The 84,412-nt window shown below is 49.6% G+C and carries 80 protein-coding genes, 6 tRNA genes, 1 riboswitch and 1 other annotated feature; of the genes, 72 read left to right on the top strand and 14 right to left on the bottom strand.

All coding sequences use genetic code 11. The features are described 5' to 3' along the window. Positions 1 to 88: 88 nt before the first annotated feature. Positions 89 to 165, bottom strand: a tRNA-Arg gene (locus A0U42_RS05830). 164 nt (positions 166 to 329) lie between these two features. Next, positions 330 to 1,217, bottom strand: a complete 888-nt coding sequence (locus A0U42_RS05825) for a LysR family transcriptional regulator (RefSeq protein ID WP_065360232.1) — start codon at positions 1,215 to 1,217, stop codon at positions 330 to 332. A 118-nt stretch (positions 1,218 to 1,335) separates the two neighbouring features. On the opposite strand from A0U42_RS05825, the gene A0U42_RS05820 reads away from it, so the two are divergent. Further along, positions 1,336 to 2,634, top strand: a complete 1,299-nt coding sequence (locus A0U42_RS05820; protein WP_065360231.1) for an MFS transporter — start codon at positions 1,336 to 1,338, stop codon at positions 2,632 to 2,634. 62 nt (positions 2,635 to 2,696) lie between these two features. On the opposite strand, the gene A0U42_RS05815 is transcribed toward A0U42_RS05820, so the two are convergent. Continuing rightward, complete coding sequence (locus tag A0U42_RS05815; protein WP_065360230.1) at positions 2,697 to 3,242, bottom strand: hypothetical protein; 546 nt, start codon at positions 3,240 to 3,242, stop codon at positions 2,697 to 2,699. 17 nt (positions 3,243 to 3,259) lie between these two features. Further along, positions 3,260 to 4,519: a DEAD/DEAH box helicase gene (locus A0U42_RS05810; protein WP_044504414.1), complete on the bottom strand. Its 1,260-nt coding sequence runs from the start codon at positions 4,517 to 4,519 to the stop codon at positions 3,260 to 3,262. A gap of 148 nt (positions 4,520 to 4,667) precedes the next feature. On the opposite strand from A0U42_RS05810, the gene A0U42_RS05805 reads away from it, so the two are divergent. The 3 genes from A0U42_RS05805 to A0U42_RS05795 all read left to right on the top strand — a co-directional run bounded on the left by A0U42_RS05805 (position 4,668) and on the right by A0U42_RS05795 (position 6,952). Further along, entirely contained in the window at positions 4,668 to 5,090 is a 423-nt protein-coding gene (locus tag A0U42_RS05805; protein WP_065360229.1) for a hypothetical protein, read from the top strand. Next, on the top strand, positions 5,090 to 5,953 hold the full coding sequence (locus A0U42_RS05800; protein WP_065360228.1) for a hypothetical protein: 864 nt from the start codon (positions 5,090 to 5,092) through the stop codon (positions 5,951 to 5,953). Before A0U42_RS05805 ends, A0U42_RS05800 begins: the two co-directional genes overlap by 1 nt. Positions 5,954 to 6,100: 147 nt before the next feature. Further along, positions 6,101 to 6,952, top strand: a complete 852-nt coding sequence (locus tag A0U42_RS05795) for an arginase family protein (protein WP_218055526.1) — start codon at positions 6,101 to 6,103, stop codon at positions 6,950 to 6,952. 75 nt (positions 6,953 to 7,027) lie between these two features. Here the strand turns inward: A0U42_RS05795 and A0U42_RS05790 are convergent, their stop codons facing one another. The 4 genes from A0U42_RS05790 to A0U42_RS05765 all read right to left on the bottom strand — a co-directional run bounded on the left by A0U42_RS05790 (position 7,028) and on the right by A0U42_RS05765 (position 12,372). Next, a complete protein-coding gene (locus A0U42_RS05790; RefSeq protein WP_065360227.1) occupies positions 7,028 to 7,555 on the bottom strand; it encodes a GNAT family N-acetyltransferase in 528 nt (175 codons plus the stop codon). 216 nt (positions 7,556 to 7,771) lie between these two features. Further along, entirely contained in the window at positions 7,772 to 9,097 is a 1,326-nt protein-coding gene (gene potE, locus A0U42_RS05785; protein ID WP_065360226.1) for a putrescine-ornithine antiporter, read from the bottom strand. Positions 9,098 to 9,798: 701 nt separating this feature from the next. After that, positions 9,799 to 10,980 carry an acetyl-CoA C-acetyltransferase gene (locus A0U42_RS05770; protein ID WP_062412290.1) on the bottom strand — a complete coding sequence of 394 codons (1,182 nt, stop codon included), beginning with the start codon at positions 10,978 to 10,980 and terminating at the stop codon, positions 9,799 to 9,801. Positions 10,981 to 11,187: 207 nt separating this feature from the next. Next, positions 11,188 to 12,372: an acetyl-CoA C-acetyltransferase gene (locus A0U42_RS05765; protein WP_065360223.1), complete on the bottom strand. Its 1,185-nt coding sequence runs from the start codon at positions 12,370 to 12,372 to the stop codon at positions 11,188 to 11,190. Positions 12,373 to 14,024: 1,652 nt separating this feature from the next. On the opposite strand from A0U42_RS05765, the gene A0U42_RS05750 reads away from it, so the two are divergent. The 10 genes from A0U42_RS05750 to A0U42_RS05705 all read left to right on the top strand — a co-directional run bounded on the left by A0U42_RS05750 (position 14,025) and on the right by A0U42_RS05705 (position 19,561). Then, positions 14,025 to 14,657, top strand: a complete 633-nt coding sequence (locus tag A0U42_RS05750; protein ID WP_065360221.1) for a hypothetical protein — start codon at positions 14,025 to 14,027, stop codon at positions 14,655 to 14,657. Between the two features lie 61 nt (positions 14,658 to 14,718). Further along, complete coding sequence (locus A0U42_RS05745) at positions 14,719 to 14,949, top strand: DUF1653 domain-containing protein (RefSeq protein WP_044504400.1); 231 nt, start codon at positions 14,719 to 14,721, stop codon at positions 14,947 to 14,949. Positions 14,950 to 14,991: 42 nt separating this feature from the next. Then, positions 14,992 to 15,101, top strand: a sequence feature (ribosomal protein L20 leader region). A gap of 13 nt (positions 15,102 to 15,114) precedes the next feature. Then, a complete protein-coding gene (infC, locus tag A0U42_RS05740) occupies positions 15,115 to 15,627 on the top strand; it encodes a translation initiation factor IF-3 (RefSeq protein WP_071822351.1) in 513 nt (170 codons plus the stop codon). 16 nt (positions 15,628 to 15,643) lie between these two features. Further along, the gene (gene rpmI / locus A0U42_RS05735) at positions 15,644 to 15,841 is read left to right on the top strand and encodes a 50S ribosomal protein L35 (protein ID WP_044504398.1); all 198 of its coding nucleotides are present in this window, start codon (positions 15,644 to 15,646) and stop codon (positions 15,839 to 15,841) included. A gap of 45 nt (positions 15,842 to 15,886) precedes the next feature. Then, a complete protein-coding gene (rplT, locus tag A0U42_RS05730) occupies positions 15,887 to 16,237 on the top strand; it encodes a 50S ribosomal protein L20 (RefSeq protein WP_044504397.1) in 351 nt (116 codons plus the stop codon). Between the two features lie 176 nt (positions 16,238 to 16,413). Beyond that, on the top strand, positions 16,414 to 16,830 hold the full coding sequence (locus A0U42_RS05725) for a C-GCAxxG-C-C family protein (protein ID WP_065360220.1): 417 nt from the start codon (positions 16,414 to 16,416) through the stop codon (positions 16,828 to 16,830). A gap of 97 nt (positions 16,831 to 16,927) precedes the next feature. After that, positions 16,928 to 17,004 (top strand) — tRNA-Pro (locus tag A0U42_RS05720). Positions 17,005 to 17,057: 53 nt separating this feature from the next. After that, positions 17,058 to 17,149, top strand: a tRNA-Ser gene (locus tag A0U42_RS05715). A gap of 150 nt (positions 17,150 to 17,299) precedes the next feature. Further along, positions 17,300 to 18,223 carry an alpha/beta hydrolase gene (locus tag A0U42_RS05710; RefSeq protein ID WP_255304114.1) on the top strand — a complete coding sequence of 308 codons (924 nt, stop codon included), beginning with the start codon at positions 17,300 to 17,302 and terminating at the stop codon, positions 18,221 to 18,223. 63 nt (positions 18,224 to 18,286) lie between these two features. Continuing rightward, positions 18,287 to 19,561 carry a zinc ribbon domain-containing protein gene (locus A0U42_RS05705; protein ID WP_065360218.1) on the top strand — a complete coding sequence of 425 codons (1,275 nt, stop codon included), beginning with the start codon at positions 18,287 to 18,289 and terminating at the stop codon, positions 19,559 to 19,561. A gap of 70 nt (positions 19,562 to 19,631) precedes the next feature. Here A0U42_RS05705 and A0U42_RS05700 read toward each other — a convergent pair whose 3' ends face one another. Beyond that, entirely contained in the window at positions 19,632 to 21,797 is a 2,166-nt protein-coding gene (locus tag A0U42_RS05700; protein WP_065360217.1) for a Tex family protein, read from the bottom strand. A gap of 206 nt (positions 21,798 to 22,003) precedes the next feature. On the opposite strand from A0U42_RS05700, the gene A0U42_RS05695 reads away from it, so the two are divergent. From A0U42_RS05695 to thiF, 11 genes are all read left to right on the top strand, one after another. Next, entirely contained in the window at positions 22,004 to 22,414 is a 411-nt protein-coding gene (locus tag A0U42_RS05695) for a Fur family transcriptional regulator (protein WP_044504392.1), read from the top strand. Between the two features lie 109 nt (positions 22,415 to 22,523). Further along, positions 22,524 to 23,360, top strand: a complete 837-nt coding sequence (locus tag A0U42_RS05690; RefSeq protein ID WP_065360216.1) for a deoxyribonuclease IV — start codon at positions 22,524 to 22,526, stop codon at positions 23,358 to 23,360. Between the two features lie 22 nt (positions 23,361 to 23,382). Next, positions 23,383 to 24,534: an exonuclease SbcCD subunit D gene (locus A0U42_RS05685; protein ID WP_065360215.1), complete on the top strand. Its 1,152-nt coding sequence runs from the start codon at positions 23,383 to 23,385 to the stop codon at positions 24,532 to 24,534. Further along, positions 24,531 to 27,575: an AAA family ATPase gene (locus A0U42_RS05680; protein ID WP_065360214.1), complete on the top strand. Its 3,045-nt coding sequence runs from the start codon at positions 24,531 to 24,533 to the stop codon at positions 27,573 to 27,575. Before A0U42_RS05685 ends, A0U42_RS05680 begins: the two co-directional genes overlap by 4 nt. Before the next feature lie 70 nt (positions 27,576 to 27,645). Further along, positions 27,646 to 28,128, top strand: a complete 483-nt coding sequence (locus A0U42_RS05675; protein WP_065360213.1) for a YbaK/EbsC family protein — start codon at positions 27,646 to 27,648, stop codon at positions 28,126 to 28,128. Between the two features lie 16 nt (positions 28,129 to 28,144). After that, positions 28,145 to 28,510 carry a VOC family protein gene (locus tag A0U42_RS05670; protein ID WP_044504387.1) on the top strand — a complete coding sequence of 122 codons (366 nt, stop codon included), beginning with the start codon at positions 28,145 to 28,147 and terminating at the stop codon, positions 28,508 to 28,510. Then, complete coding sequence (locus A0U42_RS05665; protein ID WP_065360212.1) at positions 28,510 to 29,220, top strand: ThiF family adenylyltransferase; 711 nt, start codon at positions 28,510 to 28,512, stop codon at positions 29,218 to 29,220. Before A0U42_RS05670 ends, A0U42_RS05665 begins: the two co-directional genes overlap by 1 nt. A gap of 260 nt (positions 29,221 to 29,480) precedes the next feature. Next, a complete protein-coding gene (nrdD, locus tag A0U42_RS05660) occupies positions 29,481 to 31,631 on the top strand; it encodes an anaerobic ribonucleoside-triphosphate reductase (RefSeq protein WP_065360211.1) in 2,151 nt (716 codons plus the stop codon). Between the two features lie 13 nt (positions 31,632 to 31,644). After that, positions 31,645 to 32,151, top strand: coding sequence for an anaerobic ribonucleoside-triphosphate reductase activating protein (gene nrdG, locus A0U42_RS05655; protein ID WP_065360210.1), 507 nt, complete (start codon positions 31,645 to 31,647; stop codon positions 32,149 to 32,151). Positions 32,152 to 32,300: 149 nt separating this feature from the next. Then, a complete protein-coding gene (locus A0U42_RS11635; RefSeq protein ID WP_176698850.1) occupies positions 32,301 to 32,474 on the top strand; it encodes a hypothetical protein in 174 nt (57 codons plus the stop codon). Positions 32,475 to 32,584: 110 nt separating this feature from the next. After that, on the top strand, positions 32,585 to 33,385 hold the full coding sequence (gene thiF, locus A0U42_RS05650; RefSeq protein WP_255304113.1) for a sulfur carrier protein ThiS adenylyltransferase ThiF: 801 nt from the start codon (positions 32,585 to 32,587) through the stop codon (positions 33,383 to 33,385). On the opposite strand, the gene A0U42_RS05645 is transcribed toward thiF, so the two are convergent. Next, positions 33,357 to 34,241: a LysR family transcriptional regulator gene (locus A0U42_RS05645; RefSeq protein ID WP_065360208.1), complete on the bottom strand. Its 885-nt coding sequence runs from the start codon at positions 34,239 to 34,241 to the stop codon at positions 33,357 to 33,359. The genes thiF and A0U42_RS05645 overlap by 29 nt on opposite strands. Positions 34,242 to 34,353: 112 nt before the next feature. On the opposite strand from A0U42_RS05645, the gene A0U42_RS05640 reads away from it, so the two are divergent. The 3 genes from A0U42_RS05640 (at position 34,354) to A0U42_RS05630 (ending at position 37,822) form a co-directional block, all read left to right on the top strand. Beyond that, positions 34,354 to 35,229, top strand: coding sequence for a DMT family transporter (locus A0U42_RS05640; protein WP_065360207.1), 876 nt, complete (start codon positions 34,354 to 34,356; stop codon positions 35,227 to 35,229). Positions 35,230 to 35,462: 233 nt separating this feature from the next. After that, positions 35,463 to 35,894 carry a hypothetical protein gene (locus A0U42_RS05635; protein WP_065360206.1) on the top strand — a complete coding sequence of 144 codons (432 nt, stop codon included), beginning with the start codon at positions 35,463 to 35,465 and terminating at the stop codon, positions 35,892 to 35,894. 644 nt (positions 35,895 to 36,538) lie between these two features. Beyond that, the gene (locus A0U42_RS05630) at positions 36,539 to 37,822 is read left to right on the top strand and encodes an SLC13 family permease (protein WP_065360205.1); all 1,284 of its coding nucleotides are present in this window, start codon (positions 36,539 to 36,541) and stop codon (positions 37,820 to 37,822) included. Between the two features lie 77 nt (positions 37,823 to 37,899). On the opposite strand, the gene A0U42_RS05625 is transcribed toward A0U42_RS05630, so the two are convergent. Then, positions 37,900 to 39,726, bottom strand: coding sequence for a sigma 54-interacting transcriptional regulator (locus A0U42_RS05625; protein WP_255304112.1), 1,827 nt, complete (start codon positions 39,724 to 39,726; stop codon positions 37,900 to 37,902). 236 nt (positions 39,727 to 39,962) lie between these two features. On the opposite strand from A0U42_RS05625, the gene A0U42_RS05620 reads away from it, so the two are divergent. The 17 genes from A0U42_RS05620 (at position 39,963) to A0U42_RS05540 (ending at position 57,612) form a co-directional block, all read left to right on the top strand. Next, entirely contained in the window at positions 39,963 to 41,171 is a 1,209-nt protein-coding gene (locus A0U42_RS05620; protein ID WP_218055525.1) for a CaiB/BaiF CoA-transferase family protein, read from the top strand. A 10-nt stretch (positions 41,172 to 41,181) separates the two neighbouring features. After that, the gene (locus A0U42_RS05615) at positions 41,182 to 42,081 is read left to right on the top strand and encodes a hydroxymethylglutaryl-CoA lyase (protein WP_065360203.1); all 900 of its coding nucleotides are present in this window, start codon (positions 41,182 to 41,184) and stop codon (positions 42,079 to 42,081) included. A 35-nt stretch (positions 42,082 to 42,116) separates the two neighbouring features. Further along, complete coding sequence (iorA, locus tag A0U42_RS05610) at positions 42,117 to 43,898, top strand: indolepyruvate ferredoxin oxidoreductase subunit alpha (RefSeq protein ID WP_065360202.1); 1,782 nt, start codon at positions 42,117 to 42,119, stop codon at positions 43,896 to 43,898. Then, the gene (locus tag A0U42_RS05605) at positions 43,898 to 44,473 is read left to right on the top strand and encodes an indolepyruvate oxidoreductase subunit beta (protein ID WP_065360201.1); all 576 of its coding nucleotides are present in this window, start codon (positions 43,898 to 43,900) and stop codon (positions 44,471 to 44,473) included. Before iorA ends, A0U42_RS05605 begins: the two co-directional genes overlap by 1 nt. A 146-nt stretch (positions 44,474 to 44,619) precedes the next feature. Then, the gene (locus A0U42_RS05600; protein ID WP_065360200.1) at positions 44,620 to 45,381 is read left to right on the top strand and encodes a sulfite exporter TauE/SafE family protein; all 762 of its coding nucleotides are present in this window, start codon (positions 44,620 to 44,622) and stop codon (positions 45,379 to 45,381) included. Between the two features lie 585 nt (positions 45,382 to 45,966). Further along, on the top strand, positions 45,967 to 47,892 hold the full coding sequence (locus tag A0U42_RS05595) for a BglG family transcription antiterminator (RefSeq protein WP_065360199.1): 1,926 nt from the start codon (positions 45,967 to 45,969) through the stop codon (positions 47,890 to 47,892). 74 nt (positions 47,893 to 47,966) lie between these two features. Next, entirely contained in the window at positions 47,967 to 48,257 is a 291-nt protein-coding gene (locus tag A0U42_RS05590; protein ID WP_044504378.1) for a PTS sugar transporter subunit IIB, read from the top strand. 264 nt (positions 48,258 to 48,521) lie between these two features. Next, entirely contained in the window at positions 48,522 to 48,995 is a 474-nt protein-coding gene (locus A0U42_RS05585) for a PTS sugar transporter subunit IIA (protein ID WP_065360198.1), read from the top strand. Between the two features lie 23 nt (positions 48,996 to 49,018). Further along, positions 49,019 to 49,309 carry a PTS sugar transporter subunit IIB gene (locus A0U42_RS05580; RefSeq protein ID WP_044504376.1) on the top strand — a complete coding sequence of 97 codons (291 nt, stop codon included), beginning with the start codon at positions 49,019 to 49,021 and terminating at the stop codon, positions 49,307 to 49,309. Between the two features lie 31 nt (positions 49,310 to 49,340). After that, complete coding sequence (locus A0U42_RS05575) at positions 49,341 to 50,615, top strand: PTS galactitol transporter subunit IIC (protein ID WP_065360197.1); 1,275 nt, start codon at positions 49,341 to 49,343, stop codon at positions 50,613 to 50,615. Positions 50,616 to 50,737: 122 nt separating this feature from the next. Next, on the top strand, positions 50,738 to 51,775 hold the full coding sequence (locus tag A0U42_RS05570) for a zinc-binding dehydrogenase (RefSeq protein ID WP_044504374.1): 1,038 nt from the start codon (positions 50,738 to 50,740) through the stop codon (positions 51,773 to 51,775). A gap of 76 nt (positions 51,776 to 51,851) precedes the next feature. Next, entirely contained in the window at positions 51,852 to 52,694 is an 843-nt protein-coding gene (locus A0U42_RS05565) for a transketolase (RefSeq protein WP_218055524.1), read from the top strand. Then, positions 52,694 to 53,614, top strand: a complete 921-nt coding sequence (locus A0U42_RS05560) for a transketolase family protein (protein ID WP_065360196.1) — start codon at positions 52,694 to 52,696, stop codon at positions 53,612 to 53,614. The genes A0U42_RS05565 and A0U42_RS05560 overlap by 1 nt, the downstream gene beginning before the upstream one ends. Positions 53,615 to 53,650: 36 nt before the next feature. Then, entirely contained in the window at positions 53,651 to 54,088 is a 438-nt protein-coding gene (gene rpiB / locus A0U42_RS05555) for a ribose 5-phosphate isomerase B (RefSeq protein ID WP_065360195.1), read from the top strand. A 17-nt stretch (positions 54,089 to 54,105) separates the two neighbouring features. Beyond that, entirely contained in the window at positions 54,106 to 55,068 is a 963-nt protein-coding gene (locus A0U42_RS05550; protein ID WP_083122340.1) for an ATP-dependent 6-phosphofructokinase, read from the top strand. Between the two features lie 124 nt (positions 55,069 to 55,192). Beyond that, positions 55,193 to 56,824 (top strand): phosphoenolpyruvate--protein phosphotransferase, encoded by a 1,632-nt coding sequence (ptsP, locus tag A0U42_RS05545; protein ID WP_065360194.1) that lies wholly within the window; start codon positions 55,193 to 55,195, stop codon positions 56,822 to 56,824. A gap of 107 nt (positions 56,825 to 56,931) precedes the next feature. Next, positions 56,932 to 57,612: an HAD family phosphatase gene (locus A0U42_RS05540; RefSeq protein WP_065360193.1), complete on the top strand. Its 681-nt coding sequence runs from the start codon at positions 56,932 to 56,934 to the stop codon at positions 57,610 to 57,612. A gap of 267 nt (positions 57,613 to 57,879) precedes the next feature. Here the strand turns inward: A0U42_RS05540 and A0U42_RS05535 are convergent, their stop codons facing one another. Then, positions 57,880 to 59,058: an MFS transporter gene (locus A0U42_RS05535; protein ID WP_065360192.1), complete on the bottom strand. Its 1,179-nt coding sequence runs from the start codon at positions 59,056 to 59,058 to the stop codon at positions 57,880 to 57,882. 109 nt (positions 59,059 to 59,167) lie between these two features. On the opposite strand from A0U42_RS05535, the gene A0U42_RS05530 reads away from it, so the two are divergent. The 6 genes from A0U42_RS05530 to rlmH all read left to right on the top strand — a co-directional run bounded on the left by A0U42_RS05530 (position 59,168) and on the right by rlmH (position 63,293). After that, positions 59,168 to 60,355 (top strand): pyridoxal phosphate-dependent aminotransferase, encoded by a 1,188-nt coding sequence (locus A0U42_RS05530; protein WP_065360191.1) that lies wholly within the window; start codon positions 59,168 to 59,170, stop codon positions 60,353 to 60,355. 125 nt (positions 60,356 to 60,480) lie between these two features. After that, positions 60,481 to 60,557 (top strand) — tRNA-Ile (locus tag A0U42_RS05525). A gap of 44 nt (positions 60,558 to 60,601) precedes the next feature. Beyond that, positions 60,602 to 60,678 (top strand) — tRNA-Ile (locus tag A0U42_RS05520). A gap of 67 nt (positions 60,679 to 60,745) precedes the next feature. Further along, positions 60,746 to 61,681 carry an MBL fold metallo-hydrolase gene (locus A0U42_RS05515; protein ID WP_065360190.1) on the top strand — a complete coding sequence of 312 codons (936 nt, stop codon included), beginning with the start codon at positions 60,746 to 60,748 and terminating at the stop codon, positions 61,679 to 61,681. Between the two features lie 2 nt (positions 61,682 to 61,683). Beyond that, complete coding sequence (locus A0U42_RS05510) at positions 61,684 to 62,814, top strand: S1C family serine protease (RefSeq protein WP_065360189.1); 1,131 nt, start codon at positions 61,684 to 61,686, stop codon at positions 62,812 to 62,814. Beyond that, complete coding sequence (gene rlmH / locus A0U42_RS05505; protein WP_065360188.1) at positions 62,814 to 63,293, top strand: 23S rRNA (pseudouridine(1915)-N(3))-methyltransferase RlmH; 480 nt, start codon at positions 62,814 to 62,816, stop codon at positions 63,291 to 63,293. The genes A0U42_RS05510 and rlmH overlap by 1 nt, the downstream gene beginning before the upstream one ends. Positions 63,294 to 63,386: 93 nt before the next feature. On the opposite strand, the gene A0U42_RS11465 is transcribed toward rlmH, so the two are convergent. Together A0U42_RS11465 and A0U42_RS05500 are read right to left on the bottom strand one after the other, a co-directional pair. Further along, a complete protein-coding gene (locus tag A0U42_RS11465) occupies positions 63,387 to 63,737 on the bottom strand; it encodes a helix-turn-helix domain-containing protein (RefSeq protein WP_083122337.1) in 351 nt (116 codons plus the stop codon). 470 nt (positions 63,738 to 64,207) lie between these two features. Beyond that, positions 64,208 to 64,283, bottom strand: a tRNA-Lys gene (locus tag A0U42_RS05500). A 376-nt stretch (positions 64,284 to 64,659) separates the two neighbouring features. Here A0U42_RS05500 and A0U42_RS05495 point away from each other — a divergent pair. The 21 genes from A0U42_RS05495 to A0U42_RS05395 all read left to right on the top strand — a co-directional run bounded on the left by A0U42_RS05495 (position 64,660) and on the right by A0U42_RS05395 (position 84,323). Beyond that, entirely contained in the window at positions 64,660 to 65,289 is a 630-nt protein-coding gene (locus tag A0U42_RS05495; protein WP_065360187.1) for a hypothetical protein, read from the top strand. Positions 65,290 to 65,413: 124 nt separating this feature from the next. After that, positions 65,414 to 66,547 (top strand): hypothetical protein, encoded by a 1,134-nt coding sequence (locus A0U42_RS05490; RefSeq protein WP_065360186.1) that lies wholly within the window; start codon positions 65,414 to 65,416, stop codon positions 66,545 to 66,547. 247 nt (positions 66,548 to 66,794) lie between these two features. Beyond that, on the top strand, positions 66,795 to 68,246 hold the full coding sequence (locus A0U42_RS05485) for a leucyl aminopeptidase (RefSeq protein ID WP_065360185.1): 1,452 nt from the start codon (positions 66,795 to 66,797) through the stop codon (positions 68,244 to 68,246). After that, positions 68,243 to 69,046 (top strand): PHP domain-containing protein, encoded by an 804-nt coding sequence (locus tag A0U42_RS05480; RefSeq protein WP_065360184.1) that lies wholly within the window; start codon positions 68,243 to 68,245, stop codon positions 69,044 to 69,046. Before A0U42_RS05485 ends, A0U42_RS05480 begins: the two co-directional genes overlap by 4 nt. An 18-nt stretch (positions 69,047 to 69,064) precedes the next feature. Beyond that, entirely contained in the window at positions 69,065 to 69,910 is an 846-nt protein-coding gene (locus A0U42_RS05475; protein ID WP_065360183.1) for an Asp23/Gls24 family envelope stress response protein, read from the top strand. Positions 69,911 to 69,985: 75 nt separating this feature from the next. Further along, positions 69,986 to 70,063, top strand: a riboswitch (ZMP/ZTP riboswitch). A gap of 50 nt (positions 70,064 to 70,113) precedes the next feature. Further along, positions 70,114 to 71,289: a phosphoribosylaminoimidazolecarboxamide formyltransferase gene (locus tag A0U42_RS05470; RefSeq protein ID WP_065360182.1), complete on the top strand. Its 1,176-nt coding sequence runs from the start codon at positions 70,114 to 70,116 to the stop codon at positions 71,287 to 71,289. A gap of 214 nt (positions 71,290 to 71,503) precedes the next feature. After that, the gene (locus tag A0U42_RS05465) at positions 71,504 to 73,504 is read left to right on the top strand and encodes a molybdopterin-dependent oxidoreductase (RefSeq protein ID WP_065360181.1); all 2,001 of its coding nucleotides are present in this window, start codon (positions 71,504 to 71,506) and stop codon (positions 73,502 to 73,504) included. Positions 73,505 to 73,562: 58 nt separating this feature from the next. Further along, the gene (ylxM, locus tag A0U42_RS05460; RefSeq protein WP_083122333.1) at positions 73,563 to 73,892 is read left to right on the top strand and encodes a YlxM family DNA-binding protein; all 330 of its coding nucleotides are present in this window, start codon (positions 73,563 to 73,565) and stop codon (positions 73,890 to 73,892) included. Positions 73,893 to 73,905: 13 nt separating this feature from the next. After that, complete coding sequence (gene ffh / locus A0U42_RS05455; RefSeq protein WP_065360180.1) at positions 73,906 to 75,258, top strand: signal recognition particle protein; 1,353 nt, start codon at positions 73,906 to 73,908, stop codon at positions 75,256 to 75,258. Positions 75,259 to 75,314: 56 nt separating this feature from the next. Further along, positions 75,315 to 75,584, top strand: a complete 270-nt coding sequence (gene rpsP / locus A0U42_RS05450) for a 30S ribosomal protein S16 (RefSeq protein WP_044504354.1) — start codon at positions 75,315 to 75,317, stop codon at positions 75,582 to 75,584. A 15-nt stretch (positions 75,585 to 75,599) separates the two neighbouring features. Next, positions 75,600 to 75,827: a KH domain-containing protein gene (locus A0U42_RS05445; protein WP_044504353.1), complete on the top strand. Its 228-nt coding sequence runs from the start codon at positions 75,600 to 75,602 to the stop codon at positions 75,825 to 75,827. 8 nt (positions 75,828 to 75,835) lie between these two features. Then, positions 75,836 to 76,243, top strand: a complete 408-nt coding sequence (locus A0U42_RS05440; protein WP_044504352.1) for a YlqD family protein — start codon at positions 75,836 to 75,838, stop codon at positions 76,241 to 76,243. Between the two features lie 6 nt (positions 76,244 to 76,249). Beyond that, entirely contained in the window at positions 76,250 to 76,753 is a 504-nt protein-coding gene (gene rimM / locus A0U42_RS05435; RefSeq protein ID WP_065360179.1) for a ribosome maturation factor RimM, read from the top strand. Then, positions 76,750 to 77,484, top strand: a complete 735-nt coding sequence (gene trmD / locus A0U42_RS05430; protein ID WP_065360178.1) for a tRNA (guanosine(37)-N1)-methyltransferase TrmD — start codon at positions 76,750 to 76,752, stop codon at positions 77,482 to 77,484. The genes rimM and trmD overlap by 4 nt, the downstream gene beginning before the upstream one ends. Continuing rightward, a complete protein-coding gene (locus A0U42_RS05425; protein WP_065360177.1) occupies positions 77,481 to 78,056 on the top strand; it encodes an RNA methyltransferase in 576 nt (191 codons plus the stop codon). Before trmD ends, A0U42_RS05425 begins: the two co-directional genes overlap by 4 nt. A gap of 14 nt (positions 78,057 to 78,070) precedes the next feature. Then, positions 78,071 to 78,805, top strand: coding sequence for a YebC/PmpR family DNA-binding transcriptional regulator (locus A0U42_RS05420; protein WP_065360176.1), 735 nt, complete (start codon positions 78,071 to 78,073; stop codon positions 78,803 to 78,805). Positions 78,806 to 79,359: 554 nt separating this feature from the next. Further along, positions 79,360 to 79,968 carry a hypothetical protein gene (locus A0U42_RS05415; protein ID WP_065360175.1) on the top strand — a complete coding sequence of 203 codons (609 nt, stop codon included), beginning with the start codon at positions 79,360 to 79,362 and terminating at the stop codon, positions 79,966 to 79,968. 80 nt (positions 79,969 to 80,048) lie between these two features. Next, entirely contained in the window at positions 80,049 to 80,375 is a 327-nt protein-coding gene (locus A0U42_RS05410) for a hypothetical protein (protein WP_065360174.1), read from the top strand. 44 nt (positions 80,376 to 80,419) lie between these two features. Then, entirely contained in the window at positions 80,420 to 81,049 is a 630-nt protein-coding gene (locus tag A0U42_RS05405; RefSeq protein ID WP_255304111.1) for a sugar O-acetyltransferase, read from the top strand. Between the two features lie 236 nt (positions 81,050 to 81,285). Next, on the top strand, positions 81,286 to 81,825 hold the full coding sequence (locus tag A0U42_RS05400) for a hypothetical protein (RefSeq protein WP_065360173.1): 540 nt from the start codon (positions 81,286 to 81,288) through the stop codon (positions 81,823 to 81,825). Positions 81,826 to 82,868: 1,043 nt separating this feature from the next. Continuing rightward, positions 82,869 to 84,323: an ATP-binding protein gene (locus A0U42_RS05395; protein WP_065360172.1), complete on the top strand. Its 1,455-nt coding sequence runs from the start codon at positions 82,869 to 82,871 to the stop codon at positions 84,321 to 84,323. The last annotated feature ends 89 nt before the right edge of the window (positions 84,324 to 84,412 follow it).

Here is an 84,412-nt window from a genome sequence, read left to right as displayed (position 1 = left end):
AACATTTATTATAGAACCATTTTTTTTGACGGTTTTTCTGTAAAAAGGGTATAAAAAAAGCTCACACAACATGTGTGAGCTCTCTCTGTGGTGACCCGGTAGGGATTCGAACCCTAGACCTACTGATTCGTAGTCAGTCACTCTATCCAGCTGAGCTACCGAGTCATATCTTGTCGTTCCTGACGACTTATATATAATAACAAAAAAAGAGGAACTTGTCAATGTATTTTCGAAAAAAAGCTCTTCGTTTTTTTACTGAAACGGTCCCGCTTACCGCAGCCACCCCGTAAGCCGGGGACACGTAGGGGGACAAAGCGGCGAAAATTTCTTTATGAAAAGGTATCTTTTATCAGGCGAGTAAATAATTCCATGGCCGGACTGATCCATTTCTTGCGGTTATACCCGCAGGCGGCTGAAATGCGGGCGTCGGTCAGTTCCGTCTTGATTTCTGCCAGTTCTCCGCACTTTACATCTTCTTCGACGGCAAAGGTCGGCAGGTAGGAGATGCCGACGCTGCTTTTTACCAGATTTTTAATGGTCGGAATGCTCCACAATTCGATGGTATGGTCGAGGACGATGGATTTTCGCTGGAGGTACTGTTCGAAGATTTGACGAAAGACGCAGGTCGGTTCGTTGATGATCAGCGGTAGGGGAATATTCTGCTTGGGCGTGATAAAATCGGGATATTCTTCTTTTATGTCGGGTGAAGCTACTAAGGTCATGGGGTAACTTCCAAAAGACGCGACGGCCAGATTGTCACCAAAGCCGCCGACATTTTCATAAAATACGCCGAGATCCAAGGTTCCGTCCAGGAGTTCGTTGCGGATGTCGTAGCAATTCATGGACTGCAGAAAAAGCCGGGTATTGGGGGCCAGGTCATGGAATCTTTTTAGGACCGGCGACAGTTTGTAACAGAGCAGAGTTTCGCCGACTCCGACCCGTAAGATGCCCTTATATTCCAACAAATCATTCTCAAAGCAACGGAGCTTTGCGACGGACGTGAGGACGTCGGTCACATAGGGATACAGCTGTTCACCGGCCTTGGTCAGCTGCATCCGCCGTCCCATCCGTTCAAAGAGTTTGACGGACAATTCCTGCTCCAACTGTCCGACTTGGAAGGTAATCGTCGATTGGGTGTAGTTGAGTTTTTCCGCCGCCTTGGTAAAGCCGCCTTCTTCCACGATGGTTTTGAAGGTTTGTAAATATTTTAAGTCCATAAGAGCCTCATGATAGTTCAAAATAAATGAAGTGTAAAATTAAAAACATCGATTTTATTTAAGCGTTTGTTGATGCTATACTAACAGAGAAAAATTAAATTGTCAATGAGGGAGTCTTATGATTATGTTAAAAACAACACCGACCTTACAGAAGCCTGAATCGCTGTTTCAGAGCCTTGTCCTGGTCATCGCCGCCTGCATCGTCCACGGCGTGATGCAGGGCGTCCACGACAATTACGGCATCATGATGACCGGGCTCATTCCCTATACGGGCATCGATTACGTGACCATCAGCTTTGCTATCGGCGCAGGTGCTTTAGTCTATGGACTGGCCCAGCCCTTTCTCGGCATCCTGGCCTTGAGACGATCTCCGGTCTTCGTCATTCTGGTAGGGATTCTTTTTACCGTCGTCGGCTTGGCGGCGACGCCCTTATGTACGAGCCCTTGGACGCTGGTCTTCTTTTTTGGCCTCGTTCTGCCCTTTGGCACGACGGGCCTCTGCTTTGGCATCATCATGGGCGCTATTACGCCGATGTTGGGAGAGAAACGGGCGGCTGTCGTCTCAGGACTCGTTCAGGCCAGTGCCGGCATTGGCGACGCCTTCATGTCTCCGGCTTTGAATCTGGCCATTTCAACCTTTGATATCGCCTTTGCCATGAGGGCTTTGACCGTTCCCTTTTTACTGATGATTCCCATTGCTGTCTGGATGCACTCTATCGGCAAAAAGGAAACTCAACGAGAAGAGGCCGTTCACGAAGGGAAGGGGACTTCGAAAGTGTCCCTCCTTCCCCTGCTGAAATTTGCCCTAAAAGACCGGGACTATCGCTTAATCGTCATAGGCTTTGCGACCTGCGGCTTTAACATGTCCATCATTGAAAGCCATCTATTTTCACAGTATCTGTCCTATGGCATCGACGGCAGCACGGCGTCGCTGACACTGACCGTCTACGGCATCGCCACCATGATCGGTGCCGCCGGGACGGGCTTTCTCGGAGCGGCTTTCAAGATGAAGAACGTCCTGGCCGGAGTCTATGCCGTGCGGGTCGGGATTTCCCTGGCCTTTCTGCTTCTTCCTAAATCGGTGGCCTTTGCCTTTGCCGCCACGGCCTTACTGGGGCTCTCAGGAGATGCGACGGTACCGCCGACGTCGGGCATCATCAGTAAAAAGTTCGGCTCGAAAAACATGGCCGTCTTGTATGGATTTACCTTGATCGGCCATCAGATAGGCGCCTTTTTCAGCGCCTACCTCGGCGGCCTTTTCGTAGATATCGGCTGGGGCTACTCGCCTCTTTGGCTGGTCAACTTCTGCTTGGCCGCTATGGCGGCAACGGCCAGTTTCCGCATCCGTAATGAAAACGAAAGAATAGAATATGAGGGGGGAAATCTAAGGTATTTTGACGGCAAGTCGAAAGCATAAAGCCGGAGCCTTGTGAATCTGATGTTCACAAGGCTCCGGTTTTGTATAGAATCTGTTTCGTTTTACTTTTTCAGGTTCGGCGTGCAGTCGATGATGATCGTGTCTGCTTGTTTCATGACCGTGAAATTGCCCTTCGTCGAGGAGAAGGCTTTTTCCAGGGTATCGCTGTGCCATTTTTGAACGGTCATGGTCGTACCGCCAAGATTTTTCGAAGACGACGACTGTTTCTGGGCATCTTCCGGCAAGAGGTCGCTGATATTCAGGTCTTCGCCGTCTTTTAAGGCAATGGTAACGGTAACGGCCCGGCCGTTTTCAAAGACGACCTGGTAGCGGCCGTTATGGAAGACGCGGATCGTATCACCCTGGGAATAGGGGTGGCCCCATTCGTCTTCCCAGGCTTTTTGCGTATCGCCGATGGTCGGCAAAGTGGCGACCGCCTTTTCTTTCGATTCAGTCTGACTCTTGGTATCCTGATTGGATTTCGTATCCTTCGACTGCTGCTGCGTTTGGGTCTGTTCTTTTTGCTGGGAGTCCGTCGGCACGGCCGTCGAACATCCGGCAGTCAAAAGGGTAACTAACATGAGAACAATAGCAAGATAACGTTTCATAATAAACCTCCCGTTCATTAGCGGCGACGGAGGTTGTCTCCGCCCTTATGGCGCTGTTTGTGGCGCTTGTTTCGAGTCGTTTGATAGGTGCTGGCCGGTAACTTGTCGCGATAAGTCTTCTGCCGCTTCGGCGGGGTGCTGCTGGCTTTTACTTTGACTTGTCCCGTCAGGGTGTATTTGGTGATCGTAGCCTGGATGTTGTGTTCAATCCGGCGGACCCAATCGACATCGGCTCCGGTGGCGAACATGATGGACAGGCCGTCGCTTCCGGCCCGGCCCGTGCGGCCGATGCGGTGGATATAGTAATCGACGTCGTGAGGGACGTCGAAGTTAAAGACGTGGGTAATGCCCTCGATATCGATGCCGCGGGCGGCGATGTCCGTAGCGACCAGAATCTGAGTCTTGGCCTTGGCAAAGTCGCGCAGGACCTGGTTGCGTCGGCCTTGGGACATGTCGCCGTGGAGTTCGCCGATGTTGAAACCCTTGGCAATCAATTTGCCTGCTAAGAGGGACGTCCGCTCCTTGGTATTGCAGAAGACGATGGCAAGGTAGGGATTCATCTCGGTCAGCATCTGGCATAATTTCGGCAGCTTCTGCTCTTCCGTCATCATGTAGATCCGCTGTTCGATATTTTCAAGGGCAATGGTATCGCCTTCGAGAATCTTCAGGACCAGGGGATTCTGCATGTGTTTTTTGGCAAGGCCCTTGATCTTATCGGGAACCGTTGCCGAGAAAAAGAGGAGCTGCCGGCGTTTCGGCGTCAGGCCGATGAGGGTATCGACGTCTTCCAGGAATCCTGACTGCAGCATCTGGTCGGCTTCATCGACGATGACCCGGCGGACCCCGCTGAGGTCGAGGGAGTTGCGGCGGCAATGGTCGAGGAGCCGCCCCGGCGTACCGATGATGACCTGGGGATGGCGATGGAGTTTTTGGAGCTGGTTTTCGATGGTCTTGCCGCCGATGAGGCTTAAGACGTCGACATCAAGGGACGGGGCCAAGGTCGCGGCTACGTCAGCGATTTGGCGGGCCAATTCCCGCGTCGGTGCCAGGATGAGGACCTGCTCGGCGTGGACTTCGGTCCGGATCTGCTGCAGCGACGGCAAGAGGAAGGCCAGGGTCTTACCTGTACCGGTTTGAGCCTGAGCCAGTATATCCCGGCCTTTGAACAGGGCCGGGATGGCTTGTGATTGAACGGCCGTCGGTTCGTCGATTCCCTGCTTGTGGAGAAGCTCGGAAAGGTCCGACGTCAGGCCGAGAGATTGAAAATTTTTTGTCATATCGTGCCCTTTCTCTATAGGTGCTAACAAAGTGCTTACTAACTATTATTATTACACAAAGCCCTTGTTTGCGCAAACTTTTCTTTCCTTTGGGGATATGGTATACTAAAATGATTTCGTTTGCATTGTTTTAGGAGGTCTTGCATAAATGAGTTGGTGGCGCGATATTTTGCGGCAGTCTGTTTTCATGTGTATTTTTATCGTCCTCATTCCCATTGGAGCCTATACGATTCACAGTGGTTCCAGTGCTATTGTGGCCGTCGTCAGTTATCTCTTCCTGTCTCTCGTCGTTCCTACGGCTTACGTCGGAGCTCAAGATGCCGTTTTTGGCCGGGAAAGGGGCCGTATTCGCCGCTGGGTCGTCGTCTTGGTCTGGCTCTTCATGCTGGCCCTTAAAGTGGCCGTCAAGGTCTATCTGGGCAGTTACTGGAAGGCGGCGCCCTTTTGGGAATGGCCGACCTTCGGTCGTGATATCGTCTTTATTCTTGCCATGTATGCTGAAATGAGCCTGGTCATGCTCGTATCCTATGGGCTGTCTTCTTTGATGCCGGGCCGAAAGGATGTGGAATAATGCGTATTAGTTGGAAACAGAAGGGGCACGACTGGCTCATGGCGATTCTGTGGGCCGCCTGCGGCATCTTGCCGATCCCCTTTGGAGCCTTTGCGTCGGGAAAGCCTTACATTGCCGCTGCATCCATCCTGGTCTTTTTTATCCTGTCCTTTGCCGTGCCCTTGTGGCTCGGCTATCGCCGCCGTAAACAGGGACGATACGATGACTATGCTTCTGCCGGGGCGACTTTCTACGGCGGTGCCGTTGCCCTCATCATCGCCGTGGGCCTCTTAAACGGTCTGATCGGATCGTCTCTTTGGCACTCCTATTGGGGAATGGTATTCTTGTTCACCTTGTGGATGCTTTTGACCATTGCGGCTCAGTACGGGGCTGCGAAAGGTATTGATTTTTGGCATGCTCAGCTGCGGCGATACTGGTATTCCCAGTTCCTTGACCCCATCTTATTCAGCCTGCCCCTTCCTTGCGCCGTCCTGGGGATGTTCCTCTTCCCCGCTATCGGTGATTCATCGACCTCGGTGAGCCTCTTTATCGGCATTATGGCCATCATGGGCTTTTGCTTTTTAGCCATCAGCATCTTCGTCATCGCCACCTTTGCCTTCTATTTCTTTCCCTATAAGCGTTACGGCTACAGCCGAAAAGAGAAAATCGTCCATCTCCTTTCGATCGTCGTCATGGTCCTCCTGTGGGTCATGGTCCAAAATCTCTTGTTCAACAGTGATATTCGGGTCTTCGGATATATCTTCGAGGCTATGCCCATCCTGCAGAACAATCCCCTGGTCTTCGTGACGCCTTTCGTCCTGTCGTCTATCGTCATCATCGGCTGCGTGGCCCTTCGCAATGTCGTCGTTGAAACCTTATCCTGAAACAACTCCATATAAGATAATCCTCATGAGAGAGCTGTGTGTAATCTCATGGGGATTTTTTTGATACGCCGATAGGGGAAACGGATGGAAAATAAATCTACATTATGATATAATTAGATACAAAATTTTATTAGGAGGTGCAGCCACGTGAAAACAATCAGACTATTGTACCCGGACTATGTGAGCGGCGGATTGGAGACCTATTATTTTGGAGCCAATCTGATGGCCCATATTTTGCCGGAGAATGAAAATCAGCCCCTGATAAAAGTGAACATCCTTCCGCCCACAGGGGCAGAAAAAGAGATCACTGATGGTATCTATGGGAAAGACGAGGTTGTAAGCGGTATCGTCGATGCCATGGGTAAAATCGAAGGGGAACAGCCCGATAAAATCATCACCATTGGCGGGAACTGCATGGTGTCTCAGGCTCCCTTTGACTATTTGCACGGAAAGTATGGGAACCTCGGCCTTATCTGGATCGATGCCCATCCCGACGTATCGACCGTAAAAGACGGCTATCCCAATGCCCATGCCATGGTGTTGGGGTCCCTTCTGGGACATGGCGATGCCGCCTTGTCCAGTTTGATGAAGTCGGAGGCATTTAGTCCCAAGGACATCTTGTATATCGGCCTTCAGAATCTTCATGACTATCAGCAGCAGTTTTTAGATGATATGGGCGTCGGGTATAAAATCCAGACCGAGGAATTTGTCACCAATCAAGAAATCAGTGCCTTTGCCGGAAGGTTCGACCATGTCCTGGTCCATTTCGACATCGATGTATTAGATGAACGATTTTTCCATTCCACTTATTTTGCTAATCCCGAACTCGTCGGCGACGGCTCCGGCGGCGGAAAAATGACCCTTGAAAAACTGTCAGGAATCCTCCAAACGATCCAGGACTGCTCCGATATCGTCGGCTTCACCATTGCCGAATACCTTCCCTTTGAAGCGGAGCGCCTCCGTAAGATGTTTTCCAACATACATATCCTTACGGAGTGACGATTCGGAACGGGACGCAGGCCTATTTTCTTGGCTTATGAAGGTTTTTTTGAACCTTGAGGACGGTGTCCGATTCTAGCGGCTTTGGTCTAAATCTTTTCGCATGAGATCGTCTGTCTGCACATCATCTCCCATGACGAAATGGTGGGTGCTGATTTTATAAAATCCATTGGCCTTGTAGAATTGAAGGGCTTTTTCATTATGTTCCCAAACGCCGAGCCAGACGTATCTTTTCTTTTGCGCCACGGCCATGGCAATGGCTTGCTCCATCAAATAGCGTCCCAGGCCTTGTCCTTGAAATTCTCCGGATACGTAGATCCTTTCGATCTCCAAGGACTCCGGGTCATTGATATCCGTCTGTGACGGGGCTTCGTTTACCTTCAGGTAAGCGGCTGCCTTTTCGTGGCAGCGCAGGATGAAGAACTTTGAATGCTTATTTTCCAATTCCCGGCGAAGCTTTTCCCGGTCAAAGGCCCGGTTCAAATATTCTTCCATATTTTTCGCCGTGTTCACGGCTGCAAAGGTTTCGTAATACGTTTGAATCGATAATTTACGAAGTTCATCCAAGTCATCGACGGTACATAATTTTAACGTGATATCCATTATAAATGCTCCTATCTGACGGAAAGCCTTTTTGTGCTCAAAAGGTCACTGTCGTCGCTTTTTCAAATAGTGTGTCTGTTGAAGGCTTCAGCATGGGTTCCCAGGGGCTGACCATGAGACATGATTTTTCCCCATGAGGTTCCGGTTTTTGTCGAGCCTCGTTGAAAGGCTGTAAAAAAAGGAGGCCGCCATGAGGTGGTCTCCTTTTTGATCTGTTCATTTAATTTCGACGATGGTCTGCTTCATGATCGTGAAGCGGACGACGTAGACGAGCCAGCCCAGGAAGGCGGCGAAGCTACCGCTGAGGAAGGTCGTCGCATCGGTCGTTGTCAATGCGTATACGCAGTAGATAATCGATACGCCTGCTAAGAAAATCGAAGTATTTCGATTGCAGACTTTATTGGGAATGTTTTCCTTAGTAAGGATTGTCGTCAAGGCCCCGGCGCAAAGGATATAGGGGATGACGTTGGTGACGACGGCCAGGTTCGCCAAGAGTTCGAATTGGGCGGCCAAGGTCGGGCTGATGGTCATCAAAGCGAGGACGCTTTGCATGCCTAAGATGCAGAGCATGCCCTTGATGGGGACATCGGCGCTGGTGACTTTGGCAAAAATCTTGGGGAACAAGCCGCGCTGGGCGCTGGTCTTGAAGACGCGGGCCAGGGTGAACTGCCACGACAGGAGAGACCCGGCGCAGGAGAATACCATCAGGCCCATGACTACCTTGCCGGCCGTATCGCCGAGCATGTAGGAAAAGGCCAGGCCGAAGGGAGCACTCGATGCCAGGATTTCGGCATTGGGAACGATTCCGGCGATGACATTCGTCGAAGCGACGTAGATGACAGCGACGCTGATGGTGCTGACGAAGGTCGCAATGGGTACGGATTTTTTCGGGTTTTCCACGGCGTCCATGTTGACGGCTGCCGATTCAAGTCCCAAGAAAGACCACAATGTAAGGGCAATCGAATTTCCGACGGCATCGCCGAGACCCAGGTCATTAGGATTCCACGATGCGAGCCAGGTTGCCGGGCTGAACCAGTGCCAGCCGATGATAGAAATACCGAGAACCGGAATGATCGCGCCCCAGATGGTGATGGCACTCAGCTTGCCCGAATACCGGGAACCGCTGAAGTTAAGGGCGGCTGCAATCCACAATAAAGCGATCGTATATAGACACGTCTGAATCGGCGTAAAGGTTGTCTCAAGGAAACCGGCGCCGTAACCGACTGCCGTGATGGCAATGGCGACGTTTGCAATTACGATGGAAACAGAGTAGGCGTAATTTGCCATAAAATGTCCTATTCGCCCAAAGGCGTATTCGGAGTAACCACCCATACCGCCCGGCTTCGTTGTAAACATGCCACATCGGGCAAAGGCCATGGCGAGGGCTAAAGAGCCAAAAGAGGTAATAATCCAAGAAATGATTGAAATAGTACCGACTTCGGCAAGCTTGGTCGGCAGCATGATGATACCGGCTCCAAGCATGTTGGCAGCAGTGACGAAGGTCAGCTGGACAACAGACATTTTACGACATGTAGTTTTCATTATCAGTCCTTCTTTCGTTTAGAATGCGTATACGGCTAGAAATTTTAGCAAGTTAATTCTATCATTTTTGCAGGGAAAATTAAATAGCTTTTTGAAAAATGCTATATGTATTTAGGGCCCTTTTGACGTCGATTATTCTAAATCTGTATAGAAAATTTTACATACGGTGATAAGGGCCGGGAAGGCTAGGTTTCATCAGCTTTCCCAAGGGGTTGAAAACATGGATTTTCAAGGAAAATAAGCGCCTTTCGAGCCGTTGGGTGGATCTTTGTAAAGAGCTGTCCGAGACGGTTTTTGTCCTGACTTTTTTTCTTTTGAAGCGAAGGTTCTTTTTCAAAGAACAAAAATTCACTGAACGTATCCAGATTCAAAGGCAAGGCATAATCTGTCATCAGATTTCTAACGGAACGGCGGTATGCCCGTCAAAAGGGGAGGGTATCTCCCTTATGGGAATCGCTCGGTTCGTCTCAAAAGGGACGAAAAAAGAGGATTCATCTTTGAGCAAGCCTCAGAACCATAAGCCAGTAAAAATGAATCCTCTTTGCGACTGGATAAGTATATCAATATTAGGGGCAGACGTCAATAAGAAATGGGACGTTTTGAGACAGGAAATAATTTTTTTTTCGATCGGAAAAAGCACGATAAAAAAGAGTCCCGCACCATCATGCATGCGAGACTCTTTGCAGTTTTTACAAGGGTGATTAGTCGATGTTTTCGACGATGCAGGCCGTACCCTGGCCGCCGCCGATGCACAGCGTAGCCAAGCCGTATTTGCCGCCGACTTCTTTCAAGCCGTAGAGCAAGGTTACGAGGATACGAGCGCCCGATGCGCCGATCGGATGGCCGAGGGCGATAGCGCCGCCGTGGATGTTGACTTTATCCATATCAAAGCCGAGTTCGCGGCAGCAGTATACAGCCTGAGCTGCGAAAGCTTCGTTGGCTTCGACAAGGTCGAGGTCTTTAACTTCGAGGCCGGCTTTCGCCAAGGCTTTGCGGGACGAAGGAACCGGGCCGGTACCCATGATGGTCGGGTCGACGCCAGCCGATGCATAGCTTACGATTTTTGCCATCGGTTTGAGACCGAGTTCTTTGGCTTTGTCAGCCGACATGACGACGAAAGCAGCTGCGCCGTCGTTGATGCCGGAAGCGTTGCCGGCCGTTACAGTGCCGCCTTTTTTGAAGGCCGGTTTCAATTTAGCCAGGCTTTCCATGGTCGTGCCTTCACGCGGAAATTCGTCGGTGTCGATGACGACGTCTTTTTTACGCTGATGGACCGTAACCGGAACGATCTGGGATTTGAAAGCGCCGCTCTTAATAGCTTCGCAGGCTTTTACCTGAGAACGGACGCCCATTTCGTCCTGATCTTCACGGGTAACGCCGAATTTTTCAGCTACGTTTTCAGCCGTGATGCCCATGTGGTAGTCGTTGAAAGCATCCCATAAGCCGTCTTTGATCATGGTGTCGACGAGGACGCCGTTGCCCATACGGTAGCCGTAACGGCCCTTAGGAACGGCAAAGGGAGCCATGGACATGTTTTCCATACCGCCGGCTACGATGACGTCAGCGTCACCGGCTTTGATCATCTGAGCTGCCAAGGATACGCAGCGAAGACCGGAACCGCAGACTTTATTGACCGTAAGAGCCGGAACTTCGATGGGCATGCCGGCTTTGATCATAGCCTGACGAGCCGGGTTCTGGCCCTGAGCTGCCTGAAGAACATTGCCCATGACGACTTCGTCGACGTCTTTGCCTTCGATGCCGGCACGTTTGAGGGCTTCTGCGATAACGACAGCACCTAATTCAACAGCCGGGGTATCTTTGAAACCGCCGCCGAATTTACCGATAGCTGTACGGCAAGCACTTACGATAACTACTTCTTTCATTGGAATCACTCCTTGAGATTTTTTTACGTATGAAATAAATGGGACGCATCGGTATGAGGCGAATGCGCCGCGAAAAGCATCATCATAATGATGATACCAGATAATGATATAATACACCCTTCAAAAGGAAATGTATAGACCACGTTCAGAAAATTACGTAGTCTATACATTTGATTGCTTACTATTAGGGAATAGGGGGGTAAAAACTTACAGGCGTTCTACGATAACAGCCGTGCCTTGGCCGCCGCCGATGCAAAGAGCAGCAAGACCATAGCGGCCGTTGATTTCCGGTTCAGCTATAGCGTAGAGCAAGGTGACGATGATACGAGCGCCGGAGCAGCCGATCGGATGGCCGAGAGCGATAGCGCCGCCGTGAATGTTGACTTTGTCCATGTTGAGGCCGAGTTCGCGGCAGCAGTATACGGACTGAGCTGCGAAAGCTTCGTTCAATTCGATGAGGTCCATCTGATCGACGGTCATGCCCGTTTTCTTCATGACTTTGCGAACAGCCGGAACAGGGCCGATACCCATGATTGCCGGATCTACGCCAGCCGAAGCCCAATCGATGATGCGAGCCAGCGGTTTGATGCCGAGTTCTTTTGCTTTGTCAGCGGACATGATGACGACAGCAGCTGCGCCGTCGTTGATGCCCGAAGCGTTACCGGCCGTAACCGTGCCGTCTTTGATGAAGGCCGGGCGGAGTTTCGAGAGCATATCCATGGTGCAGTCCGGACGGATGAATTCGTCTTTGTCGATGACGACGTCGCCTTTTCTCTTATGAACCGTAACCGGTACGATCTGGCTGTCGAATTTTCCTTCCTGCTGAGCTTTGTAAGCGTACTGCTGCGAACGGAGAGCCAATTTATCCTGGTCTTCACGCGTTACGCCAAAGCGGCTGGATACGTTTTCAGCCGTTACGCCCATATGATAGTTGTTTTCCGTGCAGATCAAGCCGTCACGAAGGAGAAGGTCTTCGAGAACGCCGTTACCCATGCGATAGCCGCGGCGGCCTTTCGCGATGGAGTAGGGAGCATTGGACATGGATTCCATACCGCCGGCAACGATGATATCAGCGTCGCCGAGTTTGATCTGCTGCGAAGCCAAGGAAATGGCACGCATGCCGGAACCACAGAGTTTATTTAATGTGAAAGCTGGAACTTCTTGGGGAATACCCGAATGAAGGGCAACTTGACGGGCTGTGTTTTCACCGCAACCGGCTTGGAGTACATGACCCATGATGACTTCGTCGATCTGATCGACAGGGACACCTGCGCGTTTGATTGCTTCAGTAACCGCAGCAATACCGAGGTCTACAGCGGTAATATCTGCGAATTGGCCATTGAAGCTGCCGATGGCCGTACGGCAAGCACTTACGATAACAGCATCTCTCATTAGAAAAACCATCCTTTCTGACATGAAACAAAATATAGAATAATATAGTATATAGCCTTGATTGACGGAGCCGCCGCTTACGCAGCTCCTTGGGGGTTACGTTGAAATGAAGAATTTGAGTTCTAAATTTCACAATCTCCATGTCTATATAGTACATTTTTTCACAAGTAAATGCAAGAGCAAAATGGATTTTTGCTGTGCCGAATAATCATGATAAAGGAAGAGACAGCGAAAAGAAGAATGAACACCCCGAATAGTTCGCCATGCATATCATTTTAAGGAAACATGCCTCACATTAGGATGACAAAATCTTTAGTAGGCCCTTTGTCCTGTTGCACACGATTGACGCTTGCGGTTCTATTCGGCTCATCGTGCCTATACGCACTATCAAGGCCTGCGCTAAATTGTACTAGCCATTACAATCACAGCGCCACACCTAGACAGCACATCAAAACGTCTGTATAGTTATATAGAGACTTGATGACACATATTAACTTTGAAAGGCAGGTAGATGCACACGTGATAGCATGGTTACTTTTTGGAATTATAAGCATTGGACTGATAAATATAATTGATCCGCGAACCCTCATCGAGAACATACGTATCTTAGTGAGCTATGTAATGTTCGGGACAATCTTCCATGCCGCTGTGTCTTACTACAATCACCGTGAATATAAGCAGACCGTAAGAGATCTGATCGTTGTGATTGTCTGTATCGTATTGATTGGCTTGACGCTCTGAATGCCCGATAGAATTTTAAAGGCCCTGTATGAACCATGTTACGGGTATGGTTCACACAAGGCCTTTTTGTTGGTCGTTGTCTCTTACTTGCCTCTCTCCTGCATTCCATCAGCTGATATGTTATTTATATAATCTTTATAAGACTCTTCGTGATGGGGACGTTCTTTGACTGTGTTAGTGATAGTTAGTAATATATTATTCCTTACATATGGCAAGGGGGGACGGAGACCGGAATGGGCGCAAAGCTCAAATGGGGATGATAGAACTGAAAATGGCAACTAAAAAAGCGACTCCACAATACGTGAGGTCGCTTTTTCAGGCATTACAGTCGGACATATTAAAGAAGGTGTGCAATGAAGCTGTACGAAAGCAAAGCACCCATGGAAATAATGATTTTTGCATTTGCACTTAAGTTCATGATTCTCCCTCATTTCTTCTTTATAATATGCCAGCCTAATATTTTAAGTTGTTACTGGATAATGACCGGCTGGTGTTTGATCTCTTTATCTATAAATATAATAACGCGTGATTAAAATAAAATCAATAGCTGAAAAATGCAATTGTAGGGGGTCAATATGCTTTGAATGCAAAAATAAGCGCATAAAATAGAGAATATCAAGCGAAAAGCGGAAAAATATTTTCGCGTATTAGGCGAAATAATCATTTCTCAAGAAAAAATAAATCAAGAAAAAAGTGAATAAAATGATTATTTATTCAAAACCGAAAAATATTAAATTTTACGTTTAAATAAAGGAATGACTTAAAAAATAAAATAAGATAATGGTGAGATAAGTATTGGCAGGAGCGTAAAGAATGTTCTATAATGAATATAATAAAGGAAAGGGCGGCCGTCTCCCCTATATACCGTTAAGACTGCTGCCCATTGTTATGATAATATTAGGAGGAATATGATGGGATTTTTCGACGCGTTTTTTAAAGAGCAGCAGCGCACGAAGAGCGAAGAGATTTATGACCGTGCCCTGCAGATCTTTAATTCACCCCAACTGCAAAACGAGGCCTTGTCAGCGGAACTTGCCCGAGAAGTACTTGCCGGCGAAGACTGCGATCAGGTGAGCGGGGCTTACGGCCGATTTGGCCATGATGTGACCAATCCCATTCCTGTCAATGGGCCGAGTGGGGAGTTCGTCTACTTGTCGCGCCTGCGCCTGCGGCGGACGGGGTCGATGGTCTTTTTCCATAAAGTCGGACAGATCGGGCGCATCCATGTCTTTGAACTGACCAACGTCAGCGGTCACTTTGCCGACCGGCTGTACGTCGACATGTATCATCCCCGCTGTTCCCGCCTCTATCCTGCAGGCTATACCCTCGAGCGGGAAGCCGTCTTTCCCCGCGGCGTGACGACGACTGTTGCCGATTTTCCTAACGGGCTCTATAAGGCCATCAAGAAGGAAGCGAAACTACGCCTTGGTATCGACGTGGCCGAACAGGAAAGTGCCCGCATCGACGCGGCAGCCGCTCAGGAATCCCTTGCCGCTCTTCCGGCAAAAACCATGGCGGCGGCACCGGTCGAACCATTGAAATAAGACTGATCTATGGTATAATTACTACACAGCTTATAATGTTATGATATTAGGAGGGTCACTGATGAGAGACTTACCGAAAGCGCATGAAACGTGGCGCCACTTTAAAAACAATACTTATGAAATCATTACGCTTGCCGAACACACGGAAACGGGTGAAAAGTTCGTTATCTACAAAGCCCTGCATGATACGATGAAGACCTATGCCCGCCCGTTGAAAGATTTTATGAGCGAAGTCGACAAAGAAAAATATCCTCGTTCGGAACAGGAATATCGCTTCGTTAAGATTAAATAATCTTGACAGTTTCGAAAAGTGCTGATATAATATAGAACGTTGAAAATAAAGCAGAAGCTATCCGCTTCTCACCTTACACGACGATGGTGTCACTAGGGTCTATGACGGAAACGTAGAGCGGATAGTCATGCTATCCGTTCTTTTTTTATTCGGAGGTGAAAGACAATTAGTAAGGAATTACGTATCAACGATCAAATCAGAGCCCGTGAAGTTCGCGTGGTCAGTGATTCTAACGAACAGCTCGGTGTCATGTCTCTTCGTTCTGCCCGTCAGATTGCGGAAGAACGGCGTTTGGACTTAGTAGAAGTCGCACCGAATGGCAAGCCGCCTGTCTGCCGTATCATGAATTACGGAAAGTACCGTTATGAACAGCAGAAGCGCGAAAAGGAAGCTAAGAAAAAACAGAAGGTCTTGACATTGAAAGAAGTAAAGCTTCGTCCCAATATCGAAGATCATGACTTCTACGTTAAAATGAAAGCTGCCCAGCGTTTCTTGGGTGAAGGCAGCAAAGTAAAGGTTACCATCATGTTCCGCGGCCGTGAAATGAGCCATCCGGAACTGGGCCGTGATTTGCTGGTTCGATTCGCTGATGAATTGAAAGACACCGCCCATGTAGAAAAAGAACCTAAAATTGAAGGCAGAAACATGACCATGGTCATTGCTGTCAACAAGAAGTAACAGGAGGACAATTATTATGCCGAAAATCAAAACCCGCCGTGCCGCGGCAAAACGCTTTAAATCAACTGCTACTGGTAAGATCAAACGCATGAAACCGTACAAGAGCCATATCTTGGAAAGCAAGACTGCAAAACGGAAACGTAACCTGAGAAAAGCTGCACTCGTATCGCAGTCCATGACCGGCGTCGTTCGCAAGATGTGCCCGTTCATCTAATTACAGACAGTAAATTTTTTGACATAGACTTGGAGGAATAGACTAATGGCAAGAATCAAAGTTGGCGTTACAGCACACGCTCGTCATAAAAAAATCTTAAAAATGGCTAAGGGCTATCGCGGTACCCGCAGCCGTCTCTTCAAAAAAGCTAACGAAAGCGTCATGAAAGCGCTCTACTACGCTCGTCGTGACCGTCGTGCCAAGAAACGCGAATTCCGTAAATTGTGGATTGCTCGTATCAACGCAGCTACCCGTGCAAACGGCCTCAGCTACAGCCGTTTCATCTATGGTCTGACCAAAGCCGGTGTCATCGTAAACCGTAAAATGTTGGCTGACCTCGCTGTCAATGATGCTGCTGCCTTCACGAAACTCGTCGAAGTTGCCAAAGCTCAGTAATCTTAACATAAAGAGGATGACGACAAAGTGGAAATCATTTTGTCGTCATCCTCTTTTTATGCCCTTTTATAGGCGGCCAGGAGGCCGAGGAGGTTCCTGCGACAAAGTCTGGCCATCTTGCAGGGAAACAGGTACAATATAGATACATCTATCAGAAAGAGCAAGGAGGATATACGATGGAAGATATAAGAACATTGGCTGTACGGTATCATAAGGAAGGCAATAACTGTGCTGAAACGGTGGTCAAGGTCTGTAATGACAGCCTGGCCTTGCATCTGCCCGATGAAACGCTGCGCATGGTATCCATCCTCGGTGGCGGTGTCGCCGGTTCCGGCTGTCTCTGCGGGGCCTTGAACGGCGCTTGTCTCGTCTTAGGCAGTCTCGTCGGCCGGACGCAGCCCGAGGAAAAGACAAAGGCTGAAATCAATCAGCCCGTTCGGGAATTTCAGAAAATTTGGAGCGACCGCTTCAAAGCGACTTGCTGTCGTGTGTTAAAGAGCCCGGCCAATGGCGGTCCCGTGTCCTGCGAAACGTTGATGGCTGATACGGCAGTCATGGTCGTCGATTTCATTCGCGAGAAGAAACTGGCCTAGACCTTTGATTCCTGTTACCGGTGCGGCCGAGTCGTATGGATGGCCCGATTTTCTTGACTTTTTTGTGGGATATGGTACAATAAATAAGTCGGGTCAACGGGGCGTAGCGCAGTTTGGTAGCGCGCTTGGTTCGGGACTAAGAGGTCGCAGGTTCAAATCCTGTCGCCCCGACCATATTTTACATATCCGTATTTATCCCGAAGATACAACAAAGGGTATGTAGACGCGGAGAGCTGTCCGAGCGGCTGAAGGAGCATGATTGGAAATCATGTATAGGGCGAACGCTCTATCGTGGGTTCAAATCCCACGCTCTCCGCCATACGACGCCATAAGAGACTGTCACATGAACTTTTTTCATGGACAGTCTTTTTTTGTTGCCTAAAAAAAAGAAAGGATGCCGGAAAATGCGGTTCACAGGCCGATTCTTTTATGATAAAATAAGAAACCATAACAGAGGGAAAGAAGGCTTATGATGAGTGCTATCAAAAGGGAAGTGGCAGCTTTTATCGCTGCCCATCGAGTGGATGATTTTATAATGACGCCCGTGACGATGCGGGAAGTATCGCTTCGGACGGCGCAGGAACAGATGCTGCCCAAAGTTGAGATGGCGGCCGTCGTCGACGGCGTCCTTGACGGCTGCCCCATCTATCCAGTGCCGGTTCGCGTTTTCATTCCCCATACGAGTCGGCCCCTGCCGGTCCTCGTCTATTACCACGGCGGCGGCTTTGTCATCGATACCGTCTCGGTCTATGATCCCGTCTGCCGCCGGATTGCCAAGGCGACGGACCATATCGTCATCTCGCCGGAATACCGCCTGGCTCCGGAAAATCCCTATCCCGCCGCCTACGACGATGCCTTAGCCGTGGCCCGGCAGGCCCTTCCCTTTTTGGAGGCCAAGGGGATTGCCCATGAAAAGGATGTAACCTTGTGCGGTGACAGTGCCGGTGGCTGCATGGCGGCCTTCGTCAGCCAAAAACTACAGCATGAGACAGACTTTCCCTTGAGCCATCAGATTTTGATCTATCCCCTCCTTGACTTTACCGGGTCCTTTCCGTCGTGTCAGGAAAACTGCTGCCCGGAAACGGGATTTTCGGCGGAGAAAATGACCTGGTATTTCAACCAGTTCTTCCGTGGCCGTGACGAAAAAAGGGCTGCGTCGCCTCTTTTTGGCGAGTTGACGCCGTCCATGCCATCAACCTTTGTCGTTACGACGTCTTTTTGTCCCTTTCATGACGAAGGTTTGGACTACATCCGCCGCCTCAGGGACCTCGGCGTTCGGGCCGAGACCTATAATTACGACAATATGGTTCATTCGTACCTCAACTTTGAAAAGATTTGCTACGAGGAAATCGACGATACCTATCAGCGCATGGCAAAGTTTTTGCATGATTGAAAGGAATTGCTTATAATAGAACTAAAAAAAGTCTGCTTGTGTATACGGAAAGGAAGTGCCATTATGAAAAAACGCCTTTGCCCGGAATGTGGTAAATGGGTCGACGTGGAAGGGGATTTTTGTCCTTTTTGTGGAGCAAAACTCCCTGAAATGGACCCAGATGAACCGATTATCGACGAAGAAACGGGGACCGAGACCTTTGATTACGAACGGACAGCCGTCGAAGAACCAGTTATCGACGAAGAGACCGGGACCGAGACCTTTGACCACGATCGGGTAGAAGCCGTCGAACATCCGGAAATGTCGGCTGACGGGGACCTGCCGCCTGTGGTGCCGCCCGTCCGACCGACACCGCCGCCATTTCAGGAAAAGCCTTTTTATGCCCGCCACGGCAAAGCCATTGTGGGCTTCATCATTGCCTTAGTCGTGGTCATTGCCGGAGTTATCGGTATGTATTTTTACGGGGCTCATCAAGATGACTATACGAAAGACGCCGTCGCCCTCTCGCAGCAGTTGACGACAGAAAATGAGTCCGTCACCGATGCCGCTAAACTCCTCAGCCAGCAGGGCCAGGGGAATGGTTCCGAGTCGCTGATCAAGACGTTGGAAACGAGTCGGGCCAATGTGGAAAAAATAGCCAAGAATTACAATCCCCAAAAAATTCCCGACCAATATGCCAGCGATGACCAGGCCATCCGCGAAGTCATGCGAAATCAGATGGCTCTCTACGATAAGGCTATTGCCATCGCCAAGGCGCCGACCGATGCCGCCGTTAACGATAAACTGAATGATATGCTCACCCAGTCTCAGAATGCCAAGAAAATCGCCCGCACCATCCAAATCCCGGGGGCTGACTTTACGGCCGCCGTCGATGATGATGCTGCCGTTTCCTACCTCGAAAAATATGTGGCAAAAGTAAAGAAGGATGAGGAAGAAAAGAAGGCAAAGGCCAATCCGGACAAGCAGATTCTCTCTTCCTACGCCAGCAGTAAGGACTTGTTCAATGAAGATATCAATAAGCTTACCGATGATATCAACAACTATTTGAAGGATCACAAGGATTTCAAAGACAGCCGGGAATTTAACAACCGGGCCAATACCTTGTACCTCCAGATTTCTAAGACCCGCAGTCAGCTCGAAAGCGATTCGTCCATCGAAAATACGGCCATGAAGTACAAGCTCGATGCCTTGTTTAAGGCCCAGCAGGACCGGCTTCGCGGCCTCTATGACGGTGTCAGCTCCAGTCAGAAGGGCGAAGACTACCGCCCGGGCTTCCAGCGCGGCCAAGCGGCAACCGATCGCTATGACAAATTGAACAGCGAGTGGAACAGCCTGTAAGATTCTTTCTCCATAACCAAAGAGGTTCAGCGACACGATGATCGCTGAACCTCTTTTTTGATTTCTTTTTTTATTGTTTTACTTTTTTCATCGAAAGCCCGATGCGGCCGCGGTCGGCATCGACACTGATGATTTCTGCGTTTATGATGTCGCCGGTGTGGACGATGTCCGTGGGATGACGGAAGGGATGGTTGCTGAGCTGGGACCGGTGGACCAGGCCCGGCGTCTTGATGCCGAAGTCGACGAAGGCACCGAAATCGACGACGTTCTGGACCGTGCCGCGGACGACGGTACCGACCTTAAGATCGGCGAGGGACATGACGTGCTGGCGGGTAAGGGGTTTGGGGAACTCGCTGCGGACGTCACGGCCGGGCTTACGGAGTTCTTCGATAATATCCTTGATGGTCGGTTCGCCGGCACCGAGGGAGGCCGCCAGTTTCGGGGCGGCGTTGCACTGGATCTTATCGCGTAGGCCGGCCATTTTTTCCGGTTCCTTGAGGTCGTCGCGGGTCAGGCCGTACTGGCCGGCAATTTGAGCGGCCAGGTCATACGATTCGGGATGGACCGACGTATTGTCGAGGGGCTCTTCGCCGTCTTTGATGCGCAGGAAGCCGGCGCATTGGGTAAAGGTAGCCGGTCCCAGGCGGGGAACGTTTAGAAGTTCCTGACGGTTTTTGAAGGGACCGTTTTCGTTGCGGTAGGTGACGATGTTGCCGGCCGTCGAAGTGGTGAGACCGGCGATGTGCTGGAGGAGGGCGGCTGACGCCGTATTGAGGTCGACGCCGACGTAGTTGACGACAGAGGTTACGGTTTGATCGAGGGCCGTCGTCAAATCCTTTTGGTTGACGTCGTGCTGATACTGGCCGACGCCGATCGAAGAGGGATCGATTTTGACCGATTCGGCCAAGGGATCCTGGATGCGGCGGGCGATGGAGACGGCACCGCGGATGGTGACATCCAGGTCGGGCAGTTCTTCCCGAGCCAATTCCGATGCCGAGTAGACCGAAGCGCCGGCTTCATTGGTGATGACGTAGCGGCAGCTCAGGTTGTAATTCTCGATGAGCTGGGAGACGAATTGTTCCGTTTCATAAGAGGCCGTCCCGTTGCCGATGGAAATGAGGGTGACGCCGTGGCGGCGGATCATATTGGCCAAATCCTTAGCGCTCTTTTTCTTCTGGGCCTCCGAATGGGTCAGGTAATAGGTCCCGTAGTCGAGGACCCGACCGGTGGCACTGATGACAGCGGCCTTGCAGCCCGTGCGAAATCCGGGGTCGAGGCCCAAGATGATCTGTCCTTCAAAGGGCGGCTGCAAGAGGAGGTGGCGGAGATTTTCAGCAAAGACGTCGATGGCCTGCTTTTCGGCCTGGGCCGTCAGTTCATTGCGGATTTCCCGATCCATTTGCGGGAAAATCAAGCGCTTGTAACTGTCGGCGGCGGCACTCTTGATGATGGCTTCATACGGCGAATGGCGCTCCATGACTAATCGGCACAGCATGTCGATGTGCTTGTCTGTCGGTTCCTTGATGGTGACCTTTAATTTCTTTTCATTTTCGCCGCGGTTGATGGCCAGGACCCGGTAACTCGGAAGACGGGTGATGCGCTCGCTGAAATCGGCGTAGGTCAGCATGGGACCGGCTTCTTTTTCGTCGACTTGGAGGCTGCAGGTAAGGCGGGCTTCCTGCCAGAGGCTGCGGCGCAGTTTTTGACGGAAGTCAGCTCGTTCGGAGAACCGTTCGGCTAAGATATTGGCCGCCCCCTGGATAGCGTCTTCGATTGTCGGGACATCATCATTAAGAAAGGCCTTGGCCGCTTCTTCCGGAGACGGTCCCTTGGGATTTTGCTCAGCAAAGAGCTTGGCCAGGGGTTCGAGGCCGGCGTCACAGGCCATGGATGCCTTGGTGCGCTTCTTCGGTTTATAAGGAAGATAGATGTCTTCGACTTCTTGGAGCTGACGGGCTTTGGAAAGGGCCTTTTCCAGTTCGGCATTCCAGCAGCCCTGGTCTTCAATGGATTGGCGTACCGTTTCTTTGCGGCTGGCCAGAGCCTGTTCATAGGCGTACTGTTCCTGGATACAGCGCAGCTGGACTTCATCCAGTGTTCCCGTCGCTTCTTTTCGATAGCGGGCGATGAAGGGAATCGTATTTCCTTCGTCGAGAAGGGAGAGGGCAGCCTGCACCTGCTGAGGACGGACGCCGAGGGTACGGGCAATTTCAATAATCATCGTTTCGTCAGTCATGAATTCATTCCCTCCATAATGTATAGTTAAGATTGCTTATTTTGTAAGAGAAACTTTACACAAGTCATTGAATTTTCTCTTAATAACCGTTACAATATAATAAGGATATTCTATTTTTTGACCATGTAAATTACTCATGTAAGTCCATGTGGAATAAAGCTAGAATGTCTTATTATACCATACTTTTCAAAGAAAGGGGGATAAAAATGGAAATTGCTGAAGTTTTGCGAAAAAACGGTTATAAAGTAACACCGCAGCGGCTGGCTGTCTATGATGCGATCATTCACAACCCGATGCATCCCAATGCCGAAGCTATTTACAAAACCTTACAGCCGAACTACCCGTCTATGAGTATGGCCACGGTATATAAAACCATGGAAATTTTTGCTAAAATAGGTGTCGTACAAGTCTTGCAATGTGCAGAAGATGCCCATCGTTATGATTATAACACGAACCCTCACGCTCACATTCGCTGTGAGAAGTGCAACCGCGTCATGGATATCGACTTGGATCAGAAGCATCTGAGTCAGTTGGCTGCCGAACAGACTGGTTTTACGGTCAATGGTGTAAGTGTTTCGTTTGTCGGTGTTTGCCCGAAATGTCGGGAAAAATCGTAATATGTTGTAACGTCTGTTTTCGCTGCTGTCGCACGAGACCTGTCGGTTTTGTGCGGCAGTATTTTTATATATAATAGTATATGATCTCAACGAGAAGAAAGGAAATATTATGCTGCATATTGGTTGTCATCTGTCGGTGTCACAAGGATTTTTGCATATGGGTGACGAAGCTTTATCTATAGGAGCCGATACGTTCCAATTTTTTTCGCGCAATCCGCGGGGAAGCAAGGTGCGAAAGCTCGATATCGACGATATGGAAGCTTTGAATGAACTCATGAAGAAGCACCATTTTGCCCCAATCTTAGCCCACGCTCCCTATACCTTAAACGGCTGCTCCCAGACCGAAAAGACCCGGGAATTTGCCCGTCAGGCCATGGCCGATGACCTGCGCCGCCTGGAATACCTCGATAACTGCCGTTATAATTTCCATCCCGGCAGCCACGTCGGCCAAGGGCCGGAAAAGGGCATCGACCTCATTGCCGACATGCTCAATACCTGCATGTTTCCGGAGCAGAAGACGACGGTCCTCTTAGAGACCATGGCCGGCAAGGGGACGGAAGTCGGGCGGACCTTTGAAGAATTGGCGGCCATCATCGATAAGGCCGTTATGAATGATAAAATCGGCGTCTGCCTCGATACGTGCCACGTCTTTGACGGCGGCTACGACATCGTCCATGAGCTCGACGACGTCCTCTTGACCTTCGACAAGGTCATCGGCCTCGACCGGCTGAAGGCCGTCCACATCAATGACAGCAAGAACGAACTGGCCAGCCATAAAGACCGCCACGAAAAAATCGGGGAAGGCCATATCGGTATTGCCGCCTTTGATGCCATCGTCAATCACCCGGCCTTGCGCTCCCTGCCGTTTTATTTAGAGACGCCCAATGAACTCGACGGCTATGCGCGGGAAATCGCACTGCTTCGCTCCTTACAACGATCGGAATAAACGTAGATAAAGGGGACTTTTTATGCGTATACTACACACTGCTGACTGGCATTTAGGAAAACTATTTTATGGATCGTATTTGACGGAAGAACAGGACTATGTATTAAAAACTCAGCTCCTGCCCCTCATTAAAGACGAGGGCATCGATGCCGTCGTCCTTTCCGGTGACGTCTATGACCGAAGCCTTCCGCCAACGGAGGCGGTCGCCCTCTTTGATGAAATGGCGACCAAAATCACGGCCGAACTGAAGGTCCCGTTTCTCGTCATCAGCGGCAATCACGACAGCGCGGCACGCCTGTCCTTTGCCAGCCGCATCCTGTCTTCACAGGGCCTTTATATTGCCGGCGAATTAGACCGCATGACGGATCCCGTAGTCTTAGACGATAAATACGGCCCTGTCGCCTTTTTATTGGCACCTTATGCGGAACCGGCTGTCGTCCGCCATTTCTTGGGTGACGACAGCCTGCGCAGCCATCAGGACGCCCTTTCGGCCCTTCTTTCGTGGCAGAAAGAAAAGATTCCTCAAGGCATGCGGACCGTTTGCGCAGCCCATGCTTTTGTAGCCGGAGGCCTTGCCGGCGATTCTGAGCGGCCCTTGTCTATCGGCGGCAGCGATCAGGTCGGAAGCGACTTGTTCACGTCCTTTTCCTATACGGCTCTGGGCCATCTTCACGGACCGCAGCAGATTACGGTGCCGACCATCCGCTATGCCGGAAGTTTGCTGAAATATTCCTTCGGCGAAGCCCGCCAGAAAAAGGGTGCCGTCGTCGTCGACCTCGATGGAAAAGGCAAGGCCGATCCCGTCTTTCATGAGTTTACGCCCCGTCATGACGTGCGCATCGTCAGCGGCTCCTTTGAAGACGTCATGGCAGCTTCCGACGATCGGCCTGACGATTTTATCTTGGTACGCCTGTCGGATCAACAGCCAATCCTCGACGGCATGGCCAAACTGCGGCGAAAATACCCCAACGCCATGGCCCTTGAAATGCCCAACCGCAATATAGAAGGCGGCGGACAGCGGGATTTTAATCTCAGACAGTCGACGGGACAGGAACTCTTTGACAGCTTCTCCAAGGCCATGCGGCCCGACCAGCCCTTGACCGAAGCCGAAGAAGAATGCGTCCGCCAGTTGTGGAAAGAGCTTGAAAAACGTGAAGAAGGGAGCACCTTATGATTCCCATTTACTTAGAGATGAAAGCCTTTGGCCCCTATGCCGGGACGGAAATCGTCGACTTTCGCCGGTTGAAGGATCATAAATTATTTCTCATCTACGGACCGACCGGGTCCGGTAAGACGACCATCCTCGATGCCATCTGCTACGCCCTCTACGGAAGTACCAGCGGCGACATCCGCACCGGCTCCTATATGCGCAGCGAATATGCCACGCCGGATGAGCCGACGTCGGTCTCGTTCCGCTTTGCCATCGGCCAGAAATATTACCGCATCGACCGCAGTCCGGAACAACAGATCGCCAAAAAAAGAGGGGATGGATTGAAAAAGGCCTCGTCCCAGGCTGCCTTGTACGAAACCGATGAAGACGGGGCTGATGAAAAACTCTTGGCCGCTAAAAACGTCAACGCCGCCGTCGAAGGGCTGTTGGGCTTTAAAGCCGATCAGTTCCGACAAGTCGTCCTCCTGCCCCAGGGCGATTTTCGAAAACTCTTATTGGCCAATTCCGGCGAGCGTCAGCAGATCATGCAGACCTTGTTTCATACCCAGTCCTATGCCAAGCTTCAGGCACTGGCTAAAGAACGCCATGACGAACTGGAAAACCGCCATGAACAGGTGGCCCGCGATCGGGAACAATGTTTGCTCAATCTCGGCGTCGACGATGAAGGGAATCTTTCGGAACGAGAGCAGGAATTTCGGAATCAGGAAGCTTCCGTGTCCGAAAAGTGGCACAAAGCCGAAGCTGAGCGCAGTGCTCGGCAGAAAGACTTTCAGGCAGCCCAGGCTTTGGAAGCCCACTGGAAACTGTGGGAGCAGAAACGGCAGGAAGCAGCCAATCTCGATGGCCAAGCAGGGGTTTTTCAGGATAAGCGGAATAAGATTGACGTCTTGAGAAAAGCCGAGGTCTTAGCCGAACCCTGCCGCCACCTCGATGAGCTGGAACGGGAAGGGAAGGCTGCCGCCAAGGCTGCTGACAAAGCCAATGAAGCGGCACAGCAAGCGGCTGTCGACCTGAAGGCCGCTAACGAGAAGATGGAAAAACTTTCTAAGCAGGAAGGGGCCTATAAGGCGGCCGGAGAAGAACGAATCAAGCTGACCAATCTCAAGGGCAAAGCCGATTCTTACTACGACCAGTGCCAACAGGTCCAAAAACTTCGGTCAGAAGCAATGGCTGCTGAACAGGCCTGGAAGAAGGCTAAGGGCGAAACAGAATCGGGAAAAAAGGATTTAGAAAAAGCCCGCGTCGCCTTGTCGGCCTTGTCTGAAAAGGCCGTTCTTGCTGAACAGGTGAAGCAGCAGTGCCGGACCTTGGAAGAAAGGGTAGCGCGAGAAAAAGAAGCCGCTGCCCTGGACTTTCAGAAGTCAGACAGTCAGAAACAGTGGCAGCAGCTTCAGCAGTCGTTAGAAAAAGCCGTTCAAAAGGCACGGAACGACCGCGTCGACTATGAAAGCGTCCGGACCTCCTTCTTACAAGCCCAGGCTGCTGTCTTGGCATCGGAACTTACGGACGGGATGCCGTGCCCGGTCTGTGGGGCGACCGATCATCCAATGCCTGCCATTCCGCCCGAGGATTTACCGACGCGGGACGACGTCGAACGGCGCCAAAGATTGGCCGAAACGAGCGAACAGGTGCGGCAAAAGCTGGAAGTCGACACCAAGGCCGCTGAAACGGCCTATAAAGCCTTGGAAGGTCAATACGACCGTCTCCGTCAGCAGTATCCGCAAGACGTCTCCTTGAAAGAACTGGAAGCTGAATTGAAAGCGGCGCAAAAGACACAGGCAGACCTTGAAAAGGCACTGGCCCAAGGAGAAAATCTTCGCAAGGCCGTTTCCGATGGCGAGACGAAACTCAGCCAATGGGAAGAGGCCGAAGAAGCGGCAAGAAAGGCCTTAGAAGAGGCCAAAACGAGAGCCGTCAAGGCCGGCGAGACCCAGGCCCATTTGGAAGCGGAACTGCCCGAGGCCTATCGCGATCCCAAGGAACTCAGCCGCCGTCTGGCCGAGTTGACGCAGCACCTTAAAGACTATGAAGAAGCTCTTCAGAAAAGCCGGGATCATCTGGTAAGCTGTGAACGTCAGGGAGCTCAGCGACAGGAAGAAGCCAGAAGCCTCACCCAGCAGGTCCTGACCCTGCGCAGTCGATTTAAACAGGACTATAATGACTTCGGCCAACGGGTACTGGCAGCGGGCTTTGCCTCCGTTCGTGCCTGCCGGGACATGCAGCCGTCCGTAAAGGACATTCCCGTCCTGGAAGCCGAAGTCCGTCAATATGAAACCAAGCTGCAGCAAGTACGAGGCCAGCTCGAACAGGAAAAATCAGCCATCGACGGTAAGCCACGTCCCGATGTCCCGGCTTTGGAAAAAAACTTGGCTGAAGCTGAAAAGACGAGCCGCGACCTTGCCGAAGAAAGAGGACGACTGTCGGCGACTTTTTCCCAGTGGCAGCAGGAAAAGAAGAAGCTCCTAGCCCTCGGTAAGGATGAAGCCGACCTCGTCGAAGCCTACAAAACCGTCGGCGCCGTCTACGACCTCATTGCCGGCAAGCAGACGGGGATTAACTTCGAACGCTATGTCTTAGGGGCCCTCCTCGACGACGTCTTGGCCGCCGCGAATGAACGGCTCCAGGCCATGAGCCGTCAACGCTATACCCTGCAGCGTTCCCAAAGTTGGGATGATAAACGGGTTAAACAGATCGGCCTCGACATCGAAGTCTACGACAACTATACGGGCTATGCCCGGCCGGCCAACACCCTGTCCGGCGGCGAGACCTTCTTGTCGTCCCTGTCCCTGGCCTTGGGGCTGGCCGACGTCGTCCAGGCTTATTCCGGCGGCATTCACCTCGATGCCATCTTTATCGACGAAGGCTTCGGTACCCTCGACAGCGAGACCTTGGACTATGCCTTAAAGACCCTGGCGTCGCTTAAGAGCGGCGGCCGCCTGGTCGGCATTATTTCCCATGTGCCGGAATTAAAAGAGCGCATCGACGCCCGCCTGGCTATTCATAAAACCGATCGAGGCAGTACGTCGTCCTTTGAATTTTCCTAAGCCCGTCTCTATATTGTTGAATTGACGGAAAAAGTATATAATAAGGCATAATCGAGAGAGGAGGGACGGAATGTCCATTCAAAAAGTACGCGACTATTTTTCTCAGTGGGGAATAGAAGACAAAGTCATGGAACTGACCGAGTCCAGTGCCACCGTCGAAGAAGCGGCGGCAGCCCTTCATACGGAAGGTCGGCGCATTGCCAAGACCATGTCGTTTCTGGTCGGCGACCAGCCGATCCTTATCGTCTTTGCCGGCGATGCCCGCGTCGATAACCATAAGTACAAAGAGCGGTTCCATAAAAAGGCGTCCATGATCAAAGCGGACGCTGTCGAAGGTCTCATCGGCCATCCCGTCGGCGGCGTGTGTCCCTTTGCCATCAACCCCGACGTCGACGTCTATCTCGATGAATCACTCAAACGATTTCAAACAGTCTTTCCGGCCTGCGGCACGGCCAACAGCGCCATCGAACTGACCCTGGACGAGCTGATGACCTATTCCAAGGCCATCGAATGGGTCGACGTATCCAAGGGCTGGCAGGAAGAAAGCATTTAACAAAGGGGGTTACACCATGCAGTTTACGTTTAAACACACCAATTTTAATGTATTAGATCTCCAGCGCAGCATGGACTTTTATAAAGAAGCTTTGGGCCTCACGGAAGTCCGCCGCATTGAAAATCCTGATTTCACCATCGTCTATCTCGGTGATGGCGTTACGGGATTTCAACTGGAATTGACGTGGCTCAAAGACCGTAAAGAACCGTACAACCTCGGCGATAATGAATTCCACACGGCCTTTGCCGTCAAGGATATGGATGCGGCCTTAGCCAAACATAAAGAAATGGGCTGCGTCGTCTACCAGAATCCGGCCATGGGTATCTACTTCATCGTCGATCCCGACGGCTATTGGTTGGAAATCATTCCGGAGCGTGGCTGATGAAGAAAGAATATACCCAGCGGACAGCCCGCCTCATCGGACAAGATAAAGTCGATGAACTCAATACCAAGAAAGTCCTCGTCTTCGGCGTCGGCGGCGTCGGATCGGCTGTCGTCGAAGCCTTAGGGCGAGCCGGCGTCGGCCATCTCATCTTAGTCGATGCCGACGTCTTCGACCCATCGAACCTCAACCGCCAGTTAGGCGCCACCGTCGACACGATTGGCCGATCCAAGGTAGAGGTCATGAAAGAACGGCTGCTCACCATCAATCCCGATATCGACGTCGAAACCCACGCCACCTTCTACTTGCCCGAAAGCCATGAAGGCTTCATCGCCAAGTCCGGTGCCGATTACGTCGTCGATGCCATCGATACGACCAGTGCCAAGATCGCCATCATTGACGAAGCCTATCACAGCGGAATCCCCGTCGTCTCCTCCATGGGAGCCGGCAACAAGCTCCATCCGGAGTACTTTAAGCTCGACTACATCGAAAAGACATCCGTCGATCCCTTGGCTAAAATCATACGCCATGAATTGAAGAAGCGCCGCATCCGCCGCATCAAAGTCGCCTATTCGACGGAAGTACCCCGTACGCCCATCTCGGACAGCGAAGAAGTCCGTCCCAGCCCGGGCAGCATCTCCTTCGTGCCGGCCACAGCCGGTATGATTTTAGCCGGTGCCGTCATCCGCGACCTCCTCGATTTAGCTTAAAATAAAATTTTACCTATCTTATACACAAAGGCTGCGATCCAAAATCGCAGTCTTTTTTTACGATATTTTCACGGTATTTCGGCGATTTTGATAAGTATCGGAGCATACTTGTCCACAACATGATAGAGTATTTGCGCGTTGACACAACCTACTATATATAGTATCATAAATCTTGTAAATATCGGCCCCGAAATCGTATATATTGTGGAATACGCGGGACTTGTGGACATTTTCATACAATATACTGTGGAGGTAGACATATGCTGGAAGTAATCAAGAGAAACGGACAAAAAGTGCTTTTTGACAGGGACAAAATTACCATCGCCATTGAAAAGGCCATGAACAGCAGCAGCGGCGTATACGAAGAAGGCCAGGCTGCGAAGATTGCAGGTGAAATCGAAGCATATGCTGCATCCATTCATAAGGACATGACCATTTACGCTATTGAAGATCAGGTCTATTATCGCCTCTTGAAGTACAACAATCCGGCCACGGCCCGGGCTTATGAAAACTACAAAGCCATCCAGGCCTTTAAGCGCCAGACCAATACGACGGACAACGACGTTTTTGGCCTGTTGAACAACACCAACTTAGAAGTCCTGAATGAAAATTCCAATAAGAACGGCCACGTCGTTTCGACCCAGCGTGACCTTATTGCCGGTGAAGTTTCCAAAGACATTGCCCGCCGTAAACTCATTCCCGCCGACATCGTCCAGGCTCACGACAGCGGCGCCATCCATTTCCATGACATGGACTACATCATTCAGCCCATGTTCAACTGCTGTCTCATCAACCTCGAAGACATGTTGGCCAACGGTACGGTCATTAACGGCAAGAAAATCGACACGCCGAAGTCCTTCCAGGTCGCCTGCACGGTTACGACCCAGATCATCGCCCAAGTCGCTAGTGGCCAGTACGGCGGCCAGTCTATCAACGGCATCGACCGGATTTTAGCGCCCTACGTCCGCAAGTCCTTCAAAAAATACATGAGCGCCGTCGTCGAAGAACAGCGCGAAGTCTACGGCATTGAACCGGACATGGAAAAAGCCGAAGAAATCGCTTGGAAGCGTACGAAGAAAGAAATCAAAGACGGCATCCAGACCATCCAGTATCAAATCAATACCCTCATGACGACTAACGGCCAGGCTCCGTTCGTCACCTTGTTCATGTACTTTAAGCCCGATTACGAATACGCCAAAGAAGCGGCCCTCATCGATGAGGAACTCCTGCGCCAGCGCATTCAGGGCATTAAGAACGATGCCAACGTCTACGTCACGCCGGCCTTCCCGAAACTGATCTACGTCCTCGACGAACACAACGTCAGCGAAGGCAGCCCCTATTTCTACCTGACCCAATTGGCTGCCGAATGCACGGCCAAGCGGATGTATCCCGACTACATTTCGGCCAAGAAAATGCGCGAATCCTATGAAGGCAACGTTTTCAGTCCCATGGGCTGCCGGTCCTTCTTAAGCCCCTGGAAAGACGCCGAAGGCAACTATAAATTCGACGGCCGCTTCAACATGGGCGTCGTCTCTCTGAACCTGCCTCAGATCGGGATTCTCGCTGACGGCGACGAAGAAAAATTCTTCCAGATCCTCGACAAGCGCTTGGAACTGTGCAAAAAAGCCCTCCTCCTTCGCGTCAATCTGTTGAAGAAGGTGACGTCTGACGTCTCGCCGATCCACTGGCAGTACGGCGCCATTGCCCGCCTCCAGCCCGGTGAAACGATCGAAAAATTCATTTACGGCGGCTACGCTACCTTGTCCTTAGGCTACATCGGCATGTACGAAGCGACGATGTTGACCAAACACTGCTCGCACACGACGCCGGAAGGCCGGAAATTTGCCATGCGCATCATGGACGACCTCAACGCCCATATCCAAAAGTGGAAGAAGGAAACGAACATCGGCTTTGCCCTCTACGGTACGCCGGCTGAAAACCTGACCAACCGCTTCTGCAAGATCGATAAGGCCCGTTTCGGCTCCATTGCCAACGTTACCGACAAAGATTACTACACCAACAGCTATCACGTCGACGTCCGCGAACCGATCAACGTCTTCGACAAATTCTCCTTCGAAGCCGACTTTGAAGACAAATCGACGGGCGGCTGCATCAGCTACGCTGAAATCCCCAATATGGCCCATAATATCCCGGCTGTCTTGACCATGATTCAGTACATCTACGACCATATTGCCTACGGCGAATTCAATACCAAGCTCGACTACTGCCACGAATGCGGCTTTGACGGCGAAATCATCCTCAACGACGACAACCAATGGGAATGCCCGCGCTGCCATAATCAGGACCGCAACAAACTGACGGTCATCCGCCGGACCTGCGGCTACTTGGGCGAAAATTTCTGGAATGAAGGGCGGACACAGGAAATCAACAACCGTGTCCTCCACATATAAGAGGTGACTTTCGTTGCATTATGCACAGATGAGACAATATGATATCGCTAACGGGCCCGGCATTCGCTCGACCCTCTTCGTGACGGGCTGCTCGCGAAACTGCTTCAATTGTTTCAACCCGGAATACCAAAATGCCAACTTCGGCCAGGAATGGACCGACAAAGAAACGAAACAGCTCCTGTCCTGGCTCCAGGCACCGACCAACAGCGGACTGACCCTCCTCGGCGGGGAACCGATGGAAAACACCGACGGCCTGACGCCTTTGATTCAGGAAATCAAAGAGGCCCTGCCCGACAAATCCGTCTGGGTCTATTCCGGCTTCACCTACGATGAAATTCTAAAGGACCCGCAGAAAAAGGCCCTCCTCGATCTGTGTGACGTCCTCGTCGACGGCCCCTTCGTCGACGCCTTGAAAGACCCGGGACTCTACTTCAGAGGCTCGTCGAACCAGCGCATCATCGACCTTCAGAAGACGCGCGAAACCGGCGAGATCACCCTGGTCTGGCCCGATGGACGATGATCCGCCTTTTCCGGATTTTTACCATAAGAAGTAATGAGTATTGGCTAATAGGATTTACACCGTAAGCCTTTCTTGATATAATAAGTATAAATAGACGTTCTTATTTCCTTGCATTTGTAACGTCAAACAGACGTTGAGGGGGGCTTATTATGGTAGTCGATTCCGTTAAAAAATTAAAAAATGTCGTCAGCGAAGTTATGAAAGGCTATACCAGCAATTCGACAGGCGGATGCTGCGGCGTGTCCCTTCCGCCGGAAGAACAGCGCGAACTGAAACGGCTGAAAGAGGGCGCACAGGCCGATAAGGCTGAAAAGAAAGATTGACACATACGATAAAAACGAGTACACTACAAGCATAGAATGCAAACGCACGACGGGGACACCACGCAAGGTGTCAATCGTCGTGCGTTTTTATTTGCTCACGAGAGGTGGATATGATGCAATTATTATTGAATGGGGCCCGCGTCGACGGCCCGTGGTCTTCGTTAGAAGAATTGAAACAGGCCCATGGTAAGGGCCAGGAAATCACCATCGTCAACGGTTTTGCGACGACAGAAAATTTACCCTTACAAGACGGCGATGAAATCTATTTTATCCCTAAAGACCGGCTGCCGCCGAAAGAAGCCCTGGAGGCCATGATGTGTTCCCGCCACACGCCGAAAGTCCATGAAAAGGTCAGTGCCGGCCGTGTTGCCATCTGCGGTCTCGGCGGCCTCGGTTCCAATGCGGCCGTCTATTTGGCCCGCACCGGCGTCGGCCACCTGCACCTCATCGACTTCGATACCGTCGATGCCAGCAACCTGAACCGCCAGTCTTACATGGTCCGTGACCTGGGGCAGCGTAAGACCGATGCCCTGGCCCGGCAGATTGCCGATATTAACCCCTTCATCGACGTCCGCACGGACTTCGTGCGCATGACGGAAGATAATACGGCCGACCTCTTACAAGATGACCAGATCGTCTGCGAAGCCTTTGACAACCCCGATGCTAAGACGATGTTGGTTCACACCGTGTTGGAACAGTGTCCCGATAAATATATCGTCTCCGCCTCGGGCATGGCCGGCTACGGCGACAGCAATGAGATCCAGACCAAGAAAATCATGGACCGTTTCTACGTCTGCGGCGATCAGACGAGAAATGCCAAACCCGGCCGGGGACTCATGGCCCCTCGCGTCGCCATCTGTGCCGCTCACGAAGCCAATCTCATCATTCAGCTCCTGGTAGACGTTTTGTAATTTTTGTCGCGTAGTGAGCGAACTTTCGCACCGCCGGCGAGGCGGCATTGCCGGGAAGAAAGGCGATGCCTAGGGGTATCGATGCCGGCGGGTCGAGGGGCAGGAGGACGGCTGACGTCACCCGTTTCCGGGTAATGAGGCGGTTCATGATACAGATGCCGAGTCCTTCTTCGACCATTGAAATGGCAGCTGCATTCTCCAGCGTCGTATAACCGATACGAGGCTGGAGATTATTTTTTTTTAAGAGATGCAAGACGTCGTCGTCTTTTCCCAGAGCCGGCATGATGACCGTTTCTTCTTGGCAGCGAGAAAGGGGATAGCGGCCCTTCGGTGCCAGTTCATGATCGGGCGGTACGGCGGCCACCATTTCGTCGTCTGCTAGGGGAATCCAGTCGTAGGGCATGGGTTCCTGATAACTGAGAAAACCGATGTCGGCCGTACCGTCGTCGAGCCAGGCCGTGATCTCCTGGCGGATGCCTTCCATCAAGTGAATCTTGATTTGGGGATAATCCTTTTGAAAGCGGCCGATGACCTTGGGAAGCCAGTGCGTCGCCACGCTCGAATAGGCGGCGATGTTGAGGCTGCCCGTCAATAGGCCGCGTATGTCTGAAGCCAGTTCCTCCACGCGCTCTTCTTCACGGAGCAGCTGGCGGATGGGAAGTAATAGGCGTTCGCCGTTTGGCGACAAGGTGACGCCGTGATGGCTGCGGAGCAATAAGGGAAAACCGACTTCCTTTTCAAGGGCCGCTACGAGTTGACTGACGCCGGACACGGTGTAGTCCATCTGTTTGGCTGCAGCGGCAAAACTTCCCGTCTCCACAGCGGCTAAAAAAGCTTTATAACGAGCCGTATCCATAGTACCTCCTCTACCTTATTCATTAAGTAATACTATATGAAATATAAAAGAATTATAGATTTACTTAATTATAACCGCTGATTATAATAATGTACAGGAAAGGAGGGATGTCATGAAATTGAACGGAAATGGACAGGTCATGCTGGCCGGTATCCTTTGGGGGACCATCGGCCTCTTCATCTGGTATATGGAAAGGGCCGGCGCAACCGTCGAATGGATCAGTTTCCTGCGCGTCTTTTTCTCGTGGATCATCTTATTGGTTCTCATCCTCTGGCGGAGCGGCTGGGCCTCGATGAAGGTGTCGCCGAAAATCATGGTCTACTGTGCCTTACTGGGCCTCATCTGTCACGGCATCTATAACATCTTTTACAGCCTGGCCGTCATCTCGATTGGCGTATCCCTCAGCGCCGTCCTGCTCAACGCGGCCACTGTTTTTACGGCTGTCTTTTCAGCCCTCTTCTTTCAGGAAAAGATTACACCTTTGAAGGGGTTGGCGCTGGTAATCAACATCGTCGGCTGCATCCTGGCCATCACCGGCGGCAGCCTTGACCTTGCCGCACTGTCTCTATGGGGACTGTTTTACGGCATCATGGCCGGCCTCTGTTACGCCCTGACGGCGATTATTGGAAAAGTAGCCGGCCATGGCACCGACGCCTTCGTCATGAGCCTGTGGAGCTTCTTTTGGGCTGCCCTTTGCCTTCTCGTTTGGATCCTGTGGCAAGGAGGTACCATGGTCATGACGCCGTCCGTTTTAGGAATGGGCTTTTTCTACGCCCTCATTCCGACCGTCCTGGGCTATATCCTGTATTACCTGGGCCTCCAGCAAATCGAAGACCTGAGCCGCGTCCCCGTCCTGGCCTCCTTAGAAACAGCCGCCGCCGTTATCCTGGGCATGAATCTCACCGGCGACATCTTGAACCTGACGAACCTCCTCGGCATCGCCCTCATCATAGCTTCCCAGTGGTTGATCGGGAAGAGCCGCCAATGACCGCTGTATTTAGCGATGCGATGTGTTTACCTTTTGGTGACGATGGGGAAGGTCTCTGACATTTAGATAAAGAGATAAATCTCTTTTCCAGGAGAGTTTAAGTTGCTGCCGGGAATTTTATAAGCATAATATCATAGGTTTAAAATCAGGCGAGAAGGAGATCCTTTCATTCGGCTAGAATCTATACTATATTACTATATACAACTATAAATTTCCGGAAGGTGGGTATTTTCATGAAATTTGATTTGAAGAAGATGGGGATTGTCTGTGTATTTGTCTTGGGAATCACTTTCTCAGGTACGGCCATATTCCCCGGCAGCTATTCCTCGGTACAAACTGTTCAGGCTGCTGAAACAGCTATCATTAACGGTTACACCATTGACGTCAGCTCCGTTTGGTATGATGAACCCAATCGTACTTTTGGCGCCGCTGTTACCGACCCGGACGGCAATTATTTTACAACTACCTATAAAATGGTTAAAGTGTCCAGTCGTCCTTATCAAATGAATATTTACCAAAGTAAAAACAATAACCCTTGGGTACAGATCGGTGTCATCACGGACGAAGCCAGTTATCAAATCGGCAATAAGAAAACGGGAGGATTCCTATTCCGAAAAATTGCAGACTTGGCAGCCCGCAGCGTAGGATATGAAAAGATGTTTTAAAAGGATATCGAAAAAATAGCATGAAAAAATGAAGCTGCGCCAGAAAGCGTTTTTGGCGCGGCTTTTTCTATCATAAAAAGTTAATATTGTAGGCACGCAAGCGGTATTTAGCTGAAAAAATTTATACCGATTATCTGTCAAACACTATTGAAATCAAAAAAACTTCCTCAACGGATTAACACTCTTCGAGGCTTTTCGTCCTTATCCATCGGCGAGGGTATTGGCAGCGACTGCCCTGAGATTTTTTATGAGTCGATTTCCTGTAACGCTTAGTCATACGTACCGTTGTCAGGAGGCAACGATGAGACGCTTTCTATTTTATATTGAAGTCTCACGGTTAAATTGGCGGTGGAAATAGGGAGTCGGGTAGAAGAAAAATGTCAAATTAGTGTAAAAAAATATATACCAAGTTTTAGGGAGTGGAAGTGGATACGACGTATTTATGGGGTATTATGCCATTCGTTTTGTTGGCATTATTATTTCATACAAAATGCCAAATGAAAAACGCATATTAAATATACTTTAATCGCAATATTAGGAAAGGAGTAAAAACATAACGGAATATATATTGTAACGTTAGCGATTTGACGGTGGATTAGAAACTGAAATTGGTTGAATTTAATGATTATGAGGAGGATTTTAATATGGGAGCAGATGTTATATCGATTGTATTTTTTATTGCCGCTATCGTGCTGGCTTTTATTCGTAAAATCAATATCGGCATTGTGGCTTTAGCCTTGGCAGTACCCTGTACGATGCTCATTGGAATGCCCGGCAAGGAAATCATTGCCGGAATCAATGGAAACTTGTTCCTTACGTTAGTCGGTATTACCCTACTTTTTTCTATTGTTAATGATACGGGAGCCCTCGATCTTTTGGCTCATAAAATCGTTGCCCTTGCAGGGAAGCGGTTATGGCTTATTCCTATCTTGCTCTTTGTTGCCGGGGGACTTATTACCGGTGCCGGCCCCGGGGGAATTCCCGTTCTGGCCATTATGATTCCCATGGGGATTGCAATCGGCATTCGTGTCGGCTATCATCCGGTCATGCTGACCTTAATCGGTATCTGTGGAATGACCGGCGGCCGTTTTTCACCGATTACGCCGGAAGCGGCTATTGTTTTTAGCGCCATTAATGATACTGCTATTGCCGGAAACAATGTTATTCCAGCCATTATTGCCAATGTGACACTGGCAAATGCCGTCATGGCCATCGTTTTATTTATTGCCTTCAAAGGATATAAGGTAAAAGCCGTGGACAACCAGTCCACTATATCCAAGACCAACAATTTTACACAAAAACAATGGATTTCTTTTGGCGGTATTTTGGCGATGCTGGCTCTGATTATTTTTTTAAAAATAAATGTAGGCCTCGCGGCTATGATTGTCTCGGCAATCTTGCTGCTGTGTCATATTGCTGACGATGGTAAGTGTATTAAAGCTGTCCCTTGGGGAACGATTCTCATGGTGTTGGGCGTCGGGGCCTTATTACATATTGTAGCTAAAACGGGTGGCATCAGCTTGATGACGGATGCCCTGGCCAGTATGATGTCTTCGGCAACAGCTTCTACCTTTATGGCATTATCATCGGGGCTTTTAAGTTTTGTCAGCTCTGCTTTAGGCGTTGTTTATCCTACCATGATGCCTATGAGTATCGGAATTGCTCAACAAGTTGGGGGCGTCAATCCGGTTGCCCTAATGTCGGCTGTGGCAGCCGGCGGTGCCTGTAGCGGTATTTCACCGATGTCTACGGGCGGAGCTATGATTATCGCCATTATGGCCGTTGAATTGAAGGAGAAATTCCCAAAAGAAAAGCAGAACAAGGTATTTGTTCAACTTCTGATTATTGCAGGCGGTAATTTACTGGTATTAATGGCCTGTGCCTTCCTTTTCTTCGACGTCGTCGCGAATCTTTTATCTCCCTTGTGATTTTTTCGTATAAAGTAAACCCGCTGCAGAATGCTTCGCATTTTTGCAGCGGGTTTATTTGTGTCGTCTGAAGTGGCTTATTTTAGGTGATTGAATAAGGTTTGGCGAGTAATGTTTAGCATAGAGGCAACTTCGGTCTTGGTATATCCTTGCTCCAGGAGATCGTTGATGACCAATTTTTGGAAGGTCTGCTGAGCTTTTTTCATATCGAGTTTGAAGGTGCGCGGATCGATGAGATGAGCTCTTTTTTGGGGTTGATGTTGGTCAAAGAGGTAGGTGTACGATGCATTGTCCGTTTGGCTGTATATGTGATAGCGCAGCGCGGTGCTTCGAATTTCTCGGATGTTGCCCCACCAGTGATGTTGTAATAAGGCCTTCTGGAGCGGTTCTGGCAGGTCTGATTTTTTTATGCTCCGGTTGGAAAATTCCGATAGAAAATGGAGGAATAAATAAATTATATCTGACGGACGTTCGTCAAGAGGTGGTAAGGTAAGGGTTAAGGTATTGAGCCGAAAATATAAATCTCTCCGGAAGGTACCTTCATTGATCTTTTCAATGATATCCGTATTGCTGGCGGAAATGATGCGAATGTCGAGGGGAATCACATAGTCGGAGCCGAGGCGCATAACTTGCTTAGTTTCGAGAACACGCAGCAGTTTTGACTGGATATCGGAGGACATGCTGTTGATTTCATCGAGGAAAATAGTTCCGTTGTGCGCCAATTCGAACAGGCCGGCTTTTCCTTCTTTTCGAGCGCCTGTAAAAGCGCCTTTTTCGTAGCCGAAAAGTTCGCTTTCTAATAGTTCCGGTGGCAGGGCCGCACAGTTGACGGCAACAAAGGGACCGTTTTTCCGCGGGCTTGAATTGTGAATGCTTTGAGCGAAAAGCTCTTTGCCGGTACCACTTTCGCCTTGAATCAGGATCGGGGCATCATAAGCTGCCATCGTTTCCGCCGTAGCTTTGATTTTGTTCATATTAGCATCTGTTGTCAAAATATCGGAAAAATGATGTGCTGCCGTGAGCCCCGTTTTGGCAAGTTTGTATCGGACATTTTTTTCTAGCCGCTGCAGCTGCGTTACATCTCGAATATTTAAGATATAGCAAGGGGCTCCGTCAAGCTGAAAGGAAGAAGAATTCAAAACTAAGGTATACGGATTGCGTTCAAGAATCACGTCGGAGAATGTCATAGGGGGTTTTTTAGGAGTGCCGGTAAAGATATCTTGTATGGCTGCTGTTTCTGCCGGGACGTTGAGAAATCGCTGGGCCTGGGCATTTATATGAGATATGTGTCCTTTCCGGTCATAGATAATGATACCCTCTTCGACTTGGGAGAGGACGGTAGTAAATAATGAAAGCTGGTGCCGTTCTCTTTTATTGAATAAAGCCAGGTCGCGTGCATATTGATAAAGTGAAAAGATTGTTGGATTACTGGGCATAATCGTGAAAATCGGGAGTGGAATATTGGTAATGCGCGGCAAGATCGCGGTACCTACGATAGCACTTTCGGAATTAATATCGAGATGGTCTAAAATATCTTGTAGTCCCGGCCGTGTTTTATAGGTGAATACTTCTATTTTTTCTCTCAGTTCAGTCGGACACATAGAGAGTTTGAAGATGACGCTGGCGTTTAAAAGCAGATAGATTTTTTTGTATTGTCGAGCTTGTTCCAGGGCATAAATGATGTCGTATGTGGAGAGATAGAGACGAAGTACCGGTACTTCGTGAATGACGGGGACTAGTTCTTGATACGTACCACCACTGGCAACGAGTACTTGGGCTCCGCTTTTGATCATGGCGCGAGCTTGGCCGTAGATATTCTGAAAGTCGAGAATTGTCGTTTCAATCGGCATATTGTCCGGTTCTTTGCTGTAATTCCATAATGCTTGTTCAATTTTATTTTTCATGACCTGGTCTGTTGCCAGGAAACAGATTTTTTCCAATAATCTCACCTCAGTTCCAGTGTACGTAAAAATAGATGAGATGTCAAATATATGTAAAAAAATATATACACAAGTCGTGATGCGGTTTGATAGAGACTGCTGAATCCCGTAACTAAGCTGTTTTTTATAGTTGGCATTATTATTTCATACATATAGGCAGAGACAATCAAATAACTAGTATATATAGGAGAAAGGAATTGATGAAAATGACAGAAGGATTGTTGGAAGGTATTCGAGTCCTTGATTTTACCGGATTTTTAGCGGGTCCGTATTGCGGCATGTTTCTGGCTGATATGGGGGCCGATGTCATTAAGGTAGAAAACTTGCTGACGAAAGGGGAGTTTTGCCGCTACGCCCGTCCTTTAGATGCTAAAACCGGCCGCAGCATGTATTTTGGAAATCTGAATCGGAATAAACGCGGGTTTGCTGTTAATTTGAAGTCAGAAGAGGGGAAAAAAGTTTTTTCTGAATTAGTCAAATCGGCCGATGTTCTCTTGGAAAATATGCGCCCCGGTGTCATTAAAAAATTGGGTTTCGGATATGAAGAATGTAAAAGCCTTAATCCCCGTATTATTTTTGCGTCTATTTCGGGGTTTGGCCAGTATGGTCCTTATTTTTCAAGACCGGGTTATGACCTTATTGCCCAGGCGATGGGGGGATCCATGAGCATTACCGGATGGCCCGGTTCAGAACCGACTCGTGCCGGCATGGCCATTGGCGATATGATGGCCGGGATGAACTGCTGTATGGGTATCCTGGCGTCCTTGATTAAGCGTCAGAAAACCGGTGTAGGCCAGCGAATTGATGTAGCTCTCGTTGATTCTATTGTTTCTGGTATGGAAGCGAAACTCATGCAGTATCTGTATACCGGTAAAGTGCCGGAGAAGACCGGGAATAAATATATTTCTTCGGCTCCGTATGATTCGTTTAAAGCCAAGGATGCGTATTTTGTATTGGCAAGCGGTACCGATAAACATTTTGAACATCTTTCAGCCGCTATGGGGATGCCGGAACTGGCAAAAGATCCCCTTTATGAAAACACGGAATTACGCAAAAAAAATGCCGATTCCTTGAAGAAGATCATTGAAGCTTGGGCGAGTGATAAGACGAGTCGTGAGGTCGTTGATATTATCCTTGGTGTCGGTGTTCCGGCCGGTCCTATTTATGACATTGCCGATGTTTGCAACGATAAAAATATTGTAGAAGCCAGAGAGATGTTGGTCAAAGTACCTGATAAGGACGGCGGTGAATTTACGGTCTTGGGCAACCCCATTAAAATGGATGAATATCCTTGCACCTATCGTAAGTCGGCACCGGATCTTGGCGAAGACAATGTGGAAATTATGAAAGAACTGGGCTTCTCTGATGATGAAATTACTGAAATGAAGGCTTGTGGAGCTATCAAATAGGAGGATAAGCATGAAAAAAGATATAACCGTCGTAGAAGTATGTCCTCGTGATGGTTGGCAAAATCATAAAATTCCTATTTCTACGGAAACAAAGATTAAGTATATTAAACAAATGATTGATTATGGCGCCGAATCTTTTGATTTGGTATCTTTTGTCAGCCCTAAGTGGGTACCGCAGATGAAAGACGCTGCGGAAGTTCTGCAGGAAAGTAAAAAATATGCGGCTGAACTCGGCAAAGATATTGAATTCATGGCCTTAGCCCTTAACAGTAAAGGCATTGAGAATGCGTTGAAGGCTGGAGCTACGAGTATTCAATTCGTCATTTCAGCCAGTGAAGAACATAATAAACGGAATTCAAATCGGACCATTGAGGAATCCTTAGCTAACTTTAAGACGATGGCGTCGGCAGTCAAAGGCGTTAAAATGACCCTTGCCTTGGCTTGTGGGCTGGGATCTCCTTTTGGCGATGAAGTGCCGGCAGATCGTGTTAAATATCTTTGCGAAGAAGCCTTCAATGTTGGCGTTACTCGCATTGGACTCGGGGATACGGCAGGCATTTCTAATCCGGTCCATACTAAAGAAATCATCCGGGCCTTAAAAACAATATGCGATGTCAGCCAAATCGGTATCCATCTCCATGACACCTACGGCATGGGGTTAGCTAATGCCTATGCCGCCGTAGAAGAAGGGATAACTGCCATTGATGCAGCTGCAGGCGGGTTAGGCGGATGTCCTTTTGTGCCGGGAGCGAAAGGGAATATTGCTACAGAAGATTTAGTACATATGCTGCATGCTATGGGGTACCAGACGGGATATAACCTGGATAAAGTTTTGGGATTAGTCCGCTCTATGTGTGACGAGATTCAAGCGACGCCGACCGGCAGTGTGATTAAAGCTTATAAAGGTTGATAAAGACGATAAGGGTTTTCTTATAGGAGGTAAAAATGAGACAATTAATGACGGGTGATGAAGCCATTGCCAGAGGTGTATATGAAGCTGGAGCATCGTTTGCATCGGCTTATCCGGGTACTCCCAGTACGGAAATTCTGGAAAATATTGCACAGTATGATGAAATTTCGTCCGAATGGGCACCGAATGAAAAGGTGGCCATGGAAGCCGCTATTGGTGCCTCTATTGGCGGCGTTCGCTCTTTTGCTGCCATGAAGATGGTTGGCCTCAATGTGGCTGCGGATCCGCTTTTTACCTTTGCTTATTTAGGGGTGAATGGCGGTATGGTGTTCGTATCGGCTGATGATCCGGGGATGCATTCTTCTCAGAACGAACAGGATAATCGTAATTATGCGAAATTTGCCAAGATTGCCATGATGGAACCTTCTGATTCGCAAGAAGCGAAAGATATGGTGGCTGAAGCTTATGAAGTCAGTGAACGTTACGGCACACCGGTAATGATTCGGATGACGACGCGTGTCTGTCATTCTAAGGGGTTAGTACAGACCGCGGACCGTCATAGCTTTTCGGCTGTACCTTATGTCAAACAGAGAGATAAAATGGATCCGGTGCCGGCCATTTCTAAAGTACGTCGTTATGTCGTTGAAGAACGGGAAGAAAAGCTGAAAGAATACAGCGAACAGACGGCACTGAACTTTGAGGAAATGAATGACACGAAAATCGGCATTATCACTTCGGGTGTTTCCTACAATTACTGTAAGGAAGTCTTTGGGGATAAAGCTTCGTATTTAAAGTTGGGCTTTACATACCCCTTACCGCTGCAAAAAATCCGTGCTTTTGCAGACAAGGTAGATGAGCTCTATGTCGTAGAAGAACTGGACTCCTTCATGGAAGACCAAATCCAAAAGGCAGGGATTGCTTGCCACGGGAGAGACGTTATTCCCGGCATCGATGAACTGAATCCGAACCGCATTGCAAAAGGAATTCTGGGAGAAAGTTATACGGGAGTTCTCGTCGAACCGGAGCTTATTGTCGACAGACCGCCGGCGCTTTGTGCCGGCTGCCCGCACCGCGGATTTTTCTATGAGCTGTCAAAACGAAAAGATACGGTTATGGTCGGCGATATTGGTTGCTATGCTTTAGGCGGATCGGAACCGCTTAATGCGAAGGACATGGCTCTGTGCATGGGAAGTGCTTTCTCTCTCGGCCATGGATTAGTGCGGGCTTTTTCTAAAAGCGGGCAGGCAAAGCGCGTAGTAGCGGTCATGGGCGATTCGACCTTCTTCCATACCGGTATCAATGCCCTTACGGAAGTGTCGTACAATAAGTCGAATACGATCTGCGTCATTCTTGATAACCGAATTACCGGTATGACAGGTCATCAGGAAAATCCGGGAACCGGATATACGATTAAAGGGGAACCGACGACAATCATCGATGTGGAACAAGTCGTTCAGGCTCTTGGCATCCACCATGTTCGTACGGTCAATCCGAACGATTTATCCGATATGAAATCGGCACTGGACTGGGCGTATTCTATTGAAGACGAACCGGTTGTTATCATTACTAAATGGCCCTGTATTTTGAAGAAGTTTTCTTCTGAAGATAAAAAGGAATTCAACTTGGACAAGGTACCTTGCGTTATCGATAAAGAAAAGTGTATCGGGTGCAAAAAATGTCTGACGACAGGATGTCCGGCTCTTCGCTTTAATTTGGAAGAGAAAAAATCGGAAATTGTTGAAGTCGACTGTGTCGGGTGCAAAGTTTGCATGCAGGTATGTCCGGTTAAAGCTATCAGCAGAAAGGGAGATCAATAATGAATGATGTAAAAAGTATCCTCCTTGTCGGTGTGGGAGGTCAAGGGACGATTCTGGCCAGTAAGATTCTTACAACAGGACTTATCGAAAACGGGTATGACGTGAAAATGAGTGAAGTACACGGCATGAGTCAGCGAGGCGGCAGTGTCAGCACCCAGGTTCGGTTTGGGAAAAAAGTATATTCACCGATTATCGGAGAAGGGACGGCAGATATCCTCGTTTCCTTTGAAGAAATGGAAGCGGCCCGTTATGCGAAGTTTTTGAAGCAGGACGGAAAAATGGTTGTAAATACGTATCGGATTCCGTCTATGCCGATTCTGTCAGGATCAAAAACATATCCGGAAAACATTATTGAAAAACTGGCTGAAAAAGTTTCGACGATGAGTCTCGATGCGACGAAAATTGCAGCCGATTTGGGAAATCCTAAGAGCGCCAATATCGTTCTTCTGGGAGCGCTGATTAAAGCGCTGGGAATGACCGATATTGATTGGAAGGACATCATTGCCCGAACGGTTAAACCGAATTTTGTGGAAATCAACAAGCAGGCCTTTGATGCCGGATTTGCTGCAATCTGATTTTTAGCAAGACAGGGGATATTAGAAGATGGACTAATATCTTTCTATGATAGCGTTACGGTGAATAGATTAGCTGAAGGCTCTGTATACAAGTAGGTCGTATGCAGAGCCTTTTTACGTTCACCAAGCATAATGGAGGAATGGATATGCTGATTTTTATGACCTTGTTTGGCGTGGGGTGTCTTTTAGGTTTGACCGGCGGTGGTGGGGCCGGTGTCGTCATCGCGGTGCTTACGGCCGTATTTAATGTGCCGATCCATCTGGCCATGGGGACCAGCCTCGGTGCCATGAGTTTTACTACCCTTTCTGGTGCCGTCAGTCATTTCCGTGAAGGGAATGTGAATCTCTATACCGGTATCGCCTTGGGGGTGTTTGGGGCCGTGGGAGCTTTTGCCGGAGCTAAATTTGCATCGTTGATTCCGGCTGCGACGCTTCACTACCTTACGGGGGGGATGCTTATTCTTTCCACAATCCTCATGTATCTGTGCCTGTATCAGCCGGGGATACCCCTTTTTTCTTATACCCCTACGGAAAAACTTGTTTCACCACTGCAGTTTTGGCTGATGGCTGCACCGGCAGGTTTTGCCCTCGGATGTCTCTCGGGAACTTTCGGTATTGGCGCCACTCCTTTTATTCAACTCGTCTTACTCATCCTGTACCGACTGCCTATTCTGATTGCAGTCGGTACGACTATGCTGGTGATTTTTCCAATCGCTGTTTTTGGAGGATTCGGATATCTTTTAGAAGGAAATCTGGATGCCATTCTCTTTCTCCAAGTCGTTGCCGGTCTTATGGCGGGGACTTATATTGGGGCCAGATTTACGAAACGGATACCGCATCGGATATTAAAGTTTGTCATGACGATCATCCCCGGTATCGGAGCCGTAGTCCTATTTATGGGGGGATAAAACATCGCTCTCTAGAAGGCGTTTTTCCGGAAGGCCGGGTATATTCACAGGCTCTCCTTCAGGCAGAACTGAGAAATTATAATCTCTCAGGCTGTTTGAAGGAGAGTATTTTTAATGAGTGAAAATCGAGCAGCCATAAATGATTGCAGCGATAGTTGGGCGTATTAACCCCAATGGAAGGGCAGGCCGGCGATTGTTTGGCCGTATAAAAGATATCATCGTAAATCGGTACCCAAAATAATGCGTATTATATTTTTTCAAGTGTATACTGGATGATTAACCGTTCACAGTACAGTGTCTTTGTATTTTTTTTCAGCATCCTAAAGCAGATGCGGCAAAGGTTTTCATGATTTATTGAAAGTGAAAATCTTATGTGTTTCGATGACTGCCGTTTCCGTAAATTGCGGAAATAAATCCGTCTATGATGTAAATACGGAAACTGTTATAATAAAGTGAACAATATTATGCATATATATCATAATATTACGGTATACACAGCGTTGCGGTATATACGATATTGCCGTATATATGCTGTTTCGGTATATACCGATACGAAACTTCCATACAAAAGGGGGAAATAGTTGTATGGACAAAAAGTCACGAAAGAAAAAAATTATAGAGCTTCTCATTACCCGTCCGGAAGGCATGACTGGGGAAGACATTGCCACGCAGATCGGCGTTTCTTCCCGTACTGTCCGATCGGATATGAAAAAGTTGCAGGAACGGTTGCAGTCCTTTAAAAGCGAAATCATTGCTGCCCCCAATAAAGGCTATCGATTGGAAGTGAAGGAACCGAGAGAAGTGCTTCTTCAACTTTCCGATGAATCTAAAACTCAGGTAGGAATGTTACAGTCTGTATCACAACAGAATTATATTATCGGTCGGTTTATCGTAGCGTGTATCGATGATGATTCGGTTACGCAGATGCATCTTTCTGAAGAGATGCATGTCGGTATTTCAACGATAAAAAAATACCTTGCCGAAACGTGGCTGAAACTAGAGGAATGGAACCTGACACTGGAACAGTACAAAACAGAAGGCTTGCGAATTGCCGGTGAAGAGGGAAATATCCGCAGTTTTATCGTCGATTATCTTCAAGAAGTAGAGAATCCCCTCGTTAAAGAACGGATTTTTTCACAGACGTCTGATGTACAGTATCAAGATATTTTGCTCAATATTTCTGAAGTTCGCAATCTGCCCTTTACCGATACGGCACAGCATAACCTTATCGTACAGGTTGCCTTATCTGTATTGCGGTCACAACGGGGCCATACCTTGGCTATTACGTCTAGTCTGGCTCAAAAACTGGAAGTTTCCTTTGAACACGATACGGCAAAGAAAATCGCCAACAGTATTAACGAAAAGCTGTCCATCGATTTGCCCTTTAGCGAGGTGTTTTATCTGACTCAGTGCCTCTTGACGGGGAAAAAGTTCCACGATGGTGAATCGGGATTGAATGATGATCACATCCGGCAATTGGTAGAAACTATACTGGACAGGGTCGATGAAAAGTTCGGTCTCGATTTTAGCGACGATTCGTACTTGAAAGAAGGGCTCATGCTGCATCTGCGCATTGCTATTGCCCGCGTCCAGTTCCACATGGCCATACGGAATGAACTGCTAGAAACGGTAAAGCATGACTATCCCGTGCCTTTCCAGATTTCCGTCTATGCCGCAAAGATTGTGAGCGATATCGAAGGTGTCCAGTTTAATGAAAATGAAATCGGTTATATTGCCCTCCATTTTGGGGCTGCCATGAGCCGGAACAGCATGATGGATCTTGATGAAGTAAAACGAGTGTATATCGTCTGCTCTGCAGGACTGGGTGTTTCGATGCTCTTAAAGGCCAAGGTTCGGGAACATTTCCGCAACAGCATACAAGTCGTCGATGTCCTGCCTGCATACAAGGTGACACAGGATATCATCGATGATGCCGACTTTATCTTTTCTACGGTACCCTTACCGATGGAATCGCCGAAAATCTTAAGCGTCAATCACATGCTGCAAAAAGAAGACATCGAAAAAATCCAACGCGTCGTTTTCCATCGCCAAGATGAAGTCGGCAGTGATGATTTGATGAAAGGCTTTTTCCATGGTGATTCCTTCTTTCTTAATAAGGATTTTAAAACACGGGAAGAATGCTTGGAATTTCTCACGGATCAAGCCGTTCAAGGCGGCTATATGGATGAACAGAGCAAGCAATCCGTCTTTGAACGGGAACAACTTAGCTCGACAGCCGTCGGTAACTTGGCTGCCTTGCCTCATGCCATGGATACGGAACATGTCAAATCCAATATTTCCGTGCTGACCTTGCAAAAGCCCATTCCTTGGGGGGACATGCAGGTGCAGATCGTCTTTTTGTTGACTATTGAACAAGAAAAATCGGCACTGTGGGAAAAGGTATTCTTGCGGTTATATAATTTCATCAAAGACGGCAATGGTGCCGAGCAAATGCGGAAAATCCGGGATTTTGAACAATTTATGAGCCTCTTTGCCGAGGTGATACCATAAGGATCACGAAGTTCCTGCTACAGGGCTGCGTCCTATATAAATTATAATATTTGAAAACGTAAGGAGATGTTACTATGAATGCGAAAAAAACTGTTTTAATTGCCTGTGGCACCGGCATTGCCACTTCTACGGTTGTCAGCACGGTTGTACAGAAAATTGCCAATGAAAACGATTTGAACGTGGATATTATCCAGTGCAAGATGATGGAAGTTCCGGGCTATGCAGACCGGGCCGACCTCTTGATTACGACGACGGTCGTCGATAAGGATCAATATAAGTTCCCCGTCATCGGTGGTCGCCCTTTCCTTACGGGAATCGGAAAAGACAAGGTAATTGCGGAAATTGTAGAAGTCCTCAAAGCATAATTTTATAGCGAAATACTTTTTGAAAAGAGAGATGGTGTTAAAACCGTCTCTCTTTTTTATTTTTCCAGGAAGGTATTACTTGTAAGAATTTTCCGCAATTCGATTTAGGAAATAAATCGGCCCATAAAGAATGAAAAATTTCCGCATGCGTGGAAGTAACTATAACTATGAGGGAAAGTTCTCGCTTGGTATACTGTAGTCAGCTCAAGAGAAAGACACAAAACAGAACCATAAAAATTATCACATAAAGAAAAGAGGATGCATATGGATAGTACAATACAGCAGGAGCTCGTTCTCCTCAATGTAGAAGCCAAAGACAAATTTGATTTATTAGAACAGTTAGCATGTCATTTGCAAAAGCTGGGGTATGTCAAGGATAGTTATAAAGACGCTGTCATTGCCCGGGAAAAAGTCTTTGCTACCGGCCTGCCGACTGTCGCAGGAGGGGTAGCGATTCCCCATACGGATGCCGAACACGTAAATGAACCGGCTATCTGTTTCGCGCGTTTAACGAAGCCCGTCGACTTTGTCATCATGGGTGACGATGAAGAAACGGTTTCCGTCGATCTCGTTGTCATGTTAGCTATGAAAGAGCCGCACGCACAAATCGATCTCCTGCAGAACCTCATGGGGGTTTTCCAAGATGAAGATGCGTTGACCTATCTGAAAACGCAAAATGATAAACAGAGCATCGTAAACTTCATAAAAGAACGTGTCTTTAACAACTCAGCAGAATAATAGTGTATAAGGAGGAACTTATCATGAATACGAAAAAAACAGTTTTAATTGCTTGCGGTACCGGTATTGCTACCTCTACGGTGGTCAACAGCGCCGTACAGAAAATTGCTAAGGAACACAACTTAGACATCAATATGATTCAGTGCAAAATGATGGAAGTACCCGGCTATGCCGATCGGGCTGATCTTTTGATCACGACGACCGTCGTCGATAAGGACCAGTATAAATTCCCCGTCATCGATGGCCGCCCCTTCCTTACGGGAATTGGAAAAGACAAAGCCATTGCAAAAATTATCGAAGAATTAAAAAGTTAATAGAGGTGTCTTATAAAGGAGGTTTCATAAAATGGAACAATTAACACCCATGGTACAAGCATTCTTAGCTCTTGGGCCTACCGTTATTTTACCAGTATTCATTTTCTTCATCGGCTTACTGTTCCGTGTTAAACCGGCAGAATCCTTCCGCTCCGGCCTGACTATCGGCGTCGGTTTTGTAGGAATCAACTTAGTTGTCGCCTTGTTAGTTGATAACTTGGGACCGGCAGCACAGGCTATGGTTGCCAATTTCGGCATCCAGCTGACGGCTATCGATGTCGGTTGGCCGGGATCGGCAAGTATTGCTTGGGCATCGCCGATCGCCGCGGCGATTCTCCCAATCGGCTTGTTAGTAAACTTCGTCATGCTCGTCACCAAGACGACGAAGACGATGGACGTCGATATTTGGAACTACTGGCACTTCACTTTCTGCGGTGCTTGCGTTTATGCCTTGTCGAACAGCTTCATCATGGCTATCCTTGCCGCTGTTCTCTTCGAAATCGCCATCTTGAAAATTGCTGACTGGACGGCACCGTATATGGAAACATACTTCGGTCTCGAAGGGATTTCCGTTCCGACCGGTTCGGCAGCTTCCTATGCAACTATTGGCGTTCCGCTTATCTGGCTTATCCAGAAGATTCCTTTCATCAAAGACCTCAAAGCGGACCCGGCTTCTATTCAGAAACGCTTCGGTATCTTCGGCGAACCGATTTTCATGGGCTTGTTCTTAGGTATCATCATCGGTGCGCTTGCCGGCTATAATCCCGGTAAAATCATCCAGGTCGGCATGGCTATGGCCGGCGTCATGGTTCTCATGCCGCGTATGGTTAAGCTTCTCATGGAAGGCTTGATTCCCATCTCGGAAGGGGCTCGTGAATTTTTACAGAAACGCTTTGGCGAAGACTCGGAAAATGCTAAGATTTACATCGGTCTCGACGCAGCGGTTACGACCGGCCATCCTGCTGTTATCGCAACGGCCCTGATTCTCGTCCCGCTTACCTTGTTAATGGCGGTCATCCTTCCCGGCAACATCGTACTGCCCTTTGGCGACTTGGCGACCATTCCCTTCTTCGTTGCGATGATCGTAGCTGCCGCCCGCGGCAACATCATTCACTCCGTCATCGCCGGCGTCGTTGTTATCAGCATATCCTTACTCATTGCTTCGTTTATGGCTGAATTCCAGACGTCCATGGGCCTCATGGCACAGTTTAAGATGCCTGACGGCGCCGCTCTCATTTCTTCCATTGACCAGGCAGGCAACTTCGTCAACTTCATCATCTTCCAGATCTTTGCATTGTTTGCATAATTATATGCCCGTGCAGGGCGTAAAACCGCCCTGCATCTATTTTTTTGACTATTTTTAAGATATTTTCCACTGAAATTAGAATTTAAATTCATAAAAGTGTATTTTTATAGGAGGTAGTTATCATGAAAGCACTCGTTAAGATGCAAGAAGGCGCAGGTAATTGGGCTGTTATCGATAAACCGGAACCGAATCCCGGCGAAGGCCAGGTAAAAATTAAGGTAGAATATATCGGCATTTGCGGCAGTGATATTCACACGTATGAAGGTCACTACAACGTCAACGCCAAAGGCCTCACTATCGGTCACGAATTTGCCGGCGTCGTTGCAGAAGTAGGCCCCGGCGTGACCAACGTCAAGGTAGGCGACCGCGTTACCAGTGAAACGACCTTTGAAGTCTGCGGAACCTGCGAATATTGCCAGGCTGGCGAATACAACCTTTGTTCTCACCGCAAAGGCCTTGGGACACAGCAGGACGGTGCCATGGCACAGTATATCCTGGCCCGTGCCCAGAGCTGCCACATCCTGCCGGAAAATGTAACCACTCGTCAGGCCTCGATTACGGAAGCTGCCTGCTGCGCTTACCATGGCGTACATAAAGCCGATATAAAACCGGGAGATATCGTCCTCGTCCTGGGTCCCGGGCCGATCGGTCTCTTGACGGCACAAGTCGTCATGGCCCGCGGCGGCCGTGTCATCATGACCGGCCTCACTTCGGATATGGGCCGTTTGAAGATTGCCAAGGAAAAATTTGGTGTAGAATACATCGTCGATGTACAGAAAGATGACGTCAAAGCTCTTGTCAATGAACTGACCAACGGTTATGGCGCTGATGTCTGCTATGACTGCACCGGTGCCGTTCCCTCCATGCAGTCCGGCATGGATTTGCTCCGTAAGAAAGGGCAGTACGTACAGATTGGCTTATTTGCCAAAGACGAAGTACCCGTAGACTTCTCCAAGATCATTCAAAAAGAATTGGTCGTATACGGAAGCCGCAGCCAGAATACGCACGATTGGGAACCGACGCTGCAGCTCATGAGCGAAGGCAAAATCAACGCTGATAAGATGATTACCCATGAAGTAGGTATCGACGAATGGGATAAAGCCTATCAAATGCTGAAGAGCGGCGAAGCCACAAAAATCGTCATGCATCCGATTGGCTAATAGAAAAAAGTAGTCGTAGACACGCCGGTCTGGGCCGGCGTGTTATGACGTAATATCCCATTCAGGAGGTTTTCGTATGAACATAGATTGCAGTACCGTGAAAATGGAAACGGAAAAACGCGCTTGTCAGTTGCGCCGCAACATCGTGCGCATGCTGACCGAGGCCGGATCCGGTCATCCCGGCGGATCCCTTTCCATCATCGATATTTTGAACGTCCTCTATTTTGAAACGATGCATGTCGATCCGGCACAGCCGAAAATGGCGGACCGCGACCGCTTCGTCCTCTCCAAGGGCCATGCTGCACCGGCGTTGTATGCAGCGCTCCAGGCACGCGGCTATTTTGCCGAAGAAGAGCTCTGGAAGCTTCGTAAGACCGGCGCCATGCTGCAGGGCCACCCGGATATGAAAAAGGTTCCTGGTGTCGACATGTCAACAGGATCGCTGGGGCAAGGCCTTTCTGCAGCTAACGGAATGGCACTGGCAGCAAAACTGGATAAGGCCCCATGGCAGGTCTATGTCATTGCCGGCGACGGTGAAATCCAGGAAGGTCAGATTTGGGAAGCTGCCATGAGCGCAGCCCATTATCATCTCGACAACGTCATGCTTTTCGTCGACTGCAACGGACTTCAGATCGATGGTACCAACGACGAAGTCATGACCGTCAATCCTGTCAGTGATAAATTTAAGGCCTTTGGCTGGAATGTCATCGAAATCAACGGCCATGATTACGAAGCAATCCGCGGCGCTATTGCTGCCGGCAAGAGCATTAAAGATAAGCCGACGGCTGTCATCAGCCACAGCGTCAAAGGCAAAGGCGTGTCCTTCATGGAAAATCAAGTAGGATGGCACGGCAAGGCTCCATCACCGGAACAGTGCGCCCAGGCACTGAAAGAACTGGGAGAAGGAGGCGAAGCGTAATGGCTATGGCAACTCGGGCAGCCTATGGTAAGCTGCTGGAAACTGAATTATATAAAAATCCCCGCGTCGTCGTATTGGATGCCGACTTAGGGAATGCGACGAAATCCGTTTCGTTTAAGAAGGCAGCTCCAGAACGTTACTTCAATATGGGTATTTCTGAAGCCGATATGATGGGGACGGCAGCAGGTCTGGCGACAGCCGGCAAGATTCCCATTGCCAGTACCTTTGCTATCTTTGCAACGGGCCGTGCCTTTGAACAGATCCGCAATTCTATTTGCTATCCTAAGTTAAATGTCAAGATTGCTGCAACCCATGCCGGTCTTACCGTCGGTGAAGACGGCGGCAGCCATCAGGCTATTGAAGACCTTTCTCTCATGCGCAGCCTGCCCAATATGACCGTCATCAACCCGGCTGACGCTAAAGAAGCGCAGGAAGCGTTGAAAGCGGCTGTCGACTATGAAGGTCCTGTCTATATCCGCCTCGGCCGCGCCGAAGTGCCTGATATCCACGATGATTCCTATCAATTCCAGTGGGGGAAAGGCGAAATTTTACGTGAAGGCAGTGACGTCGGCATCATCGCGACGGGCATCATGGCTGCTAAAGCGCTGGAAGCTGCAGATGCATTGGAAGCCAAGGGAATCCATGCCCGGGTCATCAACATCCATACGCTGAAACCCTTGGATGAAGAACTCGTCATAGAAACGGCTAAGATGACAGGCCATATCGTTACCTGCGAAGAACACAGCGTCATCGGTGGACTGGGATCGGCTGTCAGTGAAGTATTAGTACGCCATTGCCCGGTCAAGCAGGACTTTATCGGCGTTAACGATTGCTTTGGCCAGTCCGGCAAGCCGGCAGAATTATTAGAAAAATATGGCCTTACAGCAGCGGCCATCGTAAAAGCGGCTGAAACGAAATAAGTTAATACTACGTATGTGATTAGGAGGCAGATAGCGGTGAAACTCATCATTGGCAGCGACCATGGCGGTTTTGAATTAAAAAAATCAATCACAGAATATTTAGATAAAGAAGGCATTGCCTATACCGATGCAGGTACCCACACGTCGGAACGGTGCGACTATCCGGTCATTGCAAAAAAAGTAGCCGAAGCCGTAGCCGCCGGTGAATACGATAGAGGCATTCTCCTTTGCGGAACGGGCATCGGCATCGGTATTGCAGCCAACAAGGTTCATGGAATCCGGGCGGCTCTTTGCCACGACATGTTTTCTGCAGAATACTGCCGGCGCCACAACGATGCCAACATTCTCACCATGGGCGGCCGTGTCATCGGTCCGGGAATGGCCATCGAAATCGTCCGTCTTTTCCTCACGACCGGCTTCGACGGCGGCCGTCATGCAGAACGGCTCAATATGGTTAAGGAAATGGATACGTAAAGGATCTGACGACAGTGATTAATAAAATTGGAGTATTAACAAGCGGCGGCGATTCTCCCAGCATGAATGCTGCCATCCGCAGCGTGACTCGGTATGCCATCTATAAGGGCCTGACGGTGGAAGGTATACAGCGTGGCTATGAAGGATTGATCCACGGCGAAAGCTTGGCTTTGAATCGTCGCTCTGTAGGCGGTATCATCCATCGCGGCGGTACGCATTTACGGACGTCTCGTTCTGAAGAATTCATGACCCGAGAAGGGCGGCTGAAAGGCTATAACTGGCTCGTGCAGAATCACATTGATGCCCTTGTCGTCATCGGCGGCAACGGCTCCATGAAAGGCGCTGAAAAGCTGAGTGAAATGGGGCTGCCGACGGTTACGATTCCCGGAACTATCGATAACGATATGGCAGGAACGCAATATACCTTGGGCTACGATACGGCTGTCAACACCGTATTAGAGGCAGTGAACCGAATCCGGGATACGGCTGTTTCTCATGACCGCGTGGCCATCATCGAAGTCATGGGGCGCCATGCAGGCTTCATCGCCTTAGAATCGGGACTGTCCTGTGGGGCTGAAATCGTCTTGATACCGGAAAAGAAGATGTCCATGGAAGAAGTGTCCCACCATCTGGAAGCATCTCATAAGCAGTGGAAAAAGAACAGCATCATCATTACGGCGGAAGGCGCTGTGAGCGGAGCCGAGGTCCTTCAGTACATGAAGGCACATCATCCGGAAATGAATCCCAGTCTGACCGTTTTGGGCTATCTCCAACGCGGAGGCGCACCGAGTGCCCGAGATGCGAAGATGGCCAGCCTCTTTGGACAGAAGGCTGTAGAATATCTGCTGTCTGGCGGTACGGGGGCCGTCGTCGGTCTTATCCACGACAACATCGTTGCCACGCCTTATGAGGAAGCTGACCAATTTCAATTCGGTATCGATGAAAACGAATATGAATTGGTCCATGCACTGGGAATGTAATAGGAAGGTTTACTAAGAAGGGGCCCTTCTTTTAAGGCAAACCTCTCAAAGTAACGAACAAGAGGAGCCTTGTTGTATAGGTCTCCTCTTCTTTTTATGTATCCCTTGGAGGAGGTAATTTCGTATGATTACGTTAATGGGGAAAAGCGTCTTTCGCGGTATCACCATTGGACCGCTGGCACTTTTTCATCGAAACACGATATCTACAGCTGTCCATGAAATAGAAAGTGTTGAAGACGAAGTCAAACGCTTTCATGGAGCTAGAGAAAAGGCTGTGGAACAACTGCGCATGCTCTATGACAAGGCCGTTCAAAAGGTAGGCGAAGAGCAGGCTGCCGTCTTTGAGGTCCATCAAATGATGCTGGAAGATGACGACTATATCGAATCCATTGAAGGATTGATTCAGGATAAAAATATGAATGCCGAAGCTGCGGTAGAACAGACGGCCCAGTTGTTTGCCGAAATGTTCCGCTCTATGGAGGATGCCTACATGCAGGGCCGTGCGGCCGATGTCCTCGATATTTCCCGTCGCGTACAGATGGAATTGTGCGGCGGTCAGGGCGTCGATTTCAGTAAGTATGGTGAAGTCATTATTGCAGCCGATGACCTCGTACCGAGCGAAACGCTCCAGCTCGATACGGATAAGCTTATTGGCTTCGTCACCTCCGGCGGAAGCACGAGCTCGCATACGGCTATCCTGGCCCGTACACTGGGTATTGCTTCTGTCGTAGGCACGGGAACACAGCTTCATCAGGACGTAGACGGAATGTTGGCAATCATCGACGGGACTACGGGCATGGTTTATATCGATCCCGATGACGACACCCTGGAAAAGATGAAGGCCAAGAAGGCTGAAGAAGACGAATGGCATGCTAAATTAGAACAAGTACGGGGACTTGAATCGGTGACCCTTGATGGCAAAAAAATCAATGTCTTTGCCAATATCGGCAATACGGAAAACCTGCCGCAAGTGCTCCAAAATGATGCGGAAGGCATCGGACTGTTCCGCAGCGAATTTCTCTATCTCGGCCGCAAGGATTATCCGACGGAAGAAGAACAATTCGAAGCCTACAAAAAGACAGCCCAGGCCTTGGAGGGCAAAACGGTTGTCATCCGGACGCTCGATATTGGCGCTGATAAAAAAGTGGATTATTTTAACTTGGCGCCGGAAGAAAACCCGGCCATGGGTATGCGGGCCATCCGCATCTGTCTGACACGGCCTAATCTCTTTAAAACTCAGCTCCGAGCCCTCTGCCGGGCGTCCGCCTTCGGAAAAATTGCCATCATGTTCCCGATGATTATTTCCGTTTGGGAAGTACAGCAGTGCAAAAAGATTTTGGATGAAGTCCGCCAGGAATTGGATGCTAAAGGCATTGCCTACGATAAGGATATGGAAGTCGGCATCATGGTCGAAACGCCGGCGGCAGCGGTCATGAGTGACGAGCTGGCAAAGGAAGTCGATTTCTTCAGCATCGGCTCCAATGACCTGACTCAGTACACACTGGCTATCGACCGTCAGCAGACGACACTCGATTCCTTCTTTGATGCCCATCATCCGGCGGTACTGCGTCTCATTGAACAGACCATTCAAAACGGCCATAAGGCTGGTATCTGGGTTGGTATCTGCGGTGAATTAGGCGCAGATCTTACCTTGACCGAACTGTTTCTTCGCATGGGTGTCGATGAGCTTTCTGTAAGTCCATCGGCTGTGCTGGGCCTGCGTGAAAAAATACGTTCCCTTGATTTGACAAAATAAATTGTCCATTGTACAGTAAGGAAGAGTCTGTACAACGTGAGATTACTCATTGTATACAGGCTCTTCGTAATTTCGATGCCCCAGGGTATCGTGGCTGAGGAGGATATATGGATAGACGAAAGCTGTTTGTGTTTGACCTGGATGGAACTATGTTCGATACGGAAATTATTTCCTATCAGTGTTGGCGGGACGTATCGGCCCGTTACGGATTCCAAATGGGACGTGATGTATTTGATCTCATGTTGGGCCGTGACAACCTGCGCGTCCGCTCTACCTGTGAAAATGCCTTTGGGCCGACTTATCCCTATGACCGGGTGTGCAAGGAGAAGATAGAACTGCAGCTGGAGTACTACCGCACCCATGATATTCCTATGAAACCGGGATTACTCCATATTTTGGAATACGCGAAAGAACAGGGCATCCTCTGTGCTGTTGCCTCGTCGTCACCGCGGAAACTCATTGAGTATCTGCTGAAAAAGACAGCTATCGATTCCTTCTTCACCGTCGTCCAAAGCGGAGAAGAAGCAGCCCATGGAAAACCGGAACCCGATATCTTTCTCATGGCTTGTGACAAGGCCGGCATTGCACCGGAAGATGCCCTGGTTCTGGAAGATTCAGAAAGCGGCATCCTGGCAGCTCATGCCGCAGGAATCCCGTCCGTATGGATCCCGGACCTTGTGACGATTCCCGAAGAGGTGCAGCAGTTGGCTTGGCAATGCTGCCAACGGTTGGATGAAGTACCGGCCCGGCTGGAACAAAACTATGGTAAGACGCATATGAACGGCTAAAAATGATGTACCCCAAAAAGTTAGACATAACCACTGCAGCAAACAGGCTGCGGTGGTTTTTCTATGCAGCGGCATGGCTAAGTACGTAGGTTGCCGGACTGAATCCGCCGTGTGTTTCCTCGGGTGCTTACGTATCGGTTGAGCTGCATGAAGCTTAGCCTTAAAAGGGCATATACTATAAAAATCCCCCTAAACTTTGGATTTTTTGTCCAATGTCAGGGGGATAATCTGTTGCCTTAAAGGGACAGGGACAGATTCAATGTTTTCTTAACTGTGCAGATTCTTCCAAGCCTTCGGTACGGGGATAAGGAAGGCGAAGATGGAGCCGATGATGGCGCAGATCCAGAGGATTTGAAGGGCCGTTGTCAGGCCCCATTGGTCAGCACCCCAGCCGACGAGGGGCGAGACGAGGCCGCCGATGGTCGTCGTGAGTCCCAGGGTGACGCCGGAGGCAAAGCCGACGTTTTTTCCAAGGTAGGTCTGTCCTAAGACGACGATAGGACTGTAGGCGGCAAAGAGGGAAAAGGCGACGGGCAGGAGCAGCAAGGTCGCTGTGACGATGTTAGTGCTGTTGACAAAGAAGAAGGTCGACGGGATCATGAGCAGCATGGCTCCGCGGAGGACGCGGATGAAGCCGAAGCGGTCGGCCAGGATGCCGCCGAGGAAGGTGATGACGACGCCCATGGAGAAGAGAATCGATAAGGCGAGACTCCCTGTCGTCGGGGCGGCGTGGAGGACGTTGATCCAAAAGAGGGGAATGAAGGCGTTGCAGAGTGTGAAGCCGATGGAACGGACGAAGATGATGACCGACAGACGGCTGAAGGCACCCCATTCGTTTTCCTTGACTTCGCCGGGATGGGCTTTTTGTTCTGCTTTTTTGGATTCCTGTACGAGGGATAGGATGTGGGGCATACGGTTGTAGATAATGAGGGCCAGGATGGTGTTGACGACGCCGAAGATGGCAAGACCGCGGATGTCAAAGGCATAGGCACAGGCACCGGCGACGATCGGTCCTACGGCAAAGCCGGCATTGCCGCCGACGGAAAAGGATCCTAAGGCCTTGCCTTTTTGATCGCCGGCGATGTTGTTGACCATGCGGGCTGCTTCGGGATGATAGATGGAGGAGCCGAAGCCGCTGAACATGGAGAAGAGGAAGATGAGCCAGTAGTTTTGCGTAAAACCGAGAAGGGTCAGGCAGATCCCGCAGAGGATGGGACCTAAGGGGACGAACCAGGGTTTTGAAATCTTATCGGAATAATATCCGAAGATCGGCTGCGACACCGAGGATAAGAGCATGTTGGCAAAAATGAGGGTCGCGCCGTCTTGGTAACTGAGGTTACAGGTCGTGATGAAGTAGGGCAGGAGGGCCGGGATGGCGCCTTGTGCCCAGTCGACGGAAAAATGGCCCATGGCAAAGAGATAGACATAGGGACTTTGTTTTTTCATGAAGGTCTTCCTTTCGTTTTTTTATCGTTATTATTATAACACAAGATTGTTTTCTTTTTTTTGGCGATATATAATAGAATATATTTATTGCTAAAGGAGTTGTGTGAGTATGGCATCAAAAGAAATGTACGCCCTCGGTTCTCAGGCTTCGGTCATCCGAGACCTCTTTGCCTATGGCCAGGAACAGGCAGCCGTCGTCGGCAAGGAAAACGTCTTTGACTTCAGTATCGGAAATCCCACCGTTCCGGCTCCGTCCTGTGTCCGTGAAGCGATTGAAGATATATTGCGCGAACGCGAATCGGCAGCTATCCACGGCTATACGGCGGCAGCCGGCGACGCTCCCGTTCGTCAGGGCTTGGCTGATTTTATGCATAAGACCTACGGTGCCGATGTACGGGCCGACAATTTCTATATGACCTGCGGGGCTGCGGCTTCTTTGGTCATCAGTCTCAAGGCCATCGTCGAAGACCCTTCTGATGAAGTCATCTTGGTGGCTCCGTTCTTCCCGGAATACACGGTTTTCGTGCAGAATGCCGGTGCCAAATCGGTCATCCTGCCGCCTGATACGGAGCATTTCCAGATTTCTCTCGATGCCATGGAACAGGCCATTACGCCGCACACGCGGGCGGTCATCATCAATTCGCCAAACAACCCGTCCGGTGTCGTCTATTCGGCCGAAACGTATGAAAAGTTGGCGGCCCTCCTTGAACGAAAATCGAAGGAAATCGGCCATCCCATTTATCTTATTTCCGATGAACCGTACCGTGAAATCATTTACGACGGCCTTCCAATCTTGTATGTTCCGAAATTTTACCGCGACACGATCATCTGCTATTCCTACAGCAAGTCCCTCAGCCTGCCCGGCGAACGTATCGGCTATATCCTCGTTCCCGACTGTGTCACCGGGGCTAAAGAGGTCTATACGGCAGTCTGCGGTGCCGGCCGCTTCATGGGCTTTGTCTGCGCACCCCATCTGTTCCAGGACGTCATCTTGAAGTGCATGGGCCAGACCAGCGACGTCAATGTCTATGATCAGAACCGGAAACTCTTATATAATGGTTTAAAAGAAATGGGTTATGACTGCGTCTATCCCAGCGGCGCCTTCTATCTCTTCGTCAAGTCGCCGGAACCGGATGCCAAGGCCTTTTCCGATAAGGCTAAGAAGCTCAATCTCCTCATCGTACCGGCCGACAGCTTCGGCTGCCCGGGCTACGTCCGCATTTCTTACTGCGTCGATCCCGATATGATTCGGCGTTCTTTTGCAGCCTTTGAAAAATTGATGGCCCAGTATCGGTAAAGGGCTCTGTTATCTAAAGGGAAAGAGGCTTTTCACTAAATAGGATAAATAAAATGTAAAGGATTTGGAATAATTTTCTTGACACGTTCTGTATCTGTGGTATACTAAACAAGTCGTTAGGAAATGGGCCTATAGCTCAGCTGGTTAGAGCGCACGCCTGATAAGCGTGAGGTCGGTGGTTCGAGTCCACCTAGGCCCACCATTTCTTTATGACGGACAATTGGGACGGCAAGGTATCCCATACATGGGCCTATAGCTCAGCTGGTTAGAGCGCACGCCTGATAAGCGTGAGGTCGGTGGTTCGAGTCCACCTAGGCCCACCACACAGACCATCGTTTGGAATTATTCCGGAACGATGGTTTTTTTTGAATCATGGGAAGGAGGGACTTCATGACTGAATGTGAACGGCAGCTCCAGGAAATGGCCTTGTCCATTCAGGAGGCAAGGCGGGAAGCCGGCTGTGAGATACAAAAAGCCGTGCCGGAACCGTCAATGGATGCCATCCCTAACCTTGGCGGCGAAGCGAGGTCCGGTGACTGCCTGGTCAGTATGCTGGCCAGCGGCAGTAAGGGCAATGCGGCTTATATTCGCTGCGGAAGGACAAATATCCTCATCGATGCCGGTATCAGCTGCCGCCGTATTGAGAAAGGTCTCAAGCGTTACGGATGCGCTCTCAGCGACCTCGATGCTGTATTTATTACGCATGAACACTCGGACCACGTCAATGGTATCACGACTCTTTTAAAGCGAACCGATATGCCGGTCTATACGACGGCTGAAACGTGGCAGGCCATGGGACGGAAGACCGATGGCTTTGACCATCGCTTCGTTCGCCTGACGCGGCGTGTGGCTTTGAAAGATATAGAGGTGATGCCCTTTGCCATCTCTCACGATGCGGCCCGTCCCGTCGGCTACAGCCTTCGCCACGGCGATGCCAAGATTACCCTGGCGACGGACTTGGGCTACGTCAGCCCCGATGTGGCAGCGGCTGCGGCTTATGCCGATATCCTGGTGTTAGAATCCAATCACGATGAAGAGATGGTCCGAAATGGTCCTTATCCCTATGCCCTTCAGCAGCGGATACTCGGACGCTGGGGCCACCTGTCCAATAAGACGGCGGCGTCCTTTTTGGCGTCTCTTCCGACGAAGGGCCTCATGCGGGTCCTCTTGGCTCACCGCAGTGAGAAGAATAACACCCCGTCTCTGGCTCTCCATACGATGCGCACGGTGCTCGCTCAGTCCGGCCGCGTCGTGGGTCAAGATATTTTATTGCGGCTGGCCTGCCAAGACGGCAGCGTCCGCTTTCAGGAAAGGAGTAGTGACTAAGTATGCAGCACAAACGTATCATTACGGCCATCGTTGCCGTAATTCTCATCGCCGGCGGCGTCTTTGGGGGCTTTAAGCTTCGCGATACCTTTTTCTCCCCGAACGGGACCTATCAAGGGACGACGAACCAGCTTCAGGAACTGGAAAAGTCGGAATCCATTTCGAATGCCCGCAATACGGCTGTCGTTCAGGCGGCTAAGAAAGTAAGCCCGGCTGTTGTCGGCATTACGACCAAGGTCTATAACCGCGACATGTTCAACCGTAAAGTCCTCGTCGGCGAAGGCGTCGGCTCCGGCGTCATCTTCGATAAGGCCGGTTACATCGTTACCAATAATCACGTCGTCGGCACGGCTAAGACGGTCATCGTCTCCCTGGCTGACGGACAGAGCACGGAAGGTACCGTCGTCGGCCGCGATGCCAAGACGGACTTAGCCGTCGTAAAAATCAACATGGATAACCTGCCTGTTGCTGAATTTGGCGACAGCGACTCTCTTCAGGTCGGTGAACCGGCCATTGCCATCGGCAACCCCTTGGGTCTTGAATTCCAGGGAACGGTTACGGTCGGCGTCATCAGCTCCCTCAACCGGACCATCGGTGCGGAAGGGCAGAGCATGAAGCTCATCCAGACTGACGCAGCCATTAACCCCGGCAACTCCGGCGGCGCCTTAGTCGATGCTGACGGCAAGGTCATCGGTATCAACAGTGCCAAGATTTCTCAGGAAGGCGTCGAAGGCCTGGGCTTTGCTATCCCGATTAATGCGGCTCGCCCGATCTTACAGGACCTCATCACCAACGGCAAAGTTGTCCGCCCGTACCTCGGTCTCTACGGCCTTGACCAGCAGATGGCAGCTCGCTTCGGCATGCAGCTTAATGCTCAGGGCATCTACGTCTACCGCGTCGTTCCCGGTGGTCCTCTCGATCAGGCCGGACTCCAGCACGGTGACGTCATCGTTAAGTTGGACGGCACGGACGTGAAGGACTTTGCATCCCTCCAGAGCGTCATGGATAAGCATAAAGTCGGCGATTCCGTCACGGTTGACTACACGCGGAACGGCATGAACCGCGAAGCCACTATCGTTCTCCAGGAAAGCCCGCAGACCGATTCGGCTGACGACGATGTGAGCGGCAACTGATGAAGTACCATCTCATTACCATCGGAAAAATCAAGGAGAAGTACCTTACGGCCGGCATCGATGAATTCTTGAAGCGCCTCCGTCCTTACGGCGACGTCACGGTGACGGTTCTCCCTGAAGAAAAGATGCCTGACAACCCGTCGCCGGCCCAAAAGGCACAGGTCCTCGACAAAGAAGGAGAAAAGATGCTGCGCCACGTTCATGAAGGATCGCACCTCATGGCCCTCGACGTCGGCGGAAAACTCGTTTCGTCAGAAGAACTGGCAGAATCCTTCTCGGACCTCGCCCTTTACGGCTGCAGTGAAATTTCCTTCATCATCGGCGGTCCCTTCGGCCTCAGCGACATCGTCCGCAGAAAAGCCGACAAATGCATCTCCTTTGGACGCATCACCTTGACCCATCAGATGATACGCTTGATCTTGGTCGAACAAATCTACCGGGCCATCAAGATTTCCCGGCACGAACCGTATCATTTGTAAAAGAGCTATGAAAGCAGACATCCCTCACTACCGTTTGGGTAGTGAGGGATGTTTTTGCGTTAAAAATCTTTTTGAAAAGTATTGGATTCGAATCTATTCCTTTTTAGAAGAGAAGACATATTTATCTGCTCGTAATATGCCTCTCATTTCTCCACGTATTTCTGCTCTATCTACTTCATCTAGTTGAGTGTAGAGAAAGAGTATCTCAAGCTCTTCTGTGGAAATCTGACGTACAGGAGATGGAGTGACATCACTACTCGTCTCGTTGCTGCTTGAAACATCAAATGATAGGGGAGAATTGTCCATGAAATATAATAAGGGTACTTTTAATTTCATAGCATATTCTTGAACCGTCGTAATTTTAGGTATCCGTTGATTTGTTTCATATCGACTAATTACTTGTTTTGAGGTTCCTAAAAACGTTGCCAGTTCCTCTTGCGACATATTATTTTTTTTTGCGGATTTCTTTTAGTTTAGTTCCGAATTGTTCTTCCATAGCCCGCTCCTTTTTCATTAATTAAATCATGAACAGTATGTAATGTCAACTAAATGGAGACTTAATGAAATGATAAATAAGGTAATTTTCGATAAAATGGGAACTTTATTATCTCTTTAGTCACCATATGGATGATTAAAAGGGACGGTGGAAGAGACATTGAGACAATAATTATTGTGAAGACGAAGTCAGCTATTTGGAGGATGCCTTTAAGAATCGACGTTATTAGCTAAATCAGTTGTTCTTAAAAAAATTTTACAAATAAAAAATACGATGAATAACAGTTTGATATTTTCAAACTATATATCCATCGTATTAACGGGACATGTTTTCTATTTTGAGTTTTAACGTCAATTAGGTAATATTAAAAAAATACCCGAATCCCAGTAATTATGCGGGGTTCGGGCAAGTTTTCTTATGGTGGACCATCAGGGGATCGAACCCTGGACACCCTGATTAAGAGTCAGGTGCTCTGCCAGCTGAGCTAATGGTCCATGTTTGTTGTTGGTGTGCTGACCTCGTGAGCACATTTGTTATAATACACTAAATGTAAAATAATTGCAAGCTTTTTTTTTGTGAATTTTTCCAAAGAGGCCGAAAGCCGTGATAAATACGTCGAAGCCTTCCGCAATAGGGCATTTATTAAAACTTTCTGAGAAGGACCTCTCAGTTGGCAGGATAATTCTGTTTTACAGCGAAATATATAATTATCGGTTGTAATGTAAGATAAAAAATGGATTCGTGTTCATAAATACGTTTTGACATCGGAAGCGGCGTGAAACAGGGGGCTAAGGGCTATTTCCCAGTCTTCGTGTTCGACGGATGTCTGGCATTATTATAGATATATAAAGTGATGAAAGGATGAGCGTAATGGAAAGTTCAGATAGAAATTTAAAGTTATATGAGGAGGCTACGGAAAAACTCTGTGCCGGAGATTTTGACGAGGCTTTAAAATTATATGCCTTGTCTATGCACGATGAGGATGTCTATGGTTCGATGAAGGGATACAATGCCATGGGGATCACCTTTTACTTGAAAGGGGATGTTTCGATGGCTATCAAGTGCTATGCCGTCTGCAGTAGGTTTGCGGCCCTAAGTATTCCGGAGATTCTGCAGGATTATCAGGCCATGCGGAAAGGGGACACAGAGGCTAAAGACCGTTTACTGGCCCGGTGTTCCTATTTGGCAGCCGATTGGGGCTGGAGTGAGTCTAAGCTGCAAATGGATGAAAAGAGTCAGTCCCTGAATGAAAAGAATGAACAGCTGTATCGGGTTCTTTTGATGGGAGAACGGGAGGAAGACTCGCTCTCGAACAGCGAGAAGCTTCCATACAGCCAGTATCTGCTGGAGTGCCGGAAAATCGGCTATGACCTCATTTTTCATGATTTCCAAAACATGATCGATGATCGGGACGGCACGACTTCAGAAATGAAACAATGGGTCGCCGATATTTTTGATGTCGTTAAAAAGTTGGTCATGGCGGCCGATAAGGCTGAATAGAAAAGATTGTATGGCATAGCTGGTGGATTGTCTGTCTTGTATACCGGAGTAGGGCGTGTGTTCGTAAAAAATGTCGGTTGAACGAGCCTTTTTCAGGCCTGTTTAACCGGGAATGGAGCGACATATGGTGAAGGGCTGGAGTAAGGGTAAGAAGATGGAAATGGCCGAGAAGGCTGCGAAGACCGTGGCCGGTGTATCGGTGGGAGCGGCGCAGAGCGGAGTGGATTTATTCAAAAATACCCGCGGCGTCTTTTATCGTCAGAAAGATTTTGAAGCTTTGCTGACCGGCATTGAGCAGCAGGCTGTGTCCTATGCTAAGGTTCGAGAGGCGGTGGCAGCGGCTGAGTTATCGGTGGAAACGCGAAAAAACCTGTTCCTCGATTCGCTGGGGCTGGCCACGGGCAGTATCTTGAGCCGTCTTATCGGCTGGCATGTGCCTTCTGATGTACAGCAGGCCTATGAAATGGCGTATCCGCAAAAGGCGGCGGCCATGGATTTTAAGGAGGCCGTGAACGATCTCGATGAAGACCAATTGGATGGCTTTATTAGCGGCGTCAAGGGCAAACTCTTTGAAATCAAGTACACCGATTACCTCAATGACGGGAGGCTGCCGGCAGGGTACCATGCAGAAATGGCGCAGTCGGCGACCGAGCCCGGCTGGGATATTGCTATTCTGAATGCCGACGGCAATGTCGATGAGGTGCTGCAGCTAAAGGCGACGGAGTCTGCCGAATACATCGGTCATGCGCTGGAACGCTACCCTTACATCGATATCGTCTCGACAGAGGAAGTGTACAGCGAAGTGACCATGGGCGATATGGCTGAACACGTCATCAACAGCGGCATATCCAATGAGGAATTGACTCAGTACGTCCAGGATACGGTCATGGTTGGCGCCGATGTCGGTCATGAAAGTTTCCTGCCCTCCATCATTCCTTATGCCATCATCGCCTATTCGGTGGCTAAACAAAAAGATCTGTCTGAGTACAAGAAGGGGAAAGAATTTGGCCGCCGCTCGCTCCTTTCTTACGTCTGTCATGTATTGGGCGTGACCGTCGGTGCTTTTACCCATACGTGGTGGCTTATTCCCGTGACGTCTGTCGGCCTGCGCCTTGCCAATCGTCACGGTGCTAAAAAGTATGCCGCCTACCGGTCCTTAGCTCGCTATGCCAGGAATAATGACCGCGTCCTTCATCGGTATGCAAAAAAGCCGCGGTGGCGCAGTATACTGGAAGGTGTGCCGGTGTTTCGTCCGTAGGCTCTCCATGGAAAACAGAGTGTTTGAATTTTATACTGTAAATAACGATATTCAGGTACATGGCCGTTGCTCAGCTTTAATGTTTTGGCTGTCAGCATCGCGTACCTGAATTTTCTTATGGTTGCCCTTTTACAAATTCTTGATTTTGTCAATCGGGCGATTGTATAATAATAGTGGAAAATAATATCATTATGATTAATTCTTTTATATATGGTGACTTAAAGTAGTGTGAAAGTGAGCGATGTGCATGATTAGTTATAATGGCAAGGGCGGCATGAATACGCTGGCAGTCGGCCTCGATAAGAGGCTGTCGACGCTGCGTCAGCTGCCCCAGGATGACGTCGTCCTGATCCGGGCCTATACGGAGCAACACCCGGAACTTTTACAGTATACGTCTCTCCACGTATTTCACTGCCTGTCAGACGGGGAGCCGAAAACGTACTTCCTCATCGGTCTGGAGGGGAAACCGGTCCGTTATTCGACGTATGAAGATTTCCGCATGGCCCAGCGGCTGATGGCGGCGGCCATGAAAGAAGGCGTCCGCGAGCTGGCCATCATGGCCGATACGCTGGAAATGGATATGGCGTCTCTTCTCGACGGGCTCTTGTACCGAAATTATGAATTTACCCATTATAAGAGCGATAAACACAGCCGGACCGTCAGCAGCATCAATATCTTGTCGCGCAGCATGAGAGCTCAGGAATTCAATTCCATGTGCTATCGCTACACGTCGATGTATGAAGGCGTCTATGAAGCCCGCGACTTGATCAATATGCCGTCCAACGATTTGACGCCGAGGAAGTTTGCCGATATCGTGTCCGATACGCTGAAGGGCGATCACATCCTCATTGAATCGCTGAATAAATGGGCCTTGGAAAAACGGCACATGGGCGGTATCGTCGCCGTCGGCAAGGGCAGCATGAATCCGCCCCAGCTGGTATCCATTGCCTATCAGGGCGATCCTAACAGCCGGGAAGTCCTGGGCATCGTCGGAAAGGGCGTTACCTATGACAGCGGCGGTCTCTCCTTAAAGAGCCACAAGGGACTAGAATTTATGAAAAGCGATATGGCCGGGGCGGCTGCTGCCGTCGGTGTCATTCGGGCCCTCATGCTGCTTCGCTATCCGGTCAATGTGCTGGCCGTTTTGCCCCTCGTTGAAAATATTCCTTCCGGCATGGCTTATCACGTCGACGACATCTTGACCATGTATAACGGCAAGACCGTTGAAGTCAAGAATACCGATGCCGAAGGGCGGCTCATTTTAGCCGACGCGTTAACCTATGCTCAGGAAAAAGGGGCGACGCGCCTCATCGACCTGGCGACCCTGACCGGCGCCTGTGTGACGGCCTTGGGTTCGGTGCGGACAGGCATGGTCGGCAACGATCAGGAATGGATGAACCGCTTCTTTAAGGTCGCGACGGAAGCCCATGAAAAGATTTGGCAGCTGCCGGCTGATGAAGAATATGAAAGCCTTTTGAAAAGCAGTGTAGCCGACATGAAGAACGTCGGCGGTCCTGAAGCCGGGGCGATTACGGCCGGTCTCTTCTTGAAGCAGTTCGTAAAGGACGGGACGCCGTGGATCCACCTCGACATCGCCGGTCCTGCTTTCCGGGAAAAGGCCGATGAAACGGGATTTGTCGGCGCCACCGGCGTCGGTATTAAGTCGATTCTGCACTTATTGCAGGGAGGTGTACCGTGATAGTTGATCTTCATATGCATACGACCTGCTCGGACGGTGTCTATACGCCGGAACAGCTGACCAAGATGGCCGTCGATGCCGGGCTCGACGTCATCGCTATTTCTGACCACGATACGGTGGCAGCTTATGACGGCAGTCATACCTTCGCCGCAGGAATCAAGGTCATCCCGGCCATTGAAATAAGCTCTGAATGCGACGGCGAAGATGTCCATATTTTAGGCTACGGGATCAATACCGACGATGAAGCCATGCTTTCCTACTGCCGCGAATTTAAGCAGCGGCGCTTCGACCGGGCCATGGAAATCGTCGACCGTTGCCTGAAAAACGGCTATGACATCGACCGCAAGGTCGTCGAAGACATGGTTCATAAGGGCGGCACCGTCGGCCGTCCCCATATCGCCCGCATGCTCGTCGAAAAAGGCTATTTCCCTGATGTAAAGACCGTCTTTGACAAGGTTCTCTATCATGGCGGCCCCCTCTACGTACCCTATACGCGGCGGACCATCGACGAATGCGTGGCCCTCATCCGCAAGGTCGGGGGACTGGCCGTCTTAGCCCATCCGGGCCTCTTGAAGCGGACTTTGGATGAAGTCCTGACTCATGATTTTGACGGTGTCGAAGTGTACCATCCCAAGAACCGCGGCCGTTTCGACGAATTTTTGGAATTAGCCAAAAAGCGCAATTGGTATATCAGCGGCGGCTCCGATTTTCACGGGACCGTCGGCCGTTTCCCGGAAAAGCTCGGCATCTTTACCGTCGATGCTGAAAAGGTACAGGCTTTGTTGTCTCACGCAACCTAATAAAGGCAGGTGACAGACATGGAAGTTGTCGGTTTTATCGGCGCCAGCGGGACGGGGAAAAGCCACCATGCCCTGGTCGTCGCCTACGATCACGATATTCAGACGATCATCGATGACGGACTCCTCATCGATCACAACCGCATCGTTGCCGGCCGGTCGGCCAAGGATGAAACGAATCGCCTCAAGGCCGTGCGCCGCGCCGTATTCAATAACCCGGACGACGCCGCTGCCATGAAGGCAGCCTTAGCCAAAGCAGCTCCTGAAAAACTGCTCATCCTGGGAACGTCGCGGCACATGATTCACCGCATCTGCGAAGCCCTCGAGCTTCAGGAACCGTCGCGGTTCATCCGCATTGAAGACGTCTCGTGCTCGGAGGAAATCGAAAAGGCTCAAAGTATCCGCATCAAAGAGGGAACGCATATCATCCCCGTGCCGACGATGGAGCTGAAACCCCATTTTCGCGGCTATCTTTTGGATTCGATCCGTTCTTTCTTTTATGACAACAACGGCAAGAAATTGTCGCCCTTCGAGCGTTCCGTCGTTCGTCCCATCTTCAGTTATTATGGGAAACTGACGTTTTCCAACGACGTCCTTGAAAGCCTGGTCCGCCATGCTTTGAGTCAAAATGAAGGCGTGACCAAGGTCAATCGCCTGAAAGTGGCTATCAACTATAACTCGACGCGCAACGGTCTGGCTATTATCTTGTCCCTGACCATTGCCTACGGAGAAAATATAAAGAAACTCATGAGCCGCATCCGTCGCGATATCCAGCACGAAGTGGAATATACGACGGGCATGGCTGTGGAAATCCTCAAGATTACTGTGCGCGACATTTCACCGCAGCCGCCGGAAGAGGAATCATAGAGGGTATCACCTGAAAAGGGCTGCTGACGGCAGCTCCTTTTTCTTGACAGCCTGAATCGGCGGACGGTATAATAAGGTGAAGCATGTGACTGACGGAAGTGGAGTTACCACGGGGAGCATGATTCATAAGAGCCGACCGTCTGGGCGAAACGTTCCAGAAGTGTCGGTATTTTTTTATTTTGGGTCTATCAGGAGGTATCACGATGAACGAACTGAAATTAAAATACGGCTGCAACCCGAACCAGTCGTCGTCCCGGGTATATATGAAGGATGGCAGCGCCCTTCCTTTTACGGTCCTTTGCGGCCGCCCCGGCTATATTAATTTGCTCGACGCCTTTAACAGCTATCAGTTGGTCAAGGAATTGAAAGAAGCGACAGGCCTTCCGGCAGCGGCTTCCTTCAAGCACGTCAGCCCGGCCGGCGCCGCCGTTGCCACGGAGATGAGTGATACCCTGAAGAAGATATATTGGGTCGATGATCTGAAACTGTCGCCCTTGGCCACGGCCTATGCCTGCGCCCGCGGTGCCGATCGCATGAGTTCTTACGGCGATTTCGTTGCCCTCTCCGATGTCTGCGACGTCGAAACGGCAACCCTCTTGAAGCGAGAAGTATCGGACGGCGTCATTGCTCCCGGCTACAGCGACGAAGCCCTGGCTATTTTAAAGACTAAGAAAAAGGGCAATTACTGCGTCCTTCAGATTAATGCCGATTACAAGCCCCAGCCTGTCGAATCGAAAGAAGTCTACGGCGTCACCTTTGAACAGGAACGAAATGAAGCCAAGATCACGGCCGATATGCTGCAGAACATCCCTACGCAGAACAAGGACATCCCGGCGGCTGCTCAGCGCGATCTCATCATCGCCCTCATTACCTTAAAATACACCCAGTCCAACTCCGTCTGCTACGTAAAAGACGGCATGACCATCGGTGTCGGCGCTGGTCAGCAGTCCCGCGTCCACTGCACCCGTCTGGCCGGCAATAAGGCCGACGTCTGGTGGCTCCGTCAGAACCCGAAAGTCTTGAACCTGCCCTTCCGCGACGACGTCCGTCGTCCGAATCGGGACAATGCCATCGACGTCTACATCTCCGACGATTACGAAGACGTCTTGGCCGACGGTATCTGGCAGGATCTCTTTACGGAACAACCGCAGCCCCTTACGCGGGAAGAAAAGAAGGCTTGGATTGCCCAGCTCCACGGCGTAGCCCTTGGCAGTGATGCTTTCTTCCCCTTTGGCGACAACATCGAACGGGCTCATCGCAGCGGCGTCGATTACATCGCCCAGGCCGGTGGTTCGATCCGCGACGACAATGTCATCGAAACGTGCGATAAATATGGAATTGCCATGGCTATGACCGGCCTGCGCCTCTTCCATCATTAAACCGAATACCCTTGCAGCTATTGTAAGATCGTGTGCTTGAAAACTTCGGGCCCATGGTGAGACTTCCTGTCGTCACCGTGGGCCCTTGTTTTATATAACATTACCCTTGATGATGAGGAAGGGGAATCGTATTTTCTTCAGATTGTTTTGCCAAGGTTCCTCTGCGGCGATATAATGAACATATATTATAATAGATACATAAGGAGGGAATTCTATGACACAATATAGGTCGGTCTGCCCCTATGACTGTCCCGACGCCTGCGGTCTCTTAGTAAACGTCGAAGACGGTCGCGTCGTTTCGGTGAAGGGCGATGAAAGCCATCCCTTTACGCGGGGGACGATGTGCCCCAAGATGGCTCACTATGAACGGACGGTCCATTCGCCGCGGCGACTGACGACGCCTTTAAAGCGGACGGGAGCGAAGGGGAGCGGAGAATTTGAGCCCATCTCTTGGGATCAGGCCCTAGATGAAATCGCAGCTTCGTGGAAACAAATTATCGCCGAAAAGGGACCGGAAGCTATCTTGCCCTACTCCTACGCCGGCACCATGGGCATCGTCCAGCACGATGCTCTGCATGGCTTGTTTTATCGGCTAGGTGCGTCGGAACTCGACCGGACGATTTGCGCACCGGCCAAGGGGCAGGGGTTCAAAGACGTCATGGGCGGTACCTTGCCGACGGCGCCCCAGGAAGCGCAAAACAGCGACGCCATCTTCTTGTGGAGCATTCACATGATGGCCACCAATATCCACTTCAAACACGACGTCGACGCTGCTCGGGAAAGGGGAGCCGTCATTTGGTGCATCGATACGTACCGCACCAAGACGGCCGATTTGGCTGATCATTTCGTCGCCATTCGCCCCGGTACGGACGGTGCCCTAGCTCTCGGTATGATGCACGTCTTGGTTAGAGACGGGCTGACCGACGAAGCCTTTCTGTCTGAAAAAGTCCTCGGTTGGGAGGAACTGAAAGAAAAAGTCATTCCTCGCTATACGCCGGAAGAAACGGAAAACATTACCGGCGTCCCGAAGGCTGTCGTCGAAGAATTGGCTCAGGCCTACGGCAAGGCGCGGGCGCCCTTCATTCGTCTGGGAAGCGGCCAGTCCCGCTACCGCAACGGGGCGATGACGACGCGGCTCATCACCTGCCTTCCGGCCGTCGTCGGCGCTTGGGGAAAACGAGGCGGGGGAATCTTGACCTCAGCCGGCGCGTCTTCGGCCTATGATAAGAGCATCGTTACGCGTCCCGACTGGAAGAAACCCGGAAAACGTCTGGTCAACATGTGCCGTATCGGTCAGGCCCTTACGGAAGACGACAGCATCCAGAGCCTCTTCGTCTATTCGTCGAACCCGGCCTGTACGGCACCGGATCAGAATGCCGTCCTAAAGGGCCTTTCGCGGGACGATTTGTTCACCGTCGTCCACGAACGCTTCATGACTGATACGGCCCGCTACGCCGACATTATCTTGCCGGCGACGACGTCTCTAGAGCACGATGACGCCTACTATTCTTACGGTAACTATACGATCCAGTGCGGCTATGCCGTCATCGAACCTCTCGGCGAAAGCCGGTCCAACTGGCGTCTTGCCTGTGATCTGGCCAAGTCTCTCGGCATTACCGATCCCTTTTACGACCAGTCCGAACGGGACCTCGTCGATAAACTCATCACCTCGACGGTAAAATGGCCCCTTCCCGTCGATCAGGACTGCCTGCGCTCAGGCCGGCCGACACCCCTTCCCATGCCGGAAGACTATCAGACGACTTTTGCGACGCCGTCGGGAAAGATCGAAATTCGCAACGATGCCTTGACACCGGCATTGCCCGATTATATGCCCCTTGATCCCGATGAGGGAAAACTGGCCTTCGTCAACGGCGCCGATATGCGCATCCTCGATTCATCCTTTAATGAACGGGATGAATTGACGGCCAGCCATACGATGGACCTCTTCGTCCACCCTGAGGATGCCGACCGCTACGGCCTCGCTGACGGTGAGTTCGTGACCCTCAGCAATAAAAGAGGGCAGGCCGACTTTACGGTCCGTATCAGTGACCGTACCGTCCCGGGCCAGGTCGTCAGCGAAGGCGTATGGTGGCGCGAACGCGTCAAAGGCGGCGGCGCGTCGGTCAACGTCCTTACCAGCCAGCGTCTGACCGATGAAGGCCGGGGCAGTACTTTTTATGACGTCCGCGTCAATCTGACAAGTAAAAATACTTGACAGAGTAGACCGATTCCGGTATACTGTCAAAGTACGCTGTTTGAAAGGCGGTGAAGCCATGCTTGAAGATGTAGTCCGTAAGGGACGGCTCCTCGATTTGTACGGGCCGTTATTGACGGAGAAGCAGCGGCGCTGTATGGAAATGTATTTCGATATGGACCTGTCCTTGAGTGAAATCGGGGAAGAACTGCAGATTTCCCGTCAAGGCGCTTACGACATGCTCAAGCGCGCTTCCCATTCGCTGGAAAGCTATGAACAGCGGCTTCGGTTGCTGGCCCGCTTCGATGCGGTCCGGGAACAGATCGATGAAGTCCAGAACCTGCTTGAAGGTCAAGGACCCGGCGATATTGAAAGAGCTAAACAACTTTTACATGAAATAGATTTATAAAAGGAGGCCCCTCATGCCATTTGAAAGTCTGTCCGAACGATTCCAGGCGGCCTTTAAAAAGCTTCGCGGCAAAGGGAAGCTTTCTGAAGAGGATGTCAGTGAAGCGCTGAAAGAGATGCGCCGCGCTCTGCTCGAAGCGGACGTCAACTTTGCCGTCACCAAAGACTTTATTAAGAAGGTCAAAGAAAAAGCCGTCGGTGAAGAAGTCTTCGGCAGCTTGAATGCGTCGCAGACGGTCATCAAAATCGTCCGCGATGAATTGACGGAACTCCTCGGCGGGACCCAGAGCCGGATTACCATTGCGCCGAAACCGCCGACGATCATCATGCTCGTCGGTCTCCAAGGGGCCGGTAAGACGACGACGGCAGCTAAGCTCGCCAAAAAACTGAAGTCTCAAGGCAAGAGCCCGCTCATGGTAGCAGCCGACGTCTATCGCCCGGCGGCTATCACCCAGCTGCAGGTCCTCGGTCAGGAACTGGATATGCCCGTTTACACCGAAGACGGCAGTAAGGACCCCGTTGCCATTGCCCAGCATGCTATTCCCTATGCGACCAGCCATTTGCGCGACGTCGTTATCATCGATACGGCCGGGCGCCTTCATATCAACGAAACCTTGATGGATGAATTGATTCACATTAAAGAAAATGTTCATCCTCATGAAATTCTCTTAGTCGTCGACGCCATGACTGGTCAGGATGCCGTTACGGCGGCTTCTGCCTTCGATAAAGCCCTCGGTATCGACGGCATGATTATGACCAAGCTCGACGGCGATGCCCGCGGCGGGGCCGCCTTGTCCATCAAGGCCGTCACGGGCAAACCTATCAAATTCATCGGTGTCAGCGAAAAGCTCGACGGCATCGAAGAATTTCATCCCAATCGTTACGCATCGCGTATCCTCGATTTAGGCGACGTCGAAACGATCATCGAAAAAGCCCAGGCTGCTTTCGATGAAGAGTCCATGGAAAACATGAAGAAGACCATGAAGAGCGGGTCTTTCACCTTCGATGATTTCCTCTCCCAGCTTCAGATGATTAAGAAGATGGGCAACATGGGCAGCTTACTTAGCCTCATTCCCGGCATCGGGAAGTACAAGAAAGAACTCGACAAGGTCGATATGGACGGCAAGGAATTCAAGCGAATCGAAGCCATCATCACGTCCATGACGGCTCAAGAACGGTCGAGTGCCAACCCCAAAATGCTGATTAAGGACAGCCGTAAGCGCCGCATCGCTAAGGGCAGCGGTACTCGTGTCCAAGACGTCAACCGCCTCATCAAGCAGTTCATGGAAATGCAGAAGATGATGAAGCAGGCCAAGAAAGCACAAAAGAGTAAACGACGGGGTTTTATGCCTCGTCTGCCTTTTTAAATGGATTTCCCGATTTATCGTGGAAATAAGATATTCTGACAAGGAGGTGATTTTCAATGATTAAAATTCGTTTGGCCCGTTTAGGTGCTAAAAAGAAACCGATCTACCGCGTTGTCGTTGCTGATTCCCGCAATGCTCGTAACAACGGTCGTCCCGTTGCAACCCTCGGCATGTACGATCCGTCCAAAGACATGGATACTCGTCTGACCGTCGATGCAGAAGCTGCAGTAGCTTGGCTCGGTAAAGGCGCACAGCCGACAGATACGATCCGTTCTATCTTCAAGAAAGCTGGCATCATGGCCCAGTTTGAAGCATCCAAAAAGTAAGTGAGGCTGGATACTATGGAAGAATTGATTGCGTGTATCGCCCGGTCTCTGGTAAAGAATCCGGAAGCGGTTACAGTTACCAAGATTCAAAAAAAAGGCCTCGAAGTCTATCAGCTTCATGTCGCACCCGAAGATATGGGCAAAGTCATTGGCAAGCAAGGTAAAATTGCGAAAGCATTGCGCCTTGTTGTCAAGGCTGCGGCAGTGAAGGCGAATAAGAAAGTATCAGTGGATATCGTATAGGAGGTACCATGGATCAGATTACATTGCGCATTCCCGTTGCCGTTAAGGCAAAAGTCACACAGTCCCTTAAGGACCGTATCCTCAAGAATGCCGATCAGGCCCTGAGTGATATCGATCGGGAAATGCAGAACCTGGAATTCCAGGCTAAACGCATGATGACCGAACAGGCCAAAATCGATGCCCAGGGACTTATTTCCCTGCGTGCGCAAGTAGAAGAACAGAAACAGCGTCTCGTCTCGGCTCGAGCTAAAGCTCAGCACGACCGCGAAGAAGCAGAACACCTTACAATCGATTCCGAAATCAGACAAGGTACACTCGAACAGACTGTCGTTGTCAATGTCGGCGATGATTTGGAAAAATTGATGGGAACTGAAATCTTGCTTGAAGACGGCAAGATCATTTCTATCCGCCAATAGAATACGATGGCTGACTTAGATTTTTTTACAATCGGTCAAATCGTTGCCCCGCACGGCGTGCGGGGTGATGTTCGTATTTATCCCGATACGGACTTTCCGAACCGATTCCTCAAGATGAAATACGGCTATATCGACGGCAAGAAGTATGAAGTACAATCCGCTCGTCTTCATAAGCGGGTCGTCCTCATGAAATTTGTCGGTGTCGATGACCGCAATGCCGCTGAAAGGCTCCTCAAAAAAGACCTTCAGGTACCGCGGGAAGACTTGGTACCCCTTAAAAAAGGGCAGCATTACATCTACGATCTCATCGGCTCTGTCGTATACGATCTTGAAGAACATGAACTGGGAAAACTTACAGACGTCCTGCGCACGGGCAGCAACGATGTCTACGTCGTCACTGCTGATGACGGAAGGGAAACCCTTTTTGCGGCCATTCCCGACGTCGTCAAATCCGTCGATGTGAAGGAGAAGCGAATCGTCGTCGATCCGCCGGAGTGGGTGGACGAATGAGAATCGACATTATCTCACTCTTTCCGGAGCTGATCGAAGCCTTTTTTCAGCACAGCATCATCGGCAGAGCCCGGGCAGCCGGTCTGTTGGATCTGGATGTGACCAATCCTCGTAACTTCACGTATGACCGTCACCACATGGTCGACGATACCATCTATGGCGGCGGCTGCGGTATGCTCATGAAAGCGGCTCCGCTCTATGCGGCCGTCGAAGCCGTGCGGAGAGAGGTCCCGCGGCGGCGTATCATTTTCATGGGTCCCGCCGGAAAGCCCTTTGATCAGGCGAAAGCACGCGAGCTGGCGACATACGACCAGCTTATTTTGCTATGTGGCCACTATGAAGGCGTCGACTACCGCGTCGAAGAAGACCTGGCCGATGAAACCATTTCCGTTGGCGACTACATCCTGACCGGCGGCGAACTTCCGGCCATGACCGTCACCGACGCTGTAGCCCGCATGATACCGGGCGTCCTCGGTGCCGCCTCGGGAGCGGCTGACGATTCTTTCTATTCGTCGCTCCTCGAATGCCCGCAGTATACGAAGCCGGCCGTCTTTCGCGGCATGGCTGTGCCGGAAGTCCTGCGAAACGGCGACCACGCCAAGATCGAAGCATGGCGCCGAACGGCGTCCCTTTCAAGGACCTTGGACCTTCGGCCGGACCTTCTCGAACACTGCGAACTGTCACCGAAAGATGTGGAAATACTGAACAAATTAAAGGGAGACAAGCGATGAAAAAATCCCCTTTATATGTAGGATTGGTTCATTATCCCATATACGATAAGAACTTTAACGTCATTACGACGGCCATTACCAACTACGACCTGCATGATATTTCGCGGTCGTCAAAGACCTATGGCATAAAAAAATATTTCATCATCCACCATGTGCCGGCACAACTGGACATGGTCCACAAGATTATGGGCTTTTGGGAAAGTGATACCGGCCGTAATTATAACGGCTATCGCACCCAGGCCTTCGACATCGTCGATATCCGCCCTTCCATCGGGGCGGCCGTCGAAGCCGTAACCGAGGCGGAAGGCAAGAAACCTTACGTCGTTACGACCGATGCCCGGACCTATTCCAACACCATTTCCTATAAGGCACTGCGCCAAAAGCGGGAAGAAGAGGATACGCCGATTCTCCTGCTTTTTGGGACAGGGTATGGTATGACGAAAGAAACGATGGAAAAATTTGATTTCATCCTGGAGCCAATTTACGGAGCTGGGGAATATAACCACTTATCCGTCCGCTCGGCCGCAGCGATCATCTTAGACCGCCTGGCCGGCGAGGCTTGGTGGACATAAAGGGAGGCATTTGAATGTCTGGACATTCTAAATGGGCAAATATTAAACGTAAAAAAGGGAAAAACGACGCCATCCGCGGCAAGATTACGACCAAAATCGGCCGTGAAATCACCATTGCCGTCCGCATGGGCGGTCCGGACCCGGTCGGCAACATGCGTCTGAAGCTGGCCCTCCAAAAAGCAAAAGAAAACAACATCCCGAAAGATAACATCAAGCGGGCTATCCAAAAAGGCGCCGGTGCTACGGAAGGCCAGAACTACGAAGAAATCGTATATGAAGGCTACGGCCCGGCAGGCGTTGCCGTTACGGTCAACGTCCTCACCGACAACCGCAACCGCGCCGCTGCCGACGTTCGCCACGAATTTTCCAAATCCGGCGGCAACCTCGGTGCTACGGGCTGCGTCAGCTGGATGTTCCACAACACGGGCCTCTTCGTCGTCGCCCGCGATAAGGCTGACGAAGATCAGATCATGGAAGTCGCTATCGAAGCCGGTGCCGATGACGTAAAAGTCTCCGAAGAAGACTACGAAATCATCACTACGCCGGAAGCCTTCGATGCCGTTGAAAAAGCCCTGGCTGACAACAACATCGAAACGGACCATGCGTCGATCACCATGATTCCGGAAAACACGATCAAGTTGACCGGCGAAGATGCCGAAAAAATGGAACGCTTCATCGACGCCCTCGATGACATCGACGACGTCCAGGACGTGTACCATAACGCAGAACTTCCGGAAGACGAAGAATAAAACAAGTAAAACAGCAAACAGCGCCTGCCTCATTTCTATAAATGGGACAAGCGCTGTTTTTGCGTGTGGGATTTTTGTAATGGCCGATACCATTAAGATCATTCACCTATGGGGGCTACACTTGTGATTTGGCCAGGTACAGTAGAAAGCGATACGGACCATTTTCGCGGCATCACGAAAATGGTCCGTGTTGATGATTTCTTTATTATTCCTCTGTAACTCCTACTTTCCCTATGAATCGTCTAAATAGTAAAAACTGCGTTTTTTATAATTTCAATTTTGCGAGATTATAAAAATGGCCATTTTTACTATTTCATTTTTCTGAGATTGTAAAAAATGTACAATTTACGATTTGGCTAGAATACAAAAAATAGTCTTGTGAACCGATGGTCGCAAGACTATTTTTTTATAAAGTCCGAAAAGGTTTGAGTAGCCTGCATCGATTCATAAATATCAATTTACCTTGGGCAGGATTTTACGAGTGGCTGTCGAAATTGTGAGGTATATGGAATGAGGGAGATCGGCTTATTTTTTTTGAGAAAGAGGTGGAGACTGTGTTTCGGAAAATTGTCTTGTTGTTGATGATGCTGGCCTTTTACTGTGTGAGTGTTTTGGCCGGGAATATGGTTGAGGTGGATCGGGCGGTGCTGAAGATTCCTAAGACGGCTAATTTATCGACCCATGTTGACTTTTATGAGGGGAAACAGAGGGTACGTTTTGCCGGCGGCCGCGTCTATGGCGATAAGTCCGTTCATTTTATGTGCGTCAATAAGGGCGGATCTGCGTTGTGGTCCATGGATACGCCCTTAGAATCGTCCGATGCCTATCGCGCTTTTACTATCGTCCAGTATCAGGATGAAGAGACGGGACGGTATTTCTATGGAATCTTATGCTGGAACTCGATGGATACCCGCTATCGAAGCTACCTCTTGGGCCTCAACAAGGACCGGACAAAGATGAATGAATATATCAACAGCGATAATTTCAGGGAGCACCGAGAGTTACAATTGCAATCGGGCCTTTTTGAAAAAAACGGATCCCTCTATGTGTGGTTCATCGATTGGGATGTAAGATCACAGGTGCCGCCGGTCTATTATAAATTGAAGTGGTCCGAAGCCGATCAATGGATAGGCTATGACTACGTCGGGACCCAGCGGCCGTAAAATGTCCGGCGGCAAGAAGCCGTTACCGGATGAGGGAGCTTCTGGCGGCGTTAGTCTTTTGGAAAGGGAGGGGAATCTTTATGATTAAAAATATATTCCGGGCCTGCGTATTTTCAGTGGCCTTACTGATTGGCGGTATGGCCTCGGCCTATCATGCCGACCTGACGTCGGCTGTCAATCTTGGAATGGTCAAGTCCTACAGCCGTTCGGCCATTAACGTCATCGATGACGACGGCTCCGTCTATACCTTCGTCTATGACAACCGTCCCGATTCGGACTGGGGCTTTTGGAAGCAGGAAGACGACGACCACTGGCATCAATGGGCCTTTGGCGTACAGCAACCGTCTCATCTGGAAGAGTTGGCCAGCTGTGGTTTTTATGCCCTGAAAGATTTAGGAAAATTATAGGCCTTTTACAAGGGCTTGAAAAGCAAGGAAGGAAATGATAACCGATGAATCAGATGGAATGGGATCGCATGATGGATCAAAAACTATATAACCCTTTTAAGGTCGGTGATGGAAGTTTCGAGCGCGTCCATGCAGCTCAGCGCCGGTTTAATGCCTCCGATGACTTGAATGATAAGGAAGCGTTCGAAGCGCTGAAAAAGTGTTTTGCCGAGGCTCCTGACGACATGGTCTTGTTGGCGCCGGTCTACTTCGACCACGGTGATCGAATCCGCTTTGGCCGCCACTTCTTTGCCAATACGGGTCTCACCATCTTGGATGAACATGACGTCACCTTTGGCGACAACGTCTTTTTGGCGCCTCACGTCAGTATCTACACGGCAGGTCATCCCATCGATGCCGAAGTGCGCAATACCAGCCTCGAATATGCCAAGCCTGTCACCATCGGCTCTGACGTCTGGATCGGCGGCAACGTCGTCATCAACCCCGGCGTCACCATCGGCGACGACGTCGTCATCGGCTCGGGCTCCGTCGTAACCCGCGACATCCCCAGCCATGTTATCGCCGCCGGAAATCCCTGCCGCGTCATCCGTCCCATTACCGACGAAGATCATGACAACTGGCATAAACAGTGGGACGAATACAAAAAAGCAGCAGCGGAATATCTTTCGCGATAACTCCGTAAAGACTCGGTGGGATTGAAAATATATTTTTAAACAGAAATTCTATGACCATACAAACATCTCTCGAGCCTTGAAACTTGGATGGCGGCGCTAAACGGGATGCGTCTTGCAAAAGATTAACGAATTTATTTTTAGGATAAGACTGAATTTTCAAGACTATCCAGTTCATGCCGCTGCACCAAGAGCGATGACTCGGGAGAAATTCTATTTATTAAAAAGGTTGTGAAATTATGAAAATACGTCGATTATTTCCTATTTTATTGACGGTCGGTCTGATGATGACGGCCGGTGTTGCCTTTGCCAGCCATACAGCAGGGCTGCAGCCAACCCAGGGGACAAGGGTATTTTTTGAGAAACCCCAGAAAGAAAGTGTGCCGGCCCTCTCCAATAAGGCCATTGAAAGTGAACTGCAAATGACGGCAAGCCAGCAAAAGGAGACTTCCTATTACTACCATTATGTCGATCTCAATAACGATGGAATTACCGATGCCCTAGTCCTTGCCGTAGGCCCCTATACATCTGGAAGCGGCGGCAATACTATGTTTTGGCTGTCTCCGGATACAAAAGGGAAGTGGCAGATGCAGCAAAAATGGACCCTCGTCCATACACCTGTCATGCTGACCGGAAACGACGTAAATGGCTATAAAGGCATCGTCGTCCGTCGTGCCGGCGGCGGAGCCACCCCGGCCTGGATCCTCCTGACCTATCAAAATGGCCAGTATACAACGGTGAATGACGGTATCATCCTGCCATTTTCGACGAAAAAATAAAGCGTAGCGGATAAATTCCCAATGTCGAATAAATGGCACTATTTGATGAAATTCTCAATTATATGAAAACCTAGGTGCTTTCAAGATGAAGCAGAGATGATGACACAGTGTATCCCTGCTTCATTTGAACCACATGGCAAGCATGTGGTGTATGAAAATGTGTAAAAGTAGTATAATAAAGATAGTCATTTTGATGGGATAAAGGGATATTTCGCCCCGCTAAAGTGACTGAGCCGTTCTTCAAAGTTTATAGCAGTAATTATCAATATAAATCGGCGAAAAATGGCAAAAATAAAATCCGCCCCGCAAATTGTAAATTTGATGGCGTAGTTAAGCCATCCGTAAGGAGTGCTGTTAGAAACCATAATCTCCGTAAGGGGCCTGTTTTTGAACGCGCAATAGCCATGGATTTTTATGAATCCATGGCTATTTTTTATCTTGTTCGTTTTGTTATTAGCTATGAATGAATCAATTAGAAATAGGTTTGTCTTTTAGTATTTACCGTGTATCTCGCAAAATAGGGCAGATTATGATACGATAAATAATATGTAGATTAATAGAGGTTTTTTGTAATAGGGTGAAATTTTTAGAGATTTAACTTGTCGGTAACTTGCTGGAGTAAGGGGAATGAGGTCAAAAATGGCGTCATTGTCAGATAATTTAACTTGCCGGTAACTTGCTGGAGTGAGTGTAATGAGGTCAAAAATGGCGTCATTGTCAGATAATTTAACTTGCCGGTAACTTGCTGGAGTAAGGGGAGTGAGGTCAAAAATGGCGTCATTATCGGATAATTTAACTTGCCGGTAACTTGCTGGAGTGAGGGTAATGAGGTCGAAAATGGCGTCATTATCGGATAATTTAACTTGCCGGTAACTTGCTGGAGTGAGGGCAATGAGGTCAAAAATGGCATCATTGTTGGATAATTTAACTTGCCGGTAACTTGCTGGCGTGCACGGATTCCTACTGGAATTGGTATTGCCGTAAATCTATTTTCCTATTGAGGCCGGTAGGAAAAAACAAAGAAGGAAGGAAAATGGAAATCTATGAAGCAGTTAGATAAGTTAGTGCAAGAATTGTGCAATTTACCGACTGAAACACCTTGGGTAGAGTTTAAGCACAATAACTATGATGCGGATATGATCGGAAAAGATATTAGTGCGTTAGCCAATGGCGCAGCATGGAAGGAAAAGTCATATGCTTATATGGTCTGGGGAATCGATGATGAATCACATAATATAGTGGGGACTGATTATAATTTGCAGACTATGAAAAAAGGTGACCAAGAACTGGAAAATTGGCTTCGAAGTTTGTTATCAGATAATGCCGTTTTCGAGTTTCATAGTGCCATGTGTGAGGGTAAATCTGTAGGAATCTTAATCATCAATAGAGCCATGTATCGGCCGGTAACCTTTAAAAAAGTGGATTATATACGAGTCGGTAGTTATACGAAAAAACTTGATGATTACCCTTCTATTCAAGGAACTGTCTGGGATAAGATTCGCAATCAAAAATTTGAGGATCAATATGCACAAACAGATTTGAATGAAGAAGAGATTGCTCAAGCTCTGAATTATATAACTTATTTTGATTTATTAGAAAATAAATTACCGTTACCCAATAATTTATCTAATGTCCTCTATTATATGTCCCAGGCTAATCTTATCGTAAAACAGGACAATGGGCTATATGGTATCACTAACTTGGGAGCACTTTTGTTAGCAAAAAAATTATCGTATTTTAAAAAATTAAAACGTAAAATGTTGCGTGTAGTTCAATACAATGGTTCCAATAAGATGGATTTATTACGTGATGAAACTTTTGATAAAGGGTATGCAGCTATATTTGAAGACTCGATTCAATTCATTGAAGCTTTGACCCCTATGAAAGAAGTCATTACCAATGGCATTCGTAAACGAAAAACCGCCTATCCGACTACGGCTATTCGTGAAATATTGGCTAACTCGTTAATTCATCAGGACTTTTCAATTTCGGGGACAGGGCCGTTAGTGGAAATTTTTGATAATCGAATTGAAATAACCAATCCGGGAGCTCCGTTAATAGATATAATGAGAATTATTGATACACCACCTAAGTCAAGAAATGAAAAATTAGCCTCATTGATGAGGGAATTAGGTATTTGTGAAGAAGTTGGAAGCGGTTGGGACAAGGTTATTTTAAGCTGTGAACTAATGCAATTGCCGGCCCCTAGAATCGAAATATTTGAGGATGCTACGCGGGTTACTATTTTTTCAGAAATTAAATTTTCTGATTTGACCTTAGAAGACAGGTTGTGGGCCTGTTACTTACATGCCTGCATTAAATATGTACAAGGAGAACAGATAAGTAATCATACCTTGAGAGAGCGGTTTGGTTTGAAACAAAGCGGATCTGGAAGTATTTCACGATTAATAAAGGAAGCGGTAAAACAAAATTATATTAAACCCGTGGACCCGGATACGGCCCCGAGGTATATGAAATATATTCCTTCTTGGGCTTGATTTTGCAAGTGTAGATTGTCAGATGCGAAAGAGCCATGGATTCATGTACAAACATAAATCCATGGCTCTTTTTTTGGCGCCGAATAGGC

The sequence above is a fragment of the Megasphaera sp. DISK 18 genome, from assembly GCF_001682955.1.
Taxonomy (GTDB): Bacteria; Bacillota; Negativicutes; order Veillonellales; family Megasphaeraceae; genus Megasphaera; species Megasphaera massiliensis.
This window is presented reverse-complemented; position numbering and strand designations above follow the sequence as displayed.

Coding starts and splice junctions, on each gene's coding strand:
- A0U42_RS05825 (WP_065360232.1), bottom strand. CDS start 1,217: ATGGACTTAAAATATTTACAAACCTTCAAAACCATCGTGGAAGAAGGC.
- A0U42_RS05820 (WP_065360231.1), top strand. CDS start 1,336: ATGATTATGTTAAAAACAACACCGACCTTACAGAAGCCTGAATCGCTG.
- A0U42_RS05815 (WP_065360230.1), bottom strand. CDS start 3,242: ATGAAACGTTATCTTGCTATTGTTCTCATGTTAGTTACCCTTTTGACT.
- A0U42_RS05810 (WP_044504414.1), bottom strand. CDS start 4,519: ATGACAAAAAATTTTCAATCTCTCGGCCTGACGTCGGACCTTTCCGAG.
- A0U42_RS05805 (WP_065360229.1), top strand. CDS start 4,668: ATGAGTTGGTGGCGCGATATTTTGCGGCAGTCTGTTTTCATGTGTATT.
- A0U42_RS05800 (WP_065360228.1), top strand. CDS start 5,090: ATGCGTATTAGTTGGAAACAGAAGGGGCACGACTGGCTCATGGCGATT.
- A0U42_RS05790 (WP_065360227.1), bottom strand. CDS start 7,555: ATGGATATCACGTTAAAATTATGTACCGTCGATGACTTGGATGAACTT.
- potE (WP_065360226.1), bottom strand. CDS start 9,097: ATGAAAACTACATGTCGTAAAATGTCTGTTGTCCAGCTGACCTTCGTC.
- A0U42_RS05770 (WP_062412290.1), bottom strand. CDS start 10,980: ATGAAAGAAGTAGTTATCGTAAGTGCTTGCCGTACAGCTATCGGTAAA.
- A0U42_RS05765 (WP_065360223.1), bottom strand. CDS start 12,372: ATGAGAGATGCTGTTATCGTAAGTGCTTGCCGTACGGCCATCGGCAGC.
- A0U42_RS05750 (WP_065360221.1), top strand. CDS start 14,025: ATGGGATTTTTCGACGCGTTTTTTAAAGAGCAGCAGCGCACGAAGAGC.
- A0U42_RS05745 (WP_044504400.1), top strand. CDS start 14,719: ATGAGAGACTTACCGAAAGCGCATGAAACGTGGCGCCACTTTAAAAAC.
- rpmI (WP_044504398.1), top strand. CDS start 15,644: ATGCCGAAAATCAAAACCCGCCGTGCCGCGGCAAAACGCTTTAAATCA.
- rplT (WP_044504397.1), top strand. CDS start 15,887: ATGGCAAGAATCAAAGTTGGCGTTACAGCACACGCTCGTCATAAAAAA.
- A0U42_RS05725 (WP_065360220.1), top strand. CDS start 16,414: ATGGAAGATATAAGAACATTGGCTGTACGGTATCATAAGGAAGGCAAT.
- A0U42_RS05710 (WP_255304114.1), top strand. CDS start 17,300: ATGATGAGTGCTATCAAAAGGGAAGTGGCAGCTTTTATCGCTGCCCAT.
- A0U42_RS05705 (WP_065360218.1), top strand. CDS start 18,287: ATGAAAAAACGCCTTTGCCCGGAATGTGGTAAATGGGTCGACGTGGAA.
- A0U42_RS05700 (WP_065360217.1), bottom strand. CDS start 21,797: ATGACTGACGAAACGATGATTATTGAAATTGCCCGTACCCTCGGCGTC.
- A0U42_RS05695 (WP_044504392.1), top strand. CDS start 22,004: ATGGAAATTGCTGAAGTTTTGCGAAAAAACGGTTATAAAGTAACACCG.
- A0U42_RS05690 (WP_065360216.1), top strand. CDS start 22,524: ATGCTGCATATTGGTTGTCATCTGTCGGTGTCACAAGGATTTTTGCAT.
- A0U42_RS05685 (WP_065360215.1), top strand. CDS start 23,383: ATGCGTATACTACACACTGCTGACTGGCATTTAGGAAAACTATTTTAT.
- A0U42_RS05680 (WP_065360214.1), top strand. CDS start 24,531: ATGATTCCCATTTACTTAGAGATGAAAGCCTTTGGCCCCTATGCCGGG.
- A0U42_RS05675 (WP_065360213.1), top strand. CDS start 27,646: ATGTCCATTCAAAAAGTACGCGACTATTTTTCTCAGTGGGGAATAGAA.
- A0U42_RS05670 (WP_044504387.1), top strand. CDS start 28,145: ATGCAGTTTACGTTTAAACACACCAATTTTAATGTATTAGATCTCCAG.
- A0U42_RS05665 (WP_065360212.1), top strand. CDS start 28,510: ATGAAGAAAGAATATACCCAGCGGACAGCCCGCCTCATCGGACAAGAT.
- nrdD (WP_065360211.1), top strand. CDS start 29,481: ATGCTGGAAGTAATCAAGAGAAACGGACAAAAAGTGCTTTTTGACAGG.
- A0U42_RS11635 (WP_176698850.1), top strand. CDS start 32,301: ATGGTAGTCGATTCCGTTAAAAAATTAAAAAATGTCGTCAGCGAAGTT.
- thiF (WP_255304113.1), top strand. CDS start 32,585: ATGATGCAATTATTATTGAATGGGGCCCGCGTCGACGGCCCGTGGTCT.
- A0U42_RS05645 (WP_065360208.1), bottom strand. CDS start 34,241: ATGGATACGGCTCGTTATAAAGCTTTTTTAGCCGCTGTGGAGACGGGA.
- A0U42_RS05640 (WP_065360207.1), top strand. CDS start 34,354: ATGAAATTGAACGGAAATGGACAGGTCATGCTGGCCGGTATCCTTTGG.
- A0U42_RS05635 (WP_065360206.1), top strand. CDS start 35,463: ATGAAATTTGATTTGAAGAAGATGGGGATTGTCTGTGTATTTGTCTTG.
- A0U42_RS05630 (WP_065360205.1), top strand. CDS start 36,539: ATGGGAGCAGATGTTATATCGATTGTATTTTTTATTGCCGCTATCGTG.
- A0U42_RS05625 (WP_255304112.1), bottom strand. CDS start 39,726: ATGAAAAATAAAATTGAACAAGCATTATGGAATTACAGCAAAGAACCG.
- A0U42_RS05620 (WP_218055525.1), top strand. CDS start 39,963: ATGAAAATGACAGAAGGATTGTTGGAAGGTATTCGAGTCCTTGATTTT.
- A0U42_RS05615 (WP_065360203.1), top strand. CDS start 41,182: ATGAAAAAAGATATAACCGTCGTAGAAGTATGTCCTCGTGATGGTTGG.
- iorA (WP_065360202.1), top strand. CDS start 42,117: ATGAGACAATTAATGACGGGTGATGAAGCCATTGCCAGAGGTGTATAT.
- A0U42_RS05605 (WP_065360201.1), top strand. CDS start 43,898: ATGAATGATGTAAAAAGTATCCTCCTTGTCGGTGTGGGAGGTCAAGGG.
- A0U42_RS05600 (WP_065360200.1), top strand. CDS start 44,620: ATGCTGATTTTTATGACCTTGTTTGGCGTGGGGTGTCTTTTAGGTTTG.
- A0U42_RS05595 (WP_065360199.1), top strand. CDS start 45,967: ATGGACAAAAAGTCACGAAAGAAAAAAATTATAGAGCTTCTCATTACC.
- A0U42_RS05590 (WP_044504378.1), top strand. CDS start 47,967: ATGAATGCGAAAAAAACTGTTTTAATTGCCTGTGGCACCGGCATTGCC.
- A0U42_RS05585 (WP_065360198.1), top strand. CDS start 48,522: ATGGATAGTACAATACAGCAGGAGCTCGTTCTCCTCAATGTAGAAGCC.
- A0U42_RS05580 (WP_044504376.1), top strand. CDS start 49,019: ATGAATACGAAAAAAACAGTTTTAATTGCTTGCGGTACCGGTATTGCT.
- A0U42_RS05575 (WP_065360197.1), top strand. CDS start 49,341: ATGGAACAATTAACACCCATGGTACAAGCATTCTTAGCTCTTGGGCCT.
- A0U42_RS05570 (WP_044504374.1), top strand. CDS start 50,738: ATGAAAGCACTCGTTAAGATGCAAGAAGGCGCAGGTAATTGGGCTGTT.
- A0U42_RS05565 (WP_218055524.1), top strand. CDS start 51,852: ATGAACATAGATTGCAGTACCGTGAAAATGGAAACGGAAAAACGCGCT.
- A0U42_RS05560 (WP_065360196.1), top strand. CDS start 52,694: ATGGCTATGGCAACTCGGGCAGCCTATGGTAAGCTGCTGGAAACTGAA.
- ptsP (WP_065360194.1), top strand. CDS start 55,193: ATGATTACGTTAATGGGGAAAAGCGTCTTTCGCGGTATCACCATTGGA.
- A0U42_RS05540 (WP_065360193.1), top strand. CDS start 56,932: ATGGATAGACGAAAGCTGTTTGTGTTTGACCTGGATGGAACTATGTTC.
- A0U42_RS05535 (WP_065360192.1), bottom strand. CDS start 59,058: ATGAAAAAACAAAGTCCCTATGTCTATCTCTTTGCCATGGGCCATTTT.
- A0U42_RS05530 (WP_065360191.1), top strand. CDS start 59,168: ATGGCATCAAAAGAAATGTACGCCCTCGGTTCTCAGGCTTCGGTCATC.
- A0U42_RS05515 (WP_065360190.1), top strand. CDS start 60,746: ATGACTGAATGTGAACGGCAGCTCCAGGAAATGGCCTTGTCCATTCAG.
- A0U42_RS05510 (WP_065360189.1), top strand. CDS start 61,684: ATGCAGCACAAACGTATCATTACGGCCATCGTTGCCGTAATTCTCATC.
- rlmH (WP_065360188.1), top strand. CDS start 62,814: ATGAAGTACCATCTCATTACCATCGGAAAAATCAAGGAGAAGTACCTT.
- A0U42_RS11465 (WP_083122337.1), bottom strand. CDS start 63,737: ATGTCGCAAGAGGAACTGGCAACGTTTTTAGGAACCTCAAAACAAGTA.
- A0U42_RS05495 (WP_065360187.1), top strand. CDS start 64,660: ATGGAAAGTTCAGATAGAAATTTAAAGTTATATGAGGAGGCTACGGAA.
- A0U42_RS05490 (WP_065360186.1), top strand. CDS start 65,414: ATGGTGAAGGGCTGGAGTAAGGGTAAGAAGATGGAAATGGCCGAGAAG.
- A0U42_RS05485 (WP_065360185.1), top strand. CDS start 66,795: ATGATTAGTTATAATGGCAAGGGCGGCATGAATACGCTGGCAGTCGGC.
- A0U42_RS05475 (WP_065360183.1), top strand. CDS start 69,065: ATGGAAGTTGTCGGTTTTATCGGCGCCAGCGGGACGGGGAAAAGCCAC.
- A0U42_RS05470 (WP_065360182.1), top strand. CDS start 70,114: ATGAACGAACTGAAATTAAAATACGGCTGCAACCCGAACCAGTCGTCG.
- A0U42_RS05465 (WP_065360181.1), top strand. CDS start 71,504: ATGACACAATATAGGTCGGTCTGCCCCTATGACTGTCCCGACGCCTGC.
- ylxM (WP_083122333.1), top strand. CDS start 73,563: ATGCTTGAAGATGTAGTCCGTAAGGGACGGCTCCTCGATTTGTACGGG.
- ffh (WP_065360180.1), top strand. CDS start 73,906: ATGCCATTTGAAAGTCTGTCCGAACGATTCCAGGCGGCCTTTAAAAAG.
- rpsP (WP_044504354.1), top strand. CDS start 75,315: ATGATTAAAATTCGTTTGGCCCGTTTAGGTGCTAAAAAGAAACCGATC.
- A0U42_RS05445 (WP_044504353.1), top strand. CDS start 75,600: ATGGAAGAATTGATTGCGTGTATCGCCCGGTCTCTGGTAAAGAATCCG.
- A0U42_RS05440 (WP_044504352.1), top strand. CDS start 75,836: ATGGATCAGATTACATTGCGCATTCCCGTTGCCGTTAAGGCAAAAGTC.
- rimM (WP_065360179.1), top strand. CDS start 76,250: ATGGCTGACTTAGATTTTTTTACAATCGGTCAAATCGTTGCCCCGCAC.
- trmD (WP_065360178.1), top strand. CDS start 76,750: ATGAGAATCGACATTATCTCACTCTTTCCGGAGCTGATCGAAGCCTTT.
- A0U42_RS05425 (WP_065360177.1), top strand. CDS start 77,481: ATGAAAAAATCCCCTTTATATGTAGGATTGGTTCATTATCCCATATAC.
- A0U42_RS05420 (WP_065360176.1), top strand. CDS start 78,071: ATGTCTGGACATTCTAAATGGGCAAATATTAAACGTAAAAAAGGGAAA.
- A0U42_RS05410 (WP_065360174.1), top strand. CDS start 80,049: ATGATTAAAAATATATTCCGGGCCTGCGTATTTTCAGTGGCCTTACTG.
- A0U42_RS05405 (WP_255304111.1), top strand. CDS start 80,420: ATGAATCAGATGGAATGGGATCGCATGATGGATCAAAAACTATATAAC.
- A0U42_RS05400 (WP_065360173.1), top strand. CDS start 81,286: ATGAAAATACGTCGATTATTTCCTATTTTATTGACGGTCGGTCTGATG.
- A0U42_RS05395 (WP_065360172.1), top strand. CDS start 82,869: ATGAAGCAGTTAGATAAGTTAGTGCAAGAATTGTGCAATTTACCGACT.